Source organism: Parashewanella tropica (assembly GCF_004358445.1).
GTDB classification, from domain to species: domain Bacteria; phylum Pseudomonadota; class Gammaproteobacteria; order Enterobacterales; family Shewanellaceae; genus Parashewanella; species Parashewanella tropica.
In genome coordinates this window covers 4,125,001-4,222,191 of sequence record NZ_CP037951.1, presented here as the reverse complement: position 1 = coordinate 4,222,191, position 97,191 = coordinate 4,125,001, and the positions used below count along the sequence as shown (strand labels likewise).

82 protein-coding genes, 1 rRNA gene and 1 pseudogene (1 of these 84 only partly in view) are annotated in these 97,191 nt (G+C 42.6%); 59 read left to right on the top strand and 25 right to left on the bottom strand.

The window, feature by feature from the left end; all coding sequences use genetic code 11:
• Positions 1 to 464: 464 nt before the first annotated feature.
• The 5 genes from rpmH to mnmE all read left to right on the top strand — a co-directional run bounded on the left by rpmH (position 465) and on the right by mnmE (position 4,338).
• Positions 465 to 602 carry a 50S ribosomal protein L34 gene (gene rpmH, locus E2H97_RS18740; protein ID WP_006083827.1) on the top strand — a complete coding sequence of 46 codons (138 nt, stop codon included), beginning with the start codon at positions 465 to 467 and terminating at the stop codon, positions 600 to 602.
• A 6-nt stretch (positions 603 to 608) separates the two neighbouring features.
• Positions 609 to 971: a ribonuclease P protein component gene (rnpA, locus tag E2H97_RS18735; RefSeq protein WP_133408526.1), complete on the top strand. Its 363-nt coding sequence runs from the start codon at positions 609 to 611 to the stop codon at positions 969 to 971.
• Positions 938 to 1,192 (top strand): membrane protein insertion efficiency factor YidD, encoded by a 255-nt coding sequence (gene yidD / locus E2H97_RS18730; RefSeq protein WP_133408525.1) that lies wholly within the window; start codon positions 938 to 940, stop codon positions 1,190 to 1,192. The genes rnpA and yidD overlap by 34 nt, the downstream gene beginning before the upstream one ends.
• A gap of 3 nt (positions 1,193 to 1,195) precedes the next feature.
• Positions 1,196 to 2,830 carry a membrane protein insertase YidC gene (gene yidC, locus E2H97_RS18725; protein ID WP_133408524.1) on the top strand — a complete coding sequence of 545 codons (1,635 nt, stop codon included), beginning with the start codon at positions 1,196 to 1,198 and terminating at the stop codon, positions 2,828 to 2,830.
• Positions 2,831 to 2,970: 140 nt separating this feature from the next.
• Positions 2,971 to 4,338 (top strand): tRNA uridine-5-carboxymethylaminomethyl(34) synthesis GTPase MnmE, encoded by a 1,368-nt coding sequence (gene mnmE / locus E2H97_RS18720; RefSeq protein ID WP_133408523.1) that lies wholly within the window; start codon positions 2,971 to 2,973, stop codon positions 4,336 to 4,338.
• 67 nt (positions 4,339 to 4,405) lie between these two features.
• Here the strand turns inward: mnmE and E2H97_RS18715 are convergent, their stop codons facing one another.
• A complete protein-coding gene (locus E2H97_RS18715) occupies positions 4,406 to 5,227 on the bottom strand; it encodes a hypothetical protein (RefSeq protein WP_133408522.1) in 822 nt (273 codons plus the stop codon).
• 276 nt (positions 5,228 to 5,503) lie between these two features.
• Between E2H97_RS18715 and E2H97_RS18710 the strand changes: the two genes are divergently transcribed.
• The gene (locus E2H97_RS18710) at positions 5,504 to 6,043 is read left to right on the top strand and encodes a cysteine dioxygenase family protein (RefSeq protein WP_133408521.1); all 540 of its coding nucleotides are present in this window, start codon (positions 5,504 to 5,506) and stop codon (positions 6,041 to 6,043) included.
• A 1-nt stretch (position 6,044) separates the two neighbouring features.
• On the opposite strand, the gene E2H97_RS18705 is transcribed toward E2H97_RS18710, so the two are convergent.
• Positions 6,045 to 6,452 carry a PliI family lysozyme inhibitor of I-type lysozyme gene (locus E2H97_RS18705; protein ID WP_133408520.1) on the bottom strand — a complete coding sequence of 136 codons (408 nt, stop codon included), beginning with the start codon at positions 6,450 to 6,452 and terminating at the stop codon, positions 6,045 to 6,047.
• Between the two features lie 115 nt (positions 6,453 to 6,567).
• On the opposite strand from E2H97_RS18705, the gene mioC reads away from it, so the two are divergent.
• From mioC to glmU, 17 genes are all read left to right on the top strand, one after another.
• A complete protein-coding gene (gene mioC, locus E2H97_RS18700) occupies positions 6,568 to 7,005 on the top strand; it encodes an FMN-binding protein MioC (protein WP_133408519.1) in 438 nt (145 codons plus the stop codon).
• Positions 7,006 to 7,492: 487 nt separating this feature from the next.
• Positions 7,493 to 9,379: a tRNA uridine-5-carboxymethylaminomethyl(34) synthesis enzyme MnmG gene (gene mnmG, locus E2H97_RS18695; protein WP_133408518.1), complete on the top strand. Its 1,887-nt coding sequence runs from the start codon at positions 7,493 to 7,495 to the stop codon at positions 9,377 to 9,379.
• Between the two features lie 121 nt (positions 9,380 to 9,500).
• Positions 9,501 to 10,130, top strand: a complete 630-nt coding sequence (gene rsmG, locus E2H97_RS18690; RefSeq protein ID WP_133408517.1) for a 16S rRNA (guanine(527)-N(7))-methyltransferase RsmG — start codon at positions 9,501 to 9,503, stop codon at positions 10,128 to 10,130.
• A 24-nt stretch (positions 10,131 to 10,154) separates the two neighbouring features.
• Positions 10,155 to 10,934 (top strand): ParA family protein, encoded by a 780-nt coding sequence (locus E2H97_RS18685; protein WP_133408516.1) that lies wholly within the window; start codon positions 10,155 to 10,157, stop codon positions 10,932 to 10,934.
• Positions 10,935 to 10,943: 9 nt separating this feature from the next.
• Positions 10,944 to 11,855: a ParB/RepB/Spo0J family partition protein gene (locus tag E2H97_RS18680; RefSeq protein ID WP_133408515.1), complete on the top strand. Its 912-nt coding sequence runs from the start codon at positions 10,944 to 10,946 to the stop codon at positions 11,853 to 11,855.
• A 268-nt stretch (positions 11,856 to 12,123) separates the two neighbouring features.
• Positions 12,124 to 12,507 carry an ATP synthase subunit I gene (locus E2H97_RS18675; protein WP_133408514.1) on the top strand — a complete coding sequence of 128 codons (384 nt, stop codon included), beginning with the start codon at positions 12,124 to 12,126 and terminating at the stop codon, positions 12,505 to 12,507.
• 12 nt (positions 12,508 to 12,519) lie between these two features.
• Positions 12,520 to 13,314: a F0F1 ATP synthase subunit A gene (gene atpB / locus E2H97_RS18670; RefSeq protein ID WP_133408513.1), complete on the top strand. Its 795-nt coding sequence runs from the start codon at positions 12,520 to 12,522 to the stop codon at positions 13,312 to 13,314.
• Positions 13,315 to 13,380: 66 nt separating this feature from the next.
• Positions 13,381 to 13,632 (top strand): F0F1 ATP synthase subunit C, encoded by a 252-nt coding sequence (atpE, locus tag E2H97_RS18665; RefSeq protein ID WP_121837924.1) that lies wholly within the window; start codon positions 13,381 to 13,383, stop codon positions 13,630 to 13,632.
• Positions 13,633 to 13,669: 37 nt separating this feature from the next.
• The gene (atpF, locus tag E2H97_RS18660; protein ID WP_133408512.1) at positions 13,670 to 14,140 is read left to right on the top strand and encodes a F0F1 ATP synthase subunit B; all 471 of its coding nucleotides are present in this window, start codon (positions 13,670 to 13,672) and stop codon (positions 14,138 to 14,140) included.
• Between the two features lie 15 nt (positions 14,141 to 14,155).
• Positions 14,156 to 14,689 (top strand): F0F1 ATP synthase subunit delta, encoded by a 534-nt coding sequence (atpH, locus tag E2H97_RS18655; protein WP_133408511.1) that lies wholly within the window; start codon positions 14,156 to 14,158, stop codon positions 14,687 to 14,689.
• 14 nt (positions 14,690 to 14,703) lie between these two features.
• A complete protein-coding gene (atpA, locus tag E2H97_RS18650) occupies positions 14,704 to 16,245 on the top strand; it encodes a F0F1 ATP synthase subunit alpha (RefSeq protein ID WP_121837927.1) in 1,542 nt (513 codons plus the stop codon).
• 49 nt (positions 16,246 to 16,294) lie between these two features.
• The gene (gene atpG, locus E2H97_RS18645; RefSeq protein ID WP_133408510.1) at positions 16,295 to 17,161 is read left to right on the top strand and encodes a F0F1 ATP synthase subunit gamma; all 867 of its coding nucleotides are present in this window, start codon (positions 16,295 to 16,297) and stop codon (positions 17,159 to 17,161) included.
• 32 nt (positions 17,162 to 17,193) lie between these two features.
• Positions 17,194 to 18,579: a F0F1 ATP synthase subunit beta gene (gene atpD / locus E2H97_RS18640; RefSeq protein WP_133408509.1), complete on the top strand. Its 1,386-nt coding sequence runs from the start codon at positions 17,194 to 17,196 to the stop codon at positions 18,577 to 18,579.
• 50 nt (positions 18,580 to 18,629) lie between these two features.
• Positions 18,630 to 19,058: a F0F1 ATP synthase subunit epsilon gene (locus E2H97_RS18635; protein WP_133408508.1), complete on the top strand. Its 429-nt coding sequence runs from the start codon at positions 18,630 to 18,632 to the stop codon at positions 19,056 to 19,058.
• A 101-nt stretch (positions 19,059 to 19,159) separates the two neighbouring features.
• Complete coding sequence (locus E2H97_RS18630; protein WP_133408507.1) at positions 19,160 to 20,020, top strand: hypothetical protein; 861 nt, start codon at positions 19,160 to 19,162, stop codon at positions 20,018 to 20,020.
• 108 nt (positions 20,021 to 20,128) lie between these two features.
• Positions 20,129 to 21,082, top strand: coding sequence for a hypothetical protein (locus E2H97_RS18625; RefSeq protein ID WP_133408506.1), 954 nt, complete (start codon positions 20,129 to 20,131; stop codon positions 21,080 to 21,082).
• A gap of 133 nt (positions 21,083 to 21,215) precedes the next feature.
• On the top strand, positions 21,216 to 22,577 hold the full coding sequence (gene glmU / locus E2H97_RS18620; RefSeq protein ID WP_133408505.1) for a bifunctional UDP-N-acetylglucosamine diphosphorylase/glucosamine-1-phosphate N-acetyltransferase GlmU: 1,362 nt from the start codon (positions 21,216 to 21,218) through the stop codon (positions 22,575 to 22,577).
• Between the two features lie 58 nt (positions 22,578 to 22,635).
• On the opposite strand, the gene E2H97_RS18615 is transcribed toward glmU, so the two are convergent.
• Together E2H97_RS18615 and E2H97_RS18610 are read right to left on the bottom strand one after the other, a co-directional pair.
• Positions 22,636 to 24,729: a class I adenylate-forming enzyme family protein gene (locus E2H97_RS18615; RefSeq protein ID WP_133408504.1), complete on the bottom strand. Its 2,094-nt coding sequence runs from the start codon at positions 24,727 to 24,729 to the stop codon at positions 22,636 to 22,638.
• 391 nt (positions 24,730 to 25,120) lie between these two features.
• Positions 25,121 to 26,323, bottom strand: coding sequence for an IS256 family transposase (locus E2H97_RS18610; protein ID WP_133408503.1), 1,203 nt, complete (start codon positions 26,321 to 26,323; stop codon positions 25,121 to 25,123).
• Between the two features lie 232 nt (positions 26,324 to 26,555).
• Here E2H97_RS18610 and E2H97_RS18605 point away from each other — a divergent pair, with 232 nt between their 5' ends.
• Positions 26,556 to 27,731 carry an MFS transporter gene (locus E2H97_RS18605; RefSeq protein WP_170308357.1) on the top strand — a complete coding sequence of 392 codons (1,176 nt, stop codon included), beginning with the start codon at positions 26,556 to 26,558 and terminating at the stop codon, positions 27,729 to 27,731.
• 100 nt (positions 27,732 to 27,831) lie between these two features.
• Complete coding sequence (locus tag E2H97_RS18600; protein WP_133408501.1) at positions 27,832 to 28,053, top strand: hypothetical protein; 222 nt, start codon at positions 27,832 to 27,834, stop codon at positions 28,051 to 28,053.
• A 32-nt stretch (positions 28,054 to 28,085) separates the two neighbouring features.
• Here E2H97_RS18600 and E2H97_RS18595 read toward each other — a convergent pair whose 3' ends face one another.
• Together E2H97_RS18595 and E2H97_RS18590 are read right to left on the bottom strand one after the other, a co-directional pair.
• A complete protein-coding gene (locus E2H97_RS18595; protein WP_133408500.1) occupies positions 28,086 to 29,387 on the bottom strand; it encodes a sensor histidine kinase in 1,302 nt (433 codons plus the stop codon).
• Positions 29,377 to 30,747, bottom strand: coding sequence for a sigma-54-dependent transcriptional regulator (locus E2H97_RS18590; protein ID WP_133408499.1), 1,371 nt, complete (start codon positions 30,745 to 30,747; stop codon positions 29,377 to 29,379). Before E2H97_RS18590 ends, E2H97_RS18595 begins: the two co-directional genes overlap by 11 nt.
• Positions 30,748 to 30,979: 232 nt before the next feature.
• Here E2H97_RS18590 and E2H97_RS18585 point away from each other — a divergent pair, with 232 nt between their 5' ends.
• From E2H97_RS18585 to glmS, 6 genes are all read left to right on the top strand, one after another.
• A complete protein-coding gene (locus E2H97_RS18585; protein WP_133408498.1) occupies positions 30,980 to 32,239 on the top strand; it encodes an efflux RND transporter periplasmic adaptor subunit in 1,260 nt (419 codons plus the stop codon).
• Positions 32,240 to 32,417: 178 nt separating this feature from the next.
• Positions 32,418 to 33,119 carry an ABC transporter ATP-binding protein gene (locus tag E2H97_RS18580; protein ID WP_133408497.1) on the top strand — a complete coding sequence of 234 codons (702 nt, stop codon included), beginning with the start codon at positions 32,418 to 32,420 and terminating at the stop codon, positions 33,117 to 33,119.
• Positions 33,112 to 35,511 (top strand): ABC transporter permease, encoded by a 2,400-nt coding sequence (locus tag E2H97_RS18575; RefSeq protein ID WP_133408496.1) that lies wholly within the window; start codon positions 33,112 to 33,114, stop codon positions 35,509 to 35,511. Before E2H97_RS18580 ends, E2H97_RS18575 begins: the two co-directional genes overlap by 8 nt.
• A gap of 128 nt (positions 35,512 to 35,639) precedes the next feature.
• On the top strand, positions 35,640 to 36,110 hold the full coding sequence (locus tag E2H97_RS18570) for a cache domain-containing protein (protein ID WP_133408495.1): 471 nt from the start codon (positions 35,640 to 35,642) through the stop codon (positions 36,108 to 36,110).
• A 184-nt stretch (positions 36,111 to 36,294) separates the two neighbouring features.
• Positions 36,295 to 37,062, top strand: coding sequence for a DeoR/GlpR family DNA-binding transcription regulator (locus E2H97_RS18565; RefSeq protein ID WP_133408494.1), 768 nt, complete (start codon positions 36,295 to 36,297; stop codon positions 37,060 to 37,062).
• Positions 37,063 to 37,072: 10 nt separating this feature from the next.
• Positions 37,073 to 38,902, top strand: coding sequence for a glutamine--fructose-6-phosphate transaminase (isomerizing) (gene glmS, locus E2H97_RS18560; RefSeq protein ID WP_133408493.1), 1,830 nt, complete (start codon positions 37,073 to 37,075; stop codon positions 38,900 to 38,902).
• Positions 38,903 to 38,981: 79 nt separating this feature from the next.
• Here the strand turns inward: glmS and E2H97_RS18555 are convergent, their stop codons facing one another.
• Positions 38,982 to 39,830, bottom strand: a complete 849-nt coding sequence (locus E2H97_RS18555) for a coiled-coil domain-containing protein (RefSeq protein WP_133408492.1) — start codon at positions 39,828 to 39,830, stop codon at positions 38,982 to 38,984.
• 313 nt (positions 39,831 to 40,143) lie between these two features.
• Here E2H97_RS18555 and E2H97_RS18550 point away from each other — a divergent pair, with 313 nt between their 5' ends.
• From E2H97_RS18550 to E2H97_RS18540, 3 genes are all read left to right on the top strand, one after another.
• Positions 40,144 to 40,413 carry a hypothetical protein gene (locus tag E2H97_RS18550; RefSeq protein WP_133408491.1) on the top strand — a complete coding sequence of 90 codons (270 nt, stop codon included), beginning with the start codon at positions 40,144 to 40,146 and terminating at the stop codon, positions 40,411 to 40,413.
• A 139-nt stretch (positions 40,414 to 40,552) separates the two neighbouring features.
• Positions 40,553 to 41,335: a MerR family transcriptional regulator gene (locus E2H97_RS18545; protein ID WP_133408490.1), complete on the top strand. Its 783-nt coding sequence runs from the start codon at positions 40,553 to 40,555 to the stop codon at positions 41,333 to 41,335.
• 9 nt (positions 41,336 to 41,344) lie between these two features.
• Positions 41,345 to 41,596, top strand: a complete 252-nt coding sequence (locus tag E2H97_RS18540; RefSeq protein WP_133408489.1) for a superinfection immunity protein — start codon at positions 41,345 to 41,347, stop codon at positions 41,594 to 41,596.
• Positions 41,597 to 41,607: 11 nt separating this feature from the next.
• Here E2H97_RS18540 and E2H97_RS18535 read toward each other — a convergent pair whose 3' ends face one another.
• The 4 genes from E2H97_RS18535 to E2H97_RS18520 all read right to left on the bottom strand — a co-directional run bounded on the left by E2H97_RS18535 (position 41,608) and on the right by E2H97_RS18520 (position 45,722).
• Positions 41,608 to 42,066 carry a Fur family transcriptional regulator gene (locus E2H97_RS18535; RefSeq protein WP_133408488.1) on the bottom strand — a complete coding sequence of 153 codons (459 nt, stop codon included), beginning with the start codon at positions 42,064 to 42,066 and terminating at the stop codon, positions 41,608 to 41,610.
• 151 nt (positions 42,067 to 42,217) lie between these two features.
• A complete protein-coding gene (locus E2H97_RS18530) occupies positions 42,218 to 43,522 on the bottom strand; it encodes a hypothetical protein (RefSeq protein ID WP_133408487.1) in 1,305 nt (434 codons plus the stop codon).
• Positions 43,523 to 43,731: 209 nt separating this feature from the next.
• Complete coding sequence (fghA, locus tag E2H97_RS18525; protein WP_133408710.1) at positions 43,732 to 44,568, bottom strand: S-formylglutathione hydrolase; 837 nt, start codon at positions 44,566 to 44,568, stop codon at positions 43,732 to 43,734.
• Between the two features lie 2 nt (positions 44,569 to 44,570).
• Entirely contained in the window at positions 44,571 to 45,722 is a 1,152-nt protein-coding gene (locus tag E2H97_RS18520) for an S-(hydroxymethyl)glutathione dehydrogenase/class III alcohol dehydrogenase (protein ID WP_133408486.1), read from the bottom strand.
• A 151-nt stretch (positions 45,723 to 45,873) separates the two neighbouring features.
• Between E2H97_RS18520 and E2H97_RS18515 the strand changes: the two genes are divergently transcribed.
• A complete protein-coding gene (locus tag E2H97_RS18515; RefSeq protein WP_133408485.1) occupies positions 45,874 to 46,752 on the top strand; it encodes a LysR substrate-binding domain-containing protein in 879 nt (292 codons plus the stop codon).
• A 28-nt stretch (positions 46,753 to 46,780) separates the two neighbouring features.
• Here E2H97_RS18515 and E2H97_RS18510 read toward each other — a convergent pair whose 3' ends face one another.
• The 3 genes from E2H97_RS18510 to E2H97_RS18500 all read right to left on the bottom strand — a co-directional run bounded on the left by E2H97_RS18510 (position 46,781) and on the right by E2H97_RS18500 (position 49,468).
• Positions 46,781 to 47,290: a hypothetical protein gene (locus E2H97_RS18510; protein ID WP_133408484.1), complete on the bottom strand. Its 510-nt coding sequence runs from the start codon at positions 47,288 to 47,290 to the stop codon at positions 46,781 to 46,783.
• Between the two features lie 377 nt (positions 47,291 to 47,667).
• Positions 47,668 to 48,915, bottom strand: coding sequence for a B12-binding domain-containing radical SAM protein (locus tag E2H97_RS18505; RefSeq protein ID WP_133408483.1), 1,248 nt, complete (start codon positions 48,913 to 48,915; stop codon positions 47,668 to 47,670).
• Between the two features lie 4 nt (positions 48,916 to 48,919).
• Entirely contained in the window at positions 48,920 to 49,468 is a 549-nt protein-coding gene (locus E2H97_RS18500) for a TetR/AcrR family transcriptional regulator (protein ID WP_133408482.1), read from the bottom strand.
• A gap of 147 nt (positions 49,469 to 49,615) precedes the next feature.
• On the opposite strand from E2H97_RS18500, the gene E2H97_RS18495 reads away from it, so the two are divergent.
• From E2H97_RS18495 to E2H97_RS18480, 4 genes are all read left to right on the top strand, one after another.
• The gene (locus E2H97_RS18495; RefSeq protein WP_133408481.1) at positions 49,616 to 49,879 is read left to right on the top strand and encodes a twin-arginine translocation signal domain-containing protein; all 264 of its coding nucleotides are present in this window, start codon (positions 49,616 to 49,618) and stop codon (positions 49,877 to 49,879) included.
• A 15-nt stretch (positions 49,880 to 49,894) separates the two neighbouring features.
• On the top strand, positions 49,895 to 52,105 hold the full coding sequence (locus E2H97_RS18490) for a carotenoid oxygenase family protein (RefSeq protein WP_133408480.1): 2,211 nt from the start codon (positions 49,895 to 49,897) through the stop codon (positions 52,103 to 52,105).
• A gap of 111 nt (positions 52,106 to 52,216) precedes the next feature.
• Entirely contained in the window at positions 52,217 to 54,802 is a 2,586-nt protein-coding gene (locus tag E2H97_RS18485; protein ID WP_133408479.1) for an RING finger protein, read from the top strand.
• Entirely contained in the window at positions 54,799 to 55,920 is a 1,122-nt protein-coding gene (locus tag E2H97_RS18480; protein WP_133408478.1) for an RING finger protein, read from the top strand. Before E2H97_RS18485 ends, E2H97_RS18480 begins: the two co-directional genes overlap by 4 nt.
• A gap of 16 nt (positions 55,921 to 55,936) precedes the next feature.
• Here the strand turns inward: E2H97_RS18480 and E2H97_RS18475 are convergent, their stop codons facing one another.
• Positions 55,937 to 56,911, bottom strand: coding sequence for a hypothetical protein (locus E2H97_RS18475; RefSeq protein ID WP_133408477.1), 975 nt, complete (start codon positions 56,909 to 56,911; stop codon positions 55,937 to 55,939).
• 205 nt (positions 56,912 to 57,116) lie between these two features.
• Here E2H97_RS18475 and E2H97_RS18470 point away from each other — a divergent pair, with 205 nt between their 5' ends.
• From E2H97_RS18470 to E2H97_RS18455, 4 genes and pseudogenes are all read left to right on the top strand, one after another.
• Entirely contained in the window at positions 57,117 to 57,980 is an 864-nt protein-coding gene (locus E2H97_RS18470) for an ABC transporter six-transmembrane domain-containing protein (RefSeq protein ID WP_133408476.1), read from the top strand.
• A 12-nt stretch (positions 57,981 to 57,992) separates the two neighbouring features.
• Positions 57,993 to 59,117 (top strand): efflux RND transporter periplasmic adaptor subunit, encoded by a 1,125-nt coding sequence (locus E2H97_RS18465; RefSeq protein WP_218938228.1) that lies wholly within the window; start codon positions 57,993 to 57,995, stop codon positions 59,115 to 59,117.
• Positions 59,114 to 62,188 (top strand): annotated as a pseudogene (locus E2H97_RS18460) (efflux RND transporter permease subunit). Before E2H97_RS18465 ends, E2H97_RS18460 begins: the two are co-directional and overlap by 4 nt.
• Positions 62,189 to 62,358: 170 nt before the next feature.
• On the top strand, positions 62,359 to 63,024 hold the full coding sequence (locus tag E2H97_RS18455) for a response regulator transcription factor (RefSeq protein ID WP_133408474.1): 666 nt from the start codon (positions 62,359 to 62,361) through the stop codon (positions 63,022 to 63,024).
• On the opposite strand, the gene E2H97_RS18450 is transcribed toward E2H97_RS18455, so the two are convergent.
• Entirely contained in the window at positions 63,009 to 66,431 is a 3,423-nt protein-coding gene (locus E2H97_RS18450; protein WP_133408473.1) for a PAS domain-containing hybrid sensor histidine kinase/response regulator, read from the bottom strand. The two genes, E2H97_RS18455 and E2H97_RS18450, sit on opposite strands and share 16 nt — an antisense overlap.
• Before the next feature lie 3 nt (positions 66,432 to 66,434).
• A complete protein-coding gene (locus tag E2H97_RS18445; RefSeq protein WP_133408472.1) occupies positions 66,435 to 66,875 on the bottom strand; it encodes a hypothetical protein in 441 nt (146 codons plus the stop codon).
• 240 nt (positions 66,876 to 67,115) lie between these two features.
• Between E2H97_RS18445 and E2H97_RS18440 the strand changes: the two genes are divergently transcribed.
• Entirely contained in the window at positions 67,116 to 69,134 is a 2,019-nt protein-coding gene (locus E2H97_RS18440) for a hypothetical protein (RefSeq protein WP_133408471.1), read from the top strand.
• A gap of 34 nt (positions 69,135 to 69,168) precedes the next feature.
• Here the strand turns inward: E2H97_RS18440 and E2H97_RS18435 are convergent.
• From E2H97_RS18435 to E2H97_RS18425, 3 genes are all read right to left on the bottom strand, one after another.
• A protein-coding gene (locus E2H97_RS18435) for an IS3 family transposase (RefSeq protein WP_133408470.1) occupies positions 69,169 to 70,409 on the bottom strand; the annotation gives its coding sequence in 2 pieces (ribosomal slippage) (positions 69,169 to 70,049 and positions 70,049 to 70,409; 1,242 coding nt in all).
• Positions 70,410 to 70,505: 96 nt separating this feature from the next.
• Positions 70,506 to 72,242: a sodium:solute symporter family protein gene (locus tag E2H97_RS18430; protein ID WP_133408469.1), complete on the bottom strand. Its 1,737-nt coding sequence runs from the start codon at positions 72,240 to 72,242 to the stop codon at positions 70,506 to 70,508.
• A gap of 2 nt (positions 72,243 to 72,244) precedes the next feature.
• A complete protein-coding gene (locus E2H97_RS18425; protein ID WP_133408468.1) occupies positions 72,245 to 72,496 on the bottom strand; it encodes a DUF4212 domain-containing protein in 252 nt (83 codons plus the stop codon).
• A 210-nt stretch (positions 72,497 to 72,706) separates the two neighbouring features.
• On the opposite strand from E2H97_RS18425, the gene E2H97_RS18420 reads away from it, so the two are divergent.
• Together E2H97_RS18420 and E2H97_RS18415 are read left to right on the top strand one after the other, a co-directional pair.
• A complete protein-coding gene (locus E2H97_RS18420) occupies positions 72,707 to 74,554 on the top strand; it encodes a DUF294 nucleotidyltransferase-like domain-containing protein (protein WP_133408467.1) in 1,848 nt (615 codons plus the stop codon).
• Positions 74,555 to 74,563: 9 nt separating this feature from the next.
• The gene (locus tag E2H97_RS18415; protein WP_133408466.1) at positions 74,564 to 75,253 is read left to right on the top strand and encodes an exonuclease domain-containing protein; all 690 of its coding nucleotides are present in this window, start codon (positions 74,564 to 74,566) and stop codon (positions 75,251 to 75,253) included.
• Between the two features lie 24 nt (positions 75,254 to 75,277).
• Here the strand turns inward: E2H97_RS18415 and E2H97_RS18410 are convergent, their stop codons facing one another.
• The 3 genes from E2H97_RS18410 to E2H97_RS18400 form a co-directional block, all read right to left on the bottom strand.
• Positions 75,278 to 76,162: a LysR family transcriptional regulator gene (locus tag E2H97_RS18410; RefSeq protein ID WP_133408465.1), complete on the bottom strand. Its 885-nt coding sequence runs from the start codon at positions 76,160 to 76,162 to the stop codon at positions 75,278 to 75,280.
• Between the two features lie 151 nt (positions 76,163 to 76,313).
• Positions 76,314 to 77,342: a methionine synthase gene (locus E2H97_RS18405; protein ID WP_133408464.1), complete on the bottom strand. Its 1,029-nt coding sequence runs from the start codon at positions 77,340 to 77,342 to the stop codon at positions 76,314 to 76,316.
• Between the two features lie 28 nt (positions 77,343 to 77,370).
• Entirely contained in the window at positions 77,371 to 78,345 is a 975-nt protein-coding gene (locus tag E2H97_RS18400; RefSeq protein ID WP_133408463.1) for a DUF1852 domain-containing protein, read from the bottom strand.
• A 429-nt stretch (positions 78,346 to 78,774) separates the two neighbouring features.
• Between E2H97_RS18400 and acs the strand changes: the two genes are divergently transcribed.
• Complete coding sequence (acs, locus tag E2H97_RS18395; RefSeq protein ID WP_133408462.1) at positions 78,775 to 80,670, top strand: acetate--CoA ligase; 1,896 nt, start codon at positions 78,775 to 78,777, stop codon at positions 80,668 to 80,670.
• An 89-nt stretch (positions 80,671 to 80,759) separates the two neighbouring features.
• Here acs and E2H97_RS18390 read toward each other — a convergent pair whose 3' ends face one another.
• Positions 80,760 to 81,860, bottom strand: coding sequence for a hypothetical protein (locus tag E2H97_RS18390; RefSeq protein WP_133408461.1), 1,101 nt, complete (start codon positions 81,858 to 81,860; stop codon positions 80,760 to 80,762).
• Positions 81,861 to 82,070: 210 nt separating this feature from the next.
• Between E2H97_RS18390 and E2H97_RS18385 the strand changes: the two genes are divergently transcribed.
• From E2H97_RS18385 to E2H97_RS19035, 10 genes are all read left to right on the top strand, one after another.
• A complete protein-coding gene (locus E2H97_RS18385) occupies positions 82,071 to 82,973 on the top strand; it encodes a helix-turn-helix transcriptional regulator (RefSeq protein WP_133408460.1) in 903 nt (300 codons plus the stop codon).
• 327 nt (positions 82,974 to 83,300) lie between these two features.
• On the top strand, positions 83,301 to 84,557 hold the full coding sequence (locus E2H97_RS18380; protein WP_133408459.1) for an aromatic amino acid transport family protein: 1,257 nt from the start codon (positions 83,301 to 83,303) through the stop codon (positions 84,555 to 84,557).
• 165 nt (positions 84,558 to 84,722) lie between these two features.
• Positions 84,723 to 85,427 (top strand): spondin domain-containing protein, encoded by a 705-nt coding sequence (locus E2H97_RS18375; protein ID WP_133408458.1) that lies wholly within the window; start codon positions 84,723 to 84,725, stop codon positions 85,425 to 85,427.
• A 13-nt stretch (positions 85,428 to 85,440) separates the two neighbouring features.
• On the top strand, positions 85,441 to 86,160 hold the full coding sequence (locus E2H97_RS18370) for a spondin domain-containing protein (protein ID WP_218938227.1): 720 nt from the start codon (positions 85,441 to 85,443) through the stop codon (positions 86,158 to 86,160).
• A gap of 168 nt (positions 86,161 to 86,328) precedes the next feature.
• Positions 86,329 to 87,063, top strand: a complete 735-nt coding sequence (locus E2H97_RS18365; protein WP_246029032.1) for a response regulator transcription factor — start codon at positions 86,329 to 86,331, stop codon at positions 87,061 to 87,063.
• Positions 87,064 to 87,334: 271 nt separating this feature from the next.
• Entirely contained in the window at positions 87,335 to 89,815 is a 2,481-nt protein-coding gene (locus E2H97_RS18360) for a M1 family metallopeptidase (RefSeq protein WP_133408457.1), read from the top strand.
• 11 nt (positions 89,816 to 89,826) lie between these two features.
• Complete coding sequence (locus E2H97_RS18355; RefSeq protein WP_425466813.1) at positions 89,827 to 90,312, top strand: DUF6702 family protein; 486 nt, start codon at positions 89,827 to 89,829, stop codon at positions 90,310 to 90,312.
• A gap of 173 nt (positions 90,313 to 90,485) precedes the next feature.
• Positions 90,486 to 91,208 carry a type III secretion system translocon protein SseB gene (gene sseB, locus E2H97_RS18350; protein ID WP_246029031.1) on the top strand — a complete coding sequence of 241 codons (723 nt, stop codon included), beginning with the start codon at positions 90,486 to 90,488 and terminating at the stop codon, positions 91,206 to 91,208.
• 18 nt (positions 91,209 to 91,226) lie between these two features.
• The gene (locus tag E2H97_RS19040) at positions 91,227 to 92,264 is read left to right on the top strand and encodes a secretion protein EspA (RefSeq protein WP_246029030.1); all 1,038 of its coding nucleotides are present in this window, start codon (positions 91,227 to 91,229) and stop codon (positions 92,262 to 92,264) included.
• A gap of 20 nt (positions 92,265 to 92,284) precedes the next feature.
• Positions 92,285 to 93,223 (top strand): secretion protein EspA, encoded by a 939-nt coding sequence (locus E2H97_RS19035; RefSeq protein WP_246029029.1) that lies wholly within the window; start codon positions 92,285 to 92,287, stop codon positions 93,221 to 93,223.
• 39 nt (positions 93,224 to 93,262) lie between these two features.
• Here E2H97_RS19035 and E2H97_RS18330 read toward each other — a convergent pair whose 3' ends face one another.
• The gene (locus tag E2H97_RS18330) at positions 93,263 to 94,678 is read right to left on the bottom strand and encodes an aminotransferase-like domain-containing protein (RefSeq protein ID WP_133408455.1); all 1,416 of its coding nucleotides are present in this window, start codon (positions 94,676 to 94,678) and stop codon (positions 93,263 to 93,265) included.
• 416 nt (positions 94,679 to 95,094) lie between these two features.
• Here E2H97_RS18330 and ccoG point away from each other — a divergent pair, with 416 nt between their 5' ends.
• Both ccoG and E2H97_RS18320 read left to right on the top strand, forming a co-directional pair.
• A complete protein-coding gene (ccoG, locus tag E2H97_RS18325) occupies positions 95,095 to 96,522 on the top strand; it encodes a cytochrome c oxidase accessory protein CcoG (protein ID WP_133408454.1) in 1,428 nt (475 codons plus the stop codon).
• A gap of 579 nt (positions 96,523 to 97,101) precedes the next feature.
• Positions 97,102 to 97,191, top strand: a 16S ribosomal RNA gene (locus tag E2H97_RS18320); it runs 1,449 nt beyond the window's last position.

The following is a 97,191-nucleotide window of genomic DNA, read 5'->3' as shown; positions in this document are numbered from 1 at the left end:
TTATCTCATCCCCAAATGATCACCCGAAAGGTTAAATAGTTTATAGTTTGTCGCGTAAGATCGCCATCTTTAAATGCATTTATCCCCAGATAGATCAAAAACCTTAAAATCAAGGAGATCTTTTTTGATCAAAGAAGATCTGTGATCAGACTGTTAAGCGCAAACGCCCGTGTTAATTTGTGATCAGCGGCGATCAAATTAACGGATAATTTTTAGCGCCAATTTATCAAATAGATCACAACATATTGCGATCACACACAGACTTATCCACAAGAGGTAGTGATCCTTTGACCAAGCCACAGTGACGAGGTGAACATTATTTTTACACTTATCTAGCTTCTATATTGACGGGCAAACATAAAGTGATTACAATTCGCCCTCTTTTTGACCCTAGGCTTTGTTTCTATTTATGTAGAAGTGGGCTGAAAGTCAGGTTAACCATAGATTAAAGACGGATTGCCAAAATGAGTAAACGTACTTTCCAACCAAGCAACCTTAAGCGTAAGCGTTCTCACGGCTTCCGCGCCCGTATGGCTACTGTAGGTGGTCGTAAGGTATTAGCACGTCGTCGTGCTAAAGGTCGCGCTCGTTTATCTGCTTAATGTTTAATGACAGATAAACAACATACCTTTCCGCGGGAGTTACGTCTGTTAACTCCCGCTCAATTTTCCGCTGTTTTTTCCAAACCTATCAAAGCCTCTTCTGCTGAAATCACGCTATTAGCGGTCAACAATGACCTAAATCATCCTCGCATGGGTTTAACTGTACCTAAAAAGCAGGTGAAATTAGCCGTGGGTCGAAACAGAGTTAAGCGTATCATTCGCGACAGTTTTCGTTGTCATCAACATGATCTGCCTGCCATTGACATTGTGGTCTTGGTTCGTCATGGTGTAACAAAAATGGATAACGCAGCTTTGCATAAGTTGGTGGAAAAGTTATGGCGAAAACTATGTCGCCGTTACAACTCTTAGGTATCGTACTGATACGAGCCTATCAAATTGTAATCAGTCCACTTCTTGGACCGCGGTGTCGCTTTGTCCCAACCTGCTCCCAATACGCTATCGAAGCAATAAAAATCCACGGATTTTTCAAAGGGAGTTGGTTTGCAATCAAACGCATATTAAAATGTCACCCTTTACATCCCGGCGGGAACGATCCCGTCCCTCAAAAAAACGACAGGTGTAACAAATAGGCTATGGAATCTCAACGCAATATATTGCTAATTGGTCTGCTGCTTGTGAGCTTCTTACTGTGGCAACAGTGGCAGGTGGAAAAAAATCCACAACCCACACCAAGCACACAGCAAACTCAAACCACTGGCAATGCAGTCAGTCATACTGGTACTGCTGATGTACCTGAAGCGGAGCATTCCGTACCGACTTCGGCAAACGTCTCAACGCAATTGATTGAAGTAACCACTGATCAATTAAATGTCAAAATTAACCCAGTGGGTGGTGACATTGTTTATGCCGCTTTGGTATCTCACAAACTTGAGCAAGGCAAAGACGAGCCGTTCGTTATTTTGCATCAAAACCGTGATTTCACTTACATTGCGCAAAGTGGTCTGATTGGTAAAGGCGGTATTGATAGCGTAAATGGTCGCGCTACTTTTAGCAGTGCCAAACCAAGCTATCAAATGCAAAATGGTGCCGATACCTTAAGCGTGCCATTAACTTATGTCGCTGCGAACGGCGTGAAATACGTAAAAACCTTTACTTTCACCCGTGGTAAATTCAATGTTGGTGTCAGCTATGACATTAACAACACGTCTAGCCAAGCCCTACAAGTTCAGATGTACGGTCAGCTAAAAGAAAGCATCAAAGAGCATGAAACCAGCATGATGATGCCGACTTACCGTGGTCCTGCGTTTTCGACGCAAGATACCCGTTATGAAAAGTACAAATTTGACGAACTGGTTAAAAACCCACTGAAACAACACACGTTGGGTGGCTGGGTTGCCATGCTGCAACACTACTTTGTGTCGGCTTGGGTACCGCCAGCAGGTGATAAAAACACCATTTATACCAGTACCAGTGCGGGTGGCTTAGCCAATATTGGTTTCCGTGGTGCGGTATACGACGTTCAGCCTGGTACTTCGCAAAGTATCCACTCTGAGTTTTATGTGGGTCCAAAAGATCAAGAAGCTCTATCTGCACTTTCACCAACCTTAAATCTAGTAGTAGATTACGGTTTCCTTTGGTGGCTAGCTCTACCTATCCACTGGTTATTGATGTTCTTCCAATCGGTTGTGGGTAACTGGGGTGTGGCGATTATCCTGATCACATTAGTGGTTCGTGGTGGTTTATACCCGCTCACCAAAAAGCAATACACCTCGATGGCGAAAATGCGTGACTTACAACCTAAGTTACAGTCGTTGAAAGAGCGCTATGGCGATGACCGTCAAAAGATGGGTCAAGCTATGATGGAACTGTATAAGAAAGAAAAAGTAAACCCTATGGGTGGCTGTTTACCTATCTTGTTGCAAATGCCAATCTTCATCGCGCTTTACTGGGTATTGATTGAAAGTTACGAGTTGCGTCATGCGCCATTCATGTTATGGATCACCGACTTGTCTGTTAAAGATCCATACTATGTTCTGCCTGTATTAATGGGTGCAACCATGTGGTTAATGCAAAAAATGCAACCAATGTCACCACAAATGGACCCAATGCAGCAGAAGATGATCCAGTACATGCCGCTTATCTTTATGGTGTTCTTCCTATGGATGCCATCAGGTATCGTACTTTACTGGGTAGTGGGTAACCTTGTGGCTATCACTCAGCAAAAGATCATTTACGCAAAACTGGCTAAAAAAGCTGAAAATAAGTAATAAAATCAGTATTAGCTAAGTGATAATATAAAGGCGGCCATTAAGCCGCCTTTTTTATTAATGCCATTTCCATCCAAGTGGTATTAATAAAAAACAAGTAGCCTTTTACAGTCCATATAAACAAATCACAGGAAAGTACCGTGACCACAGATACCATTGTTGCCCAAGCTACCGCACCCGGTCGTGGAGGCGTTGGCATTATTCGAATTTCAGGTCCATTAGCTGAGCAAGTTGCCCAATCCGTGCTTGGTCATATTCCTAAGGTGCGTTACGCCGATTACTGTGATTTCAAACATCAAGACAATAGCGTTATCGACCAAGGTATTGCGCTGTTCTTCAAAGGTCCTAACTCTTTTACCGGTGAAGATGTGCTTGAACTTCAAGGTCACGGCGGTCAAGTCGTGCTGGATATGCTCATTAAACGTGTGCTTGAAGTTCAAGGCGTTCGCACCGCCAAACCTGGCGAATTCAGCGAACAAGCCTTTATGAATGATAAGCTGGATTTAGCCCAAGCTGAAGCCATTGCCGATCTCATTGATGCCTCTAGTGAACAAGCGGCTAAAAGCGCCCTGCACTCTCTGCAAGGTGAATTTTCCAATCACATTCATCAGCTGGTGGACGATGTCACTAACCTGCGTTTGTACGTTGAAGCCGCGATTGATTTCCCTGACGAAGAAGTCGACTTTTTAAGTGATGGCAAGATTGCCAATAAGCTTAATCAAATTATCGGTAATCTCGATAACGTCACAGCCAGTGCTCAACAAGGTGCCATCATGCGTGAAGGCATGAAAGTGGTGATTGCTGGTCGCCCAAATGCCGGTAAATCCTCACTGCTGAATGCGCTTGCAGGAAAAGAGTCTGCAATTGTGACTGATATTGCTGGTACCACTCGCGACGTGCTGCGTGAACACGTACATTTGGATGGTATGCCACTGCACATCATTGATACGGCAGGGTTACGTGATACCCAAGATGCGGTTGAAAAAATAGGGATTGAGCGCGCGTGGGAAGAAATCGACCGTGCTGATCGTGTGCTATTTATGGTCGATGGCACTACGACAGACTCTGTCGATCCCCACGATATTTGGCCAGATTTTATTGATCGTCTTCCTAAAAACCTTGGGATCACCGTCATTCGCAATAAAGCAGATATAACAGAAGAGACACTTGGTGCTCATGATAATGAATCCAAAGATCACCCAGTATTTGGTATTTCAGCCAAAACTGGAGAAGGCGTCGACAGCCTAAAAGAACATTTAAAAACCTTAATGGGTTATCAAAGCAACCTCGAAGGTGGCTTTATCGCTCGCCGCCGTCACTTAGAAGCTTTGGATCTGGCAACTCAATACTTACTGCAAGGTAAAGAACAACTTGATGTCTATATGGCGGGTGAATTACTAGCAGAAGAACTGCGAATGACCCAAATGGCACTGTCTGAAATTACCGGTGAATTTACCTCAGATGATTTACTTGGGAAAATCTTTAGCTCGTTTTGTATTGGAAAATAACCAATTTAAACAGATAATTACGATTACATGCTACCAGCCTCTATTTTAAGTAGGCTGGTAAATACCTCTATTTAATATTCTGCATTCTATTTTGAAGCGCTTCTTTCAAAGCAATATCTGTATCCGACTCACCACACTTAAAGGGGTATCCAAGAATTTCTGAATCTGGTTTCAACTTATTACCAATTTTTATAACTCTATGACAAATGTGCCCTTTTTTGATTATCCGATTGGGATCCAATACAGAGTGGATTAACGCTTTATCCTCGAGTTTCTCAGCTTCAGGCGTCCATAAAGGTTTAACTGAAGGGGTGATTTCACTAAGTGTACCGACTTGGGTTTGTAATTTGGCATATTCACTTGCAGCGCTGTATATTCCTTCGCTTTTCTTCCTAGAGAGGTAGGATAGTGTCATCGCTTTGATATCTTTTATTGATATTTCAGCTTGTTTGGATTCAAGTAACTTATTGCTCTTCTCCATTTTGGTTTTAACGGTCGTTTGATGAACAGAGGGACTAGAAGATACTTCTGGCAAGGTTGTTAAAGCCTTTTTATCAATGAGCTTAGAAAAACTCTCTTTTTCAGGTTCAATCGGTTTGGCTTTTTTTCTTGCAACATATAAATAAGAATGAATTTTCGGGACTTGTTCATCCTTTGTATTTGTCGCTTTATGGAATTTAACTGTAACTAAATTGATATTAATAAAAAGAATAAAGACAATATTTAGAAAAAGTGCCCAAAAAATGCTGTATACAATAAATAAGTTATGTTTTTTTTCAGTTAGAGAAAGCCCTTTATTAGCCACATTCACAGTAGGCTCTAGATCTATAACGTAATCACGCTCTATAAAATGTTCTTCATCGATATCCTTTTGTTTTTTATCATCCATTATTGTTAAATCATCCAATAAAAACAGAAACAAATCTATCCAGCAGCTTTAATTACTCACTTTCCAAAAGAGTTATTAACTGTTACGACCCCTCTATAAACAAATGATTCAATAATAAATTCTAAAGTGAACATATTCACATAGATAAGCAGCGCTTCACTGCATATAAATACCAGTAAATTCTTACTTTTCTCAGAATTAAATTTTGTTAAGTTAGTTGATGACTCGCAACCAAATTGACTATTGTGAACCTACTGAAGTCAGTTAACCCAAACAATGATCTCAAGCATTCAACAATATATCGATAAAATTCAAGCACTCATCCAGAGCCAGAGTGATGAAATGCTATTACTCAAACAACTAACGCCCATTACCAAACAACTTGCTCAAACTCAACAATGTCCTAAGGTGGATGAAAACACCATAGATACAGGAATGGATTATCAATTATTCCCGTTATTTGAAGGTGAAAACCATGGGCTTTTTATTACTTTAATTAGTTGGATGCCAGGAAGTACGACCCCAATACACAACCACAATACATGGGCGTTAGTGACAGGAATTATAGGAACAGAAACCAATACTTTATGGCGAGCTGTAACCCCTGTTGTATATGAGGGAGAAGTCGAACTGGAAGAAGATAAAACCATAGCCGTAAGCCCAACTACAGTATTAACATTAGGCAGTGATGCGATTCATTGTGTTAAAAATCTCACCAACGAACCAACACTATCACTGCATATTTACGGAAAAAATCCTTACTTTACTCAGCGTTCTCAATTTCTTCCAGAGCAACAATTAGCCATACCGTTTTGATTCATTTAAAGCCAGTAAAGGTTAAAGTTCTCCCTTTGATGAGGTAGTGAGCTTTTTGCAAATATCCACCACTGCCTGCACTTTGCATGATAATTTGAACAATCGTTTGTGTTTTTGATTGTTTAATCACATCCACCGCCACAATGGATCCATCTCGCTCTTGTATCATCCCCGAAATAAAATTATCAAAAGGAAAGGCGGGCTCCGAAATACCATATAAACGCACACTATAACTGCCAATACTTTCAGGCTCTTGCTTGGGTACACTCACCACAATGTGCTGACCGCTATCTAAGCTTATTATTTTATAAAAAGCTTGGTTTGTTGGTTGATTAGTATTCTGAGAAACAGAGTTAGCCTGACAGCCCATCAAACTGAATAACACGACCAGGGACATTACATATTTCATACTTCACACACCCAAAATGAAGAATATTTCACTCACTTTACCCTACATGGGTTATCGAATTACATCAGTTTTCAATGCTAATATGCATTTTAAAGAACACTTGTAGGTAAACTAAATGGCAAAAATTGAAGTAATTGTCGGTACCACTATGGGTGGTGCTGAGTATGTATCAGATGAACTGATCGCTTTATTAGAAGAACATGAAGTCACTCAACACCTTGAACCCAATCTGGACGAAATCCCTCAAAATGGGATCTGGTTGCTTGTATCTTCCACTCACGGCGCAGGTGAATTGCCCGATAATATCCAGCCATTCGCACAACAATTAGTAGATCAAAAACCTGATCTTTCCCAAGTAAAATTTGCGATCTGTGCCATTGGTGACTCCAGTTATGACACTTTTTGCCAAGGACCTGAAACTTTGATCCAAAGTTTTCAACAACTCGGCGCTGCATCATTTGTGGATAAGATCCAGATCGATGTTTTAGATGAAAACCTTCCAGAAGACACCGCTATCGCATGGTTAGAAGACTGGAAAGATCAAATAAACTAGCCCTTCCGAATATTCTTTCAACTTTCCCACATCTTTGATCGCCATTACTCACGGGTTATTCAATCTTTGGATAACTCTGTGGGTAAACTTGGATCTAGCTCTGATCAAGCCGGAATAAGATCGACACCCAAAATGAAGATGATCCGTGCTGTGGATAACCCATAGATCTATCCCCAGCTTATCTGAAGATTGATCGCAAACTGATCACACGATCAAACCCCTTGTTAGCCATTGATATATATAGCTTTTATCTTGTTGCGCACAGAAATGGTGTTACTTAATAATAAGTAATAATAAAAGATCTTTATATAGATCTTTATATATTATATGCCTGATCCTTTGATCAAAAAGTCCATCACTTCATCATTCACTCATTGTGGGTAAAGTGGTAAACTACGCTGCTTACTGGCACCTTGATCAAACATAAAGTGGTTTTCTCGGTGTTAACGATCGTCTTAGCGATATTACGCAAATTTAAAGGTGTGAAATGCAGTTTCATGAAGCGTTTGATGTCATCGTAGTGGGTGGTGGTCATGCTGGAACAGAAGCCGCTTTAGCGGCAGCGAGAATGGGATCTCAAACCCTATTATTGACTCATAACATTGATACATTAGGTCAAATGTCATGTAACCCCGCGATCGGGGGTATAGGTAAAGGACATTTAGTTAAAGAGATCGATGCGCTTGGTGGTGCAATGGCAATTGCAACGGATCATGCAGGTATTCAATTTCGCACCTTAAACTCAAGCAAAGGTCCAGCGGTACGTGCGACTCGTGCCCAAGCGGATCGCAATTTATATAAAGCTAAAATTCAGCAGATCTTACAAAGTCAGCCTAATTTACGTCTATTTCAACAATCCGCTGATGATTTAGTGATTGAAAATGATCGCGTTGTCGGTGTCGTTACCCAAATGGGCTTAGCGTTTCGCGCTAAAACCGTTGTATTAACGGCGGGCACTTTTTTAAGCGGCAAGATCCACATTGGACTTGAAAATTACAGTGGTGGTCGCGCTGGTGATCCACCGTCTATCAGTCTCGCCAAGCGTTTACAAGAACTGCCGATGCGTATGGGACGGTTAAAAACCGGTACGCCACCTCGTCTTGATGCTAATAGCTTAGATTTTTCACAAATGGCAGAGCAAAAAGGCGATGATCCATTACCTGTAATGTCATTCTTGGGCAATGTTGAGCAACATCCTGAACAGATCAGTTGCCATATCACCCATACCAATGAACAAACCCATGACATCATTCGTGGTGGTTTAGACAGAAGCCCTATGTATTCTGGTGTGATTGATGGTGTGGGACCACGCTATTGCCCATCCATTGAAGATAAGATCATGCGTTTTGCCGATAAAGACTCCCATCAGATCTTTATTGAGCCAGAAGGGTTAAATACGAATGAGATCTACCCAAATGGGATCTCAACCAGTCTTCCGTTTGATGTACAACTCAATTTAGTTCGATCCATCAAAGGCATGGAAAATGCCCAGATCATTCGTCCTGGTTACGCTATTGAGTACGATTACTTTGATCCACGTGATCTTAAAAACTCGCTAGAGACCAAATATATTGATGGTCTGTTCTTTGCGGGTCAAATTAACGGTACAACGGGTTATGAGGAAGCGGGCGCTCAAGGCTTATTAGCTGGTATGAATGCGGCGCTGCAAGTTCAAGGTAAAGAGTCCTGGTGTCCACGCCGTGACGAAGCTTATCTTGGCGTATTGGTTGATGATTTATCAACATTAGGCACTAAAGAGCCTTATCGTATGTTTACCAGTCGTGCCGAATATCGTTTACTGCTTCGTGAAGACAATGCTGATATGCGTTTGACGGAAAAAGGTCGTGAGCTTGGCTTAGTGGACGATGCGCGCTGGCAAGCCTTTAGCGACAAAAAAGAAGCGATTGAACAAGAACTTCAACGACTACGCAGTCATTGGGTACACCCAAATTCAGAGTTAGTTGATCACTTAAACCCGCATTTGAATACGCCGATTTCACGTGAAGCGACATTTGAAGAATTATTGCGTCGTCCAGAAATGAATTATGACAAACTGACTGCGATTGAAGGGTTTGGCCCATCTTTGAAAGATCCACTAGCCGCTGAGCAAGTGCAAATTCAGGTGAAATACTCAGGATACATTCAACGCCAGCAGCAAGAGATTGAAAAGCAGCAGCGCAATGAAAATACTGGTCTTCCAAGTGATCTGGATTATCAAGAAGTGCCTGGGTTATCCAATGAGGTGATTGGTAAGCTTAACGATGCCAAACCTGAAACCATTGGTCAGGCTTCGCGTATTTCAGGGATCACTCCTGCCGCGATTTCGATTTTGTTGGTGCATTTGAAAAAGCGTGGTCTTTTGCGTAAAAACTAGCACCTAAGTCAGCAAAATAATCGAAAAAATTGAATAAGGGAAGACGAATGTCTTCCCTTGTTGTTTGTTGGGCTTCATAATATCCGATTACTCTTTTTAACTGGATTTGGTGAACCTGAGCATGACATCAGAGTTAAAGCAGCAATTGGCGTTAGATCTACAAGCGGCAAATTTAACCGTTACTGAGCAACAACAGCAGCAACTTTTAGGTTTGATTGCTATGCTTGATAAGTGGAACAAAGCTTATAACTTAACTTCGGTGCGTGATCCAAAACAAATGCTTACAAGGCATATTGTCGATTCGATCGTCGTCTCACCTTATTTAAACGGTCAACGCTTTATTGATGTGGGGACCGGTCCAGGTTTACCTGGATTGCCGTTAGCGATACTAAATCCAGATAAAGAATTTGTATTACTTGATAGTCTTGGCAAGCGCATTCGCTTTCAAAAGCAAGTGCAGTTCGAACTTGGTATTCACAATGTCACTTCGGTAGAAAGTCGAGTGGAAGCCTATCAAGATGAACGTGGATTCGACGGTGTATTGAGTCGTGCCTTTGCATCGGTCAAAGATATGTTAAATTGGTGTCACCATCTGCCCAATAAGCAAGGTGTTTTTTACGCGTTAAAAGGGCAATTAACCGATGACGAAATGACTCAAATTCCAGAAGGATATCGCGTTATAGACACCATTGAGTTACAAGTGCCACGTTTGGAAGAACAACGTCATCTACTTAAATTAGTGAAACTGTAGTTACAGACAAAATAGGACAGGAATGTGGGAAAAATAATTGCTGTAGCGAACCAGAAAGGTGGAGTGGGAAAAACAACCACCTGCGTGAATTTAGCGGCATCATTGGCAGCGACTAAACGCAAGGTATTGTTAATTGACCTTGATCCTCAAGGCAATGCAACCATGGGCAGTGGTATCGATAAGTATGATGTCACTCGAACCGCTTATGATCTATTGGTGGATGAAACGCCATTTAGTGAAGTCGTAGTACACGATTCCAGTGGCAAATACGATTTGATTGCCGCCAATGGCGATGTTACCGCGGCTGAAATCAAATTGATGGAATTTTTTGCCCGTGAAGTGCGCTTGAAAAATGCCTTAGCGCCCGTGAAAGATCACTATGATTTTATCTTCATTGATTGTCCGCCATCTCTGAATATGCTCACCGTGAATGCCATGTCTGCAGCAGACAGTGTATTAGTGCCAATGCAATGCGAATATTACGCACTAGAGGGACTAACAGCATTAATGGATACCATCACTAAATTAGCCGCTATGGTAAATCCAGAGTTAAGCATTGAAGGTATTTTACGTACCATGTACGATCCCCGTAATCGCTTGGCCAATGATGTATCTGATCAGTTAAAACAGCACTTTGGTGACAAGGTGTATCGTACTGTTATTCCAAGAAACGTACGATTAGCTGAAGCCCCAAGTTTTGGCGCACCCGCCATGTATTACGATAAATCCAGTGCTGGCGCCAAAGCTTACTTGGCATTAGCGGGGGAAATTATCCGCCGTAGTGAGCAAAAAGCGACGGTTTAAGGAAATAAAATGACAGTGAAAAAACGTGGATTAGGTAAAGGACTGGATGCCTTATTAAGTACCAGTCGAGTCTCTCAACAAAAGCTTGAGCAACAACAAGTTGAAGCTGAGCAAAAGACGGAGGCACAAAACCAAGCGGTACCAGGGCATAATGAATTGATGCGCCTCGACGTTGACTTGCTGACACCGGGCAAATACCAACCACGTAAAGATATGTCCCCCGATGCTCTGGACGAATTGGCTGAGTCCATTCGTGTTCAAGGCGTCATTCAACCTATCGTTGTGCGTAAGCTTGAAAGTGGTAAGTACGAAATCATTGCCGGTGAACGTCGCTGGCGTGCATCGATGCAAGCCGAACTAGAAAAAGTGCCTTGTATTGTTAAGCAAGTACCGGATGAATCTGCGGTTGCCATTGCCTTGATTGAAAACATTCAGCGTGAAGATCTTAATGCCATGGAAGAAGCCATCGCGCTGGATAGATTGTTGAATGAATTTGAATTGACCCATCAACAAGTGGCGGATGCCGTTGGTAAGTCTCGTACCACGGTCACCAATTTATTACGTCTTAATGGTCTTTGTGAGCCTGTCAAACGTTTATTAGAGCACGGCGATTTAGACATGGGTCATGCTCGTGCCTTGTTGGCGGTTGAAGGTGACTTACAAACCACGTTAGCACGCCAAGTAGTAGCGAAAGAATTAACCGTTCGTGAAACTGAGCGTTTGGTGAGTAAAGCCTTAAGCCCAGAAAAAGAGCAAAAACCCAAACAAAAAGACAGCGATGTTGAACGTTTAGAAGCCCAATTAGTCGAAAAGCTGGGAGCAAAAGTCGCGATTAGCCATAACAGCAAAGGCAAAGGGAAAATCGTCATAAATTATCAAGACTTGTCTGAGCTGGATGGGATTTTAAGTAAAATTCACTAATCTCTTATAACTAGTCGTTTATATTGCACCTTAAACGGCTAGTTATGCATTTGTTTACACTTGCCGTATCACCTTCCGTAAAATTGTTAATGTGATCTGACAGCCTGTTTTCCATTGTTCTGATTGCAAACCCGCTATTTTCGTGTTTACAAAGTTGCATTGAAACCCCACTTAGGTATACTTTCGCCAGCTTTTTTGTCTGATTTGCTTTGGATCAAAAAATCAAGGCAAATACTGATAAAAAAAGTATGGGAATGGAGAGGGTAATTTGACTGCGATTTTAGCTCGTCGTGGCCGTAGTGCCGCCTATAAACTGGTTTTGGCTCAAGCTGTGGTGTCTGTCGTCAGTTTTATCATCTTCTCTATCGTATGGGAATTACAATATGGGCTCGCTGCGTTTGCAGGGGGGCTTGTTGCTGTAGTTCCTAATTTTGTGTTCGCAACCCTTGCTTTCTCTCGTTCGGGAGCAAGCCAAGCAGATAAAGTCTTAAAAAGCTTTTACTGGGGGGAAGCGGTAAAGTTGCTGCTGACAATAGCATTATTCTCGTTGATATTTAGCGTATTCAAATTCGGTTTTATGCCGGTATTTGTCGGTTATCTATTAGCGCTGATGGTGCATTGGACGGCGCCTTTATACTTCAAGCAAAGTTAAGTGGGATGAATCATGGCTGCATCTGGTGAAGCGCTAACACCGCAGGGCTATATCCAACATCACCTTACCAATTTAACCGTTGGTGATGGGGTTTGGGCATGGCACGCTGATTCATTGTTCTTTTCGGTAGGTTTGGGTGTTCTTTTCTTGTGGTTATTCCGCTCTGTTGCCAAAAAAGCGACAACAGGCGTCCCTGGAAAGCTTCAGTGCTTTGTAGAGATGATTGTTGAATTTGTCGACAACAGTGTTAAAGAGACTTTCCACGGTAAAAACGCTCTGATTGCACCTCTTGCGTTGACCATTTTCGTATGGATCTTCCTGATGAACTTCATGGATATGATCCCTGTTGACTGGCTACCTGAGTTAGCTATGGCGATGGGTATTCCATACTTGAAAGTGGTACCTTCAACGGACCTTAACATTACCTTCAGTTTAGCTTTAGGTGTGTTTGTGCTGATCATTTATTACAGCATTAAAGTCAAAGGTGTATCAGGTTTTGCGAAAGAACTGACATTACAGCCTTTTAACCATTGGGCAATGATACCAGTCAACCTCCTGCTCGAATCCGTAACACTTATCGCTAAACCAATTTCATTGGCTTTGCGTTTGTTCGGTAACTTGTACGCGGGTGAGTTGATCTTCATCCTTATTGCGCTAATGTACGGTACTAACTTGGCACTTTCCGCTCTAGGTGTGACATTACACTTAGGTTGGTTAATCTTCCACATTCTAGTTATTACCCTGCAGGCGTTTATCTTCATGATGTTGACCATTGTTTACTTAAGCATGGCACATGAAGATCATTAAGGATTGCTGAAGAAAATTTTTTAACTAAATCAAACAACTAAATTAGATTTAGAATCGGAGATAAAGATGGAAACGATTTTAGGTATGACAGCAATCGCTGTTGCTCTACTGATTGGTATGGGTGCATTAGGTACTGCAATCGGTTTCGGCCTATTAGGTGGTAAGTTCTTGGAAGGCGCTGCTCGTCAACCAGAAATGGCTCCTATGCTTCAAGTTAAGATGTTCATCGTAGCGGGTCTACTTGACGCCGTAACTATGATCGGTGTGGGTATTGCATTGTTCATGCTGTTCACCAACCCACTAGGTGGCATGCTGTAACACACGCTTCTGTCTTAACTCTAATTAGGAGGCTGTTGTGAATATCGGCATCACTCTATTATGGCAGACGTTAGCATTTGCAATCTTCGTGTGGTTCTGCATGAAGTATGTATGGCCACCTCTTCTAGCTGCAATTGAAGAGCGCCAGAAGAAGATAGCTGACGGTCTAGCTGATGCGGATCGCGCCGCAAAAGATTTAGAGTTGGCTCAAGCGAAAGCCACTGACCAACTAAAAGAAGCCAAAGCTACAGCAAACGAAATCATTGAGTCCGCTAACAAGCGTAAAGCTCAAATCGTAGATGAAGCTAAAGCTGAGGCTGATGCTGAGCGTGCGAAAATCATCGCTCAGGGTCACGCAGAAATTGAAGCCGAACGTAATCGCGTGAAAGAAGAACTGCGTAAGCAAGTTGCTTCTCTAGCTATTCAAGGTGCTGAAAAAATCCTTGAACGTTCAATTGATCCAAACGCGCACAGTGACATTGTTGAAAAACTGGTTGCTGAAATTTGATAAGGGAGTGGAGTTATGGCTGAGTTAACCACCATTGCTCGCCCTTACGCAAAGGCAGCGTTTGACTATGCGGTTGAGCAAAGTGCCGTAGACGCTTGGGCAGAAATGCTTGAGTTTGCAGCACAAGTCGCTAGCCATGAAGATGTTGCTCCAACTTTGAAAGGTGCTTTAGCTCCTCAAAAGTTGGCGGAATTCTTTAACGGCATTTGTGGCGACCAGCTTAATGCTCATGGTCAAAACCTGATCAAAGTAATGGCTGAAAACGGACGCTTAGAAGTTCTACCTGCTGTTGCTGAACTTTTTGTCGAGTTTCGTAATGCTTGGGCGAAGGAAGTAGAAGCTGACGTAGTTTCTGCGACTGAATTAAGCCAAGATAAACTTGAGCAAATCAGCAAGCAACTAGAACAGCGTCTAGCACGCAAAGTAAAGCTGAATTGCAGCATTGATGCTAGCTTAGTCGCTGGTGTCATCATCAAAGCAGGCGACCTTGTCATTGACGGTTCTGTACGTGGAAAATTATCACGTATGACCGATGACTTGCTGTCGTAATTGGGAGTTTGAGCATGCAACTGAATTCCACTGAAATCAGCGATCTGATTAAACAGCGGATCGAGCAGTTCGAAGTCGTCAGTGAAGCACGCAACGAAGGTACTATCGTTGCAGTAAGTGACGGTATCATCCGCATTAACGGCCTAGCGGACGTTATGCAAGGTGAGATGATCGAATTGCCAGGCAACCGTTATGCAATCGCGTTGAACTTAGAACGTGATTCTGTAGGTGCCGTAGTGATGGGCTCTTATGCCGGATTGGCAGAGGGCGTAAAAGTTAAAACGACTGGTCGTATTCTAGAAGTACCAGTAGGCCGTGGTCTACTAGGTCGTGTGGTAAACACGCTAGGTGAGCCAATCGACGGTAAAGGTCCACTGGATAACGATGGCTTCTCTCCTGTAGAAGTAATCGCACCAGGCGTTATTGACCGTAAGTCGGTTTCTCAACCAGTACAAACCGGTTATAAAGCCGTTGACTCAATGATACCAATCGGTCGTGGTCAGCGTGAGCTTATCATCGGTGACCGTCAAACCGGTAAAACCGCGATGGCAATCGATGCCATCATCAACCAGAAAGACTCAGGCATTGCTTGTGTGTACGTAGCAGTAGGCCAAAAGGCTTCTACCATTGCTAACGTAGTACGTAAGCTGGAGGAGCACGGTGCACTACAAAACACTATCGTGGTAGTAGCAACGGCTTCTGAAGCGGCAGCGCTTCAATTCCTAGCTCCATACTCTGGTTGTTCTATGGGTGAATACTTCCGTGACCGCGGTGAAGATGCGCTGATCGTATACGATGATTTGTCTAAGCAAGCTGTTGCTTACCGTCAGATCTCGCTACTACTTAAGCGTCCACCAGGCCGTGAAGCATACCCAGGTGACGTATTCTATCTACACTCGCGTCTACTAGAGCGTGCAGCTCGTGTAAACGAAGACTATGTAGAGAAGTTCACCAAGGGTGAAGTGAAAGGTAAGACCGGTTCTTTGACTGCTCTACCTATCATTGAAACCCAAGCGGGTGACGTATCAGCGTTCGTACCAACCAACGTAATTTCGATTACCGATGGTCAGATCTTCCTAGAAACCGACCTATTTAACTCTGGCCTACGTCCAGCGGTTAACCCTGGTATTTCGGTATCTCGTGTAGGTGGTGCTGCGCAAACCAAGATCATTAAGAAACTGTCTGGCGGTATCCGTACTGCACTAGCACAGTATCGAGAGCTTGCAGCGTTCTCTCAGTTTGCATCTGACCTTGATGATGCAACACGTGCTCAGCTTGAGCATGGTGAGCGTGTAACCGAACTAATGAAGCAAAAGCAGTACGCACCAATGAGCGTAGCTGATCAAGCAGTATCTATTTTCGCTGCTGAAAAAGGCTACCTAAAAGGTGTTGAGCTGAATAAAGTCGGTCACTTCGAAGCCGCTCTGCTCTCATACATGAACAGCGAACACGCTGATCTACTTAAGACCATCAACGAGACTGGCGACTACAATGCCGACATCGAAGCAGGTCTTAAAGCAGGTCTAGACAAGTTCGTTGAAACCCAAACCTGGTAATGAACAGGAGGTGTCTTAAGGCACCTCAGGTCCAGATTGGAGAGTAGAGATGGCCGGCGCTAAAGAGATTAAAACTAAGATCGGGAGTGTTCAAAACACTCAGAAGATCACCTCCGCGATGGAGATGGTTGCTGCCAGTAAGATGCGCCGTGCGCAAGATCGAATGGAAGCTAGCCGTCCGTATGCGGATATTATGCGTAAGGTGATCGGTCACGTCGCGCAAGGCTCTCTTGAGTACAAACACCCTTATTTAGAGGTGAGAGAAGCCAAGCGGGTTGGTTACATTGTGGTGTCAACCGACCGTGGTCTTTGTGGTGGTTTGAACGTTAACTTGTTTAAGAAAGTTGCGGCAGACGTGAAAACTTGGACAGACAAGGGCGCTGAAGTGGACTTTTGTCCTATCGGTTCTCGCAGTGTGCAATTTTTCAAAAAGTTTGGTGGTAACGTGGTATCTCACGCATCAGGTCTAGGCGACGCTCCGGCGTTAGAAGATTTGATCGGTACCGTACGCGTAATGCTTCAAGCTTACAACGAAGGCAAATTGGATCGTTTGTACGTGGTATTCAACAAATTTGTGAACACCATGACGCAAACCCCAGTGATCGAACAGCTGCTACCTTTGCCAAAACCGGAAAAGGATGATGAGTACATCGGTCATCATTGGGACTACATCTACGAGCCAGATCCAAAAGTATTGTTGGATCAACTATTGGTTCGTTATGTTGAGTCTCAAGTGTACCAAGGTGTTGTTGAAAACGTTGCGTCTGAGCAAGCAGCCCGTATGGTTGCAATGAAGGCCGCAACCGACAACGCAGGTGCGCTAATTGATGATCTGCAACTGGTATACAACAAAGCCCGTCAGGCTGCGATTACGCAAGAGCTGTCGGAAATTGTGTCAGGTGCAGCCGCCGTTTAGGCAAGGTAAAAAAAAATTTTAGAGGATTAATCATGAGCACAGGTACTGTTGTCCAAGTAATTGGCGCGGTTGTGGACGTTGAGTTTCCACAAGATGCTGTACCTCAGGTATATGACGCTCTGAAAATCGTTGGTGAAGGTGCCTGTAATGGCCTGGTGCTGGAAGTTCAGCAGCAGCTTGGTGGTGGTGTAGTTCGTGCCATTGCTATGGGTTCATCAGACGGTCTGCGTCGTGGTATCGAGGTAGAAAACTCAGGATCACCAATTCAAGTTCCAGTTGGTGCGGCTACGCTAGGTCGTATCATGAACGTATTAGGTGAGCCTGTGGATGAAGCTGGTGACATCGGTGAAGAAGAACGTTACGTGATCCACCGTGACGCTCCTTCATACGAAGATCAGTCAAACACCACAGAACTTCTAGAAACGGGTATTAAAGTTATCGACTTAGTATGTCCGTTTGCTAAAGGTGGTAAAGTTGGTCTGTTCGGTGGTGCGGGTGTAGGTAAAACCGTAAACATGATGGAACTTATCAACAACATCGCGAAGGCTCACTCGGGTCTATCTGTATTCGCGGGTGTTGGTGAGCGTACTCGTGAAGGTAACGACTTCTACTACGAGATGGAAGAGTCAGGCGTACTAGACAAAGTAGCCATGGTATACGGCCAGATGAATGAGCCGCCAGGAAACCGTCTACGTGTTGCATTGACCGGTCTTACAATGGCTGAGAAGTTCCGTGACGAAGGTAAAGACGTACTATTGTTCGTTGATAACATCTATCGTTACACTCTTGCTGGTACCGAGGTATCTGCACTTCTCGGTCGTATGCCATCAGCAGTAGGTTACCAGCCAACTCTTGCAGAAGAGATGGGTGTACTTCAAGAGCGTATTACCTCGACTAAGACAGGTTCTATTACCTCTGTACAAGCCGTATACGTACCTGCGGATGACTTAACGGATCCATCACCAGCAACTACGTTTGCTCACTTGGATGCGACCGTTGTATTGTCTCGTCAAATTGCATCTTTGGGTATCTACCCAGCAGTTGACCCGCTCGATTCGACTTCTCGTCAGCTAGACCCACAAGTTGTTGGTCAAGAGCACTATGACGTAGCGAACGGCGTACAAACTGTATTGCAACGTTATAAAGAGCTAAAAGACATCATCGCAATTCTTGGTATGGACGAATTATCTGATGAAGATAAAACGACCGTAGCACGTGCACGTAAGATTGAGCGTTTCTTATCGCAACCATTCTTCGTGGCTGAAGTCTTTACCGGTTCTCCAGGTAAGTACGTTTCTCTGAAAGACACCATTGCAGGCTTCAAAGGTCTACTAAACGGTGACTATGACCACGTTCCAGAGCAAGCGTTCTACATGGTTGGTTCTATCGAAGAAGCGGTAGAAAAAGCCAACAAGTAATATTAGAGCTTAGGTCTTGCTCGCAAGACCGAGTTTCTTAAGGAGATCGGATGGCAGCCATGACAGTACATCTTGATATCGTGAGTGCGGAGAAGCGCATTTTCAATGGCCGAGTATCACTATTAGAGGTAACCGGTACTGAAGGTGAACTGGGCATTAAGCCTGGTCACGCGCCTTTGCTGACCACTATCAAGCCTGGCATGGCACGCATCGTTAAGCAAGACGGCGCTGAAGAAGTGTTTTACTTATCTGGCGGAATGCTAGAAGTACAACACACTTCGGTTGCGGTATTAGCTGATGTGGTGTTGCGTGCCGATGAAATTGATGAAAACGCGGCGAGTGAAGCTAAGAAGCGTGCCGAAGCCTTGATTGCAGAAGCAGGACAAGATTTCGATTACGAGTCAGCTATGGTGGAGTTATCCAAAGCCATGGCACAGCTTCGTGTGGTGGAAACCATCAAGAAGAACATTGCCAGATAAAACAATGGTAAATGAAAAAAGGCGACCTTAGGTCGCCTTTTTTAATGCATCAAAATCACCGTTTCTTACTAAACTTTGCTTAGGACAAGGAGCGGTTTAGTATGAACAAACTGGAAACCAATACCCAGGCTCAGCTTATTTATGCAAATAAAGAGTCTGAGATCATACAGCAAGATGAAGCTTCTCAGCTTAGAGAAATTAAATTTACAGAAGAAACCACGCGGTTACTGGTTAAATTGTTTTACGAGGAGTACGCCGAAAAAGAGGCATTTGATCATTTCAACAAAATTACCAAAGATTTTAGTCGAGTCCTTCCTGGTGCCGAGATTGAAATGACAGAGTTCTGTCATGATACAGAACCCGCAGCTAAACCTACGCTTTCTCAAACCATGCTTTCTGGAAAATACGGCACCTTCAAACAATTACAGCAAGCACTTCCTGAGCATCTACACGCCTTTCTTGAAGTTACTGTGACTGATAATGGCACAGTAAATTATATTGTCGACGGGCGTCTCTTTCACAGTGAAAGCCTCACGGATTTACTGTTAGAGATTAAAAATGAAGAAGGAAGAGGGCTAATCAAACATTTGCCAGAAGATTTACGTCAATATGTTATTGCCAATAAAAACGATTTTACCCATTGGTTAACTATCAATGAACCTAAAATCGATACGGAAAAAACCGTCGATGACTTAGTTAAACAAGGTTCGGCTGATGCCTTGGTTCCTACCTTAAAATATTACCTTTCAGAGCATCCTTGCGGCGTAGAAGTCAAAGTCTTATTAGATCAATTACAGCTCGCTGAATTTGCATTATCGGATGCCTTGGATCGAATGGAAAACCCCTCTGCTCCTGAGAAAGGAGCGTCAAACGAAGAGTGGGAACACTATGCCGAGGTTACTGGAATTAAAGGGCATTTGATGAATTTGAATGTGGCTTATCTGCTTCTAAGTCAGGATTAAACTTAGAAATTGGTTAAGTGCTTATCATTAAATCTGTATAGATTAATTATCAATATACAATTTCACTTCTACACTTAGCACTAAGGTTTTCAAGGAAGAGTGTTTATTATGCCTGTAGGTGGAATTGGTCCTGGAAGTTATGCTCTAAGTACGAAGCAAATGCAGAGTATTTTAAAGGGAGATGAAAAAGCATTTTTAAAGCAAAGTGTTACTGAAAAAATACATGATTTGTTTAGGCGGTTCACTGGGCAGAAAACTCAAAAACAAGAATTAGTTGAGTTCTATGTATCGGTAGTTAACTCATATTATGAAAATATTGGTGACACAGTTTCTGAAAGACTTGGCGAACATAAAAACATCACGACTCAAGATTCTCAATTTGATAATCCTCTTTTTGCTGGAAAATACGAGACTTTTTTACGTTTAAAAGCAGCGTTACCGCCTGAAGTAACAGAAGATATGTCAGTAAATGTATCAGCGGATGGGTACGTTGATTATATCTATGATGGCCATGTCTTATTCAGTGAAGAAGTAAGTGATATGTTACTGGACATAAAAGATGAACAAGGAAACTGTTTCGCTTCAAACCTAGATGTAAAAGTCAAAGATTTCGTAAATGCAAATCACCAAGAATTTACTGATTGGTTGAGGGAGACAACCGAAAACCCTGAAGCAGAGTTCAAGCAAACGGGGGCTATAGCCGCTGATGATGTTGTACCTGCTGTTCACTTTTTTTTATTGAAACACCCAGAAGGGGTTGCATTTCAGAAGCTGATGCACGAGCTGAATGAAACTGAAGACGTTTATGAAAAAACTGACGCTTCTATGATTAGGTGGGTAGTTCCAAATGATCCCGGGGAGGATATTCCTGAAGATCAAAAAGCTGAATATCAGCGATTGGTAAATGATAAATTGTACTTGGTGACTTTTGTTCGTGAGTGTGAGTTAATTGATCATGAAGCTAAGCAACAAGAAACAAACTCGATGTTGCAAGGTGAATTTTCCAGCTCATTGCATTTACATCCCGAAGCTAATAGTAGATTAAAGGAACCTAAAACCTAAGCTTTATACTGAGCAGGTAAGGGGGCTCAGTGAGCTACCTTACTGCTTTTTTTCTTGTTTCTCAAAAATTCCTTTTCCGCTTTAAATTCAATTCCGTTAAAATCATCGACAGATTTTTTTAAAGGACATTACCATGGCTCTCAATGTAGTTATTCTTGCTGCCGGCAAAGGAACTCGGATGCGTTCCGACTTGCCAAAAGTACTGCACCCAATCGCTCACCAATCTATGGTTGAACATGTGATTGATACTGCCCACCAGCTTGACGCCAAAAGCGTTAACTTGGTGTATGGCTATGGTGGTGACAAGCTAAAAGCAACCGTGACCGATGACAGCCTAAATTGGGTACTGCAAGCAGAACAATTAGGCACGGGGCATGCGGTTGCACAAGCCAATGATCACATTGATGACAATGACACGGTATTGGTACTTTACGGTGATGTACCACTGATTCAAGCGCAAACCCTGCAAGCCTTGCTCGAAGCCAAATCTGACAATGGCTTAGCCATTCTAACGGTAAAATTGGATAACCCAACGGGCTATGGTCGTATCGTACGTGATAATGGCAAAGTGGTGGGGATTGTTGAGCAAAAGGATGCTAACGCCGAGCAACTCGCCATCAATGAAGTCAATACTGGCATTATGGCGCTGCCTGGCAAGCAGTTAAAAACTTGGTTATCTCAATTATCGTCAGATAATGCTCAAGGTGAATATTATCTTACTGATGTGATAGCAATGGCGCACGCTGAAGGTGTGGATATTGCCACTGCGCACCCTGAATCTGCGATTGAAGTGGAAGGTGCGAATAATCGCGTGCAACTGGCGCAATTAGAGCGTGCTTACCAAGCTCGTCAGGCAGAAAAGCTGATGCTTGAGGGAGCAAATCTTCGTGACCCAAGTCGTATCGATATTCGTGGAACCGTAAATGTCGGCATGGATGTAATGATTGATGTGAATACCGTCTTTGAAGGTGACGTCATTCTTGGTAATAATGTCACCATTGGTGCAGGCGCCATCATCATCAACAGTACCATTGCCGATAATGCAGTGATCAAGCCTTACTCCGTCATTGAAAACGCCATTGTGGGTGAAGATGCCAGCGCTGGACCTTTTGCCCGTTTACGCCCAGGAGCAGAACTTAAGCAAGACGCTCATGTGGGCAACTTTGTGGAGATGAAAAAATCCGTCTTAGGCAAAGGTTCAAAAGCGGGTCACTTAACCTATCTTGGCGATACTGAAGTCGGAGAAAAAGCCAATATCGGTGCCGGTACCATTACTTGTAACTATGACGGTGTGAATAAGTTTAAAACCATCATTGGCGATGGTGCTTTCATTGGTTCAAATTCATCGCTGGTGGCGCCTGCTGAAATTGGATATATGGCAACGGTAGGGGCAGGCTCTGTGATCACTAATAAAGTGGAAGATGAGCAGCTAGCGGTAGCGCGCAGTAAACAACGTAATTTATCTGGCTGGCAACGCCCAACCAAGAAAAAATAGCTTTTTGAGGTCGGTATAGGCAAGAGTCTATACCGACTCATCGTTTACCTAATAAGGCTTATGCCTGTTGCTGAGCCAAATCTAATGTTACCTGCTCTGTAGCCTCCAAAATTTGCCCATGAGATGGATTGGTACAACCTTGATAATTGGTTTTAATTTGCTCCATTACTTTGTTTTTGAGTAAAACGATTTGTGGTTTTGCTGTTTTGGTTGTCGGTATGCATTTAGGGTTCTCACTGACAAAAACGAGCCCCTCTTGCGGAAGTTCTGCTCTTTCAGCCCCTTTTGATATCATGTGTTGGCACAGCTCATTAAAGTTGTAGTCCTGATTCGGTTTTTTGATGACTATCATCACAAAATGATCGTCTCCACCCTGATTGGTGAAATCTTTAGGTATAGGGAAAAATACGGCACTTTGTACAAACTCGCATCCCATCGCTGCAGATGCTAGGGCCGGTGGACTGTAATTTTTTCCACCTTTGATCATTATTTCTTTTTGGCGCCCTGTTATGTCAAAGGTTTGGTCAGAATGAACTTCAACAATATCCCCTGTATTGACCCAGACTCGACCATCAATATCGGTAATAAACGTTTTCGCCGTTTCTTCTGGGTTATAAAGGTATTCTTTTGCAGTATTACCAGTAACGTACATAATGCCTTCGACTTTATCTCCCTCCTGAACTTTTGTTACGAAAGCGGTACGAGGATCAAATCCATTTTGTAAAGTATTCCCGCCAGCGACGACGCCATGATGATCCCCGTATACTGAGTTATAACGGCCAGTTTTTGGATCTTGAAGGTGTGAAAGTACGGTAAGCTCGGTCATGCCATAACCTGAAATAAAGGTACACCCTTCGCCAAAGGCTTCTTTCGTTGATTCAATAGTGCTTTGTTTGGCTGCTGATCCGCCATTTACTACTAATACAGTTTTACCTTGATACGTGTCTGTAAAAAATGTACCAAATGCTTGGATAACACCTTCTAGTTGTCTATCTACACTAAAGAGAACATCATAGGTTTGACTGCCAATGGTGGCTTGTAATTCTGCTGGATCCGCTGGAGAGTGAAGAATAGTAACCTCTGAGCGTAAAACTGGCGCCCCTTGTGTCAAAATCATGTTTCCATATGCGTGTGCGGTAGGCAAACCAAAAAATACTTTTGTTGGGGTCTGCTTGTTGAAGACATGACCATATTCTCTTCGCATATGTGCGGCATATTGATGGGCATTAGTGACACAATTTCTATGGGTATAAACAACAGGCTTACCGGATTTACCTGTGGTACCGCTGGTAAACAGTATTTCAGAGGGTTGGTCTAGTGTCGCTATTGTAGTAGGTATAGGTGTGACTTTAGCCCCTGAGTTAATAAATTGCTTGTAGGAGTGGCATTTGATATCGCTTACTGCATTAACGGCAGATTGAGTGAGTTTGTAGTGTGATGGTTTTTGTGCGCCCATTTCAACAAAAATAAGCTGTATATCTTTCGGGTGAAAATTTTGTTCTTTAGCGGCATCTACTCTACTCTTTTCATATTTTGCTGTTTGCATCTCTTTTATCGTTGCGAGGGCGACTTTTTTTAATTCAGGGTCGTCAGGTAACACAATTACTTTTGGGAATGTATTGAGAATACAGTCTTCTAATTGTGCCTTGAATGCCTGAGGAGTTTGAGATATTACAGGTATTGCTGGTACGCATCCTGCCCGCTGAGTACCAAGCTTACAAACTAAAGATTCAATACTGGTTGGTAACATTAATAGTACTCTGTCACCCGCTTTAAATTGACTACTGTGTAGCTGTTGTAACTTGCCACCAAAAGCAGAGGTTTGTTGGTCGAGTTGATGATAGGTCATGGCCGCATCTTTGGTTCTAACCGCGACCTTGTCTGGGGTTTTATTAAATGCCCGTTCCCAAATTTCAACAGATGAATATAGCTCTAATTCTTGTTCTACGTATTCTTTTGTTGACGGGTGAGCACCAATAAAGGCTTGTATTTGAGGAGAGTGAGCCGCATAGTTCTCCGTGCGGCTCCAATCAATGGTGCCATCATCGTTATAAGGGGAATGAAATTCAGCAACAACAGGGTCGTTACCTGGAGTCGCAATGTGTGCTTCTATTCTTTCTGGCTCTTCTTGTTTAGGCGGTTCGATAGGCATATCGCTTGTTGCAACAGCATCTTATAATTGTTCCATAGTTCTTCCTAACATGTTTGAGGTGGGATACTTTCTTACATGAAGGAGATTAATTGCTTGGATGAGAAGCGCTTAATTACTATTGTGGATAAGTTATATAAGGGTTTAATATAAATCTTAAGATAATCGCTCACTAAATCAAAATAACAATGAAAAAACAGAATGTTAGATTAGACATTTTTACAGAAAACGAAGTGAATAATTAGCTTTTAGATAATAAAAAATAAATAAAAGTTAATATAAAATAAGGATTTTACTCTATGTTGTTTATTGATTTAGACAGTCTCTGGTAATATTTTTACGTCATTCTATGCCCACGAAGAGAGCGTTCAGAATTCTGTGTCAGCCTAAACTTTTAAATATCTAGCACATTGTCTAGCCGGCCTTCAAAATGAATAGCAAATTGCGACAATGCTAAGTTCCAGTTTTGTACTGGCATTGTCCATTTCTTAGAAGCATTCAATATGCCCGCGTAAAGCAACTTTAGCAAGCTGTTTTCATTTGGGAATGCGCCTTTTGTCTTGGTGAGTTTCCTAAACTGGCGATGTACAGCCTCAATAGCATTGGTCGTATAAATGGCTCGGCGCACATATTCAGGATATTTGAAGTAAACTGACAAGTTTTCCCATTTCCTGCGCCAAGAGTCGATAACGATCGGATACTGGCTTCCCCATTTGTTTTCTAGCTCATCTAAGGCAGTCTCTGCGGCCGTTCTACTTGTCGCTCTATAAATAGGCTTTAAATCAGCCATAAACGCCTTCTGGTGCTTTGATGCAATATACTTTATTGAGTTGCGTACTTGGTGAATAACGCAAAGCTGAACCTCTGTTTCTGGATAAATACTAGCAATTGCTTCAGGGAATCCATTTAACCCATCAACACAAGCGATTAAGATATCTTTAATACCACGATTATGAAGATCGGTCAGTACAAATAGCCAGTAATTTGCACCTTTTGACTCTGAAAGGTAAAGCCCAAGAAGTTCTTTCTTACCTTCCAGATTTACTCCTAAAATCGTGTAAATAGCCTTACTGACATAGCGACCATTATCTTTGATTTTATAGTGAATCGCATCCAGCCAGATAATTGGGTATACCTCGTCTAAACTGCGTTGCTGCCACTCTTTTAGTTGGGGGATAAGTTTATCAGTTACCGCTGTCAAACTGGCCTCAGAAAGCTCTAAACCATACAAATCAGCTATATGAGTTTTTATATCACGATAGCTCATACCCATTGAAAACATGGATAGAATCTTACGATCAATTTCATCAGAAAGCTTAGTTTGATTCTTTTTAACAAGCTGGGGTTCAAAGTTACCAGCTCTGTCCCTTGGCGTTTCTAATTCGAATTCGCCAACTGAAGACTTAACGGTTTTCTTGCTTGAACCATTTTTACGATTAGGCTCTGGATCAGAGTTCAAATGCTGATCAAGTTCAGCTTTAAGTGCTGCTTCTGTTAGTTGTTTGATTAAAGGAGTGAGAACACCATCTGCACCTGTTAAACCTTTACCTGATTGAAGTTGTTCTATAGCTTTATTGAAATCGAAATCTTGAGTCATGTGTCATTCCTGTTTTTTTACATTTTACTGAAATGACACAGATTTCTAAACACTACCCCCACGAATGCCCCCTTGTCCTATGTGGAAGGTATTTTGTCTTTGACTTAACTTGAGCTTATTCTCACTTTTTCTCATTAATTGTTATTCATAAAATAGTGACAAAATCCTAGTCTTATCTTTAGACTAATGAAACGAGTTTTTTACTAGTTATTGAGGTTGTATTATCACTGAAGTGAACAATGAAACAACTAATAGCTATCTAATTTGCGCTTTCATTATAGGCTTTATTACCTTTTCCCTGTTGTACGTCATTCAACCGCTACTTCCTGATTTAACGACTTCATTTCGACTTTCAAGTAGTCAGAGTACATTAGCTCTTTCAACAAGCTTAATTGGTATTGTGCTGGCATTGCTTTTATCGGGAATGTTACTTAGTAAGTTTCGCTTTATATGGTTATGCGTACTCAGTTTGCTGGCTGCGTCGCTGTGTAATCTCTGGATCAGTACGCAAACACAATGGTGTTGGGTGCTTACTCTTCGGTTTTTCATGGGTTTGTTTGTTGGGATAGTACCAGCTTCTTTTATCGCTTATCTTTCGTCAACAGAAACACCAAAAAATCTGCCATATATTGTTGGAGTTTATACCAGTGGAACGGTTTTTGGTGGATTAGTGGGGAGAGTTATTGCAGTCGTGGGAGCAGATCATAAAGGCTGGTCATTTCCTATTGAATTGATATCGATAGTGGGAATGATAGGTATAGCTTGGGTCGCATGTTTTTTTAAAACTAAAACCGCTAAGTCACCAGTAAGTAATGCGAATAAATTGACTTTTTTACAAGGCTGGAAAAGTAATTTAACCAATCGAAATGTCGTTAAATTAAGCCTGATCAGTTTTTGTATGATGGGGTGCTTTGTTAGCATTTATAACATTATTGTATTCCGGTTAAAACTGCCGCCTTTCCAACTTTCAGGTCTCACCATTAGTTTGTTATTTTTAACGCATGGTTTTGGTGGGGTAAGCTCATTATTATCTGGAAAACTGACGACTAAGTTTAACTCAAAGCAAGTGGTAATGGCTTGTTTTTGCGGGGTTGGTATAGGGGCAATTTTTCTTTCTGTAGATAGCTTTATTGTTATCTTTTTAGGTTGCTCTATTCTGACGTTTTCTTTTTTTCTTGCTCACTCATTGTGCAGTGGTCTCGTCACTACATTTTCAAAAACCTCTAAACATCAAGCTGCGTCCATGTATCTGGTTTCGTATTATCTGGGAGCTAGCGTTATTCCGATATTTAATGGCTATTTGTGGCAGGCATTTGGATGGTCGGCGGTGCTGATTTCATTGCTAAGCGTAACTGTGTTTTCTATCATACTCGCTTGGTTATTGGATGAAGCTGTTATTACTCATTGACCAAAATCTAGTTATGGTTAAAAAATTCGATACTCCTCACATATTCCCTTTCGTTACTTGCTTACATTTATTTCACTATCTGTTTTCTAGGAGTGAAATCATGAGTGGTCCAAAATTTAATATTGTTTATAACGGTGAGCTAAGTGATGGCGTACACAACTGGCAAAGCATCAGTGGCAGTCATTACTATTGGCACCCAGATTGGATGCATATTGCTGAAGACATTACCGGTCATAAAGCCGTAACACCGTTAGCAAAAGACAAACAACACGATAAAGACAGTGTGCAAACGGAACTCAGCAAGCACATCGAACAAAAGTAAGGGGCTATAACGCGTTCAGTTAGGCTTGAGGGTTAACCAAAGGTCAATCGAAAACATGCGCCTTTATTGGTATTGTTGATGTACCCCAAATCTCCGCCATGTTGGATCATAATGTGGTGAGATAAGCTCAGCCCTATTCCAGAGCCTTGTGGTTTGGTGGTAAAAAAGGGCACAAACATCATGTCTACCACTTCAGGTTGCACGCCTTGTCCTGAGTCGGTGATATCAACGATAACCTGCGATTGCCGGTTCTGCTTTAGCTCAATACCAATGTGTTTTTCATCCTTATAGGTTATCGCTTCGGTGGCATTTTTCATTAGATTGATAAGCACTTGTTCTATTTGGCTAGGATCGGCCATCAGCTGGTAATCGCTGCTGATATTCGAAGTGAAGTTAACCTTTTGCTGTTGCCATTGCGGGGTAAACAAGGTGATCACTGATTCAATTAAGGTTCGCAGGGAAATCGGTTTCAGATCTGGTTTAGGCAACTGGCTCAGTTGTCTAAATTGGCTGATAAATTGATTGAGGTGCTGAGTTCGATTGGCAATAGTTGCAAGCGCCAGTTGCAGATCTTGCTTGTCGTCTTCATCATCAAACGCCAATGTATCAGGCAGTAACCCTGTTGCTGTTTGGGCTAATGAAGTGAGCGGAGTGATCGAATTGGCGATTTCATGGGTTAGTACCTTGGTGAGCTTTTTATAAGCTTGTTGCTCTTTCGCCTGTAGAGCAATATAAATCGATTGCACACTTACAAGTTTAAGGTTTTGTCCGTGTATGCGCACTCGATTAATTTGCACTGACAGCATATCCTGATGATCGCCTCGCTGCCACGATAAGGTTAAGCGCTGGTGGTCATTGACCTCATCAATGATTTTGCCTAGCTTTCCCAGAGAATCACTATGTTGCTGAATACCACCGAGTAGCCGCTCGCAAGCTGGATTTTTCTGAATGATGTTCCCTGTATCATCGACCACTAAAATCGCCAAATCAAGATGATGCAAAACGGTTTGCAAATAATGCACTTGCTCTTCAGCTAACTCACGGCTGCGTTTGAGCTCTGCTGCCACCGCTTGCATTTTTTGTTGTAGAGGGTGACGACTTGAAAGTCCAAACGAAGGATCGCCATTCGCCAGAGCGGTCAGTACTCTGGCAACATCCTTTTGTTGCTTCAAAAGCATGACGATCAGCTTATAAACCAACCCTGCTGAGCTTAATAAACTGACGAGCACTACGGCATTAACGCCTTGAGAGTGCCAAAGTAATGCTGAAAATACGCTGGAAAACGTTAATGCCATGACCCATAGGCTTGCTTGCAGTACTTGTTTAGAGTTCATGTTTCTCTAGTCTTCTGTATAACGCACCACGAGTTAATCCAAGGGCTTTAGCCGCTTTACTGACATTGCCTTGATAATGAGCCAGCGCGGCTGCAACGGTTTGTTTTTCCACTTCCTTTAAATCAAACGTATTAAGCTGAGTTTCAGTGGGGGGGACTGGCGCCTGATTGGTGAGAATGGCGTCGATATTTAAGGTATCACCTTCCGATAAGATCACCGCGCGTTCAATCGAGTGTGCCAGCTCTCTGACATTCCCCGGCCATGAATAACGACACAAGCGTTTCATATCGCTTGGTGTCACTTTCAATTGTTGCTGGTATTTGTGACTAAAGTGATTGAGGTAATGCTCCACCAGCAGAGGAATGTCTTGTTCACGATCTTTAAGTGGTGGCAAGGTGATTTCAATGGTATTGATACGATACAAAAAATCCTGCCTGAATAACCCCTGCTCAACCGCTTGATAAAGGTTGTGATTGGTAGCGCAAATTAATCGGGTATCAAAATTAATACTTTTGTTACTTCCAACCGGTGTTAGTTGCCTATTTTGCAATACCGCGAGTAACTTGGCTTGTTGTGAAAGCGGCAAGTTTCCAATTTCATCTAGAAACAAACTGCCTTTATCGGCGAGTTGAAAACGTCCCACTCGGTCTTGCTTGGCATCGGTAAACGCGCCTTTTTTATGACCAAATAGCTCACTTTCAAATAGGGTGTCGGAGACGGAGCCCATATCTAAACCAATAAAGGTTTGATCTGCGCGAGGGCTGGCTTGATGGATCGCTCGGGCTGCCAGCTCTTTACCGGTGCCACTTTCTCCCAAGATCAGAATATTGGCATCGGTTTTCGCGGCTTTTTCTATGGTGTCGAATACCTTGAGCATGGCAGGACTTTCGCCTAAAAAGGCTTGCTGCTGACCTTGAAGCGCAAGGCTGAGTCCTTGGTTTTGTAGATTCAACTGTTGTTTTTGTTTACGGGTTTCACTGTGCGCCATCGCCGCAGTGACGACCGCCAGTAATGCCTCATTTTGCCAAGGCTTAGCAATAAAGTCAGTGGCACCGGCTTTGATGGCGTTGACCGCTAAATCCAGCTCGGCATAGGCGGTCATCATAATGACGCTGATCTCCGGCTTTTGCTGCAAAATATGTTGCAGCCAAGTAAAGCCTTCCTTGCCACTGATGGCATCTTGAGAAAAATTCATATCCAGCAAAATGACATCAAATTCAAATTGCTTCAGGTAAGCGTCTATCTGCTGTGGATCTGTAGTGGTCTTTACTTGTTGAAAATGCTGCTTTAACAACAATCGTGACGCGGTAAGAATGTCCGCATTATCATCAACAATTAAAATACTGCCTTGGTGTTTCATGAGAAAGTCGTCCGCTGATCCGTGAAAGTAAGCGGATTTTACTCTACCCGTTTTATAACAATTAGGCTACATAAACTGTCCATAAATGAACACTTGAGTGTTTCAAAACTGGACACTTTTTGTTTGTTGAATCTATATAGATTATTTTAAGTTATTGAAAATAATGGTTTTGTGTTTTTTGGCACAGCACTTGATGTAGTGATAACAGAAATCAGCATAATGGATGTCTGTCATGGATAAGAAAATCACCAAAACATCAAAATTTAACGCTCGCCGTACACTCATGTTGGTCGGTGTTGTTGCCGTTATTTCGGTCATCGCTTGGTACTGGACGAACACTTCGCAACAAGGGCGCGTTCAAAAAGTGAATTTAGACAATCTAGTGGTTTCGACGGTAACGTCGGGTGCGTTTTCTGATAGTTTGAGACTGCGCGGAAATATCCAACCTAAAACCAGCCTTTACCTTGATACGCTTGTGGGTGGGCGCGTAGAAGAAAAGTTGGTGGAACAAGGTGAGTACGTCACTAAAGGTCAACCGTTACTGCGTTTATCCAATACGTCATTACAACTCGATGTGATGGGGCGTGAAGCACAAGTGGCTGAGCAGCTTAACTTCCTTCGTAACACGCAAATGACCATGGAAACCAACCGTTTGAATCTCAAGCGTGATTTGTTAGAAATCGATCTGCAATTGGCGCATTTACAACGCAAATTAAAGCAAACCCGCCCTTTGGTGGAGAAAGGTGTTCTGGCTCGTGAGCAACTGCTGAACCTAGAACAAGATCATCGCTATTTCGAGCAACGTAAACTGCTGACCTTACAGCGTCAAAAGCAAGAAGAAAGCATTCGTCAGCTGCAAGTGGCGCAGCTTGAAGACAGTGCCACCATGCTGCAAACAAACTTGAAGTTTGCTCGTCAGAATCTCGCCAACCTGTTAGTGAAAGCGCCAATATCGGGTTATCTCAGTGATTTTACTATTGAGCTTGGGGAGTCAAAAGCGGCTGGCTCTCGTCTAGGTCAAATCGATATTCCTAAGTCTTATAAGCTGGTGGTTAGAGTCGATGAGTATTATCTCAACCAAGTACAATTAGGCATGCCTGCGCGTTTGATGGTGGAAGGTCAATCCCATGAACTCAATGTCAGCAAAATAGACAGTCGCGTTAATCAATCACAATTTCAAATCGAATTGGATTTACCGAAAGGGCTAACGGCATTGAAGCGTGGTCAAAGTCTGGACATCGACTTGATGTTCTCCAGTCAAGATCAACAAAGTTTATTGCTGTCACGTGGTGCGTTCGTTAACAGCACTGGTGGTAACTGGGTGTTTGTATTGAGCCCGCAGAGAGATCGCGCCATCCGTCGCAACATTCAATTAGGTAAGAAAAATCAACAATTTTATCAGGTCGTCAGTGGTTTAAAAGCCGGAGAGCGAGTGATCACTTCTGCTTACAACACCTTTGATAACGCTGACACCATCAAGGTGGAATTATAACGGTTTCAATGTGTAGACCTATCAAGGAGCAATAGTATGAACGACAACAGAACCGCACATCCATGTGCTTACGACCGTGACATCCTGTCACAGACGGTTGCCTTATCACACTATTGCTCCTATCGAACTGCATTGAAATGGATATGACTAATTTTAAAAATCAGAAAAGGACAACATCATGATCAAATTAAATAAACTGTCACGTGTGTTTCGTACCGAAGATGTAGAAACTACCGCGTTAAACGATATAAACATACAGGTAGAGCAAGGTGAGTTTGTCGCCATTATGGGACCTTCTGGGTGTGGTAAGTCCACGCTGTTAAGCATATTAGGTATGCTCGATTCTCCATCGGAAGGCGAATATCACTTTGATGGTATTGAGCTGAGCCAATACAGCGAAAAACAACTTTCGAGTGTGCGTAAGTCCAATATTGGCTTTGTGTTCCAAAGCTTTAACCTGATTGATGACTTAACCGTACGAGAAAACGTTGAGCTGCCGTTGCAATATCAGGGGCTGGCGAAAAAGCAGCGTCAAACCCGAGTTGAAGCCATTTTACGTCGAGTAAATATCGAGCATCGCGCCGATCACCTGCCGCAGCAATTATCCGGTGGTCAGCAGCAACGGGTTGCCGTGGCGCGGGCGCTGGTGATCAACCCCAAGCTTATCCTTGCTGATGAACCCACTGGTAACTTGGATTCTAAAAACGGCGAAGAAGTGATGATGATGCTCAAAGAGCTTAATGAAGCAGGCACCACCATTATTATGGTGACCCACTCAGAAAAAGACGCCACTTACGCAAGTCGTGTGGTGCGCTTGTTCGACGGGCAAATCATGTTAGATAAAGCTACTGAAGTGCAGCGTGAGGTGCAATATGCTTAATAATTACATCCTTGCCGCGCTGCGAGCGTTTAATCGTCAAAAGAAGCACACATTACTCAATTTATTTGGATTATCGGTGGGTTTAGCCGCCGCCATTCTTGTAGCGCTGTTTGTTAACTTTGAACGCTCATTTGATAAATCGCCTAAGCACAGTGAACATATTTATCGAGTGGCACAGTATTTTATTCCAATAGGGACTTCGGCACCAATAACCAGCCCTGTTCTGGATAAGCACATTGATGGCATTAATGGTATTCGCGATGTTTTTTCTTTAGATATGCTTAATGGATATATTGATGATCAGGTCAAGGTGGGTGACAGGTTTTATCAACTCAATGATTTGATGTCAGCGTCGCCGAATATTGATGAGTATATGAATATTACTGTACTTAAAGGTGACTTGACCAAAGCGTTAACTCAACCCGATCAAATTGCACTTGTTCGCAGTGAGGCGATGCGTTTATTCGGCAGTGTTGATGTGGTGGGCAAAACCTTAGCTCGTAAAGAAGGACGTTGGACGGTTGCCGCCGTATTTGATGAATTACCCGCCAATACTCATTTTGCATTTAACTCGCTTGCCTATCGAAACCCTGCTTTCTTTGAAAAAATGAGACTAAGTCATAATGGCGGCTATAACTATTTGCGTTTAGATCCGAATACCAATCCAGAGTCGGTCGCAACTCAATTACAATCTTTATTTAATAAAGTGGCTTATGGGGGACAAAACGTAGTCGAAGTCCGAATGCAGCCATTCAGTCAAATCCACTTAACCTCCGACAGTCGTTTTGAATTGAAACAAGGAGGCTCTGAAACCACGGTATTGGTGTGCATCGGCTTAAGTTTGCTTTTGATTGTGATTGCTAGCGTAAACTTCATCAATATGAGTGTGGCTCAGGCTAGTCAACGTGCTAAAGAAGTGGGCGTTCGTAAAGCTCTTGGGGCATCACGTTCACAATTGGTGGCGCAGTTTTTATGTGAATCCACATTGCTTGCGATTATTTCCGCAGTTATCGCTTGTGCGTTAGTGGAGCTTAGCTTGCCTTGGTTCAATACCCTTGTCGATAGACAACTAAGCCTTAACTATCTTTCTAGCTTCAGTGTCTTTATTGTCGGCATAACCTTATTGGTTGGTTTAGTGGCGGGGCTTTATCCTGCGCTATTTATCTCATCATTCAGCGCTAAACGGGTACTTAGTGGTGACTTACAGCGAGGTAAAACAGCCATTTGGGTGCGTAAATCTCTATTGGTATTGCAGTCAGCCATGTCGATAGCATTGATCATTGGCAGTATTACCCTTTACCAGCAGCTAACACTGATCAACTCATTACCTGTTGGCTATGAACGAGAACACAAGTTATTAGTCGCAGGTTTACCAAGAAATCAATTGTTCTTCCATTATAACTCCAGTTTTATGGATGAAATTAGCAGACTTCCCGGCGTTAACTCGGTGTCAGCTTTCGATAGCGACCTTACGGCTGTTATCGGAAGCTCGACATCAGTTATTTGGCAAGGTGGGAATCCGGAAGGAGAGGTTGTTCCGTTTGCTGGCACCAGCTTTGATATTGTCAAAACCCATGGTTTGAATTTAATAGCAGGACGGGATTTTTCCAAACAGCAAGCCTCAGATTGGTATCAGAAGCATGATGATGGAAGTAAAACAGCGGGAATTATTGTCACACGCGCTTTAGCTGAACAGGCCGGATTTAACGATCCACAACAAGCCATTGGCCAAGTTTGGCGGTTTAACGATAACACTAAAGGCAAAATAGTTGGGGTGATTGAAAATCTAAAAGTGGGGTCGGTTAAAGAGTCGTTAGTACCTGCCATGTTGGTGTGTGGCCTGTCATTCCAAAATGTGGCTCGAATGGTGGTTGATTTTGAACCCGCGCAATTGATGAGTGTGAAACAAGGCATAAAAGATATTATTCAGCGTCAATTTAATATGGCGGTACCGAAAATGGAATTACTGTCGGTCAATTACGACGCTATCTATAAAAGTGATCGCCAAGTCAGTGAAGTGGTGACCATATTCTCTATCTTAGCCATTGTACTGACTTGTGTTGGTATTCTTGGGTTAGCCTCATTCAGTGCCCTTCGTCGTGGAAAAGAGGTCGCTATTCGTAAGGTACTGGGTGATAGCGTATTTGGGCTAGTTAACCTATTAGCTAAAGAATTTATGATTCTGGTACTGATCAGCGTGTTGATTGCTTTCCCACTCACCTATTTATTAGTGGATGATTGGCTGAGTAACTTTAATGAACGTGTATCACAATCTATCTTAGCGTATGGTTTTGCGGTGCTGGTGGTGACCTCTGTAACTTGGATAACCGTTGCAAGTATTGCTTATAAAGTCGCTAGCGCACGTCCTTCCATGATGTTGCGCTATGAATAAGTTCATTTATTAAGCGGCATTTATTTTTGGAGAGTGGCTTTTGCCACTCTTTTTTGGCACATAGCACAATAGCTAGGGTTAACTATACTTTCTGAACATCTACAAATTAAGTCGTACAAGGATGTGGTATGAAAAAATGGTCAACGATGTTAATGACATTTGCGGTAACCTTGGTATTAAGCGTTCCAGTATCATCAATGGAAGCAAATAATTCTGTGGATTGCGTTCACTCTTGGCATTATGTGAAGCAAAAGATCAAACAAGCAAAAGCATACATAAAAGAGAATGGTAGCAAGGCTTACATCCAAGCTTTAAAAGCAAAAAAGTTTGATGGTCAAAATGAGTATATGTTTGCTATTGATTATCGCGGCAACATACTCGCACATCCATTTGTTCAATTGCATGATGTAAATGGCTGGGATTTTTATGATTCCGACCGTGTGTATATGGTGCGCGAAATGGTCAAAATGGCTAAATACAATGGGAAAGGCTGGATTGAATATCAATTCAAACATCATCAGACGGGACAGGTTGTCCCTCAACTGGTTTATATAGAAAGAGTGAATAATCGGTTTTTCATTGGTTTGGCGACATATTAAAGAAGGTTTACACTCTCGAATCAAAGCGACAAATAGTCGCTTTTTTTGTATGTGCAGCATTATCCTATTTTTTAGAGTTAACTTTCGAAACGAAACTTTTTTCTTGATAAATTAAAAAATAGTCGCGTAATTTTGATGTTTTTGTATAATTAACTTTCGTTTCGTAATTTATTAAGTTTCATTAGTGAATAGACGCAATACTCAACAACGCCGTCATACTATTGTCAGCCTGATCAATGAACAAGGTGAAGTACAGGTTGATGCATTGGCTATGCAATTTTCAACCTCTGAGGTGACCATTCGAAAGGATCTTGCAGAGCTTGAAAAAAATGGCTTATTGTTGCGTCGTTATGGTGGTGCCATTGCGCTGCCTTCTGAAATGGTCAGCACTCAGATCACCTCTGAAACCAAACTTGCTATTGCCGAAAAAGCCGCAGAGCTTATTCGTGATCATCAACGCGTTATCATCGATAGTGGCAGTACTACCATAGGCATGATCCCTTATCTGAATGATAAAACAGGGTTAGTGGTATTGACCAACTCACTCAAGCTTGCCAATGCTATTCATGAGCTTGAAAACGAGCCGACATTATTGATGACAGGTGGAACTTGGGATCCTCATTCGGGCTCTTTCCAAGGGCAAGTCGCTGAGCAAGTATTGCGTTCTTACGATTTCGATCAGCTTTTTATCGGTGCCGATGGCGTTGATTTAGCACGAGGAACCACCACTTTTAATGAACTGACTGGTCTCAGTAAAGTGATGGCCGAAATGGCGCGTCAAGTTGTGGTAGTGATGGAGTCCAATAAATTGGGTCGCCGTATACCTAACGTTGAGCTAGGGTGGAATACCATTGATATTTTGGTGACCGATGATGGCATTAATAAAGAAGCCATCGAACAAATTCAATCTCAAGGGGTGCAAGTTCTGATTGCATCTGCTGAAAATAACTAAGGAAAAACATATGTGTGGAATCGTAGGTGCTGTCGCACAACGTGATGTTGCAGACATTTTGGTGGAAGGACTTCGCCGACTCGAATACCGTGGCTATGACTCAGCCGGTGTCGCTATTATTGATGGTGAAACCCTATCTCGCACTCGCCGTTTAGGCAAGGTTCAAGAACTGGCTGATGCGCTCAATGAAGCGCCTGTAGCGGGTGGAACGGGTATTGCTCATACACGCTGGGCAACTCATGGTGAGCCGAGTGAGCGTAATGCTCATCCGCATATTTCTAATGACGACATTGCGGTTGTTCATAACGGTATTATCGAAAATCACAATGAATTACGTGAAAAACTCAAAAGCCTTGGCTATGAGTTTTTATCGGATACCGATACCGAGGTGATTTGTCATTTAGTTCATCATGAACTGAAAAGCCATGACAGCTTGTTGGCTGCGGTGCAAACCAGTGTTAAACAACTGGAAGGTGCTTACGGTACGGTTGTGATTGACCGTCGTGATGCAAACCGTATGGTAGTGGCGCGAAGCGGTAGCCCATTAGTAATTGGTTATGGTTTAGGTGAACATTTTGTTGCTTCTGATCAATTAGCCTTGTTACCAGTTACTCGTACCTTTGCCTTTTTAGAAGAAGGTGACGTAGCTGAAATTACTCGCCAACAAGTGCGTATTTTTGATGTTGACGGTAACGCCGTTGAGCGTGAAGCCAAAGAATCTGAAGTCACTCATGATGCGGGTGATAAAGGTGAATACCGCCACTACATGCTTAAAGAAATCTATGAGCAGCCACAAGCCTTAGCGCGTACCATCGAAGGTCGTATTGCTAACCAACAAGTATTAGACAGCGCCTTTGGTGACAATGCCGCGGAACTTCTCAAAGACGTGAAGCATGTACAAATTATCGCGTGTGGTACCAGTTACCATGCGGGTATGGCGGCTCGTTACTGGTTAGAAGACTGGGCTGGCGTATCTTGTAATGTCGAGATTGCCTCTGAGTTCCGTTATCGTAAATCACACCTATTCCCGAACAGCTTGCTGGTAACCATTTCGCAATCGGGTGAAACCGCTGATACGCTTGCTGCACTGCGTTTGGCTAAAGAAATGGGTTATACCTCAACCCTAACCATTTGTAATGCACCGGGTTCGTCGCTGGTTCGTGAGTCAGACATGGCGTACATGATGAAAGCGGGTGCAGAAATTGGTGTGGCCTCAACCAAAGCCTTTACGGTTCAGCTGGCGGGTTTGATGATGTTAACCGCTGCAATTGGTCGCCATAATGGCATGAGCGATGACATGCAAGCGGCTATCAGTCAAAGCCTACTATCATTGCCTGCGAAAGTAGAGCAAGCATTAAGCCTTGATGACAGCATTGCCCAGCTCGCGGAAGACTTTGCGGATAAGCATCATTCATTGTTCCTTGGTCGTGGCGATCAGTATCCAATTGCAATGGAAGGTGCATTAAAGCTGAAAGAGATCTCTTACATCCACGCTGAAGCCTATGCTTCTGGTGAGTTAAAACACGGTCCTTTAGCGTTGATTGATGCTGACATGCCTGTGATTGTGGTAGCACCAAACAACGAACTGCTTGAGAAGTTACATTCAAATGTAGAAGAAGTACGTGCGCGTGGTGGTTTGATGTATGTGTTTGCCGATAAAGACGCTAAGTTTGAATCGGACAACACCATGAAGGTGATCCCTGTGCCACATTGTGATGAGTTTATGGCACCACTGATTTACACCATTCCTTTGCAATTATTGTCTTATCACGTGGCGTTAATTAAAGGTACTGATGTGGATCAACCTCGTAATTTGGCAAAAAGTGTTACGGTGGAATAATCGTTACAGGAATTTTTCCAAGCCATGTAATCAAAGAGGAAGCGATATAAGCTTCCTCTTTGATTTAACCATTATCCCTTTAAGATAAAGATTTCAATAGCAGCGTAGAACGCTCTTCAAGTGTATTTAATTTTTGTTGCACAGACTGATATTCACTTTTTATATCAGTAAGTTGAGTCATTAACTCTTGCTTCCTTTTACTGGCAAGCTTCTGTGCTCTTTGTTTTTCACTCAATGCCTGCTCTGCTGAATCTTTAGCATTTTCTAGTTCAGCCTGAACTCTCTCCATTCTTAATAACACATCGCCTTCTTGCGTGCCCAGTTGATTAACGAGTTGATTTGTGGCTGAAAGTATCTGTTGAATTGATTGTAACTGCTGGCTTAGCTGAGGTATTTCACTGGCAAGCCTTGTATGTTCAACACTGACTTTTTTTAATTCATTATTCAATGTTGTTAGCTGTTGGTCTATCGATTCTTTTGATTTGCTTAGCTGTATTTTCTTCTTCAAATATTGTGCAAATAGCTGATCATCTTGTTTAGCGCGTTGTTTTTCTGGTTGTTCAGCAACTGAAATTGATTGAGGGTTTACTTGTTCTGGTTGTATTGAAAAATCAATGGGTAGAGGTTTACTGGTACAAGGGGATGTGTTAAATACACCGAACTCAAAAGCTTGGTTTAAATCGATTTGAATGATGCTTTGTTTAAAGTTTCCAATACGTTCTAGCATTAATAGTTTAGGCTCTCCGAACTCTTGGAATAGCAGAATGGCACGTTTAAGTTCTTCTCCTTTATCGGTTTGAGTAACAGAAAAATCGCAGAGAATTGGGTTACTTTCGCCGTAAATAATAGAAGGTATAGTTTTAATGGCGGTGAATTCATCTGCAAACAATAACGGAGGTGATAACAAGTCGGGTTTTACTTCGGCCATTATTCTTGATCCTGTTGTTCTCATATAAATGAGTTCAAAAATAATGGGTCTAACCTCAATTAACAATATTGTTAACAAAGCATAATCTTAAGTTAATTCATAGAGTAAGGCATAGATTTTACCGTTTTAGCCTACTCGACATTCAGTAATGTGTATTGTCCAAAAATTTTGCTGATTTATTAATGGTATTACTCATCTTTTGTCATCCAACATATTGAAAAGCATTTAGAAAAGTTAATTTCTATTTAATGATTTGTACGATTAAGTCTGTGTATATTAAGGAAAATATTCATCAATTAACTAGGTATTGAATATGGCAATGGCAGGAGCAGTGGCAAGCGGCGTACATGCTGCAGCGACTAAAATACGGGACAATGAAGATGCCCTTCGTGAGCAAGCAAAGCTAAAGGAAGATAATGAGACGGTATCCTTAGGTGAAAATGGGCATAAGTACAAATACCAAGCTTGTGATGGCAGCGTAAAAACTCAAAAAACAGAGCCAGAATGTTGCACCCTGAAAGATGTTATACGCTGCTTTTGTTGTTGCTGCTGTTGCATTATTGAATGCTGTGACGATCTCTAGGGATAAAGCCATAGGTGTTCATTGTGAGTGCATCCGATAATTTTTCATATATGTGTAGTTTTCTATCTTTTTTCTTGACTCTCACCCTACGTAATAGCTGATGATATAGCCCATATAAGGAACTAAATGGGTTAATAAGGTGTTGAATCAAGGAGTAATTTACAGCGTCAGTCAATTAAGTAAATTGGCTGGAGTGAGCGTTAGAACCTTACATCATTATGATGAGATTGGTCTGCTGCAAGCTAAGCGCAACAGCAGCAATGGCTACCGTGAATACAATCAGCACGATCTGGCCAAACTTCAGCAAATTCTTATCTATCGTGAACTGGGCTTTAGTCTTGTCGAGATCACCAAAGTCCTTTCTGCTGAAAATTATGAACTGATCTCAGTATTAAAACAGCAGCAAGATCTTCTTCATAAACGCATCAGTGATAGCCAATCTATGCTCAGTAGCCTAAACGATACCTTGGCGGTATTGGAAGGGCGTGAAAATTACGAAATCTACTTTTCAGGGATACCTAAAGAAAAAGCCGATCGTTGGAAAGGTATGATGAGTGAAAAAGCTGGCGAAGAAAAAATGTCAGTGATGTATCAAAGGCTATCCAAATTGTCTAAAGCGGAAAATAAAGCGCTTTTTCAAGATGTCGATCAATGGGTAAAAGGCTACATCGCTACTATGGATAAGCCCGCTGATTCGCAAGAAGTACAGTTGATGGTTGAGCGGCACTTTCACATGACAGAGCAGATGTTTAAAAAAACCATGGGCGATGAATTTAAAGGCTTAGACGTTGAACTCTACCAACATGTGATGGATTTATTGAAACAAGATCCGGTCACGATTGAAATCTATGAGCATTATCAACAAGGAATGGCGGAGCATTTATATCAAGCCATGCAATACTTTAAACAGCAGAACTTTTAAGGATCACAAATGGAATTATTTAACCAAATTTTTAACAGTGAAAACTATGTGCTGATCGTTGCGGTTTCGATAGCGGTCTTGATACTTTGGTTTTTACCCGCCATGCTCGCGCTTATTTTTAATCGCAAGCATTTTAAGCTTATTTTGTTTGCGTGTGTGCCTGCGGGATTTTCTGTTATCGCATGGAGCGGCGTATTAGTTTGGGCGGTATCGGGTAAAATGGTCAAAAAATTCGCGCCCAAAAGCGAACTTTCACCTTAGTGCCTCAAGGCTTAATGCAGTGGCTTACAGTCACTGCATAAGCAGTTGATTTCAAGTTGTGGACTAATCATGCTAAATCCCGCTTGTTCGACATTGTCATTAAGTTCACTGACGATATTTTTATTGATGTGAATTTCTTTTACTTTCTGACATTGGTTACAAATCAAAAATTGGGGAACAGAGTGTTCATGATCGCAAGTGATATGTGCACAGGCCACATACTTATTGCTGGTTTGTAATTTGTGTACCAAGGACTCTTCTTCTAAAAATTCCAAGATCCGATAAATGGTCATGATCGGAAATTTGTCATCAAAATACTGATTACAGTAGTCCGCTAACTCGTAGGCTGAAATGGCTTTGTTGGAATTAATGATCCCTGTCAGCACTTGCTTTCTTTTTGGGGTTAACCGTGCATTGCTTTTCTTACACTTTTGCTCTGCATGTTTGATCATTTCATTTGCGGTTGCCATAAATCAGGATCCATTATATGCCAGTATTATGTTATCGGATTGGTTCACTAACACTATTGTGTACGAACCGCCCTATCGTGCCGTGATAATGGCACTCAGTTTAATTCATTAAAGCAAGGATAAACACCGTTTTGTTTATTCTTACCTAAAGCTAAACGGCATCTGTTATGTGTGCAGGTTGTCGTTGAGTGCTGGCCTGCGGTTGTGTTAATTGTTCAATGTAAAGTGTCATTTCTTCGGTTTTGTTCTCCTTTGGGATTAACGTAAACAGATAAGTACCACTGGCTGCGACATTGAATTTTAGGTTTCCATCAATTGATGTGGTTTTTAATGAAACGGTTTTGTTAACTTCAACCGTAGCGCCACCTCCAAAGTCTGTGTCAGCCCAGTCCTCTGAAGCGATTTTAAATTCGATGCACTCATCTGCCTCAAAGTCTTTTTGTACGACATAGTTGCCTTGAAGTGTTCTTGTAAATTGATGCTCTTGATTGGCAACCCACTGATCTTTCGATGTTCTTAAATAGATAGGTTGGTTAAATTCTTTGAACTTGCCCACAAGCGAGACCAACTCAATTTCTTCTTGCTCTTTAACCATAGGTGAAGACCAAAGTGGAGTTGGGGTGCTCACCGCCGTATAATTATTGAGTTTGGCTTGGCATTGCTGAAGTTTGGCTAAAGCTGTTGTAAAACTGTCTCTGTTAGCGAGATCCATAGGCGTTTCTTTGAAGTCATCAGGCCAGTCCAAAGGAGGGGAATGTTTGAGTAACTCATCAAGAATATCGAACCGAACTTGTCTTGCACCATCTTTTGCACGCATTACTGCAAGATGAAGAGGAGTACGCCTTCCTTTCATGTGGGGAGTCGTGACTAAAGCACCTGCGTCAAGGAGGGTTTTGACCATTTCTCTCAACCCTTCTAATATGGCCTCACATAGGGGAGTCTCATTGGGGAACCCATACTGACAGGCATTGACATTAACTCCGTCCCGAATGGCCAAATCCGCGCGTCGATGGCCTTTTCCTCGGTAGCTGCTTTCTTCTTTGTAATTCAAAATATGGTCGCACAAATCATGGCTCTTATTTAGACGTTCGACCAAGTGCTCAATTAATGCCTTCTGAGCGATATAGTCTTCTCTAAAAAAGCTGAAATAAGGGGGAGATAGTGTCAGTGTAGGTGAGGATAATGTCCATTTATAGGTACGGCTACAGAACCTGACCGTGTATTTACATTTGCATCGAATTTGATCTGTTACGATTATAATTTCTTGTCCGAGAAACCTTGCAAGATCAGTCACCTGTTTAGAGGTGACCTTTACATCGTAAGAGCAAGTCATGCAATGTGAGTTTCCAGGGTGACAAAATATCAAAGACTTTGAAAAATTGAGCTCGATATGAGAATCCTTTGAGTTAAGAGAATCCATTTTTGCAGAAGAGTTAGGTGAGGTCTGATAAATCATGTCTTTCTGTTTTTTTTGTTACAACATAACATTAAGGTATCACTCATTAACTCTTTAAAAAAATTAATTATGTTTCATATAGATAATTAATTTTCATCAAGTAGCCAAGCCCTGGCTTGAGGTGTTTGCTGCCCCCTTCTATGAGCCCATGAATTGCCAAGCACAAAAAAACACCCATTGTTTGTTAGTACAAGGGTGTCATGATTTCACTAAAATAAATATTTCGCGTGGAAGTTTAAGTGCTCTTCAATAAAGCTAGAAATGAAGTAGTAACTGTGATCGTATCCCGTCTGCATTCTAAGCTCTAACGCCGAGTGATGTGCTTTGGCGGCAGCGACCAAGTTTTCCGGCTTAAGCTGCTCAGCTAAAAAGTTATCGGCATCACCTTGATCCACCAATATTGGCAGCGGTGATTGGACTTGCGTTAACAACTCACAGGCATCAAAAGCTTTCCATGTCTCAACATCACGGCCTAGATAAGCAGTAAAGGCTTTATGTCCCCAAGGACATTGAACGGGATTACAAATCGGGCTGAACGCCGAAATGGAGCGATATCGCTCTGGATTTTTCAGGCCTATGGTTAATGCGCCATGTCCGCCCATGCTGTGACCACTGATCGACTTTTGCTTGCTGACAGGAAAGTTTGCCTCTATCAGCTTAGGAAGCTCATCGGTGATGTAATCGTACATACGATAGTGGTTAGCCCAAGGGGCTTGTGTGGCGTTAACATAAAACCCAGCGCCTTGCCCAAGATCGTAATTATCATCATCCGCCACACCTTCACCGCGAGGGCTGGTATCGGGAGCAACAATCGCAATGCCTAATTCAGCCGCGGCGCGAAATGCGCCAGCCTTTTGCATAAAGTTTTCATCAGTGCAGGTTAAGCCTGATAGCCAATACAGCACTGGTACAGGTTGCTCATTACTGGCATTGGGCGGCAGAAAAATCGCAAAACGCATGGTGCAATTTACCGTTTCAGCAGCATGGCTGTATTGCTTATGCCAGCCACCAGCCACCTTAGCTTGGCTAACTAATTCAATACTCATCATTAGTCCTTATCCATGTGGATCACTGAGCGAATGCTTTTGCCTTCATGCATTAAATCAAAGGCGTGGTTGACGTCTTTCAGACCCATAGTGTGGGTGATGAATTCTTGTAAGCCAAATTCACCCGCTAGGTATTGCTCAACAATTTGTGGCAGTTGTGAGCGACCTTTTACACCACCGAAAGCAGAACCTTTCCAGACACGACCTGTGACCAACTGGAATGGACGGGTAGCGATTTCTTGTCCTGCGCCAGCCACACCAATGATCACCGATTCACCCCAGCCTTTATGACAACACTCTAAGGCTTGACGCATGACATTGACGTTGCCGATACATTCAAATGAGTAATCTACGCCACCATCGGTCATTTCAACGATGAACTCTTGGATCGGTTTATCAATGTCATTTGGGTTAATAACATCGGTTGCCCCAAGCTGTTTGGCAAGCTCAAACTTACTGTCGTTAATGTCGACTCCAATAATACGGCTGGCGCCTGCCATTTTTGCACCTATGATGGCGGATAAACCAATGCCACCTAAGCCGAAAATGGCAACGGTGTCACCCTGCTCTACCTTTGCTGTGTTCAATACGGCACCCATACCAGTGGTAACACCACAACCTAAAAGACACACTTCTTCTAATGGTGCTGTTTTATTCACTTTTGCTAATGAAATCTCAGGAAGAACCGTATATTCAGAGAAGGTTGAGCACCCCATATAATGATAAATTGGCTGGCCGTCTTTAGAGAAACGGCTAGTCCCATCTGGCATTAAGCCCTTACCTTGAGTTTCACGTACCGCTTGGCAAAGGTTGGTTTTGCCTGAGGTGCAGAATTTACACTTGCCACATTCAGCGGTGTAAAGCGGAATGACATGATCGCCCACTTCAACTGAGGTGACGCCTTCTCCCACCATTTCCACAATACCGCCACCTTCATGGCCAAGTACCGCAGGGAAAATGCCTTCAGGATCTTCTCCCGACAAGGTAAAGGCATCGGTATGGCAAACACCAGTTGCCACAATGCGAACTAAGACTTCGCCTGCTTTAGGCAGTTCAACATCAATTTCTTCCATTTTCAGCGGTTCACCGGCTGCCCAAGCTACAGCTGCTTTTGATTTTATTGAAGTTTGGTTTGGTTCTAGGTTTAAAGCCATGATGGACTCCTAAATTCGCCCGATATAGACGTTGTATAACTTGAATATCAAAAATTGTACTGTCTATTATTTTTAAAATAATCCCTCATTATTGAAAATGATTATTTCAAATATGTAATAATCGGCTTTGGATTTTATAGTGGGAAACAGCATGGCACAGTGGCAAGGGGTGAACGAATTTATTTGTGTAGCAGAAAGCCAAAGCTTTACGGTGGCGGCGGAGCGCTTGGGGCTTTCCGTGGTCAAAGTCAGTCGTCAAGTTTCGGCGCTTGAAGCATCAATCGGCGTAAAGCTACTGCATCGAACCACCAGAAAAGTGGCGTTAACGGATGCCGGTAAGCTGTACTATCAAAGTTGTAAGCCTCTGGTAGAGGGGTTAGAGCAAGCCGAATTGGCGGTAACCCAAATGCAGCAACAAGCCAAAGGGTTGATCCGTATTACAGCTCCCACCACCTACGGCGAGCGCTTTATCGGTCCATTACTCAACGACTTTTTGTTGCAGCATCCGCAATTGGATGTGGAGCTCATTTTTACCAATCGAAAATTAGATCTAATTGAGCAGCACATTGATGTCGCCATTCGTCTTGGTCAGCTCCGTGATTCGACCATGATTGCAAAGCGTTTAGCTAATCGTCAGCTATACGTGTGTGCCAGTCCAAGTTATATAGCAAAATTTGGTGAGCCACATACCTTATCTGAGCTCAGTCAGCACCAATGTTTAATGGGAACCTTATCTCATTGGAGGTTTCAAGATTCGAATCGACCACGAACTGTTCAAATCAATGGCAGAATGAGCTGTAATTCAGGGCAGGTGTTATATGACAGTGCTTTAAAAGGCTTAGGTTTGGTGCAGTTACCGGATTACTACGTGCAATCGGCGCTAGAAAATGGTCAATTGGTAGAGGTGTTATCTCGATATCGAGACGTCAATGAAGGCATTTGGGCACTGTATCCCCATAACCGCCAACTGTCCTATAAAGTCAAAGTTTTGATTGAGTTTTTACAGAAGCGATTATCAACAGGCACTTGATAATGTGCCTATTGATAGGAAGCTAGGGTTAATACATGTCAATGGTAACCACGTTGGTTACACCAGCTTTAAGCTTTAAATCGCCAGTTGTGTAAAACTTACCTTTGGTGGATTCTGATTTTAAATAATAGTTACCACTGTTAAGTAGCTCAGCTTTACCATAGTAGTGAACTGTTACCGGATCATCGACCAACCAGCCCTCTTTGCTTACTGGATAAAGATACTGTTTCGATTTAATTTCTGCGCCACTGTCCTGATGGTAGGAAACGAAGCGTACCATGGTCATGCCTTGTGGGTTTTTCTCTGTGCTGACACTGCGAATGGCACCAAGATCGCTTTTCATTCGGGTGGCTTTAGTAATGTAAAATTGCTCATTTTTAGTGCTGTATTGATTATTCGCAGAGCCCGGAACGGCGGTTGGTGCATTACCCTTTGTCATGCCAGCTATTGTTTTAACAGAATCGGCAATGTTTCGAATGTCAGTACTTTTACAGGCAGATAAGCTGAGAATGACGGCGCAAAGAAGAAGCTTTTTCATGTGACTAGATCCATTAGTAGTTTTGAAATTGATAGCCAATAAACATCCTAATTATTGGAGAATTGTCGAATAAGTTATCAAGGTGATAAATTATCGTCAATTCAAATGTTTGATTTATGTACTAAATAACCTCAGCTCTGAATAAGTAAACCTCTACAGCACAGCTACTTATGCGTATTTCTGTGTTATAACAGCCCGAAATAGATTGGCTATTACTAACTGTTTTGCCTTGAACTACACAAAATTAGCCGCACTGTAGATAAAAATTTAAGGTTTGCATTGTAAATCAGAATGTTATGGATTTCGTTATACAGAGCTGAGGTTAAATAATGAGCGCAGTGAGCCAAAAGCGATGCTTTTGACTCTTGATTTACAAACTAGGTTGTCATTGAAGACATATAAAGACCTTGCATGGAGGTAACTCGAGCAAAACGCTTTAACCTTCTTCCTGTACTGTAAAGCGTATCTCTGACTTTTATTACGCCATCTTCAAGCTCTTTTGGGGTCATGTTTTTAGGCTCAAAAACCACATGCGAGCAATCGTAATCCACCCAATCATTACTGAGTAAGCGCTCTTCCCTGAGCAGTTGATTGTAAAATTTGGTGCCGGGAAATGGGGTGATAAAGTTAGGGTGGATCACATCCAGTTTGACGTCATCCACAAAAGCAATGGTTTCATCGAAGATGTCTTTTTCGTGCTCATCAAATCCGAATAACATGCAGCTATCAACGACGATGTTATTATCATGTAATCGACCTATCAGCTCTTTAGCTCGGCTCGGTTTTATAAAACCTTTACCTGCCATTTTTAACGCAGGATGCGAGCAGGTTTCTAATCCCACTAGCAAGTAGGTTAAGCCTGACTTTGCAGCGGCTTCAACTAAGACTTCATTTTCAGCAAAGTCTAAGGTGGCTTCTCCTGCCCATTGAACTTTGAGCTTTTTCAGCTCAGTGAACAGCTCAAGCGCATAATCGGGATCGGAGCATAAGTTATCAGCATGCAGTTCAAGGTATTGTTTGCCAGAAGCTCGGATCTCATCAATCACATGAGCTACAGGCCGAAAGACTTCACGTTTGAAGAAGGGACGAACCGTGCAATAGCTGCAACTGTTTTTACAGCCACGGCCGACGAGTACGCCCCAAGTGCCGTAACGCTTTTTAAGATCTGGAGAATTAGGCCATGGGTTAAGGTTACCCATATCCACTTGTTCATTACTCTTATATGACGGTTTTAATTGTCCTTTCTCGGCATCAGCCAGTAGTGCTCGCCACACCAACTCTGCTTCACCAATGATCACTGAATCGGCATAGTGTGCGGCTTCAGCGGGTAAAAAGGTGACATGTAGCCCTGATAGCACCACCAGCAAGCTGTTTTCTTTGAGTTTTTGTGCCAATTGATAAGCATGAGTGATATCCGGTGTCGATGCGGTCAAAATGGCTAAGTGCGCCCACTCAATGTGCTTTTTAGTGAGCTTATCCCCATTGGTTTCATCGACGATTTCAAACGAATGTGTGTTAGGTGTTGCCGCCGCCAAAGAGAAGATGCCTTGCGGTGGCGAAGACATGTATTTTTTGTAGTCTTTAAAATCAGATTCGGCTGACGCTTTAATGATCAGGATATTCATAATGCTACCTCTTTAGCCCATTAAGTACATTGTTTGAAGCCACTTTAGGGGCTTCTCTGGCGGCGAGTGTTCCATCTTGTATCGCATACCAAGCGGTATATACGGTTGAATCAATCAAGTAGTAAATCCAGCGGCTGCTAAGGGTATTTGCAATCGTTCCCTGCTGTTTGCAAGACTCGATAAGCGCTAAAATCTCTCTTTCCAAGGATAAGTATTCCGTCATGGTTTCTTGGTGTTCAAATGTCTTCCATTCATACAAAATGAAATGAACACAATCCCCGTGAGGCACCAGTAGTTCTATCAGCGTAGATAATTGTTCAACGGGGATCTCTGAACGGCTTATCGCTTCATTGAGCGCTGTTTTAAACTGACGAATCGCTTCAATACTTAGCACCGACACTAAAGCTTCTTTACTGGAAAAGTGACGATGTAATGATGCCCGCCCCACTCCGGCATATTTGGCAATTTCACTTAAGCTAGCGCCAGGGTTAATGGCCAACAAGGAGGTACCTGTTTCAATTAGCTTAGCTCTGACAGATTGCTTAGGATTCATCCATTAGTCTCAATAATGATTCATATCTGTATTTTATGAGGCAAAAATGTCTCATTGTTTGATGTGGATCGAGTTTTGATGAAAAAGATCAAAATTTGAGCGCGGGAGTGCAATATAAGATATTTCGATTTGCTCCTTCATTTATCTATGAGCAAGTATATGCTTACCGCTTTCATGCCAACGGCTGAACATCGAAAGGGTATAGGTTGTACTATGGGGTGGACTCGAAGACGATTTTTAACAACCAGTGGTGCATTATTGGGTGCTAGTGTAGTGATAAAGCCTGGAGTCGCGAAAAGCCTACTTAAAGCACCTTCAATTCAGCCACCACAACCTTTAAACGCTGCCAAGCCATTCATTTTATTTCCTCAATTTAGCTTGCTTGAAATTATTCCACCAAATACTCATTAACATTTGGGATCAAGTATGAAATCAAGTTTTCCTAAGGCGATCATGTCTTGTAGTCGCCGAGAGTTTTACGGTCAAGATAACGCTCATCAACCCCTATCTTTATCAATTGTTGATGCCGCTGGAGATCAAGTGTTATTGCCTGATGATTTAATCGGTTCTGTGTTTATTGTTTCTGCTGTGGGCTCGGTTTCATCGGCCACTACAGAGGAAGATAATGAAGTGGCACTGCCTTGTGAAGATGGTGGCACAGCCTTATTTAATGGCGATGGGATGATTTATCGGCTGGATTTCAGCACTGGCAAGGCCAATTTAACCACCCGTTTAGCTGCTACGCCAAGTTATTATGCGGATAAAATCAGCTTTGAAAACAAAGCTAATTATTCAACATTGCTCCCTTGGGTAAATTTAGGTTTGGGGCGAGTTTCTCCCATTTTGGGGATGTCAAAGCAAGCATCAACGGCGTTTGTTCCCCTTAGATTTCCAGACTCAGATATTGAAAGACTCTTGATCAGCAATGATGTGATGCGTCCGTTTGAGGTTGACCCAGTATCGCTTAAGTTGCTCTCACCCGTAGGTAAAAACAGTGATTGGACACCGCTACTAGATAAATATCCGCTTAATTTAATGCCCTTTAGTATGTTGATGTCCACGGCTCACCCTGCATTTGATCCGACAACGGGAGAGTTGTTTTTGACGAATACCCAAGTGTCTTTCGATAACTTTATGAAAGACCAGATAAAAGACGATTTTAAGAAAAGACTCTCAGAGGTAGTTGATCATAAACATTATCCGGTAATGGAGTTGTTTATGACGGCATTTGAGAAATTGTTAGGTCTTTTAGATGCGTTTCATTTGGATGGATATAACGGAGTAAAGCTGCACCGTTGGAATGGCAACAGGATTGATGTCGATACCTTTGATGTGGTCGATGATGATGGTAAGCCTATTATTATTCAGCAAAGCACACATATGATGGGCGTTACTGAGCATAGCTTAGTGTTTGCCGATACGGCATTTAAAATATCCCTACTCGATGCCCTGCCCAGTCAATTTTTTACTGAGGACTATTCACCGTTTTCTGACGATTTTAAGGCGCAGCATGAACCTAAATTTGTCGCAGAGTGCATCGCTAAATTTAAACAAGCGGTGAGAGTGGTATTTACTTACCCTCAATCATCAGATACTCACTTGTATATTATTGACCGTGAGCAGTTCTCAAAGGCCAGTGGCTCATCCGTTATCGCTAAAAAAATCACAGTTGCAGGTGAAATGGTACATTTTACTGTGGATTATCAGCAGCCTAACGCGAATAAGCTGGTTCTGCATGCTGGGATGGCGTATGCCTCAGATCCGGCTGAGTTTATCCATTCGGTTGACCGTTCGATGTATTCTAGTGAGCTTATGAAAGCGGAGTCTGGGATGCTCATTGCAGGTATGGATATTAACAGTCCAGCAGTGATTGTCCTTGATCTTGAAACGCAACGCTCTGACAAACTGGATTTATCTTTTGAACAATCTAAGCGATACACTCCAGTACTTGGCTTATATGCTTACCGTGATAACTATCCCGTAAAACAATTCGAGAACATCTATTGGCTGGGTGCGCCATTATGGAATAACACACTACCGAGCATCATGGATGATTTGTATGGTGATTACCCTTATCGCCGCCAATCTAAACAAGCCATGTTAGAACTGATTGCAAACGAGTCACCAGCCATCGTCAATAAGATCTGCATAGATACACAGGCAATAAATAAGTGGTTGGAAACAGGCGAAAAGCCAGAGTCACTACTGACCGTAGCAGACAGTTATTCGTGTCCTGATGGATACTTAGTCACCTCGCCCACTTATGTACCCAAAGTCGATGCAAGCCAAAATGCAGTCGCTGGTGGCTATTTGGTGTGTTGTGCTATTTTTTCTGATCACTATTGCTCAGATGATGGCGTCGATGATTGGTCGAGCAATACTGAGTTTTGGATCTTTGATGCTGATAACTTGAGTGCAGGACCTCAATATAAACTCAGCCATCCACAGCTTAATATGGGATTTCCTTTGCATACGACATGGCTAAAGCGGCTTGAAACTCAGCAAAGAGATTACGATGTAGAAGCGGATCATAAAGATAAAGTTGAAGCTTTGTTAAAGGTGTTACCCTCAGAAGAACTGAAAGAGCAAGTTAGTACACTGTTCCAACAAGTCTACCAAACGTTTAATGAGAGTTAGATTAATTTTTATCCCACGAAATTAAAGCTTGTTAACACTTAGTTACTTTTCATAGAACTACTTACCATAATTGATTTTCAAGGTAACTGGATGGGTTAAGGCAGGCTTATAGTGTGGGCTAGAGTTGATTATCAAGCATATGATAAAGATGGCTTTTGTTATATTGAGACTGAGACATCGCACACAAACAAAGGAACACAAACTCGTCAAAACGCGGCTCCCTCTGCTGAAGTTGAGCATACTGAATCTGAAATAAAATCCCCTTCGAAACCCGAACCTCAATCTCGTGTCAAATTAACTCAAGCACCACTTGAGCCTAAAGCGGCAACCCAAGAAGTGATTCCAAATATTGAAGCGTTATTGTCTCAGAATTTATCGAGCAAAGAGCTCGTTCAGTGTTATCAGCAGTTTATGGATCAGTTACTTCGTTGCGAAGCTATCTCGGCATCGCGTAATAGTGGTGGTCAACTTTCTTCCATTGTTATTGAACCTCAATTATCTATGATGTTGAGAAAACTCGTGTTTCATTTGGTTCAACAACGAATTCAAGAAGAAACCAAGTTATTTGAAAATAACATGGGTTGTTATGGTCGAACCCACTCAAATAGAGGAAAAGCCTATAAACAAGAAGACTGTTTAGTGGCAAGTTATCGTTTTGTACTGGCGCACGTTTTTTGTAGCTTTCCTAAAGCGACGAATGGCATTGAGACTGAAATTTCTCGGCTTTTGATGTGCATGAGCATCGATAAAAGTGATACAGAAAGAATGCAGTACCATCGAAAAATGTCGATGGATAATATGTTTACACCGTCAGATCCTCATTATGCTTTGATGGAGAGAACTAAAGCTGAGGTGAATGCCCTGTTCGATCAGTTTGAAATATTATTATTTTTACTTCACCTACACCCTATGTGTCATACCACTCAATCACCAGATTTCACGACAATTCCTGATTTAGGTGTTTCAATAATATCAGCAGTGGATTCAAGTATTGATGCGACTCAAGTATGGAAGCCTAAGCTAGCGCAATTAAAAACCTTAGCCCCTCAACAAGGTACTCATAACACGACCTTGTGTAATAGCCACTGTTATCGCTTACCTGCGGGAGATTATCATGGCATTTTGGTAGTACATGATCCGGAAGAGCAGAAAGTGGTGTTGGTGCCTTTCGATAAACACTCAACCGAAATGAAAAAGAAGGCGGATAAATTACTGGCCTCTTACTATACCAAACCGGTTCAGGTGCTTTATTTTTCATTCGAACAGGAGTGGCCAAATGCTTTTTCTCAGTTAGTGAAAGCCTTTACTTGTGCGAGTTGTGGTGTAGTTGCTCCATTTCGAGAAGGACAAAATCAAGATGAGCAAAGAAAAGTATTAAGTGCTGAGGAGTATTTACTTTGTAGTCAAATGCTAGCTTTGTCGCACAAAGGTGAGGTTGAGTGTCAATTTCACCCCAAGACTCAACAATTGAAATTAATACTACTCAAGCCGAGTAGCCGAGAGTCATTACAGGAGTTAGCGCTTGGGTTTCCTCAGTCTGCCAACTCGACCAAACAGCCGAATGTTGAATTGCTATTTGCGGCTTTTAAATTTCTGAAACTGTTTAATGACAAAATGTGTTGTGCGTTATCCTTCAAGAACGCGGCGGAAATAATGAATCCATGTATGGATCGTTACGGCAATATCTATGAAGAATCAGAGTTAATAAAATGGGTGCTTCAGTACAAGCGTCATCCTGTCATAGCGGCTGAGCCCATGACAACGAAAGATATATTCCCTGTTCCAGCGATTAAGCGTTTAATCAAAAGTTGTGGTGCCATCGACAGTTATTTTCAGTTCAGTGAGCTTGTTGTGCCTGAAATACAGCACCGCCAAGTTGAGGCTACTCGCGATGTTGCTACTCCAGAGTCCCAAGCTGAGACAAAGGCTAAACCGATCACTGTCGAAAGCATCTGTGAGGACATTGACACCCTAATAAAAACAAAAGCACCGACAGAGGAGTTAGTGAAGTATTACGACAAAGTTTCGAGAATTTTGTTAGCTAACCCTACAGTGAAAGAGAGAAGTGCAACGGGTCAAATTACCAAGGTAGGTATCCATTCTGATTTGATCGCGAGCATGCGAAAACTCGCCTTTACTATTGTGAGGCGGCAATACCAGCTTTATAAAAAAATAGGTAAACCTAATGCAAAAATGGAAGCTTATCGATATCTTATTGATACTCTGATTTTTCCTACTTTGAGTGAAGAGTTTAAGCCCAAAACCTCACAAGAAAGTAAGCGGCTCATGGAGGTGATGCTGAATGGTAAAACATCGGAAGAGCAATATCGACAGGGATATTCCCGTCAGAGAGTGCATGAAAATTTGGTTCCTGCCCAATATGTTTATGTATCGACGCTAGCTTACTATCGTGCCAAAGTCGATCCAACCTTTGATTACCTTGAGCTATACCTATTCTTTTTAGATTGCCACCCACTGTGCTCCTCATTTACGCTTCCGGATATAACTCCAATTCCACAAGCTGGAATTAAGTTAAAAACAGAAGAGAGCGATGGCGTTAAACCCAGCCCTCTGGTTTGGGATTCCAAAACGCAATTAGTCACAGCGGATGTTAGAGATGGCTCTGTTAATCATATTTTGACCCATCACCAAAAATACCAATTATCAGTAACCCTTGAGACTCAAGGGTGCTGGTGATCAAAAACCTAGATGAAAATCAATTTGTGATTGTGCCCATTAACAAAGGTGAGCCTGATGTCATCAAAAAGATATCCACTTTGTTGGGGAGCTTGTTAACTAAAAATGTCGATTTAGTGTATTTTTCTTTTGCCAAAGAGCAGCCTGAAATTTTGTCAGATTACTTTGATAGCTTTCCGTTTAAGCGAAAAGTACAGGTGATAACTCCATTTCGTCCATTCGCACAAGATTGCGCATTTGCCCCGTCTGTAGAAGGGGTATGGAAGTACAAGCACTTTTTACTGGCGCAAGAGCAATTACCAGAATGTGTTGCGGGGAACATTGACTTTCAATTTCACCCTGAATCTGAGCAATTTAAGCTAGATCTAGCCGAGAAAGCACAAGGGCAGGTCTATGATCGAGCGTTTTATATTTTTCCAACCGTTAAAGCCAGTGATTGTGTGGCTAGCTTTCAATTATTGGCAAACGCTTTGGGGTTTTTTAAGCAGTTTAGCAATTGTGTACGTTGCCCCATTTCAGGGAAAAAATGCCATGAGCTGGTTGAACCCTGTATGGATAGCGAGGGGAATGTTTATGAAAAAAAACAGTTGATAAGGCATATCCAGCATTGTGGTAAGAACCCTGTAACTAAAGAGCCAATGACGGAACAAGACATTATTGTTGCTTCGAGATTCAATGAGTTAATTCGCGAAAGTGCTGACATTGAAAGACAGTGCCCGTTGAATTATGAAGACGTTATGCGTTGGTTAGATAATCAAGCCGAAAAAGGGACACAGATGATCAAACCATTGTTGAGATTACTTAAGGAAAATCAATCTCAACAAGACAAATTACAGCAGGAATTTGAGCAATTAACCATGAAACAACGTCAGGTAATGAGTGTGGCGATACCTCCTGCTGCGGCTGAGCCTGTTCCTGATGGTGCATCAATACCTCATGATGACATTGAGCAGCAAAAACAACAGGCTCATTTTACCATGGTGGTTACACCGCCAGTATCCGATGTGGAAGACAGTTCGGGGTCAGATTCAGAAGATAATATTGCATTACAAAAGCTTCGTGCACAACAGGAAGACAGACAGAGCCTGAACTCATCATCGGGAGTTGATTCTGATTAACCTGAGCTTAGGTTGATTAAGCCTCTGGGTTTCTTAATCGCCATCTAGAAAACATATGCTTTTTAGGAGGTGGGAGCGTGACTGGTTTAGTGATTGTCTTTAGTACATATCCTTTATGTTCAAAGTCTTTCAGAGCTTCTGGATCAACACTTTTAACGCTTTTATCGAAATTAACGCACATAAACTGACTTCCAATCACTAATACAGAAGCTACTACCAGGATAGATTTGATGTATTCAGAACCAGAGTATCGAATAATGCCAGGATAGCATGGATTTTTGGGATGACAGCAAATTAACTGGCAAGTCAATAAGTATTGGTTTTTTGCTAAGCACTCAAAGATATAATTTTGAGTAAAATGATAGTACTCACACAATTCAGCATATGCTTCAAGTTGCTCCATCAGTACTATAGGAAAAAATTGATTACAAAAACGGTAGATTAATTGCTTATCGGTTGCGGATGCAAAAAAAGCTTGTCCATAGTTCACTTTTTCAGAGTCTTTGATCCTATCCCCACAAGAAAACGCTTTTTGTTCTTGAGCGTTCACAAATACGGCGTCAGTTCGAGGAATGTCGAGGCAAAAAGATTCAAAGGTATTTGTAACTCTAGACGAAGCGATTGCTCTTGCAAAATACTCATCCAAATCTATTAGTTGTTGGTCTAAAGTATTTTTAAGCGTTATTTCGACCGGCTTTTTACCTTTAAAAACCGCAACTAAATGACGTTGTGGAGTGATGACTAAACCCAAATCCTCAAAGCGAAATGCGTATTGGAGTAGCTGTTTCCAAGCATGTAACTTCATAACAGGAAGCTCATGGTCAAACATCTGAGAAATAAGAGGCTTTACGACTTGCTGATGTTTAGTTTCAAACCATTGACTAAGCTCTTGCAAAATGAACGAAGCGTCACAGTGCTCACACATTACATACTCTTCTATCTCATACGATATCGGTGGCGGCGATAGTGGGGGAGCGCTTGGGATTGACATAGGCTAGCTAACGGCTTGCATCAAGAGCATGGGCGTTTATTGTTTCAAACCCCGAAACGCCTTAACAGTTAATTTTTATTCACTTTACACTCTAACAATAAGCTGAGGAACGTTTCCTTCTCATTCCAATAGAACAGCAGTTTTGGACACTTTTTTTATTTAAGAATAAGTAATACTAACTCCATCATTATTGTTGGAGTATATCGTGCTGTTTAGTCACCCTATTACCCTAGGTTCCATCATTCGACTTAACCCAGCTAAAGTCATGTTCACTTGGTTTCTGGTGTTGATAGAAAATGTATTCTTGATTTTAATTCCCTTGTTTATTGGTCATGCCATTGATGGAATGCTTAAACAAGATATGCAACCCTTGATCTTATTTGGATTGATCCTATTTGTGTTGGTTATCGCCAGTGTGTTGCGACGAGTTTATGATACCCGTGTATACGGGAGTATTCGGGTTAAATTATCGAGGGTGGTTGAGCGTAATTTGCGCCAAGAACACTTGTCGGTAAAAGATGCACGCTTAACCATGTCACGCGAACTCGTAGATTTTTTAGAAGAAGATCTTCCATCGCTCATTACCGCTTTAGTCCAGTTGGTGGCAACCGTAGTTATTTTATCGACCTTTCATTACAAATTTGCCGTATGCGTATTAGGTGCAGGCATTGGCATGCTTGTTATTTATATGATGTTCCACCAATCGTTTTCCCGCTTAAACGGTGCGCTCAATGATCAACTTGAGCAGCAAGTGAAAGTGCTTGGTGGTCAACCTTTTGCTGCAATTCGCACCCATTTTGAAGCACTGAAGCGTTGTGAAATCAAGTTATCGGATACAGAGGCACTCGTATATGGACTGATCTTTATGGTGTTATTTGCGGCTGTATTGGGCAATCTATGGATGGTGAGCAGTTTAGTCGAGCCGAGTGTCGGCCAAGTGTTTTCGATTGTGACTTATTCTCTAGAGTTTGTTCAAACGGCTGTGATGTTACCCGTGACATTACAAGCCTTGTCGCGACTGTTTGAAATAAGCCAACGACTTAATCAATCACCCTCGCAACAAGATTAATAGGAATAGCTGATGATGAAACAAGTATATGCAATCTTAGCGGGATGCGGAGCGATTGTCTTGGCGGTGGTAATGGTTGGCGCATTGCAGCCTGAACCTACTGAAATTAAGCCTAAGTCAGATGCTATAAGGCCTGTCACAGTACAAGAAGTGAGCCCGAGTATTCATAATGCCCAGTTGAAGTTATTAGCAACGACATCGGCACGCTGGCCGATTCAATTGAAGGCGTCCAGTAATGCTCAGCTTATCTGGTTAAATCCAGATATCACACCAGGCAGCTTGATCAAAAAAGGGCAGAAACTCGCTCAGTTAAATACTAACACCCTTAAAGCCAACGTGGCGCAAGCCTACAGTGAACTTAAACAATCTGAGCTTAATCTCAAGCAGGAACTGCATGAACAGACGGTGGCACTTTCCTTATTATCGGCAAAAACGGCTTCTTCTTATGCCCGCCGGGAGCCACAAGTATTAGCCGCCAAAGCTCGGCTAAAGCAAGCACAGCAAGCGCTGGTTAGTGCAAAAACTTTGTTATCCGAAGCCAATATTATAGCGCCATTTGATGCCATTGTCCTGCAAAAGCAGGTGAGCCCGGGAGAATGGGTCACAGCAGGCCAGAGTCTATTTGAGCTTGCTGCCAGTGATACGCTTGATGTTGAACTACCTGTGTCTGAACGGCATTGGCAGCACATTCAACCTGCGCTCAATAATCTTGATATGTCTGTGTCTACTCGCAGTGGTACTCAGTGGAATGCACAGCTGCGCTATGTCGAGCCTATGGTGGACAAAGTGACTCGGCAACGACAATTCGTGCTATTTGTTAAACATCCTTATCAAGGGGACACTCGGTTACTGCCGAATCAGCAAGTCTCTGTGTACATCGCTTTAGGTCGTCAACCTAATGTCGCTAAAATTAAGGCCTGCGCCCTAACTCGTGATGGATATGTGTGGACGCTTGATGCGCACAATCGATTGCAAAAAGAATGGGTTGATGTGGTGGAGGCTGCGCAAGAGCTGGTTTATGTTCGTTTCAAACACAACAGCGAGCGTAGACGTCGTGTTGTGATTTACCCTTTGTTGTCGATGTTGTCTGGTCAGCAAGTCTCTCCTGTTATTAAAGGGCTGGAGACAGCACAATGAGTTGGTTAACACGATGGTTTATTAATAACCCTGTAGGGGCCAATTTGTTGATGTTTGCCATTATCGCCAGTGGTGTATTGGCGTTCGGTCAACTTAGGGTTGAGTCCTTTCCACAAATTGCCCCCTCATCCATATCGATAACAACCGTGTATCCCGGGGGCAGTGCTCAGCAAATTGATGAGAGTGTCACCCAGCGCATTGAAGAGTCTATCAGTGATATTGCAGGCATCAAACAGATCACCAGCGAGTCCAGTGCTGGTATGTCGAGTGTTGTGGTGCAAAAAAATAGCAGCGCTGATTTGGATGCATTATTGGATGATATTCGTAATCGAGTTAATGCCATCAGCGGTTTTCCCACTAAGGCTGAACCTCCTCAAGTAACTCGTAATGAATTCACCAACCTTGCCGCTTATGTGGTGATTTCAGGTGCTCGAAGTGATGAAGCTTTGCAGCCGATAGCCAAGCAGGTTGAGCAAGCGTTAAAAAAACATCCAAAGATCTCTAAAGTCTCCAACTGGGGTAGCCGTAGACCGCAATTACTGATTGAGGTCGACCCCGATGCCTTGAAGCGACTGGGATTGAGCTTTAATCAAGTGGCGTTTGCGATTGAAAAAATGTCATTGGTTTCTCGTACCGGTGAGCTAGTCAGTGACAGTGGCCGCATGACCATTCGTGGTGATGGTTATGCTGATGATGTGCAAAAGCTGAAAAAACTTACTCTGGTTTCCCGACCGACAGGCACGGTGCGATTAGGGGATATTGCCAAAATTCGCCGTGGTTATGAGCGTAGCGATGCCATTGTACGTAATAATGGCAACAATGCGATTGCCTTACTGATCAGCACCAGTCAAAAAGATAACTTGCTTCATATCAGTCAAGCGATTGAGCAAACATTGGCTCAACAACGGCTATTATTGCCAAGCGATATCGAGCTTAACACCATGGCTGATATGGCGCCTTATATTGAGGATCAGCTAGGCAGACTTGGAACAAACGCGTGGCAAGGTTTACTGATTGTTATCATATTGCTTGGTATCTTTTTAGAGGTCCGTTTGGCACTATGGGTCGCTGTGGGTATCCCAGTGGCGATGGCCGGTACCATGGCCTCAATGTATCTGACCAATTACAGCATTAACGACATTACCTTATTCGGTTTTATTCTGGTGCTGGGTATTCTAGTGGATGACGCGGTTGTTGTGGGTGAGGCTATCCATGAAAAGCGAGGACAGTATCCACAAGGAAAACAAGCGGCGTGGCATGGGGTACATTCGGTGGCCGTTGCCACTGTATTTGGGGTGCTCACCACCATCGTTGCTTTCTCTCCCATGTTATGGATAAACAATGATTTTGCTAAGGTACTGGCAGGCTTTTCTGCGGTGGTGATCTTTGCCTTGCTCTTCTCCTTGATAGAAAGCAAATTTATCTTACCGTCTCACTTAGCCCAGTTGTCGAACAAGCCCGCTTCGATTAAAGGGCTTTCGAAGATCCAATCCTTGGCCCAAGCTGGGCTTAACGGCTTCAATATTCGCATCTATAAACCTATTTTAGAAAGGGTGTTGGATTACAAATGGGCTTCTTTGATGGGGATCATGGCCTTTGTCATACTGGCCTACGGTATGTGGTCAACGGGAGCTATTCGTTCGGCGTTTTTTCCTGAGATCCCTGGGCGATACATTAGTGTTGAACTGGAATTAGAAAATGGCGCTCCTTTGCCATTACAGCAGCAAGCGTTAACACAGATTGAAGGTGCGATGAGTAAAGTCGAAGCTGAGTTAATGCATGACTATGCGTTGAGTACCTCGCCCATCGTCAACTTACTGTCTTCATCTAATGGCCATGGCAGTGTTGAATTTACCGCTGAGTTAACCTCGGAAGCCTTAAGTCAATTACCGAGTAATGTCATCATCGATCGTTGGCGTCACTATACAGGGCCCATAGAAGGGGCATACTCAGTACAGTTTCGCGCTGGAACAACACCAGCGGGAGATACCGTCATTGTCATATCAGCACAAGACAGAGAGCTTGCCAAGCAGGTAAGTCACCAGTTGGCGGCTGAATTAAGAGGCTTACCAGGAGTGGCTGATATTTATGATGATGGTCAAGCTGGATCACCGCATATTCGCTTAGTGTTAAATGAGTATGGACAACAACTGGGATTAACTCAGGCAACGTTAGCGGATCTAGCTGGTTTGGCTTTTGGTGAACGCGAGATCCACCGCTTGCTGGATCAGGGTCTAGAAACCAAAGTCTTATTGCAGTATCCGAGAGCTAAGCGCAAGACAATAGAGCAGTTACGACAGACCCTTGTACCATTAGAGAATGGGCGTAAGGTATTGCTCAGTGACGTGGCTGAATTTCATTTTGAACAAGAACCACAACAACTACATCGTCGTGACCGTGAGCAGGTGGTTAACCTGTACTGGAAACAAAACCGAGCCATACAAGCTCCTGAACAAACCTTATCCCAATTGACGACGAAAATTGAAACGCTAAAGCAGTAATATCCTGAGGTTAGTATCAAAGCCGGTGGTGAATTTGAGGAAATGGGAGAGGTTTCTGAGAGCTTTAGAGCAGCGATGCTGTTAACCATGTTGCTGATTTACATATTATTGGCAGTACCACTTAAATCTTATTGGCAGCCGCTTATCATCATGGCGGTGATCCCCTTTGGTTTTGCAGGGGCGGTGTTTGGTCATTACCTGATGGATTTACCCATTAGTCTGTTATCCATGTTTGGGATGATGGCACTAACGGGAATCGTGATTAATGACTCTTTAGTGCTTATCACCCGTTTTAATCATGAATATCGCAATGGGGCTGAGCTGCAACAAGCGATTGTGACAGCGGGTACTAGCCGTTTTAGGGCTATCTTTCTGACTACAGTCACAACGGTATGTGGCTTGTTACCTTTATTAAGTGAAACCGCTGAGCAAGCGCAGTACTTGAAGCCCGCAGTGATTTCTTTGGTATTTGGTGAGCTATTTGCGACGACGGTGACCTTATTGTTGATCCCGATTTTACTCGGGTTGACGTGCAAAAAATTACCTAAAACTACCGATGTGTTGGTATAAAAGGGATAAGGTTGCTTTGTTTGTTGGATGACTTGTATGATAAAAATGAATAATTTACAATCAAATGAATTAGTTAACCTGAGCTCAGGTTAGTTAAGCACCGTGTTTATACTGAGGTTATGGATAACGCAGAGTGCTTGATAGGCCAATAAACAAAGAGAATAACAATAATGTTTTTGCCAGAGCAGGTGATCATTGCTGATGATCACCCCTTGTTTCGCCAAGCGTTACTGGAAACCCTGAACGGTCGAATGTCTAAAACGGAATTTATCGAAGCGGAAACGGTTAAACAGTTAGAAGAGAAACTCGATTCTCACTCTCACGCTGATTTACTGTTACTGGATCTTAATATTCCCGGCGCGCATGGATTTAATACCCTTATTCATGTGCGTCAGCATTATCCACAAATTCCGGTAATTGTGGTTTCAGCTTACGAAGACCGAGACACCATAAGCCAAGCCATTGAATATGGGGCTTCAGGTTTTATTCCTAAATCCACCGATATCGAAACCATATTTCACGCCATTAACCAAGTACTTAGTGGTGAAATATGGCTGCCGTCTGGTTTTGATAATGAGTCGAGTTCGCCCAGTAAATCACAAGTTGCCGAGCAAATAGGAAGCCTAACTCAGCAGCAATATAAAATCTTGTTGATGTTCGCCGAAGGTTTACTTAACAAGCAGATTGCCTATCAGCTGAATGTATCTGAAGCCACGGTTAAGGCGCATGCCACGGCGATTTTCCGCAAGCTCAATGTGCAAAACCGAACTCAAGCTGTATTGGTGTTAAACCAACTTGAGATCACCGAAGACTTCAGCCATCAGTTAAGCACCTGACCATATTTATCTTGCATGGTTTGAGTGAGCATAGCACTCATCATGGCTCTTAGGGCCGCGGGTTTTACCATTTTTCGCATGTAGCCCGCTTTGGCTTGCTGTGCTTTTTGCTCAATGTCGGCCTCTGTGGTGGCGGTGATCAGAATTGCTGGTATGGTTCTTTGGCAATGTTCACGAAGGGCTTTTATCACATCTAAACCGTTGTCGTTATCATCAAGCTGGTAATCGGCCAGAATGATTTCAACGCGATTGCCTTGAAGCGTGCAGGTCTCTATCGCTTGTTCTCGGCTGGCGACACCCACCACATTACACTTCCACGCCGATAACAACTCTACCATTCCGGCCAAGACTTCAGGATCGTTATCAATACACAACACCGATACGCCTTGCAGACTAGATTGCAGTTTCTGTTGAGGTTGAGTTGCATTTGGATTGGCCACCAAAGGCAAGGATAAACTGAAACGGCAACCTTGGCCCTCGACTGAAGTGAGAGAGATGGGGACATTTATCCTATCGGCAAAGGCGCGAGTGATATTGAGCCCCAACCCCAGTCCCTTGCTATTACTGTTTTCCAGTTGAGTAAAAGGCTCAAAAATCAGCGCTTGATCTTCAGCGGCAATGCCGGGGCCATTATCAATGACGGCAATATCAACCTTGCTATCTTGTTGATTGACGCTAACGCTAATTTGTCCTTCATTGGCATATCGAAAAGCATTGGTGATCAGGTTTTGTAGGATACGACGTAATAAGTGACGGTCGGTACTGAGCCAGCCTTCACCTTTATCGACATGGAAATCCAACTGCTTTTCTTCTGCGACAGGGGTAAATTCTTCTTCAAGCTGGGTCAAAAACTCAAACAATGAGAACACTTCGGTGTTGACCTTAATATTACCGCCTTCGATGCGAGCCATGTCCCCTAGGCTAGATAACATATCATTAGCCACTTTAAGTGATTGCTCGATATTTCCCACTTGCTGGCGCTGGCTATCTGATAGCTTGTTTTGAGCCGATAGGGCCGAGGTGAATAATCGCGCCGCTTCTAAAGGCTGCATCAAATCATGGCTACAGGCTTTTAAATATAAGCTTTTCTTTTGGTTGGCTAAGCGAGCTTTTTGGTGCGAAATGGCCAATTGTTCATTAGCCAATTTCAATTCTTTAGTGCGAGCCTGCACCACGGTTTCTAAGTCGAGGTTTTGCTCTTTAAGCACTTGTTCGGCTTGACGGTAGGTGGTGATGTCTCTGAACATCATCACGAAGCCACCGTTCGGCAAAGGGTTGCCTTCAATGGTGATCACTTGCCCTGAATTCATGGTGCGCTCAGAGGCATGAGGGGTTCCCTGTTTTAAATAGGCCAGACGTTTTTGTACCGCTTTTTCAAGATCGATGTGCTCGTCGTAGATTTGTGACAGGTTATAACGAATGAGATCTTCAATGGGTGCGCCAATGATGACTACGCCTTTGGGGTAATTAAAAATATCTAAGTATTTTCGGTTCCACGCCACCAGATTGAGTTCTTTATCGACAATCGAAATCCCTTCACTGGCGTGTTCGATGGCGCTGTGCAATATGCTGAGATTCTTTAATTGTTGCTGATTCGACGCTTCTTCAATTAACGCCGCCAGTTCAGTTAGGTTGATGTTACGGCCTTGAAGCACCGAATGGATCAGCATGCGAGCCGATGAGGCGCCCATCATGCTGGCAAGAGCACTTTCAGCGTGGTGGATCAAAATTTGATTGTATTGCTCTGTCGGTAACGATTGGTTTTCTACTTGGCGTTTAAAGTTCGCCATGCACTCTTCGGCGGTATCTTCGCCCAAAAACTTAGCCAATAGTAATTGTAATTCTGAACTATCAATGGCTAATCGCTTTGGGGTAAGTTGTGATAATTCACTGGTTTCGTTATGGAAAAATGTCGCTTGAATACGCTCATGAACACTCTTACGACTGAATAATGAGATCAAGATCATTACCACAGTATTCGCCGCTAATGAAAATAAAGTAAAACCGGTATTACTGGACAAATACTCATTGGCAAGGCTGAGTTCATAAATGCCGAGATTAGGCAAAAAGTTTAAAAATAACCACAAGCTGAAACCGACAGTGATCCCGGTGAACACGCCAGTTAAGCTGGCATTTCTCCAATAAAACGCGGCGATTAAAGCAGGGGTGAGCTGAGCTAATGCGCCAAAGGCAATTTCACCCAGCGAGGCAAGCCTATCTGGGTCAATAACCAAAAATGCACTGTATCCCATCAAAATGATAAGCAGCACTAATACTTTTCGAATGTTTAATAATCGTGTTTGAAACGATTGGTAGTTACTTTGCTGATGTTTTGACTGAAATAAGATGGGAAAGACAATTTCGTTACTCAGCATGGTGCTTAATGCAAGGGATGAAATGATCATCATAGAGCTGGCCGCAGATATCGCGCCAAGAAACACCAATAAGCTAATCCAGCTTTGCTCCATAATCGAAAGTCGCAATACGTAAGAATCGGCGGCCACTTGATCGCCAAACAGAAGCACGCCAGCCAGACCCAGAGGGATCGCCATAATGGCGAATAAGGTTAAATAGAGTATAAAAATCGGACGGCTGTATTTGGTGTCTTTGACATGGCTGGCTTCCACCACCATCACTTGAAATTGGCGTGGTAGCGCTAGAAAAGCGGCCATGACTACCACTAACATGCCAAACAAACTGGTGAGGTTAGGAAAGCTTAATTGCTTATCGAGATCAATATCCGCTTGTTGCCAAATTTGCATCGGTGAGTCGAATACAAAAAAGCACACCAATACCGCAAGCACCACAAAAGCCGTGAGCTTTATCACCGACTCAAAGGCAATCGCCAGCATCATCTGTGGGTTACTTTCAGTTACATGGATATGGCGAATACCAAATAACACCGTAAACACCACGATGATCAACGAGACGATAAGCCCCAATAACCACTGAGGCATGATGGGCTCTATTTGCAGTAACTCAAATGAGTAAACAATGGATTTAATCTGCAGCACTAAATAAGGCAAAGTACCGACTAAAGCGACCAAGGTAACTAGCTTGGCTAAGCTGGTGGATTTGCCAAACCGGACCGCTAATAAGTCGGCAATAGACGTTAAATTGAGTTGTAAACTGACTCGAATAATGCGCAGCAAAAATGGCCAAGCAAAGGTAAAGAGTAAAATTGGGCCAAGGTAAATGGGAATGTGGGAAAAAATATTATTGGCACTTTGTGCGGTGGTACCAAGAAAGCTCCAAGAAGTACAGTAAACCCCAAGGGTTAAGGCATAAATGACAGCCTTTTTATTGCCATAGAGCTTGTGGCGAAATTTATCACCTAAATAGGCCACCCAAAACAGTAACGCAATATAAAGAATGCTAAAGCTAAGCAGCTGCCAAGAATGAAACATAATTTACTTGTTAGTTTGTGTATAGAACTCAGAAATGTATTTTCCGCCTTTAATTTGGGCGATTAGCCTTAATTTATGCTTATCACCTACTTTATTCATTTGGGTTCTAAGTGGCGTATTACTGCTCCAATAATAAGGTGAGTCTTTCATATAGAGTGGGTAGCTGGTGGCGTTGTTGTTTTCATCCACCAAAAACAAGGTGCTTCGATCGAGGGGATAGGTGGAGTTAATAAACGTCACCCCATTTTCATCATAAACGTTGACTTTAAAATCCCCAGACACCAACACACAGCCTTTGGCTAAGACATCGCAATTTGATTCAGGGGTTAAGGTAAAAATTCGCTCTTGTTGGGCTTGGTCTTCGATATACATATCAGAGAGTATGTATCCGCCAACGGCGAGTAGAGGGGCAATCGCAATGGCAAGTTTGGTGTGCTTATTCAAGTGACGTCCTTTTTCTTTTTTCTTTTAATACTTTGAACTTAATAAGAATTAAGTTGAGCAATTTTTGTTAGTTCTAGTTAATTCGGTTTCCGAGCAAATGTCCAGCATTAAAAAACCATAAAATCAGTTTTAGCTGAATTGGAAAATCGCGGCTGTTTATTGTCATCCTTATTTGCACTCTTACCGCCAACCACCTATTTTTTAAATGCTGTAAATGGATTTGTGGTAAAGGAGTACCGAATGAAGTATCCATTGGTTTTCATTTCACTTTTGTCGCTGATAACACTTGTTGCCTGTAACGATAAGCAAAGGGTAACCAGCCCTCCTCCCAAAACATACTCAATGTCTGGAACCGTCTTAGTTGACCCGATACAAAACGCTAAAGTCTGTACCGACTGTAACCAAAATATGGTTTGTGACAGCAGTGAACGACACACCTTAAGTGATGAACAAGGGCGTTACGCGTTCAATAATCTGTCTGCAGAGATCAACAGTTGTCCACTATTGGCTGAAGTGACGACGGATTCTATTAATGTGTTACGCAATCAACCGATAGCTGCTCCCTTTAAGTTAGCCAGTCCGGCTGGTTGTTATAACATCACGCCAATCTCCACTATGCTTCAATATGAAATGAGTATTGGCTATACAAAAGATGAAGCTACAAAGTTACTACAGCATAGGCTCCAAACAGAAGCCCCTTTATGTGGAAATTACGTCAGTACGCGGTTTGATAATACGAGTTCAGAGCAGCAAAAATTAGAAGCCAAACACCTTCATCAAGTCGCCAATATGTTTAATGAATTGATGGTTTCAAATTTAAGTAAACTTGATGATGTACTAGAAGAAGAAACCCAATACTCTCAGCGTCATGAATATATTGTTGCTCACCAATTGAAAGCAATAAGCGCCATGACTCAGGCGATCACCAAAAACAATTATCCTGATTTAACTCAGCAAGTCTCCGATGAGGAAGCTCAAGGCAACTCTGGCATAGGAGATTTTCCTCAATTTACCATTCAGTCTATGCAATCGTCATTTCCATTGATGGTGAGCGCAGGAACAGTGCCATCGAACAAGGTGACCATTGCTGATGAAATGAAAATATTGGCACTCAGAAAGCAGGCTGCCAATGTTGATGCCTATCAGCAACTTGCAAACTCAACATCGTCTAAGTTAGGGATCATTACTTATCAAGACAAACTGCTCTCAAATGGTGTTGAGCTTGATTATATTGATGGCAGAAATTCTGCTGGAAACAATACCGCAAGAAGTATCGAGTTCAAGCTGAGTCGCTGGCAGGAGCAAGGCTTTACTGAAATAGACAATGAAGATGCTAATACCATCGTATTTACAGAAAATGGTCACAATGCGGTTGGAAAAACCCTTTTGGTGTCACCGACAGAAGGTTTAGATGCACTGATCCAAAGTAAAAATGTTTCAGACTATGCTTATTTTATCAATGCTAAACGTTACGGTGTTGGCGGGGCTAATATTTCAGCTTTACTCAGTTCGCATCATGACTTGCAAGTTTGGCCGCAGGTTACCGATGCTACAGGTTTAGAAACACTTCCAGATAATTCCTCAATGTCTGCTTTTGAGCTAACCCAAACGGTTGCCCTCAACTTTTTTGAACTAACATGTCAGACAAAGGGCACGGAGAACGAGGACTGTGGTACGGCATCGGTGCTCACTCCTAATACATCTACGGCTTATGCAGGGGTGTTTAGTTTCAACTATTCACTTGCAACTGAAGTTGAAAACGTAAATTCAATAGTCGCTGGCTATCAGTTTAATATTCCTTCTGCTCCAATTGTGTATTCTGATGAAAATCATTACATCATCGCATGGCTGTTTCATCCGTGGTTTTATCGACCTGATCAACGGGTGAGATACTTTAGAGTCGACAAAGACAAGTTGACGTTTGTCTTTGATGATATAAATGGTATTGATACAGAAATCTCTAAAATAGAAGGGAGCCCGATTCAATATTTAGGTTCTGGCTTATGGAGTCGTTCAACACGTTTTGGATTAGATTTTGTTGACATTACCATCCCTCAATCTGTTCAACGCTTTAGTTCTAAGCTTTCTACTAACATGAGCTTTTTTAACTACCAAGGCAAAATGAGAATGGGAATAGAGCGTAAAAAAGGCCAAGTGATTGAACAGAAACAACTCGGTGTTGGCTTTGAAACGCACTTAGAAATTTTAGAGTCGATCAATCACGACAAGCTAGAACAACTTATTGAAAGTAAAAAGTAGACGGTATGTCTCGTCCTAAAATACGTTGACGGTTTTAATGTAAATCCAAGAGCATTTGCTCTTGGATTTTTTTATGCACTTGGTTCGGTGTTTTCATCTCTAAACTTAAATGCGGTCTCATATCGTTGTATATCGCTATTGATTCATCGATGAGCAACTTTAATTCATCAATATTTTTACATTGATATACAAGGAACTCCTGCTTCAGTATACCATTCACCCTCTCTGCGAGTGCATTTTGATAGCAGTCATAACCATCAGTCATTGAGGGTATTATATTATTTTGCTTAAGTTTATTCTGATAAATAGCAGAGCAATATTGTAACCCTCTGTCTGAGTGATGAATTGCGTTACGTCTATAACACCTATGGCTAACAGCCATATCTAGCGCTTTAACCACGTCTGTCGCTTTCATTCCATCACTTAATTCATAGCCCATTATTTTTCGACTATAAGCATCAGTGACAAGCGAGAGATAATGCACACCATCATCACTTTCCACATAAGTGATATCACTTACCAAGACTTCTTCAGCTCTTTGTGGCGTGTAATCCTTTAACAAATTCGGATGCTTTTTCATCCAATGCTTACTGTTAGTCATTTTCCTATAACTACGCTTGGGTTGAATTAGCAGGTGTTCTTCCCTCAGATAGTCGAATAGGCCATCTCGCCCGAGCTTTATGCCTTCCTCCATAAGTTGAGGCTTCAGAAGATAGTACAGTTTCCTACCGCCTAATCGTGGCATAAATCGCCGTAACGCTAGCACCATATTTTTTACTGGAGCTAACATGATAGCCCGTTTTTTATCTCTATATTCCCTTTGATAAATTGATTGCCTCGTCATGCCAAGAAGCTTACAAGCCTTGCTTAAACTTACTTGCTTTTGTACCTGAAGGTTTCTTGCTCCTTGGCTATAAGCTTTTTTCGCAACCCTATACCATGTTCAGCATCAATAATATCGACGACTTCATTAAGTAATAGGTTACGTAACTTTTCATCCTTCAACTCTCGCTCTAAGCGCTTAATCTTTTGAGCTGGTGTTTCTTTGGCTTTAGGTGATTTAGACATGGTTATTTTCGGTGGTTGACACCAATCTAGCTTACCGTGTTTTCTCAACCATGTAAGTACTGTTGAGCGACCTTGGATACCATAGATTTTTTGAGCTTGCTTATAGGTCATATCACCTTTTTCAACAGCTGCAACAACCTGCAATTTAAAGCCTAATGAATAATCACGTTGTGTACGTTTTATATAGGTAGGATCTGGGTTTGTCATAATAAGTCCTAAATGTGTAAACACATTTCAGGACGGGACAGTAAAAACAAAAAAGGCTCTAGCCATAAACTAGAGCCTTTTTCCATTTAATCATTATTAGTGGTCGTGAGCCGCTCCCGCTCCTTTAGGGATACGGAAGTTTTCAACCAATTGTTGGATCTCTTTTGGCGCATCGCCAGTGAGCTTACATACTGTAAAGGCTACCGCGAAGTTCACTAATGCACCCACCGCACCAAAGGCATTTGGTGAGATACCGAAGAACCAGTTTTCACCCATGCCACCCAAGAACGAGGTGCCTGGAATAAACATGATCCCTTTGTGTTGGAACACATACAGCATGGTGATACCAATACCGCTACACATACCCGCAACCGCGGCTTTACCACTCATCTTCTTAGAGAAGATCCCCATCATCAAGGCCGGGAAGATACTGGATGCCGCTAGACCAAAGGCGAGCGCCACCGTCCCGGCTGCAAATCCGGGCGGATTCAGCCCCAAATAGCCAGCCACCAGAATAGAGAGCGTCATCACGATTCGCCCAGCGAGCAGTTCATTTTTCTCGGACATGTCGGGGGTTAAGACCCCCTTCATCAGATCGTGGGAAACCGATGAGGATATCGCTAATAACAGACCGGCCGCCGTAGACAATGCTGCCGCTAGACCGCCCGCTGCAACCAGTGCAATCACCCAATTAGGTAAGTTTGCAATCGCAGGGTTAGCCAGTACCATGATGTCACGGTCAACTTTGACCATTTCGTTGGTTTTAGGATCAGCGCTGTACTGTACTTTGCCGTCGTTGTTTTTATCTTCAAACTGAAGCAGTCCAGTTTTTTCCCAATCCTTAAACCATTGCGGACGCTCAGAGTAATCCATGTGCTGACCCGCTGTTGGTTCAATGGTGTTGATCAGGTTGTATCGCGCCATTGCACCTACCGCTGGTGCGACAGTGTAAAGCAGAGCAATAAACACTAACGCATAGCCGGCTGATGAACGTGCCGCTTTTACAGATGGCACGGTGAAGAAACGCATGATCACGTGTGGTAGACCCGCGGTACCAATCATCAATGACATGGTGTAAGCAAACATGTTTAAGGTGCCACCGAGGTTATCCGTGGTGTATTCCTTAAAGCCTAAATCCGTCACTACTTGATCTAACTTATCAAGAAGATAAACACCGCTACCATCCGCTAAGGTGCTACCAAGACCAAGTTGTGGAATTGGGTTACCAGTAAGTTGTAGTGAGATAAATACCGCAGGAATGGTGTAAGCGAAAATGAGTACACAGTACTGAGCGATTTGGGTGTAGGTAATGCCTTTCATGCCACCTAATACCGCATAAACCCAAACTACCATCATGCCGATGCCTAAGCCTAAACCGTAATCCACTTCAAGGAAGCGAGAGAAGGCAACGCCGACACCTTTCATTTGACCGATGATGTAAGTCAGAGAAGCAATAATTAAGCAGATCACCGCCACAATACGCGCAGTTTTCGAGTAGTATCGGTCACTGATAAACTCAGGTACGGTAAACTTACCGTGCTTACGCATGTATGGGGCAAGTAATGTTGCCAACAGTACATAACCACCGGTCCAACCCATTAAGAATACCGAGCCGCCATAGCCTAAAAAGGCAATCAGACCCGCCATTGAAATAAATGACGCGGCACTCATCCAGTCGGCGCCAATTGCCATTCCGTTTTGAATTGGGGTAACGCCACCACCTGCGACATAAAAGTCACTGGTTGAGCCGGCTCTTGCCCACCAAGCAATCGCGAAATATAGGGCAAACGAGCCAAATACGGCGATGTAGGTATACAGTTTTAATTCATCCATGATCAGCTTTCCTCTACATTATATTTTTTGTCGAGCTTATTCATTTGCGATGAATACCAAAAAATAAGTGCTACAAACACATAAATGGATCCCTGTTGTGCAAACCAGAAACCCAGCTTGTAACCACCTAGTCGGAACTCATTTAACGGCTCTACCAGCAGTAAGCCAAAGCCAAATGAGGAAACAAACCAAATGGCGAGGCAGATCAGGATCAGGCGTAAATTTTCCGCCCAGTAACTATTTTGTGTTTCCACATTGATCTCCTTTTCCTTTTTATTGTTGTAAGTAACTGAGCATAAATTTCTTAAAGGTTTTATGGTCAGGTACTCAATTTTTCAGTTAAAACCCTAACAACCAATAGGAAACAAAAATATTCAACTTTAGTCTAAGTTGGTATTTCTTCGCTCGACCCTTAGCGATTTCAATGTTAAAAACAAACACATAAGCAAAAACAAGGATGAATCATGAGCGGTGAATTGGCAGAAATTTCGACTTTTATTAAGGCAAGCAATCCGTTTGATACGCTCCCTGATGTTGTTTTGGAGCAGATGAGCAAACAGGTTCAGATCTGCTACGTACGCCAAGGCGAATCACTGCCTCCACAGGGCATTTCGACGCCGAGTTTATACATTATTCGCAAGGGAACATTATCGGTCATCAATAATGATCAGCAGCTTATTGAGAAGCTGGCTGAGGGTGATATTTGCAGTTTGTTTTGTGAAACAGGTGCTGATACAGATATTCAAGTACAAGCTGACGAAGATGTGTTGCTGTATGCCTTTGAGTTCGAAACATTATTAGAAATCTGCACTCGCTATCCATATATCGGAGAGTTTTTTACTAAACCCGCAGCCGAGCGCTTGTCGGCACAGGTGTCGAAAATTAATGAGCAGGCGGTGGTTTCTTCCACCTTAATGAACCGCGCTATTGGCGACTTTTTCAGTAGCCCTGCAATCACCATAGAAGAAACCACCAGTTTACAAGCGGCGGCTCAAACCATGACTGAGCGTAATTTCTCATCGTTATTGGTGGTTAAAGAGCAGCAATTGGTTGGAATTGTGACCGACAAAGATTTTCGACGTCGAGGTATGGCACAAGGATTGGCAATCACGGCTCCGGTATCAAAGATCATGACTACAGATGTGCAGATGATAGATGTCAATTGCAGTGCTTATGAAGCATTAATCAAAATGAACAGTCGAGGCATCCATCATTTACCCGTTAGTCAAAATGGGCAATTGGCAGGGATGGTGACTATCACTGATTTGATGAGGCAAGAAAGTTTAAGCTCAGTTAATGTATCTTCTATGATTGCCAAAGCACAGAATGTGGATGAATTGGCTCAAATTTCAGATTTATTGCCTAAGCTGCAAATTAGCATGGCAAAACTCGGCACCTCTGCTGATAACGTCGGTAAAACCATGAGTGCGATTGCCGATGCCTTTACCTGTAAGCTTATTGATTTAGCCAAAGCGCATTTGGGAAATGAACCTGTGCCGTTTGCGTGGGTCAGTGCCGGATCTCAAGCAAGGCAAGAGCAAACCGTCAGTTCCGATCAGGATAATGCCTTGATCATTGATGACAGCATGCAGGAGGCGCATCGCCCATGGTTTACTCAAATGGCGCAGTTTGTCTGCGACGGTTTAGCGCGCTGTGGCTACCCCTATTGTCCCGGTGATGTGATGGCGAGTAATGATAAATGGCGCCAAACTCAAGCGGTGTGGCATCGCTATTTTGCGCAATGGATCGATAAACCAGAGCCGAAAGCCCTCATGCATTGCAGTATCTTTTTTGATATGCGCAGCGTATATGGCAAAGAGTCTTTGCTTGCTGATATACGTCAGCAAATGCTGGAAAAAACGCGGGACAATACCTTATTTTTGGCGCACCTATCTGCAAATGCCATCAAACTCAGGCCGCCGTTAGGCTTCTTTCGAGATTTTGTGTTGACCGATAACGGCAAGCATAAAAATACGCTGGATTTAAAACACAACGGTATCGCGCCTGTGGTGGATTTAGCACGAATTTATGCCTTATCGGAAGGTATTGAAGAAGTGAATACTCTTAAACGGTTAACTCACGCCATGGGAACGTCATCATTAACTCAAGGTTCAGGAAAAAGCCTATTTTCGGCCTTTGAGTTTTTGACCATGTCGAAAGTAAAACACCAAGCCAAGCAATTGTTAGAGGGAGAAGAAACCGATTGTTTCATCTCACCCAACGCTTTATCAAAGCTGGATAGAGAGCATTTAAAAGATGCTTTTAAGGTGATTAAAGACATGCAAAGCGTGCGGCAAACCACCTACGGTTAAGGGGCTAACATGTTATTTCAACGCTGGTTTGGACTCAATGCTCTGCGAGAGCGTCAATATAAAAAAGCGCCTGAAGGTCCACTAAAATCCTTTTTATCTACGCCGTTTCCCGACCCTAAAACTCCAATAAAAGACGTACAGTTATTGGCGTTGGATTTTGAAACCACAGGGCTGAATCCTAAAAAAGATCATATATTATCTGTGGGTTGTACCCCTATGCATCATGGTGTCATTCACCTTGCGAATAGTTTACATACTGTTGTGAATCACAATATCGAGCTTGAGCGAGAAAATGTACAAATTCATCAAATTACCGATACTGAGCAAGCTCAAGGTCAGCCATTGGAGCAAGTAGTAGAACAGTTATTAACGCAATTGGCGGGAAGAGTGATGCTGGTTCACTTTGCGCATATTGAGCGCAGTTTTTTGCAGCAGGCTTGCTTGCAGTTATATGGCATGTCTCCGGTATTTCCCATTATCGATACCCTACAAATTGCCAAACGCCGCTTTGATTTGAGTGATACGGCGTATGATCCGTCTCGGTTAAGATTGGTCAACTTACGGCAAGAATACGGCTTGCCACCCCACTTTGAACACAATGCCCTTAACGACGCGATAGCCACAGGGGAGTTGTTGTTGGCACAGTTGTCCCGATTGGAACAGGGCATGGGTACAAAATTAAAGACATTGCTGTGTTAGCCGCTCTTCAGCAGAGCACTGGTTTTAAACTGTTTGCTGAGCTTGAGTAATAAAGTCTTTGAGGTAATTAATGTTTTTATCGTCTTTACGGATCCCGATATGTATTTGTTTGTGGATCCCATCTTCACCAAAGCGCAGGCTTTTGATTGGCATTGATTTAGAATACTCATCAATTAACCAACCTGGAAGTGCACAAACGCCACGACCAGCGGCCACCATTTGCAACATGATCTCTGTCGTTTCAATGGTTTTATGCTGTTTAACCGTGCTCTTTGCTGGTCTTAAAAATTGGGTGTAGATATCTAAACGGTCTGGTTCAACAGGGTAGCTAAATAGCACTTGGTCGCTTAATTGCTCTGGTGTAATACACTCTTGAATCGCAAGTGGATGGTCGCTAGAAACCACCAGTTTATGCTCATATTCAAAGACGGGTATGTATTGTACTTTAGGAGTAAACAAAGGGTCGGGGGTGATAATAACGTCAATTTCAAAATTGTGCAGTGCGCCAAGTGCCCCAAATTGGAATTCTTGCTTAACATCAATATCAACATCAGGCCATTGTGAAAGGTAGGGTTCAATGACTTTTAATAGCCACTGATAACAAGGATGGCACTCCATACCAATTCTTAATATCCCTATTTCGCCTTTAGCGATTTGATTTAGTAGCAGTTCAGTATGTGCGAATTGTGGTAACACCCGATTCGCTAGTGATTGAATACGCTCTCCAGCCGCGGTAAGCCTGAGCTTTCGTCCCTCTTTTTCCCATATATTGGTATCAATTTGGCTCTCTAGTTTTTTGATGCTGTGGCTGAGGGCGGATTGAGATAAATGCAGGGCGTTAGCTGCCTTGGTTAGGGTTCCATGTTCTTTAATTGCGGTCAGTATTTCTAAGTGAACTCTTTCTAACACCCGTTATCTCCACTTTCCTTTGGATCAGATCAGAAAGCCATGATGCCACAGAGTTGCTATTCACTTATAGTGCATAAATAAATTGTTTTCAAAATTCACTATTTTGAGAGAAGGGACCTGTTAGGGTTTCTTCTCTCAACCAAAGGCAAGGTTATGTCGATAACTCTTTGCGAACAATTTCAGCCCCTGCACTTAATGCATTGAGCTTGCCCCTTGCGACTTGACGAGGCAAAGGAGCCATGCCGCAATTCGTGCAAGGGTAGAGTTTGTCGGCATCTACATACTTGAGTGCTTGCCTGAGTGTTTCGGCGACTTGCTCAGGTGTTTCAACCGTATTGCTTGCAACATCAATGGCTCCGACCATAACTTTTTTACCACGAACTAATTCAATCAGTTCGATAGGGACATGTGAGTGCTGACATTCTAGAGAAATAATATCGATATTGGATTTTTGTAATTTTGGAAAGATTTCCTCATATTGTCGCCACTCAGAGCCGAGGGTTTTCTTCCAGTCGGTGTTGGCCTTTATGCCATAGCCATAACAAATGTGTACGGCGGTTTCGCATTTTAGACCTTCGATAGCGCGTTCTAGACAAGCAATACCCCAGTCGTTGACGTCATCAAAGAAGACATTAAACGCAGGTTCATCGAATTGGATAATATCCACGCCAGCGGCTTCGAGTTCTTTGGCTTCTTGGTTGAGAATTTTGGCAAACTCCCACGCCAGCTTTTCACGGCTTTTATAATGATCGTCATATAAGGTGTCTATCATGGTCATTGGGCCAGGCAGAGCCCACTTTATTGGTTGCTGGGTTTGTTGGCGTAAGAAAGCGGCATCTTTAACAAACACCGATTTAGGGCGACTTACGGGACCGACAACCGTGGGAACGCTGGCATCGTAACGGTCTCTGATTTTTACGGTTTTACGGTTTTCGAAATCAACGCCATCTAGGTGCTCAATAAAAGTGGTGACGAAGTGTTGGCGAGTTTGCTCACCATCGCTGACGATATCAATCCCCGCGATTTGCTGTTCTTGCAGGGATACTTTCAGTGCATCTTGCTTCCCTGCGAGTAATTCTTCACCTTGCATTTTCCATGGTGACCAAAGGACTTCAGGCTGTGCTAGCCAAGAAGGTTTAGGCAGGCTGCCTGCCGTTGATGTCGGTAATAGTGTTTTCATATTCTGTGTCACAGTTTGTTGTTATGGCTCAGGCGTAATTGGCAGACCATTGCTCAAGAATGGTTTGGTAAGGTTTGATGAAGTATTCTTCAGCAAATTTTCCTTGTTTTGTCGCCAACAGACTGCGCTCTTCTCGGTCATAGACGATTTGAGTTAATGAATGATCCAAATTTTGCAAATTCGGTTGGTAGCATTTACCTGCGGCGGCATTGGCGTTGTAAATTTCTGGACGATAAATTTTTTGGAAGGTTTCCATGGTGCTGATGGTACTTATCAGCTCAAGATTGGTGTAATCGTTGAGAAGATCACCGAAGAAATAAAAGGCCAAAGGTGCAACACTATTAGGAGGCATAAAGTAACGTACTTGTAAGCTCATTTTTTTGAAGTACTGCTCGGTTAGAGAAGACTCATTGGGCAGATATTCATATCCCAATACCGGGTGCTGATTTTCGGTTTGGTGATAGATCTTATTATCCGAAACACTCAAGCAAATCACAGGTGGCTTTTTAAAGTGTGCTTGATAGATCTCTGATGCGACAAAATGCTGAAATAACTTGCCGTGGAGATCACCAAAATTATCAGGAATGGTAAATGATGGTTTATCTTTGTTGTGATTTAACAGCAACACACTGAAATCATAATCACGCACATAAGAAGAAAAATTATTGCCAACAATCCCTTCGATTCGCTGATTGGTTTTATGATCAACAATATAGGTTTTTAGCACTTCGATGGATGGAAAGCTGTGGCCTTGACCTTCGACATCCACATCAACAGAAATAATCTCAAGTTCAACAGAATAACGGTTACCTTTAGGGTTATCCCAGTGTGCAAGTGCGTTAAAGCTGTTATCTATCATAGTTAACGCATTACGCAAATTTTGTTGGCGTTGCTCTCCTCTCGCCAAATTCGCAAAATTGGTGGTGATCCTTGTACTATCGGACGGATGGTAATTTTCGTCGAGAGAGCTGCTGTTAATTGAGAAGGTAAAGCGTTTTTCCATGATTATTGGGTACCCTAGTTATTGAGGTTTGGTTTTACTCTTTTTGGATTTTCCATTGAACATTAGAGCACAGCCTATGAGGCTTCCTTGTAGACCGTTCTTCTATAATGGCTTTGTATGCTACTACTAATCATATTTGTGTTGATTTTTAGAGCAGAAACTATGTTATACGCGGAATGAAAAATGAAAAACAATGGTATTTATTCATATAAACATGAAATTTATTCATATTTATATGAATAAATAATGTGCCCTACTTCTCAATAACTCCCAAAATTTAGACTTAGGTCTAATGGTCATTTCTTTTAAAAATCTCTAACTTGGACAGCAATCAGATACCTTGGCTGGCCTATGCTTGCAGTATCGAACTTAAATATGTCTATCCACAACGCCAACGGATGCGTAGAAGAATTTTTATGGAGAAGTAACATGACCAACTCAGATAAGCGCGAGATGTTTTATCCAAGCCAAGAAGTCATCGAGCAAGCGAATGTCAGTGAATATGAAAAGTTGTATCAATATTCGGTGGAAAATCGAGAGGCTTTTTGGGCTGAGCAAGCGGAAACGTTAAGTTGGTATAAAAAATGGGATAGCGTGCTGGATGAGTCCAATGCGCCTATGTATAAGTGGTTCGATGGTGGCGAAATTAACATTGTTCACAACGCCATTGATCGCCATTTGGATAATGCCAATCGCAACAAAATGGCGATTATCTGGGAAGGTGAAAACGGCGAAAAGCGAAACTTTTCTTACAATGGCTTGAACCGTGAAGTCTGCCAATTTGCCAATGTGCTAAAAAGCATGGGTGTTGAAAAAGGCGATATTGTTACCATCTATATGCCGCAAATTCCTGAGTTGGTGTTCGCCATGTTGGCGTGTGCCAAAATAGGCGCCGTTCATTCTGTCGTTTATGGTGGCTTCAGTACTGAAGCCCTAGCTCAGCGTATTGATGATGCCCACTCAAGAGTCTTGATCACTGCCGACGGTGGCTCTCGTCGTGGTAAGAAAATCAATCTAAAAGCCATCGCCGATGATGCGATGAAGCGTACACCGAGCATCGAAGTTTGTATCTGCGTGAAGAACAATAACCTTGATGTTGAAATGGAGCCGACGCGTGACTTCTGGCTTCACGATTTACTTGCTCTGCCAATTGCCGGTTCTAAGTGTGAAACAGAGCAAACCAGTGCTGAAGATCCGTTGTTTATCTTGTATACCTCGGGCACTACAGGTAAGCCAAAAGGCATGCTGCATACTCACGGCGGTTATGCAGTGTATACCTCAACCACTCATCGCATGGCGTTTGATATTAAGCCACAAGACCGTTGGTGGTGTGCGGCCGATCCGGGCTGGATCACTGGTCACAGTTATATTGTCTATGGGCCATTGATTAATGGCGCGACGATTATGTTATACGATGGTGCACCAAACTATCCGTATCCAAATCGCTGGTGGCAGATTATTGAAAACTATGGCATCAACATTCTTTATACCTCGCCTACGGCGATTCGTGGATTAATGCGCTTTGGTGATCGTTGGCCGAAAAAGCATGATCTTTCAAGTTTAAGGCTGCTCGGTAGTGTTGGGGAGCCCATTAACCCAGAAGCATGGCGTTGGTATCACGAAGTGATTGGTAGTGGTAAATGCCCGATCATTGATACTTGGTGGCAGACCGAAACAGGTGGTTTCATGATTTGTCCACTACCAATTACGCCACTAAAACCGGGATCAGCGACTAAGCCGTTCTTTGGTAATGAAGTGGAAATTGTTAATGATGATGGTGAACCTGCTGCACCAAATGAAGAAGGGAAACTGATCATCAAAAACCCATGGCCGGGGATGGCGCGTACCGTATTTAAGGATGATCAACGTTATAAAGATTTATATTGGAGCCAAAAGGACGGTCAGTGGCGTTATTTAGCCGGTGACAGTGCTAAAAAAGATGAAGATGGCTACGTGTGGGTCATTGGTCGTATTGATGAAGTGCTTAAAGTCAGTGGTTATCGCTTGGGTACCGCAGAAATTGAAAGTGCACTTGTTTGTCATCCAGCGGTTACAGAAGCGGCAGCGATAGGCTTACCACACGAGCTCAAAGGCAATGCGATTCATGTGTATGTGACGTTGAAAGAGGGCGTGGTTGGTAATCAAGATTTGATTAATGAACTTAAAGAACACGTTGGTCATGAGATGGGTAAAATCGCCACGCCAGAAGACGTGCAATTTGTTGATGCTCTGCCTAAAACTCGTTCTGGTAAAATCATGCGCCGCGTCTTAAAAGCGCGTGCACTTGGGCAGGATGAAGGTGATTTAAGTACCTTAGAAGAGTAGTTTTTCTAGTACTGTTTTTTATGAGGTAAATCTCCCTGTACCTCTTCTATATTGCCGCCAAACTATTTGGCGGTTTTTTGTTGGGCAGGTTAACTGCCATCTTTATGCAACATCTTATTTATGTATTGTCGGTCCTTTCTTGGAATATTGGCTAAATAGCCTCCAAGCTGATCAATCGTTAGCGCTATGCCTGATGTAGAGTGAAAGGGAGGATTTGCAAAATGCTGCTCAATTTTGGGAAGCAGGCATTTCAGCGTGTATAAGGTATGGCGAGTACAGTCACTTCGGTTATACCAAGCTTGGAACCCTGTACTTAAGGTGTTCAGTGGATATGGGTATTCATTATTCTTAGGATCTACGATGAAAATGGCATCTTTGGTGATCACGGCCAGAACGGCGTGATCTCTCCTTGGCCATCCTCTATGGGTCAAAGTGACAGGAATTAACAAAGCATTGCAACCACTTTGAGGATAATCATGCTGATGGATCTGCCGCATAGCATCAAGCAGATGCTTTTGTTCTAGCTTAACTTGACGGCTGACTTTGCAATGTTTCAAATTATTTTCAGTGACCCAAGTTTCAACCGCAGGGTAGTGTTCACAATATGTAATTTGACCTTTTCTATTTACGATAGCGGGATCTATATTTTGTGTCGGATTGGCCTCACTTTTCGTCGAGGCTAGCAATGGTATATTATCTGAGACGTTTAAAAAATCCCCTATATCTTCATCCTCATCCTCTCTATCTACCTTTGCAACGGTCGGAATTTGTGGCTTGCCATGACTGGAACTTAGTTGTGGTGGGCGTGTGTCATGACTTTCAGGAAGAGCAGGCCGACCTTTAAAAAAGTGACAATAGCCATAACCCGCATCGGCTTGCATATGAGGTGTTGGTTTCCACTTTTCAAATAAGGCTGCCTCAATGTGTTTTCTGACACGTCGACGTTCACAAAACTGAAAAAATGAGCGACTGTGTTCTACTTTTACTTGCCAGTTGTGGGCTCTAAATTTTACGTTGAAAACGACGTCAGTTTTGTCATGTGTTGAATTTGAGAAGCGGACATGCAGTTTTGCTATTTGTTCAGTTTGTGTCGGGCGTAAATCGGCACTAATAGGGGTTAAGGTGCGTTGCCTTACATCCCAAGTACATGAAGGCGGCTGCTCTATAGGATTTGGTGTGATCGGTGGCATAAAAAAACGTCTGTGTTACTCGTGAAACAATGATCAAAGGTATAAGGTTGCCGAGTTATACACCAAACTTAAGTCTACTGAATATAAAGCTGTACAATAATTCATTTGGGGTTCATTTATGGAATGGCTGAACGGTAAGAGGTTTAAGCTCCCCTTTGGCCTCTAACTTGGTATAGTTACAGGATAAATGGTTGATTTACGTTTGGCGTTATGTCCGAAAAAAATGTTCCAGTGGTTAAACTGGTTCCTGAAGAGGCTTTATTAGAGCCGTTGCCTGAACACGTTAAAAAGCGCTTTGAACAAGCGTTAGCTCTGATGCATGATGAATCAAATTCGCTTGCATCATGGGAACAGATAGCCACAAAAAGTGCGATTTCTCCTTTTCACTTTCATCGCCAGTTTAGTCGCTTATTTAATGAAACACCTGGACAATATTTAAGTCGACATCGTTTGCAAATGGCGGTCAACTTATTGTTTCGTGAACAATGCGGAACGGTAACAGAAATCGCTCAGCAATGCGGTTTTTCGTCTTCTCAAGCGTTAGGCAAAGCCCTTAAAAAGAGCCTAGGGGTAACGGCCAAACAAGTTCGAAAAATGGCGGCTGAATTTACACCCACTCAAAGTGCTGAATTTATCGCTAAGCTTGCCCATCCTGGGAAACAACACTCTCTAGAAACTGAGCTCGCTAAGTCGATTAAAGCGGAATTAATTTGGTATCCCAAACGTTCCATGAAAAAACTCTATCTTGCCGATTTAAACTGGGATTCCGTTATCGAGCACTTTGGAACTAAAGTTACTCGGTTGTTAGGGGCGACGCCCGTCAGCCAACTGGATAACGCATGGCATCAAATCGAATACGTGATAGGAGATTGGACAAGGAACGAAGCAGAGCACGATTTTGTCCTTCCCGAAGGACACTACTTGTGTATTGAAGTCCTTTTTAGCACCGATGTGGCCTACAGTGCTGCTCTTGAAGCGTTATTTGCAATTGCTGAGCAACAAGAGTTACAGATTGATGAGCATGCTTTTTTTGTCGAGATGGTACGAGAGATTGATTCGTCTCAATTAGGAGCAGTGACATTTTCGTTTCAGTTGCCCATTGTCAAAGATTAATTGTGACTTCTACAGATTTTATAGGCAGTTAACCTCAGCTCTGTATAACGAAATCAATTAGGTTCTGAAGTTAAATATGAACCTTAAATTTTTATCTACAGTGTTGCTAACTATGTGAAGTTCAAGGCAGAACAGTTCGTAACAGCCTGTCTATTTCGGGCTGTTCTAACACAGAAATACGCATAAGTAATAGTGTTGTAGAGGTTGATTTATGCAGAGCTGAGGTTAGTTTATGCGTGTGAAGTCTCAATCTGAGATTAGCATCATGGTTTTTTCTTCTCCCTAAGATTAAGTTTCATAGAAAAATTTAATACTTAGGTGGTGATCATGCCGTTAACCTCCAATTCATCAATATCTTCTAATCGTGAATCGAAATGGACTTACCAAGATTTTACTTGGGTGCTGTCTTTATTTGGTACGGCGGTTGGCGCAGGGATCTTGTTTTTGCCAATCAAGGCAGGTGTTGGTGGATTCTGGCCATTGGTTATTTTAGCGGTAATTGCTGCTCCGATGACGTGGTTTGCACACAAAAGCCTCGCGCGGTTTGTATTGTCAGCGAAAAATCAACAAGCCGATATCACTGATACGGCTGAAGAGCATTTTGGTAAAACGGGGGCAAACCTAATTACCTTGGCGTATTTTTTTTCCATTTTTCCCGTTGTATTAATTTATGGGGTGGGCATTACCAACACAGTAGATTCTTTTATGGTGCATCAATTAGGTGTGATGTCCATTCCCCGCTGGCTGTTGTCAGGTACTTTAGTACTGGCTATGACAGGAGGGGTGGTATTTGGTAAAGAGCTGATGTTAAAAGCCACAATGGCTATGGTATATCCTCTCGTATTTGTGTTGCTCGCGTTATCGATATATCTGATCCCAGAGTGGAATACCTCAATGATGGAAGTCACGCCTGATTGGAGTGCTATGCCGAGTGTCATTTGGTTAGCGATCCCTGTGATTGTGTTTTCGTTTAATCACAGCTCCATGATCAGTCAGTTCTCTAAAGAACAACGGGTTATTCATGGGGACAAAGCGGTGACAAAAACCGACAAAGTAACTGGTGGAGCCGCAATCATGTTGATGGGATTTGTGATGTTCTTTGTATTCTCGGTTGTGCTTTCTTTATCCCCTGAGCAACTTGCTGAAGCAAAAGTGAAAAACATCAGTGTGTTGTCTTATTTGGCAAATGTACATCAATCACCGCTCATTTCATGGTTTGGTCCTTTGGTGGCGTTTACGGCAATTACTTCTAGTTATTTTGGGCATTTTCTTGGTGCTCATGAGGGCTTGGTTGGTTTGGTAAAGTCTCGAACTGAATTGTCTGTAGCCACTATCGAAAAAACGTCACTAGGCGTTATTGTGATCGTGACTTGGATCGTCGCCGTTATTAACCCCAGCATCTTGGGAATGATTGAAACCATGGGGGCGCCAATGATAACGGCGATTTTATTCCTGATGCCAGTATTTGCGATGAACAAAGTACCTGCTATGGCCAAGTATAAAACGTCCGTTCCAGTCCAAGTATTTACCGTTATTTGCGGTCTTGCCGCTATGACATCCGTGATCTATAGCGCATTGCATTAAGCGTCTGTTCGTTGATATTGGCGAGTCTAAGTGACTCGCTTTTTTATATCCGTTACAAAAAAAACGATAATCGTGATGGTTTTGTGAATATTTCGACACTGGTAAGTGAAGTTTAACGCCCAAACTCTGCTCTAGATATCCAAACCTTGATCTGGAGATAGAAAAATGAACCTTAAAACCCTAGTTAAATCGATGATGTTAACCGCAGCGGTATCTTTACCTGCGACGGCGGCCCAGCTTGAAATTTCAGTAACTAACCTGACTCATGGTAATCACTTTACGCCGATTTTAGTAGCGGCACACGGCGCTGACACTTCTTTGTTTAAAGCCGGTGAAAAGGCATCGCCAGAATTACAAAAAATGGCAGAAGGTGGCGCTATTGATGATCTCGTCACTTTAGTTGAAGGCGCGAATGGCGTGACCGTAAAAAATCCTGCTAACGGGTTGTTAGCACCGTCGGCTAAAACCGATAAATTCTCCTTTGATACGGGCGACAGAAAATACCTTTCTGTTGTTGCGATGATCTTACCAACCAACGATGCCTTTATTGGTTTAAGCAATTGGAAAATACCAACAGAAAAAGGCACCTATACCTTGAACCTTAATGGTTATGACGCGGGAACGGAAGACAATAATGAGCTATTAACTCCTGAATCAGGTGCTCCTGGTGTGCTTGGTATTCCAGCGGCTCCAGGCAAAGATGCGGGGACTGGTGGCACTGGTGTTGTCGATGGTGCGAGCAACGATAAAGTTCATATTCACCCTGGTGTGCTTGGCGATACAGATAAATCTGGTGGAATGAGCGATTTGGATAGTCGAGTTCACCGCTGGTTAAACCCTGTTGCCCGCGTTGTTGTTACAGTGAAATAAAGGGAGCCTAATTATGAAAATGCAATTTTCTAAAACGTTAGGAGGTATGGCGATTTTAGCCAGTACCTTAGTACTCACAGGCTGCCCGAGTGATAGTAAAGATTCGGATAATAAACCTACTGAGCCACCAAAGGTGAAGCAGGAATATAAGGTTACAGTAACGAACTTAACCGCGAATCAGCCATTTTCTCCAGTAACGGTGGTGGCGCATCAGGCGAATTACCCTCAATTTGTAGCAGGACAGCCAGCGTCAAACGCCCTTGAGCGTTTGGCAGAAGCGGGTAACAACAGTGGCTTTAGTAGTGAAAAAGGCGTCGACAAAGTCGAGTCTGGATCTGGTGAATTGTTCCCAGGTAACAAAGCGGCTGTTTCTATCAGTTTGGATGCCGACAAGCTTTCTCGAATTAGCGTATTGGCGATGCCAGTAAACACCAATGATGCATTTGTGGGATTATCGAATGTGAACCTTGCTAACTTAGCAGTAGGTCAAACGGTAAGCTTTAGAGGCAACATTTATGATGCTGGCACTGAGGCAAATACCGAAACTAAGTCTACGGTTCCCGGTCCTGCTGGTGGTGGTCAAGGTTATAATCCTGAGCGTGATGACATTAATAAAGTTCATATTCATCCGGGCGTAATTTCAGCTGACGATGGCTTGACTGGATCAACGCTATCAGCATCGCATCGCTTTGATAATCCAGGTATGAGTGTGGTGATTGAGCGAGTAAAATAATCCCCATACAAGCGTGCAGCACACAAGTTTGAACTTGGTGCTGCCATTTCTTTTTGAAATCTTTTTTTGAGTACTCGGGTCAATATAGTCACAGTGACTCACTTGGAGCCTAAAGTTGTAATCCTCCATTTGAGATCGTGATAGAAAGACACCACCGAGGAACTCGATGTGAAATCAATATCTGCACATATTAACGAGACTAACCCTAAACGTATTTTGTTAGTGGAAGCGGATCATGAGTTATCCAGTCTTATTCAATTGAATTTACAGAGTCTCAACTTGGAGGTAGTGCAGTGCTCAAACCTATCTGAAGCCAAGCACCATGTGAATACTCAAGATTTTGATTTGGTATTAATGGAACGTCAGTTGCCAGATGGTGAAGGTCTTATGTTGTGTATGCAGCTTTTAGAGCAACAAAAAGAAATTCCCATTATGTTTCTAACCAATAAAGGCAGCGAAGCGGATATTGTATTGGGACTTGAGTCAGGTGCTGATGATTATCTCGTAAAGCCTTTTAGCGTGCTGGAGCTGAGAGCCAGAGTGAAAGTGTTATTGAGACGTTTCACCAAAAGTAAGCCAACAAATGATAGCTATATCCAATTTGCAGATATGTTTATCAATACCGATACCCGTGAAGTTATCACCAAAGATCAAACGATTAACTTAACCGCGACAGAATTTGATTTATTGTCGTATCTTGCTCAGCATCCACAAAAGGTCTTCAGTCGCATGCAGTTATTAGAAGCGGTATGGGGCTACAGTTATTCTGGTTATGAGCATACGGTTAACAGCCACATCAACCGACTGCGCGCCAAATTATCCAATTATTTTAATGATGACATAGTGAAAACAGTGTGGGGCGTGGGTTACAAATTTACTCCACCACAAGTACAAGCGGCCTAAATCACTCATGTTATCACTGTATTTGTTACATCAGTGTTTCTTCTTTGGTTGGTGAATATGATTATTTTGTATGATAAATAGTGAATGCATGATAAAGTTTACAACCAAAATTTACACAAAAGCGTAACTGTAATAGTATTTGCACGCTATGTTATAATGTAACTTTTTGGTGTTGGAAAATATGAAGTACTCCTGCCTTATTTCCACTTCATTGAGTTTACTTTTAACCTCATTTAAATAAAAACAACCTTAACGAGCTACGCCTACCATTATGAAAATTAAAGGAAAGTTAGCGCTGCTGGCTTTGTTGACTTTACCTGTTGCGAGCCCTTCGTTTGCAACAGCAGTCAAACAAACCAAAGGCGATTTTGAAGATAAGTTCCGTCAATTAGATGAAGTCCTACCTACTCCGAACGTATATCGAAGTGCAGCAGGTGAACCAGGAGAGCAATACTGGCAGCAAAAGGTCGACTACGAAATCAAGGTATCACTTGATGAAAAGAAGCGCCGTATTACCGCTAGCGAAGTGATCACTTACCACAATAACTCTCCTTATAAACTGAAATACCTGTGGGTGCAGTTAGATCAAAATATCTTCAAAAAAGATTCCATTGCCAATGCTGCAAGTAACTTTGGTGGTGTCGGTCGTCGTGGCCCGTATACCAAAGCCGGTGATGCTAAAACACCAGCAAAACTCAGCTTGGGCGAACTGCGTCGTCAGCAATATATGGATGACGTTAAACTGGGTTACGATATCCAAGCAGTAAAAGATGAAGACGGACAAGCGTTAAAATTTACCATTGTGGGTACGCAAATGCGTATCGATCTGCCTAAGCCACTAAAGTCCGGCTCTAATGTTGAGTTTCAAATCGACTTTGCCTTTAACATCAATGAAGTAGCGTCTGTTTCTGGTCGTTCAGGCTATGAACATTTCCCTGATGATGCACGAGAAGGCGGCAATGATATCTACCTTCTCGCACAGTGGTTCCCACGTTTACACGCCTTTACCGACTACGAAGCTTGGACTAATAAAGAATTCTTAGGCCGTGGTGAATTCACCTTAGAATTTGGTGATTATGAAGTCGAAATCGACGTACCTGCGGATCATATCGTCAGTGCTACAGGGGTACTTGATAACCCTAAAGACGTGCTAACGAAAACTCAGCGCAAGCGCTTAGAGCAAGCAAGAACGGCCAAACGTCCAGTATTTGTTGTTACCGAAGAAGAAGCGTTAGAAAACGAAAAAGCGGGTACAGATAAGCGTAAAACGTGGAAATTTAAAGCCGAAAACGTGCGCGACTTTGCGTGGGGTTCATCACGTAAGTTTATGTGGGATGCCAAAGGCTATCAGCAAGGCGGTGATGAAATGCCGTTTGTAATGGCGATGTCATTCTACCCTAAAGAAGGTGGTGACTTGTGGAAGAAGTACTCGACAGAATCTGTGGTTCACACCATGGAAGTGTATTCGCGCTTCTCATTTGATTACCCATACCCAACGGCACAGTCTGTTAATGGCCCTGTCGGTGGTATGGAATACCCAATGATCACCTTTAACGGTCCTCGTACTGAGCTACAAGACGATGGTTCTCGTACCTATTCACAAGCGGAAAAACGTTACCTAATTGGTGTTGTGATCCACGAAGTGGGTCACATTTATTTCCCGATGATTGTGAACTCAGATGAGCGCCAATGGACATGGATGGATGAAGGCCTTAACAGCTTCCTTGATGGCGTTGCCGGTCGTGAGTGGGATCCAAATATCCCTTGGGGCGTAGAACCAAGAGACATTGTCGGTTACATGAAGTCTGAAAACCAAGTGCCAATCATGACTCAGTCTGACAGTGTATTACGCTTAGGCCCTAATGCTTATACCAAGCCTGCGGCGGCGTTGAATATTTTGCGTGAAGTGATCTTAGGCCGAGAGTTGTTCGATTTTGCCTTTAAGGAATATTCTGAGCGCTGGCGTTTTAAGCGTCCAACCCCATCGGATTTCTTCCGTACCATGGAAGAAGCGTCGGGCGTTGATTTAGATTGGTTCTGGCGTGGTTGGTTTTTCAGCACAGATCATGTCGATATCTCGCTGGATAAGGTATATCAGATGCGTTTGGATACGCACAATCCAGATATTGATTATGGGCGTTTGCGTCAAATTGAGTTAGATAAGCCGACCTCTTATTTTGTTGAGCGCAATAAAGCAGAAGGCAAAACCTTGTGGATCGATAGAAATCCTGATGTTCGTGATTTCTACGATGACAATGACCGCTTTACAGTAACCAACAAAGAGCGTAATAAATATCAAAAATTCTTAAAAGAGTTAGAGCCTTGGGAGCGTAAAACCCTAGAGCGCGCGCTTAAAGAAGACAAAAACTATTATGTGTTGGAGTTTTCTAATATCGGCGGCTTAGTCATGCCAATCCTATTAGAGCTGACTTATGCTGACGGCAGTGTGGAAGAGCAGTATGTTCCTGCGGAAATCTGGCGTCGTACCCCTAAGCAAGTGCGTAAGTTGATTGTTACCGATAAAAATAAACAGCTTGTTAGTGTTAGTGTTGACCCACATTGGGAAACGGCTGACGTAGATATGGAAAACAACCATTATCCACGTCGTATCATTCCATCACGTGTTGAAGCCTATAAGAAGAAAAAATCTTCAGACAAGGTTCGCCGCGATATTATGCAAGACATTAAAACAGAGTTAAAAACAGATAAAAAAGATGACGATAAAACGTCTGGATCAAAAGAGGAGAAATAATGGCTCGTAGTTTGCCACTATTGTTTCTGGTATTTTTGATGATGCTGGCAAGCCCTGTGCTTGCCCATCAACAAAAAGCCGCCGAAACGACGGTGCTATTTAATAAGCGCACCCAGTTAATCGAAGTGATGCATCGTTTTTATTTACATGACACTGAGCACGCGGTTCAGGACTTATTTGATAAAAATGCCGATATCATCAGTTCCAAAAAAACGCAGCAGCAGTTTGCTGATTATGTTGCTAAGCAGTTTTTTGCTCGTACCCTCCAAGACAAGTCATTAACACTTAATAATGTGGGGTATGAAGTCGAAGGTAAGTTTTTTTGGGTTTATCAAGAAGTCACACTCCCGAAAAACCTACAAGGTATTAAATTGTATAACGGCTCGCTTCGAGAGCTCTGGCCGACACAAATCAATATGGTGAATATTGAAGGTAAGGGCAAAGTGCGAACGTTGTATTTTTCGAAAAATAAAGACTGGTTAGTTGCCAGATTCTAACTTCTTGTCATGACCATATCGGCTTTGATGTGGTCATATTCCTAATTTCTTTTCTTTTTCACTCCTTTATTACTCCTTGTCAAAAAAGACAAAATTGTAACCCCAAAAATACTTGCTACCCTTTATATAAGACCAAATCGCCAATGTTGCGATCAGACAAGGAGAGTTCTGAGATGCCAGAAGTATTAAGCGCACCAGCGAATGTATGGATGGATAGGCCACCTGTTGGAGATTCAAGTGCTCATCGAGATGATATTTATGAGATGCAAAAAAAGCTGAAAAAGAATGGTAAGCAGAATGTCATCAATAATATTAATCAGCAGGCTCAACTCCATGTTCAAGAGCATATGGCGGCATTGCAAGACGTCGAAGGAACCGACAAATGGGCAACAGATTATCAATTAGCTCAGCAGGGTGATTCGGTATTGTCAGGCGGTGTTGCTGTTTTGTATACCTTTATGAGCTTATTGTCTGAGTTGGCTAACGGTAAATATATGCAAATGCAAGAAAAAGCCAAAGTGTCTCGGGACGCACAGGATAAGGCTAATGAGGTGAATGAGCAGATTGCCGATGTGTCTAAGCAGGGGGACAAAGGTTCGGATGCCCTTCCGAGTGATGTGATTCAGTATATGAAAGACAATGACATTGAAATTGATGGTAAAGATATTGATGATTACTTGGGACATAATGAGGGTAAGAAGCTTGATAAAGGTAGTTTAGAAGCCGTTAAAGATGCTCTTGAGAATGTCTCTAATCGAGCTTCGGATTTTGTATCCCAGTCGCAGTTGCAACTGCAGAAAATTATGCAAACCTATAACGTGACGGTGAGCTTGATCAACAGTATGCAGACCATGCTGCAAGAGATGAACAAATCGATTGCTCAGAATATTCGTTAAACCTTAAAGGAGAATATAGTGGGTATTGAAGGTGTTCCTTTATCAGCTATACATCAACTGGATCCCAAGATGCACTACGGTGCTCTCCAGGGCGTCCAAGATTTAGTGAAGAAGAAAAAAAGTCAGAAAGTGTCTGAGGCGATGAACAGCCTCATCAATGAGCATATCTCAGAGCACACAGAACATTTACAAGATGTGGATGGAATGGATAAGTGGTCAGTCGACCAACAATTAGCCCAGCAAGGTGACTCAGTGCTTTCTGGCGGGATAGCAGTGCTTTACTTATTCATGAATCTACTTTCTGAGTTGGCCAATGATAAGTATCTTCAAATGCAACAAAAGGCAAAAGTCTCTCGAGATGCGCAGGATAAAGCCAATGAGGTCAATGAGAAAATTGCTGATGTGTCCAAGCAAGGAGATAAAGGCTCAGCCGAGTTACCCGATGACGTTATCACTTATATGAGAGATAACGGTGTAAAAGTAGACGGTAAGTCCATCGATGAGTATCTCACTCATACCGATCCTGATTTTAGCTATAAAGTTACCATTCCAGCATCAAGTATTAAGCAATCGCCGGGTATGAAATTACCCAATGGTCAGCCGTATAAAGCGCCTGAATTTCATATCAGTATCAAGCCAAATGGTGATGTCTATTTTGATAAAGGCACCAAGCCTTACCCATATCAAGATTACAGTGGTAAGGCTAGTGCTCCTCTTACGCCATATACTATTTCAGGTAACACCATTACGTTTCATAATTTTAAAGTCATGGATACAGGAGGAGAAGAAGTAGTCGGGTATTTGAATTTTTCAGGCACTATTCCCTCAGAGCCTGGTCAGCCACCCATTCCTCACGTCAAACTCAATAAAGGTCAGTTAGAAGCCGTTAAAGATGCACTCGAAAACGTCTCTAATCGAGCGTCAGATTTTGTATCTCAGGCACAGTTGCAACTGCAAAAAATCATGCAGACTTATAACGTGACTGTCAGCTTAATCAATAGCATGCAAACCATGCTACAAGAAATGAATAAATCCATTGCCCAAAATATTCGTTAAATAGTGAAAAGGAGTTTCCGATGGGAATAGAGGTAATGCAACCGCAAATTCCTGTGCACCACCAATTAGACCCCAAGCAACACTATGGTGCGTTACAAGGAGTTCAAGACTTAGTGGCGAAGAGAAAAAGCCAAAAGATGTCAAAAGCGATGGATAGCATTATCAGCGATCACATCGAACAACATACTGAGCAATTGCAAGATGTTGATGGCATGGATAAGTGGTCGGTAGATGAGCAGTTGGCTCAGCAAGGAGACTCTGTGTTGTCAGGAGGGATCGCAGTGCTTTACTTGTTTATGAATTTACTTTCTGAATTGGCTAATGATAAATATCTTCAAATGCAACAAAAAGCCAAAGTGTCTCGAGATGCTCAGGATAAGGCAAATGAAGTTAATGAGAAAATTGCTGATGTTTCTAAGCAAGGAGACAAAGGTTCTGCGGCTTTGCCTGATGATGTTATTAATTACATGCGTGACAATGGTGTTCATGTTGATGGAAAATCTATCGATGAGTACCTATATGGACACTTCACCGATAAATTTCCAAACGGTAAGCTGAACGTCAGTATACGCTGGAGTAACGGAACCATGGGACACAGAGTTCTGACAGAAAAAGACGGTAAATGGTGGTGGGGACCTCAATCAGAAGCCAATGTGACCGTCAGTGGATCAGAAGTTACCTGGATTGACCAAGGTAATCATTGGCATGGCAACTTTTTTACTGACTTTAAAGATTCAAGTGGTAATTCAATTGCCAGCCCTAAATTAGACAAAGGCCAATTAGAAGCGATAAAAGATGCGTTGGAAAATGTGTCAAACCGAGCTTCGGATTTTGTTTCTCAAGCACAGTTGCAACTGCAAAAAATCATGCAGACCTACAATGTCACCGTCAGTTTGATTAATAGTATGCAGACCATGCTGCAAGAGATGAATAAATCGATTGCGCAAAATATCCGTTAACCTTTGTTGCTCAGTCTTCAGCACAGTAGACTGAGCCAACTATTTTCTTTCCATCTGTTTAACCAAACTTGCCAGAGTCTTTATGCCATCCACATGCTGGTCGGTACATTCAAAAGAAGCATTTAAGCGAAAACAGTGATTAAACTGCTCTGTTAAAGAGAACATAGCACCAGGGGCGATATGAACATTATGTTTCAGAGCCTTTAGATAGAGATCATAAGCGTTGATATGCTCTGGTAATTCAATCCAAATAAAATATCCGCCTTCAGAAAATATGATGTTCACGTCATCAGGCATGTACTGGTTTAACCGTTTCCACATTGCGTATTTTCTTTGTGCTAACGTTCTTCGCAATTGACGTAGATGAGTTTCGTAGCTTGTTGTCGTTAAAAACCTGGTCATGGCAAGCTGCATTGGCGCGCTGGCCGCCATGGTGGTCATTAATTGGAGTTTTTGAATCGCTTTAGCTTGTGAGCCCGCAGCTACCCAGCCAATTCTAAACCCTGCCACTAATGACTTAGAAAAAGAGGAGCAATGCATCGTCATATCACTGTGTTCAAACGCTTTAGTCGGGAGCGGTTTTTTGTTGCCCGAAAATAATTCGTTATAGACATCATCTTCGATTAAATAGACCTGATATTGTTTTAATAAACTCGCAAGCTTCTTTTTATTATCAAGCGGCAGTGTAAACCCCATTGGATTTTGATAATTGGTCATTAACCAACAGGCTTTGACATCATGAGTCTTCAACGCGGCTTCAAGTGCATCAATATCGATTCCTGTTAGCGGATGAGTTCGAATTGCGAGCGCTTTCAATCCTAGTTTCTGCAAAGATTGTATCGAACCATAAAAGGTGGGCGATTCCACAATGACCCAATCTCCAGGCTGAGTAACGGATTGTAAACACAAGTTGAGCCCTTCCAATGCTCCGGATGTGATCACTATTTCGTCGGGTGAAATACTCATTCCTTGGGTGGCATAACGCTTTGAAATGATTTGCCTCAGTTCTTCATTACCCGGAGGGAAGTTGTCCAGCATAGCTGAAGTCGGCATGGATTTAGCTGCAGTCGCGAGGGAGCGATTAATTTGCGCCCTAGGATAAAGTGATGGATCTGGGTAAGCGGATCCAAAATTGATAAGGTCGGGTTGCCTGCTTGTCTGTAATACATCGAAAATCAGATCATTGCTATTGATATGTTCGGTAGCGTGATAATTGGCTTTTGTCTTCTTGTATTCTGGAGGGGTGATTTTGGGTGCAACAAGATAACCAGATCGAGGATGAGAAACCACTAAGCCTTGACTCTCTAATGCTTGATAGGCATTAAGTACCGTCATTAAACTTAAACCAGAAAGGGAAGACTGCTTGCGCAAAGAAGGCAACTTTTCTCCCACGTCCCAAACACCGTCATTGATTTGATTACGAATGCTTGCCATCAGTTGTTCATATTTAGACATTGAGAACCCTAAAAGATAAAACTGTTATAGCTGAAAAGTCAGTTTCTGTATCTATTATACCTTGTATTCTGACTTTATAATTCTCTGCAAGCGTGATGTGGTCAAATAAAAAGATTGTCAAACAGTTGTAGTCTTCAGAGAAAGATATTTCTGTACGCTATTTGAACTATTAAGCCTAAACAGATTTGTTAATCTGGCGATAAAGCCAATATTAGTAGTTTCTAATGTAATTGACTTAGATCAAATAAAATAGAGTTTCGGATCATATTATTTTGCTTGATTCATTTCATAGGTCACAATATCACCGCATAAACCATTAAATGTATGAACGCAGCTAACTCGATGACATAAAGGGAGAAGATACTCTCAATGTTAAGCGAGTATCTAAATACAGAAGTATTAACGTAGGTATAGGTATGAGTGCAGAGCGCCCCCGAAAGGATTATCGAAAAGACAAGCAAATCAAAATTCATCAACCAGATGCAGATAAAGTCGATAAGTTCAACCCAAGCAACCGTATATATGTGCGCGCCGTAGAGGGATTATGGACGACCATCAGGCGACGTATGGGATGGATAGCCATGTTGGCGTTTATGCTTTTACCTTGGATCCCTTATGGTGATAGGCAAGCGGTCTATTTTAATTTGGCCGAGCAAAAATTTCATATTTTCGGGCTTACCATTTGGCCACAAGATTTAACCTTATTGGCCGCCTTGTTGATGATAGCGGCCTTTGGGCTTTTCTTTGTGACGACCTATTTAGGGCGAGTGTGGTGTGGCTATACCTGCCCACAAACGGTATGGACCTTTATCTTCATCTGGTTTGAAGAAAAGCTCGAAGGTTCCCGCAACAAGCGCATTAAACTTGATAAAATGCCATGGAGCTTCAATAAGCTCTGGCGGAAAACCGCTAAACACGCCGCATGGCTCGGCTTTTCGTTACTCACATCTATGACATTCATGTCGTACTTTGTACCAACCAATGAAATCTATACCGAGGTATTTACCCTTCAAGCATCGGGGTTAATATACTTTTGGGTATTTTTCTTCATGTTTGCTACCTACGGCAACGCAGGATGGATGCGTGAAATCATGTGTATTCACATGTGTCCTTATGCAAGATTCCAATCGGCGATGTTTGATAAAAACACCTTTATCGTGGGCTATGACACCAAGCGTGGTGAATCACGCGGTCCTCGTTCTCGTAAAGCCGACCCCAAAGAGCTAGGTTTAGGCGACTGTATTGACTGTGACTTATGTGTGCAGGTGTGTCCGACTGGTATCGACATTCGTAATGGACTTCAATATGAATGCATCAACTGTGGTTCGTGTATTGATGCTTGTGATCAAACCATGTCTCGTATGGGATATGACAAAGGACTTATTAGTTACACCACCGAAAATAAACTTGAAGGCAAGCATGAACACGTAGTGCGACCTAAATTGGTTGGCTACGGGATCACAATGGCTGTCATGTGTGGCGTATTTATGTTGGCACTCTTCCATGTTGATCCGGTTCGCTTGGATATTCTCAGAGATCGTAACCAGCTGTATCGTGAAACCGATGCGGGCTTGGTTGAAAACACCTATACCTTAAAGATCCTTAACAAGACAGAACAAGCCCAGCAATATCATTTCAGTGCAAATGGCTTAACTGACTATCAATGGATAGGACCTAAAACCATTAAGGTTGAAGCAGGCAAAGTTTATACCTTGCCAATCAGTATTGCAGTTGACCCTTATGACTTAAAGCTGCCTATTACTAAGTTCAACATTAAAGTGATAGAAGAAAATACCAATAAAGACGTCGAAGTCGAACAAGAAACACGATTCTTCGGACCGTAAAAGGTAATTACTCAACAGAAAAGGGCGCTTTTTAACGAAAAGCGCCCTTTTTTTCTTCGTTTTGCTGGATATCTAGCCACCCGAAAAGAAAATTGTATTTTTCTTTCAAAAAGCCCTTGCGCAAAATTCTAAGCGCCCTATAATGCGCCACCACTGACACGGCACAGCAGCGAAACAGATGATGTTGAAGCAGCTAGCAAGTCAAGGTTTAAGAAGCGATTAAGTCACTTTTTAAACGGCCTGAAAAAACTTTAAAAAAAGTGTTGACGGCCACAGGGAAATGCGTAGAATACGCAGCCCTAACCCGCTGAGAACAACGACTCGGACGGGGTGCTGATAAAAGCACAATGTTCTTTAAAAATAAGTATCAAGCAAATCTGTGTGGACGCTCACAGAGATAGAAACATCCAGTTATCATCTTCGGGTGCTAACAAAAATTCTATCAATGAAGAGTCCGCACTGATTGAAATGAGTTATTAATTTAACTGATTTCAGACATGCAAATTGATTTGTCTTAAATGACGAGTCAACGACAGAATTCATTGAGTAGTTCATCTTAGGGTGAACAAATTAAACTTTTAATTGAAGAGTTTGATCATGGCTCAGATTGAACGCTGGCGGCAGGCCTAACACATGCAAGTCGAGCGGAAACGAGAGGTGCTTGCACCT

Bases quoted from the DNA above. Each gene is read 5' to 3' on its own strand.
- E2H97_RS18635 (WP_133408508.1), top strand. From the start codon at position 18,630: ATGGCAGCCATGACAGTACATCTTGATATCGTGAGTGCGGAGAAGCGC.
- E2H97_RS18495 (WP_133408481.1), top strand. From the start codon at position 49,616: ATGAGCAAGTATATGCTTACCGCTTTCATGCCAACGGCTGAACATCGA.
- E2H97_RS18610 (WP_133408503.1), bottom strand. From the start codon at position 26,323: ATGACTCAAGATTTCGATTTCAATAAAGCTATAGAACAACTTCAATCA.
- E2H97_RS18680 (WP_133408515.1), top strand. From the start codon at position 10,944: ATGACAGTGAAAAAACGTGGATTAGGTAAAGGACTGGATGCCTTATTA.
- E2H97_RS18625 (WP_133408506.1), top strand. From the start codon at position 20,129: ATGCCTGTAGGTGGAATTGGTCCTGGAAGTTATGCTCTAAGTACGAAG.
- E2H97_RS18490 (WP_133408480.1), top strand. From the start codon at position 49,895: ATGAAATCAAGTTTTCCTAAGGCGATCATGTCTTGTAGTCGCCGAGAG.
- E2H97_RS18375 (WP_133408458.1), top strand. From the start codon at position 84,723: ATGAACCTTAAAACCCTAGTTAAATCGATGATGTTAACCGCAGCGGTA.
- E2H97_RS18510 (WP_133408484.1), bottom strand. From the start codon at position 47,290: ATGAAAAAGCTTCTTCTTTGCGCCGTCATTCTCAGCTTATCTGCCTGT.
- E2H97_RS18515 (WP_133408485.1), top strand. From the start codon at position 45,874: ATGGCACAGTGGCAAGGGGTGAACGAATTTATTTGTGTAGCAGAAAGC.
- acs (WP_133408462.1), top strand. From the start codon at position 78,775: ATGACCAACTCAGATAAGCGCGAGATGTTTTATCCAAGCCAAGAAGTC.
- E2H97_RS18370 (WP_218938227.1), top strand. From the start codon at position 85,441: ATGAAAATGCAATTTTCTAAAACGTTAGGAGGTATGGCGATTTTAGCC.
- E2H97_RS18600 (WP_133408501.1), top strand. From the start codon at position 27,832: ATGAGTGGTCCAAAATTTAATATTGTTTATAACGGTGAGCTAAGTGAT.
- E2H97_RS18465 (WP_218938228.1), top strand. From the start codon at position 57,993: ATGATGAAACAAGTATATGCAATCTTAGCGGGATGCGGAGCGATTGTC.
- fghA (WP_133408710.1), bottom strand. From the start codon at position 44,568: ATGAGTATTGAATTAGTTAGCCAAGCTAAGGTGGCTGGTGGCTGGCAT.
- E2H97_RS18710 (WP_133408521.1), top strand. From the start codon at position 5,504: ATGATCTCAAGCATTCAACAATATATCGATAAAATTCAAGCACTCATC.
- E2H97_RS18590 (WP_133408499.1), bottom strand. From the start codon at position 30,747: ATGAAACACCAAGGCAGTATTTTAATTGTTGATGATAATGCGGACATT.
- atpE (WP_121837924.1), top strand. From the start codon at position 13,381: ATGGAAACGATTTTAGGTATGACAGCAATCGCTGTTGCTCTACTGATT.
- E2H97_RS18405 (WP_133408464.1), bottom strand. From the start codon at position 77,342: ATGAAAACACTATTACCGACATCAACGGCAGGCAGCCTGCCTAAACCT.
- glmS (WP_133408493.1), top strand. From the start codon at position 37,073: ATGTGTGGAATCGTAGGTGCTGTCGCACAACGTGATGTTGCAGACATT.
- E2H97_RS18570 (WP_133408495.1), top strand. From the start codon at position 35,640: ATGAAAAAATGGTCAACGATGTTAATGACATTTGCGGTAACCTTGGTA.
- atpB (WP_133408513.1), top strand. From the start codon at position 12,520: ATGGCTGCATCTGGTGAAGCGCTAACACCGCAGGGCTATATCCAACAT.
- E2H97_RS18505 (WP_133408483.1), bottom strand. From the start codon at position 48,915: ATGAATATCCTGATCATTAAAGCGTCAGCCGAATCTGATTTTAAAGAC.
- E2H97_RS18715 (WP_133408522.1), bottom strand. From the start codon at position 5,227: ATGGATGATAAAAAACAAAAGGATATCGATGAAGAACATTTTATAGAG.
- E2H97_RS18440 (WP_133408471.1), top strand. From the start codon at position 67,116: ATGAAGTATCCATTGGTTTTCATTTCACTTTTGTCGCTGATAACACTT.
- E2H97_RS19035 (WP_246029029.1), top strand. From the start codon at position 92,285: ATGGGAATAGAGGTAATGCAACCGCAAATTCCTGTGCACCACCAATTA.
- atpH (WP_133408511.1), top strand. From the start codon at position 14,156: ATGGCTGAGTTAACCACCATTGCTCGCCCTTACGCAAAGGCAGCGTTT.
- E2H97_RS18520 (WP_133408486.1), bottom strand. From the start codon at position 45,722: ATGGCTTTAAACCTAGAACCAAACCAAACTTCAATAAAATCAAAAGCA.
- yidD (WP_133408525.1), top strand. From the start codon at position 938: ATGGCGAAAACTATGTCGCCGTTACAACTCTTAGGTATCGTACTGATA.
- E2H97_RS18540 (WP_133408489.1), top strand. From the start codon at position 41,345: ATGGAATTATTTAACCAAATTTTTAACAGTGAAAACTATGTGCTGATC.
- ccoG (WP_133408454.1), top strand. From the start codon at position 95,095: ATGAGTGCAGAGCGCCCCCGAAAGGATTATCGAAAAGACAAGCAAATC.
- E2H97_RS18390 (WP_133408461.1), bottom strand. From the start codon at position 81,860: ATGCCACCGATCACACCAAATCCTATAGAGCAGCCGCCTTCATGTACT.
- E2H97_RS18475 (WP_133408477.1), bottom strand. From the start codon at position 56,911: ATGTCAATCCCAAGCGCTCCCCCACTATCGCCGCCACCGATATCGTAT.
- E2H97_RS18630 (WP_133408507.1), top strand. From the start codon at position 19,160: ATGAACAAACTGGAAACCAATACCCAGGCTCAGCTTATTTATGCAAAT.
- E2H97_RS18580 (WP_133408497.1), top strand. From the start codon at position 32,418: ATGATCAAATTAAATAAACTGTCACGTGTGTTTCGTACCGAAGATGTA.
- E2H97_RS18530 (WP_133408487.1), bottom strand. From the start codon at position 43,522: ATGATTTATCAGACCTCACCTAACTCTTCTGCAAAAATGGATTCTCTT.
- atpA (WP_121837927.1), top strand. From the start codon at position 14,704: ATGCAACTGAATTCCACTGAAATCAGCGATCTGATTAAACAGCGGATC.
- E2H97_RS18615 (WP_133408504.1), bottom strand. From the start codon at position 24,729: ATGCCTATCGAACCGCCTAAACAAGAAGAGCCAGAAAGAATAGAAGCA.
- E2H97_RS18535 (WP_133408488.1), bottom strand. From the start codon at position 42,066: ATGGCAACCGCAAATGAAATGATCAAACATGCAGAGCAAAAGTGTAAG.
- E2H97_RS18380 (WP_133408459.1), top strand. From the start codon at position 83,301: ATGCCGTTAACCTCCAATTCATCAATATCTTCTAATCGTGAATCGAAA.
- rnpA (WP_133408526.1), top strand. From the start codon at position 609: ATGACAGATAAACAACATACCTTTCCGCGGGAGTTACGTCTGTTAACT.
- sseB (WP_246029031.1), top strand. From the start codon at position 90,486: ATGCCAGAAGTATTAAGCGCACCAGCGAATGTATGGATGGATAGGCCA.
- E2H97_RS18550 (WP_133408491.1), top strand. From the start codon at position 40,144: ATGGCAATGGCAGGAGCAGTGGCAAGCGGCGTACATGCTGCAGCGACT.
- E2H97_RS18500 (WP_133408482.1), bottom strand. From the start codon at position 49,468: ATGAATCCTAAGCAATCTGTCAGAGCTAAGCTAATTGAAACAGGTACC.
- E2H97_RS18455 (WP_133408474.1), top strand. From the start codon at position 62,359: ATGTTTTTGCCAGAGCAGGTGATCATTGCTGATGATCACCCCTTGTTT.
- E2H97_RS18595 (WP_133408500.1), bottom strand. From the start codon at position 29,387: ATGAACTCTAAACAAGTACTGCAAGCAAGCCTATGGGTCATGGCATTA.
- E2H97_RS18420 (WP_133408467.1), top strand. From the start codon at position 72,707: ATGAGCGGTGAATTGGCAGAAATTTCGACTTTTATTAAGGCAAGCAAT.
- yidC (WP_133408524.1), top strand. From the start codon at position 1,196: ATGGAATCTCAACGCAATATATTGCTAATTGGTCTGCTGCTTGTGAGC.
- E2H97_RS18705 (WP_133408520.1), bottom strand. From the start codon at position 6,452: ATGAAATATGTAATGTCCCTGGTCGTGTTATTCAGTTTGATGGGCTGT.
- E2H97_RS18585 (WP_133408498.1), top strand. From the start codon at position 30,980: ATGGATAAGAAAATCACCAAAACATCAAAATTTAACGCTCGCCGTACA.
- E2H97_RS18360 (WP_133408457.1), top strand. From the start codon at position 87,335: ATGAAAATTAAAGGAAAGTTAGCGCTGCTGGCTTTGTTGACTTTACCT.
- mnmG (WP_133408518.1), top strand. From the start codon at position 7,493: ATGCAGTTTCATGAAGCGTTTGATGTCATCGTAGTGGGTGGTGGTCAT.
- E2H97_RS18430 (WP_133408469.1), bottom strand. From the start codon at position 72,242: ATGGATGAATTAAAACTGTATACCTACATCGCCGTATTTGGCTCGTTT.
- E2H97_RS18385 (WP_133408460.1), top strand. From the start codon at position 82,071: ATGTCCGAAAAAAATGTTCCAGTGGTTAAACTGGTTCCTGAAGAGGCT.
- rsmG (WP_133408517.1), top strand. From the start codon at position 9,501: ATGACATCAGAGTTAAAGCAGCAATTGGCGTTAGATCTACAAGCGGCA.
- E2H97_RS18555 (WP_133408492.1), bottom strand. From the start codon at position 39,830: ATGGCCGAAGTAAAACCCGACTTGTTATCACCTCCGTTATTGTTTGCA.
- rpmH (WP_006083827.1), top strand. From the start codon at position 465: ATGAGTAAACGTACTTTCCAACCAAGCAACCTTAAGCGTAAGCGTTCT.
- atpD (WP_133408509.1), top strand. From the start codon at position 17,194: ATGAGCACAGGTACTGTTGTCCAAGTAATTGGCGCGGTTGTGGACGTT.
- atpG (WP_133408510.1), top strand. From the start codon at position 16,295: ATGGCCGGCGCTAAAGAGATTAAAACTAAGATCGGGAGTGTTCAAAAC.
- E2H97_RS18400 (WP_133408463.1), bottom strand. From the start codon at position 78,345: ATGGAAAAACGCTTTACCTTCTCAATTAACAGCAGCTCTCTCGACGAA.
- mioC (WP_133408519.1), top strand. From the start codon at position 6,568: ATGGCAAAAATTGAAGTAATTGTCGGTACCACTATGGGTGGTGCTGAG.
- E2H97_RS18575 (WP_133408496.1), top strand. From the start codon at position 33,112: ATGCTTAATAATTACATCCTTGCCGCGCTGCGAGCGTTTAATCGTCAA.
- E2H97_RS18450 (WP_133408473.1), bottom strand. From the start codon at position 66,431: ATGTTTCATTCTTGGCAGCTGCTTAGCTTTAGCATTCTTTATATTGCG.
- E2H97_RS18330 (WP_133408455.1), bottom strand. From the start codon at position 94,678: ATGTCTAAATATGAACAACTGATGGCAAGCATTCGTAATCAAATCAAT.
- glmU (WP_133408505.1), top strand. From the start codon at position 21,216: ATGGCTCTCAATGTAGTTATTCTTGCTGCCGGCAAAGGAACTCGGATG.
- E2H97_RS18415 (WP_133408466.1), top strand. From the start codon at position 74,564: ATGTTATTTCAACGCTGGTTTGGACTCAATGCTCTGCGAGAGCGTCAA.